The organism is Variovorax boronicumulans, assembly GCF_029892485.1.
In the GTDB taxonomy this organism is placed as follows: Bacteria; Pseudomonadota; Gammaproteobacteria; order Burkholderiales; family Burkholderiaceae_C; genus Variovorax; species Variovorax boronicumulans_B.
In genome coordinates this window covers 1-115,343 of the sequence record NZ_JARXVG010000003.1, presented here as the reverse complement: position 1 = coordinate 115,343, position 115,343 = coordinate 1, and the positions used below count along the sequence as shown (strand labels likewise).

The following is a 115,343-nucleotide window of genomic DNA, read 5'->3' as shown; positions in this document are numbered from 1 at the left end:
GCGCTATCTGCGATAAGCCGGCCGGTTCACTTCCAGGTGAATTCGTGGTTCAGCCCGACCACGAAACCGGTCACGCTGCGCCCGCCCGCCGGCCGGGTGCGCGAGGCGCTGACGTCCACGCTGATCAGCGGTGTGAGGCTGAAGCGGCCGCCGAGGCGCGAGGTCCAGGCACCCGAGGCGCGATTGCGCTCGGCGATCACGGACACGGCGTCGTTGAGCGCCCATTCGGCAGCCACGCCGCCGCGCGGGGTCCGCACGCCGGTGCCCAGCGCCCAGTCGGCGCCGAGGTTCGCGTGCAGCTGCAGGCTGTCGGCCGGCCGCCATGTCAGCGGCACCACGAACTGCCCGCCCATGCGGCCGCCGCGCCGCAGGTCGGACACGGTGCCCATCGACACGGCCGCGCTGAGCCGGGCGTCTGCGGCCTGGCCGAAAAAGGTCCATTTGAGCTGCGGCCCGGCGGTGACCGAGTGAACGCCCTGGACCGAAAGCCGGTCGATGTTCAGCCCCAGCTCGACGGGTCCGACCCGGCAGGCCGGCCCGATGTGAAAGCCCGTGACCGGCTCGACGCCGGTGCGGCCCCACCAGGTTTCGTACTGGCATTGGCCGGGATCGAGCGTGCCCGCGTCGTCGACATCGAAATGGCCCCCGGCCTGCGCGCCCAGGCTCGCCAGCGCGCAGGAAGCCATCAGCAGCCAGCCGTGGTACCAGCCGTGATTCGGTCGTCGGATTGTTGTTGTCTGCCTGTTCTTCATCGCGCATCCCAAGGCCCTCGGACCATTCTAGGGAGACGGGAAGTCGGCGCGGTGACGCGCCGCAACGAACTCAGATCTCGAACTGGGGCTGCAGCTCGCGGATGCGCTTGATGGCCACGCCGGCCGCGGCGGTGCGCGTCTCGACGCCCAGCTTCACGTACACCCGCTCCAGGTGCTTCTTGGCCGTGGCCGGGCTGCTGCCGAGGATCTCGCCGATGTCCTTGTTGGTCTTGCCCTTGACCACCCAGTACAGCACCTCGGCCTCGCGCGCGGTGAGCTTCAGGCTCAGGCTCATCGCCTCGATCACGCCGGTGTCGGACACCTCGCGCATGATGATCATCCACTCGTCGCCGTCGTCGTCCTGGCCGGTCTGCTGGTGCAGCCGCAATGTGAGGCTGCTCGCACCCTGGACGATCGAAAGCGCGGGCGGCTCGATGCCGCGCTGGCGCGCATCGGGTGTGTGGCGCAGCAGCCATTCGAGCACCGCGGGCGGCGTCTCGGGGGCGCGCGTTTCGCAGTAGCGCTGCAGCAGGTCGCGCGCAAGCGCCGTCTGCCAGATCAGCCGGCCCTCGGGCAGCCGCACGGTGATGCTCGCGTAGCCGAAGGCATCGAGCGCATTGCGCGCCTGGCCGGCCTGCCGTGCGTCCTGCCGCGCGCGGCGCGCGCCCTGCAGGTGCACGTTCATGCGCGCGAGCACCTCCTTCGGCTTGATGGGCTTGGTGACGTAGTCGACGCCGCCTGCTTCGAGTGCGGCCACGAGGTGCTCGGTTTCGGTGAGGCCCGTCATGAACACGATCGGAATGTGCGCGGTGGCCGCGTCGGCCTTGAGCCGGCGCGCCACCTCGAATCCGTCGATGCCCGGCATCATCGCGTCGAGCAGCACGATGTCGGGCCGGGCCTGCGCGGCGCGCTGCAGCGCCTGTTCGCCATTGGTGGCGATGAGCACGGTGTAGCCCGATTCGTCGAGCGCGTCGTGCAGCACCGCGAGGTTGTCGGGGACGTCGTCCACGATCAGCACGAGGTCGCTGTTGACGCCTTCGTCGCGCAGCGCCCGGGCGAGGGGCGACGGCTGCATGGGGGGTGATGGGTTCGAGGTCATGGCTCGCTCACTGCGTCGGCCAGCGCCCGGCTCATGGCCTCGAACTGGAACTGGCGCGCCAGCACGCGCTGCGCCTCGGTCCAGGCCATGCACTCGGGTTGTTCGGTGTCGATGTCGTCGAGCTGGTTCATGATGCCGCGAAAGTAGCCCAGGCTCACGGCTTCGTCGAGCGCACGCAGGCGGTCGCGAGAAGGGGCCCGCATGACCTTCGGCGCGACGGCTGCCGGCAAGGCGGCGGCGGTGTCGGTCCACCTCAGGCCGAGCCGGCGCTCGAGCCAGTCGAGCAACTCGGTGTGGCGCACGGGTTTCACGAAGAAGTCTTCGGGCGCGATGCCCACGTCGTTGTCCAGCCCCTTGTCGAAGGCGTTGGCCGAGACGATGGCGACGGACGCATCGGCGAGGCCGAGCTTGCGCGCGCGGCGGATGGTTTCCCAGCCGTCGATGCCGGGCATCGCAAGGTCGACGAACATCGCATCGGGCCGGTAGCCGGCGGCGATCAGGTCGAGGGCGTCGTGGCCGCTGGCCGCCGTGCGCAGCTCGAAGCCGAGCGGCGCGAGCACATGGTCGAGCAGTTCGCGGTCTGCCTCTTCGTTGTCGACCACCAGCAGGCGCCGGCGGGCGCCTTCGTAGCCGCGGCGCGCCCGCGTCACCGGCACCGGCCGGCTCGCGCCGGGTGCCGTGTCGTGCACGCGCGGCAGGAAGAGCCGCACGCAGAAGAGCGAGCCCACGCCCGGCGTGCTCTGTACCTTCATCTCGCCGCCCATCAGGTCCGTGAGCATCTTGGCGATGGTGAGGCCCAGGCCCGCCCCCGGCGCCGAAGAGGCAGCCGCGTTACCGCGCGTGAAGGGCTCGAAGATGCGCTCGATATCCGCAGCCGTCATGCCCGGGCCCGTGTCCTCGATCTCGATGGCCGCGAACTCGCGTGCATAGGCCAGGCGCAGCGTGACCTGTCCCGCCGCCGTGAACTTGATCGCGTTGCCGAGCAGGTTGATGAGGATCTGGCCGACGCGCTTCTCGTCGGCACGCACTACCTCGGGCAAAGGGCCTGCCGCCTCGAAGCGGAACTGCAGGCCCTTCTCGGCCGCCTGCAGCTCGAACATGTCGGCCAGCTCGCGCATGGTGTCGGCAAAGCGCATCGGCCGCGCATGCAGCGTGAGCTTGCCGGCCTCGATGTGCGCGATGGCCAGCGTGCCTTCGATGAGCGAGAGCAGATGCTCGCCGCCGCGCTTGATGACCGCCACCGCCTGCTGGCGGTGCGGCGGCACCGAGTGGTCTTCGCCCATCAGCTGCGCATAGCCCAGGATGCTGTTGAGCGGCGTGCGCAGCTCGTGGCTGATGGCGCTGATGTAGCGGCTCTTGGCCTGGTTGGCCTGGTCGGCGGCGCGCTGGGCCTGCTCGGCCACGGCGCGTGCTTCTTCCGCCGTCTGTTTTGCGGCCTGCAGGGCGCGGTCGGTTTCGCGGTGCAGTTCGATCTCTCGCACCAGCAGGTGGGTCTGGCGGTTGGATTCTTCCTGCGCGACCTTGCGGCTCTGGTGCGCGAGCACCAGCCACCACGCCACGATGCCCGCGATGACCAGCAGCGCCATGTAGGCCTTGAGGAAACCCGAGCGCAGCGCCGACTGCTGCACGCCTGCCCACGCCTCGGCCACCCCGGCCTGCGTTGCAAGTTCGACCGCGCTTTCGGCGAGGGCCCTCAGTTCCTGTTGATAGAGCACACCGAACACCACGGCCAGCAGCGGCACGATGATCAGCATCAGCAGCAGGAAGTGCCCCAGGCCCGTGTCCAGGTAGCGCCAGCTGCGGCGCGGCAGCAGCCAGCGCAGCACGGCCGACCATTGCGACGACAGGCTCGCATGCGGCTTGCACAGGTCGCCGCAGCGCGCATCGAGCGTGCAGCACAGCGAGCAGATCGCGCCCTGATACGCGGGGCAATGCGCCATGTCCGGCCCTTCGTACTCGCGCTCGCAGATCACGCAGTGCTGCACCTTCAGGCGCTGGTAGCTGCCGCTTTCGTCCGATTCGACCTTCGCCCAGCGCACCGCGCGCCCGCCCGCCGCCGGCGCGAAGGGCACGGCGCCGGTCGCATCCGACGCCCGCGCCAGGTAGTACTTGCCGCCCGTCGCCCACGCCAGCAGCGGCGAGGCGACGAGCGCGGTGCCCAGCGCGATCAGCGCCGAGAACGCCTGCGCCAGCGGCCCGAACACGCCCAGGTGCGCGGTGATCGACAGCACCGAGGCCAGCGCCATCGCGCCCACGCCCACTGGGTTGATGTCCCACAGGTGCGCGCGCTTGAACTCGATGCCCGGCGGCGAGAGCCCCAGCGGCTTGTTGATGACCAGGTCGGCCACCACCGACATCATCCAGGCGATGGCGATGTTGGCGAAGAGCCCGAGCACATCGCCCAGCGCTTCGAACACGTTCATCTCCATCAGCATGAAGGCGATGAGCGCGTTGAACACCACCCACACCACCCGCCCTGGATGGCTGTGCGCCACGCGCGAGAAGAAATTGCTCCAGGCCAGCGACCCCGCATAGGCGTTGGTCACGTTGATCTTGAGCTGCGAGATCACCACGAACAGCGCCGTCGCGGCCACCGCCCAGCCGTAGTTCGGGAACACGTACTCGTAGGCCGCGAGGTACATCTGGTTCGGATCGACCGCGCGCTCCACCGGCACCATGTGCGTGATTGCCAGGTAGGCCAGCAGCGCCCCGCCCAGCATCTTGAAGACGCCCAGCACCACCCAGCCCGGCCCGCCGGCCAGTACGCCGGACCACCAGCGCCCGCGCGTGGTGGCGGTGCGCGCGGGCATGAAGCGCAAGTAGTCGGCCTGCTCGCCCATCTGGGTGATGAGCGCGATCCCGACTGTCAGGGCGGCGCCAAAAAGGTGCAGATCAAAACCCTGCACGCCCGACTTGACCCCGTTGTAGTGCACGATTCCCGCAAACGCACCAGGATCGCGCACGAGCACGAACACGAAAGGCACCACCAGCATCACCAGCCACAGCGGCTGGGTCCACAGCTGAAGCCGGCTGATGGCCGAGACGCCGTGCGTGACCAGCGGAATGACCACCAGCGCGCACACCAGGTAGCCCCAGACCGGCGGAATGCCCAGCGCGAGTTCCAGCGCATAGGCCATCACCGCCGCCTCCAGCGCGAAGAAGATGAAGGTGAACGAAGCGTAGATCAGAGAGGTGAGCGTCGAGCCGATGTAGCCGAAGCCCGCGCCGCGGGTGAGCAGGTCCATGTCGACGCCGTAGCGCGCGGCGTACACGCTGATCGGCAGTCCCGCCAGGAAGATGATGAGCCCCGTGACCAGGATCGCCCAGAAGGCGTTGGCGAAGCCGTACTTCACCAGCAGCGTGGCCCCCACCGCCTCGAGGATCAGGAACGACGCCGCCCCGAAGGCGGTGTTGGCCACCCGCCATTCGGACCATTTGCGAAAGCGCTGGGGCGTGTAGCGCAGCGCGTAGTCTTCAAGCGTTTCGCTCGCGACCCAGCTGTTGTAGTCGCGCCGGACCTTGACGATGCGCTGGGGGGCGTCGTCGGAAGGGATGGGCGGGACGTCGGAATTCACACCGTTTCGGTGCATCTTTCGTGCCATCTGCTGCGCCGGCTGCCTGGGCTTCCGACGGTTACTCAGGGCAATGCCGCAAGAAGCTTGTCGAGCCGGGTCGGCGGGAGTTGGATGCCACCGCCCAGAAAAGACTCGTCGGCGATGTCGTAGACCAGCTCATCTTCTGACCAACGAAGCGCAACGCCGGCCTCTTTGTATGTCCGCTCCGCCAGCACTGTGGGCTCGCCTGTGCGATATAGCCTCAACAGAATCGTCGAACGGCTCGTGAAGACGAGTCGGGCCGTGTAGGCACCGTCCAGGACGGGTGAAACCTCGCTCCACCACTCGTCAGGATGCTTGTCTGCGCGGATACGGTCCTTCGCTTCGAAGCAATATTTGAGACCGAACAGAACGATAGCGGCGCAAATCGCCCACCGCAGGACAGGGGCGCTGCGGCGCAGCGCGGTGCGAATGTCGGGCATCACAAAGCCACACTGATCGGCGTGTCGAGCTTCATCACGATCTTGTCGGTGTAGATGATGAAGTCGCCGCCCTGATTGTGTTTGCGTTGCCAGGCGCGGAATTCCGCGTTCTTCACGGGATACAGCACAGCGTCCTTGGCGTGCACATTGCCGTGCACCACCGCGTACTCGAGCCATCCGACGTTCGACAGCGCCGCGACCTGGTGGGCTGGGACGATCGCGACATGGCTGCGACTCCAATGGCCGAGGTATTGCGATGCATCGCCCGCGACGTCCGTGAATGTGAAGTTGTCTTTCACGTAGACGGAAACATGGGTCACGACAGCCGCCTTGTTCTTGTGGTCGAACCACGCGTGCGAGACCGCAGCGTAAAGATTGAAGGAGCCCAGCGCGCACGTCAGGTCGTCAGGAACGCCTTCGCTGAAAAGCGATTGCGTGATGAATTGCGTCAGCTTCTGACTCAGGGTGCCTTCGACCGGCGCCTGCTGAAACTGGACTCCTTGTGAAAGCGAACGATGTCGCCCTGGCACTCCAGCCAGGACCGACTGTCGCGTCGGTTCCGGTACGGACGCAGCGCGTTGGCGATCTCCTTTCGCGCCCTCGGCGTTCCAAGTCGGGACATCAGATGGTCCAGTCCCTTTTTGGCTCTGGCGAACTTCATGACCCAATCCATCTTGACGGAGGTGGTATCGATCATGCTCGGCGGATATGGCACGCCGTTCTGGTTGATGCCGTTGCGCTCGTCAGCCGCCGTGGGTGGAAAGTTCAACGCCCCAGCGAACCATTTGTCCATCAAATCCGCCCCGAGCGGCGCACCGATTTTTCGCATTGCGCCCGGAATGTCCTGGATGTCGAAGGGCGGTACCGCTTCTAGGGGCTTCGACTTCTCTTTCGGAGGGAGTGGAGGGGATTTGAGCCAGTGCGACATGCTGGCCGCAGCGCCAGATACTGCTTCTGTCGCCTTGATCGCTCCGCGGATGGTGTTGGCATATGGGTCGTCCTTGGCTTTCCTCCTGACGGGCACTTCCACCGTTTTCCGAGCAACGGGAGCGACAGGCTTGCCCCGCATCGGCGGCGGCGCCCTGTTCGACGACAGCGCGACCTCCACATGGCAGATTTCCCCGATCTGCTGCGACCAGGAACGCATGAAATTGTTCGACTTCCGAAAATCGATCCTCTCGCCTGCTTTCGATTGCATTTTTTATCTCCCCTGCTTCAGAACACCGGCGCCCGCTCGGCGATCGGCGCCCGCAAGGTACTCCGCATGTGCTCCTCCAACGCATCGCGCACGGCACCCAAACGCCTCTTTCGTGCAATCCGTACGACTTTTGGCGAACAGGGCACGACTGTTGCAAAGAAGAAGGCTTGCCCATAATGGCCGACTCTTCTCTCAGCCACCCGATGCCGCTCCCATGGAACTGACCCCGCGCGAAAAAGACAAGCTGCTGATCTTCACCGCGGCGCTGCTCGCCGAACGGCGCAAGGCCCGCGGTCTGAAGCTCAACTACCCCGAAGCCATTGCCCTGATCTCCGCCGCCGTGATGGAAGGCGCCCGCGACGGCAAAAGCGTCGCCGAACTCATGAGCGACGGGCGCTCGGTGCTGACCCGCGCCGACGTGATGGACGGCATCGCCGAGATGATCCCGGACATCCAGGTCGAAGCCACTTTCCCGGACGGAACCAAGCTGGTCACCGTCCACCAGCCCATCGTCTGACCCGCCACACAAAAGAACCGACATGCGCCACACCACTTCCAAGACCCTTGCCCTTCTCGCCCTCCTGCTGCCACTCGCGGCCAGCGCCCACACCGGCGTCGACGGCGGCCTGCACCACGGTTTCACGACCGGCTTCCTGCACCCGTTGACCGGCGCCGATCACCTGGCGGCCATGGTCGCGGTCGGCCTCTGGAGCGCATTGGCCGCGCGCCGTGCCTGGCCCGACCTGCTGTGGGCGCCGCTGGCCTTCGCCGGCATGCTGCTGGTGGGCGCGCTGATGGGCTTGGCTGGCGTGCAGCTGCCGGCCGTCGAACCGATGATCGCGGCCTCGCTGCTGGTGCTGGGCTTGCTGGTGGTCACGCGCGTTCACCTGCCGGCGGCTGTCGCCATGGCGGTGGTCGGCGTGTTCGCCGTCTTCCATGGCGTGGCCCACGGCTACGAACTCGCGAGCGAGCAAGGTGCCGCGCTCACGCTGGCCGGCATGGTCAGCGCGACCGTGCTGCTGCATCTGGCAGGCATCGCCCTTGGTTGGGCGCTGCGCCATGCCAACGCCTGGCTGCCGCGCGCGGCCGGTGCCGCCGTGGTGGTGCTGGGCGCAACGCTGCTGGCACAGGCCGTCTGATCGCCATGACCCCTGGCGAACTTCTCATCGACGACGGCGACCACACGCTCAACCCCGGGCGCCGCACCCTCACGCTGGTGGTGCAGAACACCGCCGACCGACCGATCCAGGTCGGCTCGCACTACCACTTCGCCGAGACCAACGGCGCCCTCGGCTTCGACCGCGAAGCCGCGCGCGGCATGCGGCTGAACATCGCCTCGGGCGCCGCGGTGCGCTTCGAGCCGGGGCAGCAACGCACGGTCGAACTGGTCGACTACTCGGGCGATCGCATCGTCTACGGCTTTCGTGGCCTGGTTCAAGGAAAGCTCTAAAACATGGCCACCATCGGGCGACGCGCCTATGCAGAAATCTTCGGCCCCACCGTGGGCGACCGGGTCCGTCTTGCAGACACCGAACTGCTGATCGAGGTCGAAGCCGACTACACGCTGCGCGCTGGCGGCTACGGCGAAGAGGTGAAGTTCGGTGGCGGCAAGACCATCCGCGACGGCATGGCGCAATCGCAGCGCACAAGGGCACAAGGCGCGGTCGATACCGTGCTCACCAACGCGCTGATCCTGGACCACTGGGGCGTCGTGAAAGCCGACATCGGGCTGAAGGACGGCCGCATCGCCGCCATCGGCAAGGCCGGCAATCCCGACGTGCAACCGGGCGTGGACATCGTCATCGGCCCCGGCACCGAGATCATCAGCTGCGAGGGCAACATCGTCACCGCGGGCGGCATCGACAGCCACATCCACTTCATCTGCCCGCAGCAGATCGAGGAGGCGCTGTCCTCCGGTGTGACCACCATGCTCGGCGGCGGCACCGGCCCCGCGACCGGCACCTTCGCGACCACGGCCACGCCCGGCCCCTGGCACATCGAGCGCATGTTGCAGGCGGCCGATGCGTTCCCGATGAACCTGGGCTTCCTCGGCAAGGGCAATGCGAGCCTGCCCGACGCGCTGCACGAGCAGATCGAGGCCGGCGTCATTGGACTCAAGTTGCACGAAGACTGGGGCACCACGCCCGCGGCGATCAGCAATTGCCTCGACGTGGCCGACGCCACCGACACGCAGGTTGCGATCCACAGCGACACGCTCAACGAATCGGGCTTCGTCGAGAACACCATCGCGGCCGTGGGTGGCCGCGCGATCTGCGCCTTCCACACCGAAGGCGCGGGCGGCGGCCATGCGCCGGACATCCTGCGCGTGGTGGGCGAGGCGAACTTCCTGCCCTCCTCCACCAACCCCACGATGCCCTACACCGTGAACACGCTCGACGAACACGTCGACATGCTCATGGTGTGCCACCACCTCGATGCCGGCATCGCCGAAGACCTGGCCTTCGCCGAGTCGCGCATCCGCAAGGAAACCATCGCCGCCGAAGACGTGCTGCACGACCTGGGCGCGATCAGCATGTTCAGCTCCGACAGCCAAGCCATGGGCCGTGTCGGCGAGGTGATCATCCGCACCTGGCAGACCGCGCACAAGATGAAGGTGCAACGCGGCACGCTGCCCGAAGACAGCGAGCGCAACGACAACTTCCGCGCGAAACGCTACATCGCCAAGTACACGATCAACCCGGCGATCGCGCACGGCATCGCGCACGAAGTGGGTTCGCTCGAAATCGGCAAGTGGGCCGACATCGTGATCTGGAAGCCCGCCTTCTTCGGCGTGAAGCCCTTCACCATCCTCAAGGGCGGCACCATCGCGATGGCGGCGATGGGCGACCCGAGCGCATCGATCCCGACGCCGCAACCGGTGCACTTTCGGCCGATGTTCGGTGCGTATGGCGGCTCGCTCGCCAGGAGCTCGCTCACCTTCGTGTCGCAAGCGGGGCTCGCTTCGGGCATCAAGGAACGCTACGGCCTCAGCAAGAACCTCAGCGCGGTGAAGAACATCCGCAACGTGCGCAAGAAAGACCTGATCCACAACGGCTACGCGCCGAAGATGGAGATCGATGCGCAGACCTATGCAGTGCGTGCCGACGGGCACCTGCTGACCTGCGAGCCGGCGAAGCTGCTGCCGATGGCGCAGCGGTATTTCCTGTTCTAGATGCTGCGTGCCTCAGGGCGAACGAGGTGCCATGTGGCCGCGGATCCAGCTGGCGAAACTGCTCTCGTCCATGGCACTGGCGGCCACGTCGAGCATCACCAGCGTGGCTTCGGCTTGCGTCGCCACCAACCGCTGGCCGTTCAGCGCAAGGAACAGACCGACGGACAGGAATGCCGCGCGCTTGTTGCCGTCGATGAAAGGATGATTCTTGGCCAATCCCAACCCGTAGGCGGCCGCGAGGTCGGCCACGTCGGGCGACCCGTAGCTCACGAGGTTGAGCGGACGCGCCAGCGCGGACTGCAGCATTGTTTCGTCGCGCAGGCCCGAGGCTCCGCCATGCTCGGCGAGGCTTTCGTCATGCAACAGGATCAAGGTGCGCCTGTCGATCCAGCGCCAGGTGCTCATTTGGCGAGCTGGTGGAAGGTGTCGCGGAATTCGCGCATGAATTCGCGGCCCAGCTTCAACTGCTCTTCTATCTCGGGGTCGTATGGGGTCAAGGTAACGCCGTTGGCGGCCTCGGTCAGGAACAGCGTGTCGCCCTTTTCCACCTTGAGCCGCGCCAGCACTTCCTTGGGAAGAATCACCCCGACGGAGTTGCCGATCTGGGTCAATTTGAGTGCCGACATGCAAGACTCCAAAGTTATAACGGACGTTATATTATCGACGTCTCCCCGCTGAACGCAAGCCACCATGCTCCCCGCCAACAAACTCATGCCCCAGGGCCGCGGCCTCGCGCCCGTGCTCCTCAAGCGCGCCGCCACCATCGAGCTCGACTGGGATGTCCGCCAGAAAAGCCGTTTCGAAGCCACCGATTCGCAAGGCCGCCAGATCGGCATCTTCCTGCCGCGCGGCACCGCGGTGCGTGGCGGCGACGTGCTGGTGGCCGAAGACGGCTCGCTGATCCGCGTCATCGCAGCGCCGCAGCCGGTGCTGCGCATCACCCACTGCACGGCCCACGGCACGCCCTTCGACCTGACGCGCGCGGCCTACCACCTGGGCAACCGGCACGTGCCGATCGAGCTCAAGCCCGACCACCTGAAGATCGAACCCGACCATGTGCTGGCCGACATGCTGCGGTCGATGCACCTGATCGTCGTGGCGGTGGAAGAAGCCTTCGAGCCCGAGGGCGGCGCCTACGGTTCGCACGAGCACGGCCACGGCAGCCATGACCACCACGGCCATGACCACAGCCACGACCACGGTCATTCGCAAGCGAAAGGCCCGAAGCCCCTCGTGCTCGCACCCGAGCTGCTCGATGACCATGACCATGCCTGAGTCAGGGCACCCGTCGATCAGCCGCACACCGGCAGCGCCCCCAGATGCACAGGGCGCCGGGTGCTTCCCGGAGCGAAATCAAGGAGGAGGCGAAGCCGGGGGACATTCGCGGAGGGAAGTACCCGGTGGCCTGTGCATCCGCCCCGAACAACAGCGGCCGGGAAACTGACGTGGCCGAAGACAAAGCCGCCGCCCAAAGCCTGCTGCAACTCATCTGGCTGGCCTCGCCCGCCCTGCCCGTGGGCGGCTTCTCGTATTCCGAAGGCATCGAGGCAGCGGTCGAATGGGCCAGCATCGATTCCGAGGCCAAGGCCGTCGAGTGGCTCGCCGACCAATTGCACCTGAGCTTCGCGCGCGGTGACCTTGCACTGGTCGCGCAGGCCATCCCCGCATGGCAGGCGAACGACACACAGCGCATCCGCCAACTCAACGAGTGGGTCATGACCACCCGCGAATCGGCCGAATTCTTCCTGCAGACCGAGCAGATGGGCCGATCCTTCGTCGAGTGGCTCAAGCTCCACCACGCGGACACGGCCGAGGTCTTCGCGGACCTGCCCGCGAGCTACCCCGTGGCCTTCGCCTTTGCACTCGCCCGCAGCGGCGCCACGGTGCACGACGGGTGCCTGGCCTTCGCCTTCGGCTGGGCCGAGAACATGGTGGCGGCGGCCGTCAAGGCCGTGCCGCTCGGCCAGAGCGCGGGCCAGCTCATCCTCGCGCGGCTGGCGAACGAAATCCCCGCGGCCGTCGACCGTGCGATGAAGCTGGGCGACGACGAGCGCCAGGCCTTCGCGCCCCTTCTGGCCGTGCTGTCGGCCCGCCATGAAACACAATATTCCCGCCTCTTTCGAAGCTGACCGAACCGGACAACACCCATGACCTCCGCCCTGCACCACATCCCCCACCGCACCAAGAGACTGCCCCCGCTGCGCGTGGGCATCGGCGGCCCGGTGGGCTCCGGCAAGACCACGCTGCTCGAGATGCTCTGCAAGGCGATGCGCGACAAATACGACCTCGTCGCCATCACCAACGACATCTACACCAAGGAAGACCAGCGCCTGCTGACCGTGGCCGGCGCGCTGCCCGCCGAACGCATCATGGGCGTGGAGACCGGCGGCTGCCCGCACACCGCGATTCGCGAAGACGCCTCGATCAACCTCGAGGCCATCGACCGCATGCTCGAAGACTTTCCGGATGCCGACGTGGTGTTCGTCGAATCGGGCGGCGACAACCTCGCGGCCACCTTCAGCCCCGAGTTGTCGGACCTGACGATCTACGTGATCGACGTGGCGGCCGGCGAAAAAATCCCACGCAAGGGCGGCCCCGGCATCACCAAGAGCGACCTGTTCGTCATCAACAAGATCGACCTTGCGCCCTACGTGGGCGCGAGCCTGGAAGTGATGGAGCAGGACACGCAGCGCATGCGCCGCCAGCGGCCCTATGTGATGACGAACCTCAAGACCCACACCGGCGTGGCCGAGGTGGTGGCCTTCATCGAGCAGCGCGGCATGCTCACCGAAGGCTGAGAGGGTCTTTCTTCAGCGTTCAGAGTTCGCTGCCGTCCCGCAGCTGCCGCGCCTTGTAGACCAGGCGCACGCTCGCACGGCGCGGGTCGCTGACCTGCTGCACATACACATCGGTGTCGCCGTTCGTCCAGGCGGCATAGGCGCTGCCCGGATCGCGCGAGGCGAGCTCGTCGCCGAACACACCGCGCCCCCACTGAACGATTTGCCCGAATGCCGATGCGCCGTTGTCGGGCACGGCCTGCGCGGTGGCCACGTACTCGACGCGCCGCAACTCCGAAGCGGCAAAGAAGAAGGTCGGCTCGAACACCAGGCCCGCCATCTCGACAGGCGCCGCGCGCCAGCTTCCGAGCAGGCCGCCGGCCAGCCGCTGCGGCCGATGCACGCGCTCGGCGGCGGGCAATGCCGCCTGCAGTTCGTCGGCGGTCATCCCGAGCCGCACACCCGGTGGCAAGGCTTGCGCATGCAACGCCCCGGCGGCGAAGAGGATCGCGCCCGCGGCGAGCGCACGGAGAAAAGACGAAGAGGCTGTGAATCGCACGTTCGGCATCGAAAGGAAAAGCGGCGGCACCGTGGGACAGCGAGTATCGCGCGGAGTTCCAAAGCGCCGCCCGCCGACGCCCTTCAGGGTGCGATGCCGGAGGGATGCAATGGCAGCCGCAGCGTCAGGCCCAGGGCGCCGTCGGCATGCGGTGCCGAATAGATGCGCCCGCCGTGGCGGCTGGCAATGCGCTCGCAAACCCGTGCGCTGGCCTGCGTGGCGGCGTCGAGGGCATCGAAGAACCTCGCGAGCGGCGGCCGCACATCCTCTGCATGGAGATCGCGCCAGTGGACGACGGCATGCCCGCTTTCCACGCGTGCGCAAACCTGCAGCGTGGCGCCCGCGGACATCACGCTCGTCGCATGCACCGCGACCTGGGAGAGCAGTTCGCACAGCTCCTCCCTGATGCCGAAGACAGGCACGGCTTCGGATGGAAGCTGGATGTCAAAACAGATGCGCTCAGCGCCCGGCGTTGCGCCGAGCAACGGCCGCAGGTCCTGCACGCTGCTCGCCAGCATCTTCTGCTGCGCGTCGTTTCGCGCCTGCTGCGCCACGTTGCGGGCCCGTACGCTCTCCCGCATGTTCGCGATGAAGAGGGAGCCCATCATCGCGACCACGCCGGCGAGGCCGAGCGCGATGGCCGCCGCAATGACGAACCCGAGATGGCCGGAATACATGGATGCAGTCCTTCTTCAACGCGGCCCGGGGGCACGGTATTGCAGTACGCCCAAAGCATCGCGCTCGCAGGTGCCGGACAGCGCATCCGCGCGCGGCCCCGGCAACGCGGGCCGTGCGCCTTCGGTCTGGCCTTCGCACACATCCCAATGCGCCATCGGCGGCCCGCGATGCTCGAAGGCCATTGGAAAAGTTGAGGGCCCGCCACGGAATCCCGGCGGTGGCCCGGGAGGCATGGGTGGCGGCAGCATGATGCAACCCGACAGGCCGGCTGCCGCCAGCACGCCTGCGAGGTGATGAATTCGTCGCGTCATTCTTGAATTGCGTCGGAACGTCGAGCGTCCGCCCGCGTGCAGCAAGGCAAGCGCCCTGCCGCACCGGCCGGATGCGTCGCCGTCAGAACGAGTGGCGAATGCCGAAGTCGTAGCCCGTCGACGAACGCGGCAGGCCCGTGTAGCCCACGCCCGTGCTGCCGTAGCCCGTCGTGCTCGCGGCGGTGAGGCTGCCGGTGTAGGACGCGTCGTTGCGGTTGTTCACGCGCGCGACGGTGGCATATAGCGCCGTGCGCTTGGAGAGGTTGTGCACATAGCCGATCGCGAACTTGTTCACCCGCGGGTCTTCGCCGGTGACGCCGACGGCACCGTCGCCGTAACGCACCGCGGAGTACGACGCGCGGATCAGGCCCGCGCCCACCGGCATGCTCGCACCGATGAGGTAGCCGTTGTAGCTGTCGTGGCTGTTGCCCACGGCGAGGTCGAACTTGTTCTGCACGTTCGAGAGTTCGCCGAACAGCTTGACCGGGCCGAAGTCGTACGACGCGCCCAGGTTGATGGTCTGCACCTTGCGCGTGAGCGCGGTCGTGTCGACCGCCACGTTCTGGCCCACCGCCAGCGCCACGTCCAGCGGTCCGTTCGCGTAACCGAAGCGGCCGCCGACATAGCGGCCCGCGCTGCTGCTGGTCGACGTGGTGGTGTCGCTCGTGCTGGTCTTGGTGTTCTCGTTCAGGCTGTACTGGACCTGGCCGTAGAAGCCACCGAGGTTCGGCGGCAGAAAGTAGCCGACCATGTTGCTCGCGCGCACATAGTTCGAGTTGCCGATGCCCGTACTGCCGCTCACCGTGTTGATCACGCTGGAGCCCGAGCCGTTGGTGCCGAACGGATCGAACACGGTGTCGTTCCAGAACGTGGCCGTGTAGTCGCGGCCCAGCCGCAGTTCACCGAAGCCACCGGAAAGGCTGACGGTGGAACGGCGGTTGAAGCTGGCGATGCCGGTCGCGCCATCGTCGTTGCTGATCGGCGCTTCGAGCCAGAAGCTGGCGGCCAGGCCGCCGCCCAGGTCTTCGGTGCCGCGAAAGCCAATGCGGCTGGAGTTGTAGCCGGAGTTGGCAAGACTCCATTGGCTCTGCTTGCTGCTCGCACCCGTGACCGGGTCACGCGACGTGGCGCTCTGGTAGCTCACGCCGGCATCGATGACGCCGAACAGGGTGACGGACGATTGGGCAGAGGCCAGGCCGGTGACGGCCAGCGCGGCGAGTGCCGTGAGGGATTTCTTCATTCAGGTTTCTCCGGGTTTTCAGCTGCTCTACATCGAGCGGCTGAACGGATGGTCTCGTCCAAATTTGGAGGAATCTGGTGGACGCCGCGTGCTTTGCACACGGTGTTGTTTTGAGCGCACTCACCGCGACGCGAGCGCCCGGCGGCATCAAAGCCACGACAGGCGCGCGGTCTGCGCTGCGGCGCTGCGAACCCCTCTGTGCCGCCGAGGAGCGCAGCGTTTCGCGAATCAGGGCTCGCAGCTGTTTGAGCGCAGCGAGTTCTGCGAGACCCCGCGAAAGGCGAGCACCGCAGGGGAGCCCGAAGGGCCGGCACAGCGGGGTTCGCAGCGCCGCAGCGCAGACCGTGCGCCTCTCCAAGAAGCACGTACTAAAAGTCTCCCAAAAGCCAAGCAATGCTTCGCCATCCCGAAGGAGTCCACATGACCATTGTTCTGCGAAGCACCGTCGCCGCATCGCTGGGCATTCAGCAGCTGGCGAATGCATTCACCCCGGCTTTTTCCCATCTGCGCATTCTTCGCAACCTGATCATTCCCATGCCCCCCGGGTGCGCCGTTCCCACGGCGCGCATCGACGCCGTCATCGTGTGCGAAACCGGTGTGTACCTGTTCGAGATCAAGGCGTGGCGCAACGCCTTCGTCTACCGGAAGAAGTCCGACGAGGCTCCGCCGCGCTGGTTTCTCCGGCTCAATGGATGCACACGCGCACGCGAAGTGAAAGACCCCGCATGGCAAGGCGGCCGCAAGACGACGCAGCTGCGCAGCCTGTTGCCCGATGACCTGCGCCTGCAGTACTTCGTGCTCCTGCCCTGCGAAGGCGTCGAGCTCGAAGGCGTCATGCCCGCCGCCGTCATCACGCAGCAAGACCTGCCCTACATCGCGCGGCTCGTGCGCAACAACGGGCGCACCGCGCGCACCTATCCGCTACTCGATGCCCACGCCGTCGAACGCACCGTGCAGCGGCTGCTCGACATCCAGGGCGACCTGTCCATGGAAAGGCATCTGCAGAATTGCCGAGAAAGAAGCGAGCAGCAACCGCCCATGCGATGGCCCGTCGTGCGTGCAATGGGATTGCAGTAACGGGCTTTACCAAAGGCCCCGGAGAGCGTCCCATATTTCTCCGACATTGGCAGAGACCATGCGGCGATGCATCTCCCCAAGTCCCTCGCGGCCATCGCTGCACTGTTCATCTCGATGGCCGCCACTCCCGCATGGGCCGCCACGCCGTTCACCGTCCGCGACATCCGGCTCGAAGGCCTGCAACGCGTCGAGCCCGGCACCGTCTTCTCGACCCTCGGTATCAAGGTCGGCGACGACTACAGCGACGAGCGCGGCAGCGCAGCCATCCGCGCGCTGTTCGAGCTGGGCCTCTTCAAAGATGTGCGCATCGACACCGACGGCAACATGCTGGTCGTCATCGTGGAAGAGCGCCCCACCGTCGCCGATGTCGATTTCGTCGGCACCAAGGAATTCGAGAAGGCGGCGCTTCAGAAGGCTCTGCGCGAGATCGGCCTTGCCGAAGGCCGCCCCTTCGACAAGGCGCTGGCCGACCGCGCCGAGCAGGAACTCAAGCGGCAGTACGTGAGCCGCAGCCTCTACAACGCCGAGGTCGTGACCACCGTCACGCCGCTGGAGAGCAACCGGGTCAACCTCACCTTCACCGTCGTCGAAGGCGAGTCGGCGCGCATCAAGAGCGTGCGCGTCGTCGGCAACAAGGCCTTCAGCGAAGGCACGCTGCTCGACCTGTTCGACCAGGACAGCGGCGGCTGGCTCGCCTGGTACACCAAGTCGAACCAGTACTCGCGCAGCAAGCTCAACGCCGACCAGGAAACGCTGCGCTCCTACTACCTCACGCGCGGCTACCTCGAGTTCCGCATCGACTCCACGCAAGTCGCGATCTCGTCCGACCGGCAGTCACTGGACCTCACGATCAACATCACCGAAGGCGAAAAATTCGCAGTGGCCGGCGTGCGGCTCGAAGGCAACTACCTCGGCCGCGAAGACGAGTTCAAGACCCTGGTGACAGTCCGCCCCGGCACGCCCTACAACGGCGAGGACGTGACGGCCACGACGAAGGCCTTCACCGACTACTTCGGCACCTTCGGCTACGCGTTCGCGCGTGTGAAGGCCGAGCCCGAAATCGACCGCACCAGCAACCGCGTCACGATGGTGCTGAAGGCCGAGCCCGCGCGGCGCGTGTACGTGCGGCGCCTGAACATCGGCGGCAATGCGCGCACGCGCGACGAGGTGATCCGCCGCGAGTTCCGCCAGTACGAGGGCGCCTGGTACGACGGCAACAAGATCAAGCTCTCGCGCGACCGCGTCGACCGCCTGGGCTACTTCACCGAGGTGACTGTAGAGACCACCGAGGTGCCCGGCAGCAACGACTTGGTCGACCTCACGGTCAACGTGGCCGAGAAGCCCACCGGCTCGCTGCAGCTGGGCGCGGGCTACTCGTCCACCGACAAGATCTCGCTGAGCTTCGGCATCACGCAGGAGAACGTGTTCGGCTCGGGCAACTACCTGGGGCTGCAGGTCAACACCAGTTCGTACAACCGCTCGATTTCGCTCACGGCGACCGATCCGTACTTCACGAAGGACGGCATCTCGCGCACGTTCAACGTCTTCCACACCACCACGCGGCCCTACTACCAGGCCGACGGCAACTACAAGCTTGCGAGCGACGGCGGCTCGGTGCGCTTCGGCCTGCCGCTGGGCGAACTGGACACGGTGTTCCTGGGCATCGGCGTGGAGCGCTATTCGTTCACGCCCGGCACCAACGGCGCGTACACGCTGGTGGATGGTTCCTACGTCTACACCGGCACGCCGCAGGCCTACCTCGACTACTTCAAGTGCACCGGCACCGCGCCGAGCGTGGTGTGCACCGGCAGCAACGTGGTGGGCATTCCCGCGACGGTGGGCTGGTCGCGCGACGACCGCGACAGCGCGCTGGTGCCCACCACCGGCCGGCTGCAGCGTGCGAACCTCGAGGTGGGCGTGGGCAGCGCGCTGCGCTACCTGAAGACCGACTACCAGTACCAGCAGTACTTCGCGCTGTCCAAGCAGTACACGTTGGCCGTCAACGGGCAGCTCGGCTATGCCAAGGCGCTGGGCGACACCACGTTCCCGATCTTCAAGAACTTCTACGCGGGCGGGCTGGGCTCCATCCGCGGCTTCGAGCAGAACTCGCTCGGCCCGGTCGATTCGGTCACGGGCGGTGCGCTCGGCGGCACGCGCAAGGCGATCTTCAACATGGAGTTCAGCACGCCCTTCCCCGGCGCGGGCAACGACCGGTCGCTGCGGCTCTACACCTTCTTCGATGCGGGCAATGTGTTCGCCGAGCGCACGGCCAGCATGACCGATGCGCAGTGGAAAGCGCAGAACCGCCTGCGCGCATCGGCGGGCCTGGGCATCAGCTGGATCTCGCCGCTCGGCCCGCTGCGCCTGGCGTACGCGGTGCCGCTCGCCTACCAGAAGGCGGACACCGCCAACGGGATCGCGGCGGACCGCACGCAGCGCTTCCAGTTCCAGATCGGAACCTCCTTCTGAAGCAGAGGAAGACGCCATGAGCCGCATCCTGATGGTCGAAGACGGGCACGACAGCGCCTCGGTGCTGCTGGACCATCTCTGCAACGCCGGCCACGAGGTCGAGCACATCGGCGACGGCGCGGCGGCGCTGGACCGCATCCTCAGTTCGCCGCCCGCGCTCACCCTGCTGGACGTGCTGCTGCCGCAGATCGACGGCCTGCAGGTGCTGCAGAAGGTGCGCTCGCACAGCGACCATCCGATCATCATGCTGACGGCGCGCGGGCGCGAGGTCGACCGCCTGCTCGGGCTCGACCTGGGCGCCGACGACTATGTCTGCAAGCCTTTCTCGCCGCGCGAAGTGGTGGCGCGCGTGCACACGGTGCTGCGCCGCCATGCGCAGCGGGACGGCGCTTGCGCGGCGCCGTCGAAGTCGGTGTCGTTCCGGGACGCGCACGGCGGCGCGCACCTGGAGGGGCACGCACTCGATCTCACGCGCCGGGAGCTCCTGCTGTTGCGCGCGCTGTCGCGCGACCCGGGGCGGGTGTTCACACGCTCGAAGCTGCTGGAGGCGGCGTTTCCGGAAGCGATGGACGTGAACGAACGCGCGGTCGACGGGCACATCAAGAACCTGCGCAGGAAGCTCACCGCCGTGTCGCCTTCGCACGGCTGGATCCGCTCGATCTACGGCGTGGGTTTCAGCTTCGCGGAACGTCCCGGCTGAGCGCGGCAGGCGGTGTCGCGCTGCGTGGCCGGGCCGGTGCGCATGATCGGCGCGAGGGTCGAGAGGCTCGCGCTGCGCCCCTCGGCATGATGGCGCTCGCCGCATCCCCCACGCGCGGCGATGCAGGCGCCCAGTGCAAGGCCGCTGAAGGCCAGCAGGCCCAGGAGGCGCTGCATCAGCCGCAACCCGGTGGTCGATGGCGTTGCCACGGGATGCACCCAGGCGGTTTCGCTGTGAAAAGGCATCGCGGTCTGCAACGTTCAGTATTTGGTGGATTGCGCGAGGCCGCTCATGCGTTTTCCTCCTCGGCTTCGGCGCCCGGCTCTCTGGCCCGGGTGGCGCGCGCCTCCGCCCAGACGACCAGCAGCGTCCACACATGGGTGACCACCCAGAAGACCGCCGTGAGCCACAACAGGACGAGCCCCATGCCGTCTTCGGACCATGCATCGGCCCACGACCATGCATTGCGCGCCGGCGCGCAATGCCCGGGACTGGCCCAGGCCAGCACGGCGGCCGCGAAGGCGGAGAGGAACTTTTTCGGTGAGCTAAACGTGGCCGGGTTCATGGGCACGCATCGTGCGTTTCGAATCGGGAGAAATGTGGGAGGGCCACCCGACCGGATTCCTCCCAGATTTCTCCCCATTTGCCCGCCAAGATCCGCCGCTTGCCCATGCCCCCCGCCTGCCCGAAACGCGTGTCGCAGAATGCGGCCATGCCCAAGAAGGCGTGAACGAACCCCCATGCCGCGTCTGACCCTCTCCCGCAAGATCTTCCTGGCGCTGGCCGCCTTGCTGGTCGTGTTGCTGCTCAGCTTCGTGGGCTTTTCCATCATCGCGCTGCAGCGGGGCCTGGGCGCCTATGTCGCCGAGATCGAGATCCGGCGCATGGACTGGCTCTCGCAGCTCCTGCTGAAGCACTACATCGCCAACGGCGACTGGAAGAAGCTGCGCGACAACGACGAGGCCTGGCACCGCCTGCGCATGGGCCAGCTGGCGATCGTGCTCGATGGCGCCGCCAGCCCAGACGACCGGCGGCTCCCGCCCTGGTACGAGCGCCGCACGCAGGGCGCCACCCGGCTCGAGGGCGACCCGGACAACGGATCGGCGCCGCCGCTTCCTCCGGCCTCCTCTTCTTCCGCCTCGCCGCAGCTCGACCTGCTGCCCCGGCGCTTTTCGATGCCGCCCCCGCCCTGGTTCTTTCCCGACCCGCGCGGGGCTGCGGACTCCATCTTCCAGCGCCTGGCGGTGCTCGATGCGCAGGGCGCACCGGTGGTCGGCGCCACCATCGACCTCGAAAACGCCGCGCGCCTGCCGATCCGGCGCGGCCGCTCGGTCGTCGGGTATCTGGCGCTCGCGCCCATGGAGGGCCTGGAAAGCGAAGCCGACCGCGCCTTCATCGCGCGCCAGTCCGGCGTGATCGCGCTCACCGGCCTGTGCGGGCTGGCCTTCGCGCTGGTGCTGTCTTGGCTGCTGGCGCGCCGCTGGTTCAAGCCCATCGACGAACTGACGCAGGCGGCACAGGACGTGGCGCGCGGGCGGCTCTCCACCCGCGTGGCCGTGCACGGCTCCGACGAACTCGCGCTGCTGGGCAAGACCTTCAACGACATGGCGCAGCGGCTGGACAAGGTCGAGGCCTCGCGCCGCGCCTGGCTGGCCGACGCGGCGCACGAGCTGCGCACGCCGCTCGCGGCCATGCGCGCCGAAATCGAGGCGCTGCAGGACGGCGTGCGCACCTTCGACGAACGCACCGCGCTGCGCATGCACCGGCAGGTGATCCGCCTCGGCCAGCTGGTCGACGACCTGCGCAGCAGCATGCGCGAGCCCCAGAACGACCTGCTCACCACCGCCGTGTTTCCGCTCTCGCTGCTGAAGGAGGCGCTCGACCACACGCGCGACCGCTTCGCGCAGCGCGGCATCTCGGTGGACCGGGAGGCGATCGACCGCATCGCCGCATCGGCCCAGCCAGTGATCGACGGCGACGCGCACCGGCTGCACCAGGTCTTCATGAACCTGCTGGAGAACACCCTCGCCTACACCGATGCCGGCGGCCGGTTGCGCATCGACGTGACCATCGAGGGCGCATGGACCGGCAACTGCCTCACGCTGCTGTTCGACGACAGCGCACCGGGCGTGCCCGACGAAGAAATGCCGCGCCTCTTCGACCGCCTGTTCCGCGGCGAAACCTCGCGCAGCCGCGCGCTCGGCGGCTCGGGCCTGGGCCTGTCGATCTGCCGCGCGACCATCGAGGCGCATGGCGGCAGCATCGAGGCGGCGGCCTCGCCGCTGGGGGGCCTGCGCATGACCATCACCCTTCCACTGGCGGCATCCGCATGACACGCATCGTCATCGTCGAGGACGAACTCGACATCGCATCGGTGGTGCAGGACTACCTGCGCCACAGCGGCTACGAGACCGAGCACTTCGCCGATGGGCAAAGCGCACTCGAAAGCATCGTCGCCTCGCCGCCCGACCTGACGCTGCTGGACATCATGTTGCCGCGGCTGGACGGCATCGAGGTGCTGCGCCGGGCGCGCGAGCACACGGCGCATCCGATCATCATGCTGACCGCGCGCATCGAGGAGGTCGACCGCCTGCTCGGCCTGGAGCTCGGCGCGGACGACTACGTGTGCAAGCCCTTCTCGCCGCGCGAACTGGTAGCGCGCGTGCGCGCCGTGCTGCGGCGCACGGCGCCAGGGAATGCGGGAGGCGTTCCGGGGCAGGCTCCGCAGGGCGATGCGCCGGGCCTCGTGCTCGACGACGTGCACTGGCGCGCTTCGCTCGAAGGAACACCGCTGAACCTCACGCGCCGCGAGTTCGGATTGCTGCAGGTGCTGTCGCGGCACCCGGGCCGCATCTTCTCGCGCGCGCGGCTGCTGGAGCTCGCCTACGACGACACGGTGGACGTGACCGAGCGCGCGATCGACAGCCATGTGAAGAACCTGCGCCGCAAGCTCGGCGCGGTGTCGCCCTCGCACGACTGGATCCGCTCGGTCTACGGCGTGGGGTTCGCCTGGGAGGCCCCGCCACAAGCCTGATGTGAAGAACCGGGGTGCCCGGCGCCGTGGCATGCATCGTGCAAGATTGCAGCCATGCTCCCCCTGTCCCCCGATTCGCTGCGCCAGCGCCTGCGTTCCTTTGCCTCCCGCGCGCAGCCGCTGCGCATTCTTCTCACACTCGGCAGCCTGATGGCGGTGTGCGGCTACACCGGCCACCCCGAAGCGGTGATTCCGCTGTTCCTCGGCGCCATTGCCAGTGCGCTCGCCGAGACCGACGACAGCTGGCGCGGGCGCTTTCGCGCGCAGCTCGTCACGCTCGCATGCTTCACGGTGGTGTCGTTCTCGGTCGAGGCGCTGTTCGGCCGGCCGGTGCTCTTCATCGCTGGCCTGGCCTTCGCGGCCTTCTGGCTCACGATGCTGGGAGCTGTGGAGGCGCGCTACAAGGCCATCGCCTATGCGACGCTGATCCTCGCGATGTACGCGACGCTCGGCATCGAGAACCAGGCCACGCATGGCCACGGACAAGGTGATGGCGGGCGCGAGCCGTTGCTGCTCCTGGCCGGCGCCGCCTGGTATGGCGTCTTCTCGGTGCTGTGGTGCGCGGTCTTTCCGGCGCAGCCGGTGCAGGCGCGGCTGGTAACGTTGTTCACGGTGCTCGGCAACTTCGTGCGCTTCAAGGCATCGCTGTTCGAGCCGCTGCGGGGCATCGACATCGAACAGAAGCGCCTGTCGCTCGCGCAGCTCAACGCCGAGGTGGTGACCGAGCTGAATGCCGCCAAGGAAAGCATCTTCCGCCGCATCGGCGCGCGGGCGCCGACCGGGCGCATCTCGCGCTACCGCGGGCTCTACCTGATCGCGCAGGACGTGCACGAGCGCGCAAGCTCCTCGCACGACGACTACAACGCGCTGGCCGACGCCTTCTTCCACAGCGACCTTCTGTACCGCTGCCAGCGCGTGCTCGGCCTGCAGGGGCTGGCCTGCCAGCGGCTGGCCAGCTCGATCGCGCGGCGCGAGCCTTTCGACGTCGGTATCGAGACGGTGCAGGCGTTGGCCGACCTGCGCGGCGCCATCGAGCATGAGCGGGCGCGCGCGAGCACACCGCAGCGGCTCGCGCTGCTCGCCTCGGTGGAAGCGCTCGCGCGCAACCTTGCTCAGCTCGACGGGCAACTCGCCGGTGCGAGCCAGCCCTCGGCCCGCGCCGGCCGGACCGAGATGGGCCTCTTCAACCGCTCGCCGCGTTCCTGGCGCGATGCGGTGGAGCGGGTGCGGCGGCAACTCACGCCGCGCTCGCCGCTGTTTCGCCATGCGCTGCGGCTGGCGATCGCGCTGGCCGCGGGCTATGGCGTGATGCATCTGATCCATCCCGCGCAGGGCTACTGGATCCTGCTGACCACGCTGTTCGTCTGCCAGCAGACCTTTGGCGACACCATCTCGCGCATGGGGCAGCGCATTGCTGGTACCGCGCTCGGCGTGGTGGCGGGATGGGCGCTGCTGCAGCTCTTTCCGCAGCCGCTGGTGCAGTCGGTGATCGCGGTGGTGGCCGGGGTGCTTTTCTTCGCGACACGCGCCACGCGCTACCTGCTCGCGACGGCCGCGATGACGCTGCTGGTGCTGATGTGCTTCAACCAGGTGGGCGACAGCGGCCTTCTGATCGTGCCGCGGCTGGTCGACACCGCCATCGGCAGCGCGATCGCCGGCCTCGCGGTGCTGCTGGTGTTGCCGCACTGGCAGGCGCGGCGCATCAACGAGCTGGCGGCCACGGCGATGCGCAGCCATGCGGGGTATCTGCGCCGGATCGTCGAGCAATACCGCAACGGTCCGCTCGACCACCTCGATTACCGCCTCGCGCGGCGCAACGACCACAACGCCGACGCGGCGCTCTCCACGGCGGTGTCGGACATGTTCCGCGAGCCGGGGTACGTGCGGCCGCGCGCGGGCATCGCACTGCGCTTCCTGATCCGCTCGCACACGCTCCTGAGCTACCTGTCGGCACTCGGCGCGCACCGCGCCGCGCTGCCCGATTCGCCGCACATGGCGGTGCTGCGCGATGCGGCCGAGGGCGCGGCGGCGGCGCTCGATGCGCTGGCCGGCGGGCTGCAGGGTGGCGCGATCGCGGACGATCCCGCCACCGAACCTGCCGTGCGCGCCGCGCTCGCCGCCGCCGTGGCACCGGCGGGCGATGCCGGCGCGGCGGAACGCACCATCCATACGGAGCTGGCGCTGGTCTGGCTGCAGATCGACGCGCTGCGCACCCATGCGCGCGAGTGGTTGCAGCCCGGGGACGAGGCGACACCCGCCACACCGGAAACCTGAAACGTCCGACCGTCCGGCGGGGCGAAACAACCCGCCGGAAGGCTGGTCAGGTTGCGCCGGGTAAAATCGCGGCTTCATGTCACGCTGGTTCGCCGCTACTGTCCTCACCCTCATGTTGTCCTGCTACGGCCTTGCCGTGTTCGCGCAGGGGCTGATGGGTGCCGGTCATTCCGCGCATGCAGGTGCTGCCGACGTGCAGACCTGCGCAACGGCCAGCATGTCGTTCTCCGATGCATTCGTGAGCGATGCCATGGACCTGGCGGACGAACTCCCCTCCCATGACGAGGCCGGCTCCGAACACGTCGAGCTGGTCGATGCCCGCCACCCCGTGGCGATGCCGCTTTTTCTCTCTGAACAGCCGCGCGGCCTCGCCCTGACGCCCGCGCTCTCGCCTCTCCTCGATCGGCCCAAGCGGCCACCCCGCGGCACCGCCCTGGTCGCCTGAGGCTCTGCCGCGACCTGGAGCCCTTGCGGCTCCTGCCTTTCCGATCCGACCGCATCGCCGCACGCCGGCAAAGCGTTCGCATCGCGAACACACCGCTCTTCCCGTGCCACCACCGCGTCCCCGTTTCGTCGGGACGCCAGATCAAGGAATCAGAATGAACAACGGTCAACCCACTTATCACCCCGGCTTCGACGCACCGATCGCGTCGGCCCAGGAACGCAACCGCGTTCTTCGCAACACCTACTGGCTGCTCGCGCTGTCGATGGTGCCCACCGTGCTCGGCGCCTGGATCGGCGTCTCCACGGGCCTGGCGCGCGCCATGTCGCCGGGCATCGGCCTCATGGTGTTCCTCGGCGGCGCCTTCGGCTTCATGTACGCCATCGAGAAGACCAAGAACTCGGCCGCCGGCGTGCCGGTGCTGCTGGCCTTCACCTTCTTCATGGGGCTGATGCTGTCGCGCCTCGTGGGCTCGGTGCTGGGTCTCTCGAACGGCGCGAACCTGGTGATGACGGCCTTTGCCGGCACCGGCGCGATCTTCCTGGGCATGGCGACGCTGTCGTCGGTCATCAAGCGCGACCTGTCGGCCATGGGCAAGTGGCTCTTCATCGGCGCCATCCTGCTGCTGGTGGCCGGCATCGCCAACTTCTTCATCCAGTCGAGCGCGCTGATGATGACGCTGGCCGTCGCCGCCATCGGCATCTTCTCGGCCTTCATCCTGCATGACCTCAAGCGCGTGAAGGACGGCCTGGAGACCAACTACATCTCCGCCACCCTGGGTGTCTACCTCAGCATCTACAACGTGTTCCAGGCGCTCCTGGCCCTTCTGGGCATGGGTGGCGGCAAGGACGAGTAACGCTTACGAAGGGAGTCTTTCCATGCGCCTCACCACCAAGGGCCGCTTCGCGGTCACCGCGATGATCGACATCGCACTGCACGGCCGCTCGGGCCCGGTCACGCTGGCCTCGATCAGCCTGCGCCAGCGGGTCTCGCTGTCGTACCTGGAACTTCTGTTCGCCAAGCTGCGCCGCAATGACCTGGTCGAATCCACGCGCGGCCCGGGCGGCGGGTATTCGCTCAGCCGCAAGGCCGCACTCATCAGCGTGGCGGACATCGTGCTCTCCATCGAGGACCACGGCGCCGAGACCACGCGCCGCCGCGCCGGCGCGGATGTGGACGACACCGGCCGCTGCGAGGTCGAGGAGCTCTGGGCCTCGGTCAACCTGCGGGCGGTCGAGTTCCTGAAATCGATCTCGCTGCAGAGCCTGGTCGACGAACAGAAGGCCAAGGGCGTGCAGGCCGCCACCAGCGCGGCCGGCAGCCGGCGGACCACCGTGGTCGGCACGCCGGTGCGCAAGCCGTTCATCGTGGACGCACCGAACTCGGTGTTCGCACTCGGCCGGCGCCAGCAGCGCGCCGGCTGATTCGGCGGCCGATGCGCCGCGCTGGCCGGGCGCCGGTTCAGCGCGGCCCGGCGGCGGCAGCGCCGCGCGACAGCCCGGGCAGGCGCCATCCGAAAGTCATGCCCGCCGCCGCGAGCAGGATGGCTGCGGCGCCGACGAGCTGCGCCGCAGTCAGTCGCTGGCCGAAGGCCACGAAGTCCACGCCGATCGCCACCAGCGGATAGATGAACGACAGCGCGCCGGCCACCGTCGTCGGCAGCTTCTGGATCGCGCCATACAGCAGGATGAACACCAGGCCGGTGTAGATCACGCCCATCGTGAGGTGCACGCCCCAGGTCCCGGCATCGGTGGGCAGCGCCCCCAGGTTCGCAAAAGGCGCGAGCATCGCGATGCCGACGCACACCTGGATCAGCGCGATGAGGTGCGGCGCCATGTCGCCGAGCTTCTTCGCAACGATGGCGGCCACCGCGTAGCAGAAGGCGGCGCCCAAGGCCATCAGCACCCCCGTGACGTAGGCCGCACCATCGGCGCCACCCCCGCGCTTGGCCTGCGCCACCAGCACCACGCCGGCGAAGGCGATGCAGAGCCAGCCCACCTTCATCGCGGTGAGCCGCTCGGAAAACAGCAGTGCACCGAGCGCGACCAGCATGAAGGGTTGCGTGTTGTAGACCGCGGTGGCGATGGAGATCGATGCGCGCGAGAACGACGCGAAGATCAGCAGCCAGTTGGCCACCAGCGCCACACCGCCGAACGCGGCAAGGGCGAGCGTGCGCGGAGTGAGGCCGCGGCGCAGAACGCCCAGTGCGGCGCAGGCGGCCAGCAGCGTGGCCGCGCCGAACACGCAGCGCCAGAACAGCACATCGACCAGCGGCTGGCCGGAACGCACGACGAACCATCCGATGGTTCCGGAGATCACCATGGCGGCGCTCATCTCGAGCGCGCCGCGAAGCTGGGTTTGCATGGCGTCGAGCGTGCCAGTTTTGGCAACCGAGGGAAATGCCTTAAAAAAGGCGAAGGCGCCCGATTGCCATCGAAAATTAGGTCCAACCATTCGAACCACCGGAGATCGCCCGATGCTGGACGACATCGACCAGAACATCCTCACAGCCCTCGGCGCCAACGCGCGCATGTCGCTCAAGGACATTGCCCGGCAGGTGGGCCTGTCTTCGCCCAGCGTGGCCGAGCGGCTGCGGCGGCTGGAAGAGCGCGACGTGATCAGCGCCTACACGCTGGCGCTGAACCCCAAGGCGCTCGGCTACCAATTCCAGGCCATCGTGCGCATCAAGCCGCTGCCGGGCCAGTTGCATGCGGTGCAGAAGCTGATCGAGAACACGCCGCAGTTCTGCGAATGCGACAAGGTCACCGGCGAGGACTGCTTCATCGCGCGGCTCTTCCTGCAATCGCTGGAGCAGCTCGACGGCATCCTCGACCACATCGCGGCGAAGGCCGAGACCAACACCTCGCTGGTGAAGGCGCACACCATCCCGCGCCGGCTGCCGCCGTTGCGGCCGGTCCCGCCACCCGGCCCCGGCCGCTGAGCGGCCTTGCGATCCGTCAGGGCGCGAAGCCCGAGCGGCGCACCACCGGCTCCCACTGCTGGCGGTAGTTCCTGAGCATCTGCGCGGTCTCCGCGGCGCTGCTGACGACCGGCGTGATGTAGAGCGCATCGGCCGCCTTCTGCAGACCCGGCTCCTGCATGACTTCGCGGATCTTGCCGGCCAGCAGTTGCACCTTGGCGGGCGCCATCGTGCTCGGCGCGAAGAAGGTGTTCCAACCGTCGGCGTCGATCTTCATGCCGGCCTCGCGGAAGGTCGGCACGTTGGGCGCGAAGCTCGCGCGCTTCTTGCCCGAGACGGCCAGGATGCGGATCTTGCCGGCCACGTGCTGCGCATAGAGCGAGTCCATCGTGTCGATCGCGATCGGCAGCGAGCCGCCGCTCAGGTCCGCCGCCAGCGGCGCCGAGCCGCCATAGCCCTTGATCTGCGGCTGCACGCTCAGCGCATCGCCCACCATCAGGCCGAAGAAGTGCGGCAGGCTGCCGGTCGCCGGCACGCCGAAGACCGCCTCTTCCGGATGCGCCCAAAGCCGGCCCACCAGGAACATCGCGCGGTCCAGCTGCAGCTTGTTGCCCACGGCCAGCGCGAAGTCGTAGCTGCTGACCTGGGAGACGGGCACGAAGTCCTTGTCGGGGTCGTAGCCCAGGTCCTTGAACACCAGCGGCGCGACCACCATCACGGCGGGGTTGCCGAGCATCAGCACGTTCTCGCCCGCAGGCGCGCGCTTGATCTGCTTGGCCGCAAGCCGGCCGCCTTCGCCGGGACGGTTCTCGACCGTCACGGGCACGCCGAGCTTCGGGCTCAGCCGCTCCGCGATGAGCCGCGCCATGCGGTCGGTGCTGCCGCCAGGCGCGTAGCCGACGACGAGGATGAGCGGAGCATCCAGGTTCTGCGCATGCGCTGGCACGAAAGCGCCGCAGACGGCGAGAGCGGCGACACACCATGCGGTGAGTTTTCGCCGGGAAAAGAGAATGGGCACGGGATCTCCTGCGTCCGGCGATAGACCGGCTACTGTTACTTTGTTTATACGCAAGTAACAAATAGTTGATCTAATCCACCATTGGCGGCCGAGGCGGCGCAGCCACAACCCTTGTGAATTCCATGTCAGCTTTTCCCGATGCGGACGCCCTGCGCTCCCCCCGATCCCTCGACGACCTGCTGCTGTACCGGCTGTCGCGCGCATCCCGCGCCGGCAGCGGCATGGCGACCCGCATGGTCGAGGGCGGCTTCGGCATCACCCGCCGCGAATGGGGAATGATCGGCACGCTCGCGGAGGTCGGCGAGATCACGCCCTCGGCACTCGCCGAGCGGCTCGACCTGGACCGCGTGCGCACCTCGCGGGCCCTGCGCAGCCTGACGGACAAGAAACTGGTGGAGCGCCGCCAGGACGTCGACGACCGCCGCGAAGTGCACATGCGCCTGAGCCCGTCGGGCCGGCAGCTCTTCGGCGAGTTGTTCCCCCGCATCGCGAGCCTCAACACCGGGCTGCTCGATGGCATCGATGCGGCGGACGTCGAGGTCTTTCTCCGATGCCTGCGCCGGCTCGAAGTGCGCGGCACCGAATTGAGCGCGCAGGGCATGGTGCCGGAGAAGGCCGACCGCCGCGCGGGTGGAACGCGCCACCGCTGGCCCCAGCGCGGCGCCTGAGAACCGCGGCTTCGCGCCTCGCGTCCGGGGTCAGCCTCCCCGCGCGCCGGCCACGCCCGGTGCCTTCATGTCGTAGGAGATCCGTCCCGCCGGCAGGTAGAACAGCGCGATGACCGCACCGCCCTTCGCCTCCGGATAGTGATGGCTCCCCGGCGCCGGCGCGGTCCATCCGCCGTAGCACCACCCGTTGGGCCCGGCCAGCGCGGCGCCGTCATCGAGCGGCACCACCATGTTGAATTCGCCATAGGGATGCGCGTGGTAGTCGCCGCGAAAGCTCCCTTCGGGATTGCCCTGCGTGTTGCCCGTGCTGTCCATGTAGACCGCGGTGATGCTGAAACCGAAGGTGCGCGCCGAGGGGTCGCACAACCGTGCGCGCCGGTACTTGCGTCCCTGGACCTCGACATCGGCGGCCCAGCCGTCGCGTACGCCGGCCTTCACCAGCGCGGCCAGTTCGTCGTAGCGCTTCGAGCCGGGCGGGTAGGTGGTGTTGAGCCACTGTTCCACCTCGGTTCCGGTGGTCATGTTCTGGATTTCGTCGAGAAAAGGCAGGCTGGCCTCGATCAGTTTTTCGCGGTCGGTCATTCGTGGTTTTCCTTTGGCTGAGGGGTCTGGGTTTCTTCGGTGCCGCTATGCATCGGCCTTGAAGCCGGAGGCCTCGACCACCGGCTTCCATTGCTCACGTTCGGTGGCGATGAGGCGCGTGTAGTCGGCCGGCCCGAGATAGAGAACCTCCAGGCCGATCTGGGACAGGCCGGCCATCAGCGTGCTGTCGCGCGATGCGATCTGCGTGGCTTCGGCGAGTGCCGCGACGGTTTTCTCCGGCGTGGCGGCCGGCGCATGGAGGCCGTAGCTTTCGAGCCCGGTCACCGTGTCGAAGCCCTGCTCCGCGAAGGTCGGCACGTTTTTCAGGAAGCGCGAACGGCGTTCGCTGCTCACGGCCAGGAGGCGCAGCTTGCCGCTCTCCAGGTACTGCAGGAAGTCGCCCACGAAGCCGATGTAGGCGGGAATCTGCCCGCCCAGCAGGTCCTGCACTGCGGGCGCGGAGCCGCGATAGGCCACGTGCGTGAGCGGCACGCCGGCCGCCTGCGAGAAACGGTAGCCCAGGAACTGCGCCAGCGAACCCGCCGCGGGCGATGCGTAGGTGCGTCCGGTCTCGGTGCGCTTGAGCCAGCGCGCGTAGTCGGCCAGCGTCTTCACTTCGGGCGGCACGGCGCTGCTCACGGCCAGCACGCAGGCCGCGGAGGCCAGCAGCGCGACGGGTTTGAAATCCTTCGCGGGGTCGTATGCGAGGTTGGCGTACACGTGCGGGTAGATCGTCATCGCCGAGGTGTGCGTGCACAGCAGCACGCTGCCGTCCGGCTTCTCGCGCTTGAGCTGCGCATTGGCGATGCGTCCCGCGGCGCCCGGCCGGTTGTCCACGAGGTAAGGCCGGCCTTGCGTGCGCCACGATTCCGCGAGGCGGCGCGCGGTCTGGTCGAGCGTGCCGCCGGGCGGATAGCCCACGACGAGCCGCCCCATTGCCGCCTCGCCCTGCGCGAAAGACAGCGCCGGCAATAGCGCCGCCCCCGGCAAGAGACACGCAGCGCGCCTTGCGAAAGTCCGCCTCGAAATGTGATGCACCATGATTGCTCCAGTTGTTTGTCCCGGCCATGTCCTGGGTCGCCAGGAACGCATGGGCGAACGGTGCCACCGCGCACCCGCTACCGGAAGCGATCAATCTGCAACCCCACAATGCAGCGCGTGCAACATGAGGAGAACGAGATGGCAGTGAATCCGAGCCGAATGGACCTGAACCTGCTGCGGGTCTTCGATGCCGTCTTCGAGGACCAGAACCTGCTGCGCGCGGGCAAGCGCCTGCACCTGAGCCAGTCCGCGATCAGCCATGCGCTGGCCCGGCTGCGCGAGGCCCTGCAGGACGAGCTGTTCATCCGCACGGCCCGCGGCATGGAGCCCACCGCGCGCGCACTCGCCATGGCCGCGCCGCTGCGGGAAGCCTTGCGCAGCATCCACGACACGCTGGGCGTGCGCCCCTTCGACCCCGCCACGGCCGCGCGCACCTTCGTGCTGGCCGCGAACGACTACGTCACTTCGGCGCTGCTGACTGGCCTCAGCCATCGCGTGAGCGCCATCGCACCGTCGGTGGACCTGGTGGTGCGGCCGTCCACGCGCCTGGACCTGGCCGAGCAGATCGACGTGGGCCGCATCGACATTGCCATCGGCATCTTCGCGGAGGTGCCGCCGCGCTTCCAGAGCGGCCCGGTGTGGACGCAGGAGGACGTGCTCGTCATGCGCAAGGGCCATCCGCTGCGCCGGCGCCGGCTGCGCGTCGACGACCTGGCGGAATTCCCGCTGGTGACCGTGTCGCTCGGCGGACAGGAGGAAGGCGCGGTGAGCGGCTACATCGTCGAGCGCGGTCTGGCGCGCCAGTCGGAGATGTTCGACCGGCAGGCGCTGGAAGATGCGCTGTCGGCCATCGGCAGGCATCCGCGCTACCGCATCACGGTGCCGCATTCGCTCGCGGTGCCCGACCTGCTGCAGGGCACCGACATGGTCTGCATCGTGCCCGCGCCGCTGGCGCAGGCCTTCGTGCGCCGCGGCGACCTGCATGCGAAGCCGCTGCCCTACGAGGTGGCGAACGTGAGCCTGCGTGCGATATGGCACCGGCGGCACGAGCACGATCCGGCCCATGTCTGGCTCAGAGAACAGCTCACCGACATCGCGGCACTCGCGCGCGGCTGACGCAGGGGGAAACCCACCCAAATCCGATGCGGTGCATACCGATGCTGCGCAAGTTTCAATGGGCAGCGGCGCACGAGCGTGCGAGCATGACGCCATGATGAAAGCAGCCTCCACGGACACCACGCGCGACAACGCGGCACGACGCATCGTCGACGAGGTCATCCGCTCGCGCCGGGCGGTTCGCGCGTTCGATCCCACGCCAGTTCCGAAGGCGCTCGTCGTCGAAATGCTCGAGGTCGCGCGATGCGCGCCGAGCAACTCGAACACGCAACCCTGGTTCGTGCACGTGCTCGAAGGCGAAGCCAGGCGCCGGCTCGGCGAGGCACTGCTGCGCTCGCACGCGCGCGATGAACTTCCCGCCTCGCAGCACTTCCCCGGCGAACTGCCCGCGGCGTGCAAGTCGCGGCAGGCGGATTTCGGTGCCCGCTACTACGCGGCGCTCGGCATCGACCGCGCGGACGCGGCGGCACGCTACGCGCAGACGGCACGCAATTACCTGTTCTTCGATGCGCCGGTCGGGCTCATCTTCACCATCGACCGGCGGCTGATGCCGCACAGCTGGGCCGACTTCGGCATGTTCCTGCAGACCTTCATGCTCGCGGCGAAGGCACGAGGGCTCGACACCTGCCCGCAGGTGTCGTTCGTGCGGCACGAGCCAGTCGTCCGCGAGTGCCTGCAATTGCCGGAGGACCAGACCGTGGTGTGCGGCATGTCGCTGGGCCATGCGCGGACGGATGCGGCATTGCACCGCATTGCGATGCCCAGAGACCCGGTGGAGGCGTTCACGGTCTTCCACGGCTTCGATGGCGAAAGCTGAATACGCGCCTTCGTTCTTTCGGTGTACCAGGGCCGATCCGGCCTACGGCGCGGGCGTGGGTGAAGCGCTGGGTCTCCGAGCAATCGCCGCGCGGAATTCGCCGGGCGTCATGCCCTTGATGCGCCTGAAGTGCCGGTTGAAGTTCGAGATGTTGTTGAAGCCCACCTCGTAGCAGATGCTGCTCACCTGCTGGCGCGTGGAGGCCAGCAGGCGGCAGGCGCGCGCCACGCGCAGCCCGATCACGAAGTCGGTGAAGGTCTGGCCGGTCGCGCGGCGGAAACTGCGCGAGAAAGCGTTCTCGCGCATGCCGACGACCGCGCCGACCTCGGCGAGCGAGAGCTCCTCCACGTAGTTGTCGCGGATGTGGTCGAGCGCCTTGTGGATGCGCGTCGCAGCCCCGGGCTCGCCCAGCGAATCGTCGGTGAACGCGGCGTCGGCCAGCAGCCGGTACTCGGACCATTGCGAGAGCTCGTTGAGCAGCACGGTGAATTCCGCGAAGCGCGCGAGGCCCTGCAGCATCTCGATGCGCCGCAGCCGCGAAACGATGCCTTCGTTCAGTCCCACGAACTGCACGCCTTGCCGCGCACGCGCCAGGAGCGGCGCCGCATCGCGCAGTTCGGGAAACAGTTCCATGCCGCGGCGCAGCGGCTCGTCGCCGAAGCGCAGCACCAGGCTGCCGGCATTGCCCGCGCCATGCAGCGGATGGTGCTCGAACGCAAGGCTGTGCGGCAGCCGCGGACCCAGCAGCACCACGGTGCCGGGCGCGAAGCGATGGGTTTCCTCGTCGATGCCGCTGCCCACGCGCAGCCGCGCCGGCGCGGCGCCGATCAGGTGCAACTCGTGCTCGTGCAGGCAGTTCGCATCGTTGCCGCGCGCCGAGGTCGCGGACAAGGTTTCGCAGTGGATGGTGATACGGGTCTCCGCCAGCGCAGGCAGGGCGAGATCGGATGTGGTGCCGCGCCGCGCATCGAGCGGGCGGGCGCGCGCGGTGGTGTACGTGCGCGCTGCGGACGCATGCGGTCGGGAGGCGGAGGCCGGCGGCATCGTTTTCAGCAAGACCAGATCTCCAACGGCAACAACAGGTCGAACGGCGTCAGCTCTTGCGAGCCGGCGGCGGCACGGCCGTCTGCTGCTGGAACGCGGCGAGCAGCCGGTACTCCTCGCCGAGCTTGCGCGGAAGCGAGAGGTACACCGGCAGCAGCTGCCGGTAGAGCGCGGCATTCTTGGCATTGGGCGTGTGGCGGTGCGTGGCGCCGACCATGCCCGCCACCACGTCGAGCGAATCGACATGGCCCAGCGCGTAGAGCCCGAGCACCGCGGCGCCCAGGCATGAGCTCTCAAAGCTCTCGGGCACCACCACCTCGCGGTCGAACACGTCGGCCATCATCTGGCGCCACATGCCCGAGCGCGCGAAGCCGCCGGTGGCCTTGATGTGCGCGCTGCGCCCGGCAATCGACTCGACCGCCGGCAGGATGCTGTAGAGGTTGAAGATCACGCCCTCCAGCACCGCGCGGATCATGTGCTCCTTGCGGTGGTGGATGCCCAGCCCGAAGAAGGAACCGCGCAGGTCGGCGTTCCAGTACGGCGCGCGCTCGCCGGTGAGGAAGGGGTGGAACACCAGCCCCTCGGAGCCGGCCGACACGCGCTCGGCGATGCGCGTGAGCACCTCGTAGGTGTCGATGCCCAGGCGCTTGGCTGTCTCGGCCTCGGCCGAGGCGAACTCGTCGCGCACCCAGCGCAGGATGATGCCGCCGTTGTTCACCGGCCCGCCCACCACCCAGCGCCGCTCGGCAAGCGCATAGCAGAAGGTGCGGCCCTCGGGATCGGTCATGGGGTGGTCGACCACGGTGCGCATCGCGCCGCTGGTGCCGATGGTCACGGCCACCTCGCCGGGTGCCACCGCGTTCACGCCGAGGTTGGAGAGCACGCCGTCGTTGGCGCCGATCACGAAGGGCGTGTCGGTCGCCAGGCCCAGCTGCGCTGCGACATCGGCTGTGAGGCCCTCGATGTGCCAGGTGGTCGGCACCGGGCGCGGCAACTGGTCGGCGCGCACGCCGGCGAGCGCGAGCGCGCCTTCGTCCCAGTCGAGCCGCTCGAGGTTGAAGAGCCCCGTGGCCGAGGCGATCGAATGGTCGACCTGCCATTGCCCGAAGAGCCGGAAGAACACGTATTCCTTGATGCCGACGAAGCGCGCCGCGCTTGCGAAGAGTTCGGCGCGCTCATGGCGCAGCCACACCAGCTTGGCCAGCGGCGACATCGGGTGGATCGGCGTGCCGGTGCGGCGGTAGATCGCGAGCCCGTCCCATTCGTCGCGGATGCGCTCGGCCCAACGCGCGGCGCGCTGGTCCGCCCAGGTGATGCTGCGCGTGAGCGGCACACCCGCGGCATCGACCAGGATCAGGCTGTGCATCGCCGCGCTGAAGGACACGGCGAGCACGTCGCCCGGCGCGGCCTTGCATGCCTTGACGCAGCCCGCGATGGTCTGCAGCACGGCCTCGAAGATCTGCTCCGGGTCCTGCTCGGCGGCCGCGGCCTCGGGCTGCAGCAGCGGGTATTCGGCCGTGTCGTGCGCCACCACGCGACCGGCCGGCGTGAACGCCACCGCCTTGGTGCTGGTGGTTCCGATGTCGACCCCGATGACGATGCGGCCCATGGCTTGTCTCCTTCGCTTACGCAAATACGGTCACACGACCAGGTTCAGCAGCATGATGAACGCGAGGGCCACGACCGAGATCAGCGTTTCCATCACCGTCCAGGTCTTGAAGGTCTCGGCCACCGTCATGTTGAAGTATTGCTTGACCAGCCAGAAGCCCGCGTCGTTGACGTGCGAAAGAATCAGCGACCCCGCGCCCGTGGCCAGCACCAGCAGCTCGAGGTTCACGCCCGGCACCATGGTGGCGAGCGGCGCGACGATGCCCGCGCCGGTGATGGTGGCCACCGTGGCCGAACCGGTGGCAATGCGGATCAGCCCCGCCACCAGCCAGGCCAACAGGATCGGCGAGACCTGCGCATGCAGCGCCATCTGCCCGATCGCGTTGCCCACGCCGCTGGTCACCAGCATCTGCTTGAAGCCGCCGCCCGCGCCGATGATCAGCACGATGGCCGCGGTGGGTGCGAGGCTGTCGTCCACGAACTTCATGATCTGCTTGCTGGTGAAGCCGCGTGCAAAGCCGAAGGTGTAGAGCGACAGCAAGAGCGCCGCCAGCAGCGCGGTGATCGGATGGCCGATGAAGTCCAGCCACTGGCGCACGATGTTCTTGTCGTCGAGCGCCACGTCGGCAAAGGTCTTCAGCAGCATCAGCGCGACCGGCAGCAGGATCGTGACCAGCGTGATGCCGAAGCCCGGCAGCTCGCGCGCCTCGGGTTCGCGCGCCAGCTGCGCCAGCAGCTCGGGCGAGGCTTCGCCCGGCACGTACTTGGAGATGAACTTGCCGAAGATCGGGCCCGCGATCATCGCGGTGGGCAGACCGACGAGGAGGCCGTAGAAGATGGTCTTGCCGATGTCGGCGCCGAACACGCCGATGGCCAGCAGCGGCCCCGGGTGCGGCGGCACCAGGCCGTGCACCACCGACAGGCCCGCCAGCAGCGGAATGCCGATGCGGATCAGCGACACGCCGGTGCGCCGCGCCACGATGAACACCAGCGGAATGAGCAGCACGAAGCCGATTTCGAAGAAGAGCGGAATGCCCACCAGGAAGGCCGCGAACATCATGGCCCAGTGCACGCGTTCCTTGCCGAAGGCGTCGATCAGCGTGCGCGCGATGCGGTCGGCGCCGCCCGACTCGGCCATCATCTTGCCGAGCATGGTGCCCAGGCCCAGCACGATGCCCACGAAACCGAGCACGCCGCCGAAGCCGTCCTGGAAGGACTTCATCACGAGGTCCACCGGCATGCCGGAAGTCAGGCCCAGGAAGCCGGCGGCCAGCGTCAGCGCGATGAAGGGGTGCACGCGCCAGCGCGTGATCAGAAGGATCAGCCCGAGGATCGCCACCAGGGCGTCGACGAGCAGGAAAACCTCTTTGCTCATTCCGAACATGTGTATGTCTCCTGAAACCGGCCGCTGCAAGGGCGGCCGATGAATGGGATAGCGCTATCCCTCGCAAATCAAAAAAAGCAGCTCTCTGGCGCGCTCGGGTTTGTCCCGAAGGGTCGCAGGGCTGGACAGCGCTATCCTAGGACAGCGCTGTCCAATTCAATCTTGGTAATAACCCTTAGAAATCAAACATGGCCGACGCCCCCGAACGACCACGTTCCCGCTCCTCCAGTCACGCGACGCTCGCCGACGTCGCCCGCGTCTCGGGCGTCAGCCCGATCACCGTGTCGCGCGCGCTGCGCGGCGCGCGCAATGTGGCGCCCGAGCTGCAGGCCCGCGTGCAGGCCGCGGTCGACCAGCTCGGCTATGTGCCCAACGTGGCGGCGCGCGCGCTGGCTTCGGCGCGCAGCTCCCACGTGGCGGTGCTGATTCCGTCGCTGACCAACCAGCTCTTCGTGGAACTGCTCGAGGCGGTGCAGGACGCGCTCTCGCCACACGGCTTCCAGTCGCTCATCGGAGTCACGCACTACGACCCCGCGCAGGAAGAGGCGCTGCTGCGCAGCTACCTCTCGCAGCGGCCGGCGGGCCTGCTGCTCACCGGCTTCGACCGCAGCGATGCGTCCTTGCGGATGCTCGAGCGCAGCGATGCGCCCTGCGTGTACCTGATGGAAACCTCCACCGCCCCCGGCATCCACAGCGTGGGGTTCTCGCAGCAGGACGCGGGCCGCGCCATCGTGCAGCACCTGCTGCAGGGCGGCCGCCGGCGCATTGCCTATGCCGCCGGCCAGCTCGATCCGCGCGTGATGATGCGGCGGGAGGGCTACCGCGAGGCGCTGCGCGCGGCCGGCTGCCACGACCCGGCGCTCGAGCTGCTGGTGCCGGGCCCCACTTCCATGGCGCTGGGCGGCCGGCAGTTCGAGGAGCTGCTCGCGCGCCACCCCGACGTGGACGCCATCTTCTATTGCAACGACGACCTTGCCCAGGGCGCACTGCTCGCCGCGCTGCGCACCGGCGTGCCGGTGCCGCAGCGCGTGGCCATTGCGGGCTTCAACGACCTCGGCGGCAGCGACCAGATGCTGCCGCCGCTGACCTCGGTGCGCACCCCGCGCCGCGAGATCGGCGAGCGCGCGGCCACCATGCTGCTGGCGCTGATGCGCGCGGAGCTTGTGGCCGAACGCACGGTGGACCTGGGCTTCGAGTTGATGGTGCGGCAGAGCAGCTGAAGCGGCCGGAGAGCTAGCCTTTCGGCTGCATCAGGGTGTTCGACGGCAGCGTCTCGTCCAGGAGCTTGCGCGCGGTCTCCACGCCCGCCACCGGCAGTAGCTTGGGGTCGAGCAGGCCCACCTGCACCAGCACGCTGGCCTGGTCCCAGTAGATGTGCTCGTGGTAGAGCTTGTCGCCGCGGAACTTGATGACTGCGAGCAAGGGAATCTCCACGCGCTTTCCGGTCGGCGGCACGCCGGGCAGCATCCACGGGATCTCGGTCGTGTGCGTGAAGCAGAACAGCATCTCGTCGACCACCTGCGATGCGCCCACGGTGCGGGAGATCGGCACCAGCGAGGTGTCGGGCGGATTGCTGTTGACGAAGTGGTTCGTATAGAAGGCGTGCAGCGCCTTGTAGCCCACGCCGCCCGTCATGGTCGGGGTGTGGTTCACATAGGGCTCGGCCACCATGGTGCCCATCGTGTCGTCGACGTTGCGCGTGCCGAACTCATATTCGCAGTGCTTGTCCCAGAGCGCCGACAGGTCGTAGTTCGGACCGATCGCGCCCTTGAGCGCCGCGATGCTGCGCTCGTGCGCCATCAACGCCGAGGGCTTGTGGAAGTGCTCGCCGCCGTTGCGCGCGAAGGCGTGGTCCATGCCGGGGTACACATACAGCGAAACACCAGGGCGGCCCGACAGCGTCTTCACGATGCGGTCGCGCGCCTCGGGCGGGCAGAACTTGTCGAGCTCGGCGATGTGCAGCGTGAGCGGGCGCTTGATGTTGTCGGCTTCGCCGAGCGCTGCATCGATGCCCACGCCGTAGTAGCCGACTGCGACATCCGCATCGGTGCGGCACGCGGACAGGTACGCAAGCTTGCCGCCGAGGCAGAAGCCGAGCACGCCGACCTTCTCTTGCACCTCGGGCCGCTGGCGCAATGCGGTGATCGCGGCCTGCATGTCTTCCATGCCCTTGGCTTCGTCGAAGCCGCCGTAGAGCGCGAAGGCGCGCTGCCAGTCGGCCTCGCTGTAGCCGAGCTCCACATCGGGCTCCTGGCGCCAGAAGAGATCGGGCACCAGCACCACGTAGCCTTCTTCCGCGTAGTAGTCGGCCACCTCGCGCATCGTGTGGTTGATGCCGAAGATCTCCTGCGCAATCACGAGGCCCGGGCCACTGCCGGCTTTGGGCAATGCGAGGTAGCCGTTGAAACTGCCGCTGCCGTCGGTGGCCTGGATACGGATTTTTTTCTGCATGTGAACTGCTCCGTGGATGAGGTGGGGTGGTGAAGCGGGCCGCGTGCTCACTGCATGCATTCCGGGTGCCTGGTGGTCACCTGGTAGTAGCCTGAATGAAAGACCAGCGGCTCGCCGTCGAAGCGATCGTAGCGTTCGACTTCGCCAATGAAGATGAGATGGTCTCCGCCGTCGTACTGCTTCACGTTGCGGCAGGTGAAGCGCGCGATGACGCCGTCCAGCAGCGGCACGCCGGCCGTGCCCTCGCAGCAGTCCACGCCGCCGAACTTGTCGGCCTGCGGCATCGAGAACTGCCGCGACAGGTGATGCTGGTTCGCCGCCAGCACGTTGATCGCGAAGTGGCTGGCGCCGGTGAAGTCGGCCACGCTCGGCGCCTGGCGTGCGAGGCTCCACAGCACCAGCGGCGGATCGAGCGAGACCGAGGAGAACGAATTGGCGGTCATGCCCACGCGGCGGCCATCGATGGCTCGCGTGGTGATGACAGTGACGCCGGTGCTGAACTGGCCGAGCGCTTTGCGGAAGTCGCGCCGGTCGAAGCGGTCGACCGCCGCTTCGCGCGCGCGAGTTTCGAGAAAGCGGTCGGCTTCGGCGGCGTCGAACCACCAGGGCGCAAAGGCGCGCGGGTCGTCGAAGCCATTGACGATGGTGCTCGCCACCGCAGGCATGTGGGTCGCGCTCTGCAGCAGCTTCAGGAGGTGCGGCTTCGGCGGCGCGAGCAGGCTGTTCGTCCAGTCGGTGGCCCAGCGCGCATAGCCTTCCCAGTAGCGGTCGAAGGTCTCCTGCATCCATGCGGCATCGAACGGCGCGTCGCCGTGTTCGAGGATGCGCTTGAGGTAGATGTCGGCGCACTTGGCCGCGTTGTTCGCGCCCTGCCCCGTGATCGGATCGTTGAGCACCACCGCATCGGCCAGGCCCAGCACCTTGCGGCCCGAGGGCAGCGTCGCGATGGGCTTGCGGACCGTGGGCGTGTAGCGGCCGGTGAGGATGCCGTTGTCGTCGGTCAACTCGATGTGCGTGCAGCGCTCGGCCTCCCATGGCAGGAAGGTCTCGAGGATCCACTTGCTGCGCGCAAGGTGTTCCTGCGGCGTCTTCACGTCGGCCCAGCAGTCCATCGGGCCGCCGGGCACGCCTTCGAACACCATGATCTCGCACGGCCCCGAGGTGGTCAGCGCCGGGAATACGAAGTACTCGCCCACGCCCGGAATCAGGTTGAAGCACACGCGCGCATACGGCTCGGCGGGCTTCATGCCCTTCACGTAGGTGAGCGCCAGCGCGCGCTGCGGCTGGTCGCACGGGGAGCGCGCCTCGTCACGTTCGAAGAGTTTCGAGATCTCGCCCTTGCCGCTCGCCACGACCACGAGGTCGTGCGTCTGCGCGCAGGTTTCCAGGTCGTCGAGGCCCACGTCCTTCAGCACCAGTTGGCCGCCGCGCTTCTCGGACTCGGCCATCCACGCCGGAATCTTCAGCCGCTGGTCGACCGACTGCGCCGGCCCGTCGAGCCGTGCGTGCCATTCGATGGCCTTGCCGCCTTCCGGGTTGCGCACCGCGATGCCGATGCCTTCCACCGAGGGGCATTCGTCCGCCCACCAGTCCAGGTCGAGTTCGCGCTCGGTCTGCAGCGCGGTCTCGAACATGCATTGGCTGGACATCACCGGCCCTTCGAGAATCTCCCGCGCCGAGCGGTTCGAAAAAACCGTCACCTCATGCCCTGCGCGCTGCAGGCCGAGCGCGAGCTGCATGCCGGACTGCCCGGCGCCGACGATGGCCACGCGTCGCTTCATGGTTTCGCTCCGGGCTATGCAACGGCCGCGCAGCTGGCGATGTAGCGCTCCGATTCCGCGGGGTCCGCGAACCACGGGAAGAAGGTGCGCGGATCGTCGAAGCCGTTGGCAAAGGCGCTGGCCAGCGGCGGCACCGCGCCGGCACTGCCGAGCAGGTTGAGCACATGGGGCGGTGGCGGTGCAAGCAGCATGTTGGTCCATTGCGTGACCCACTGCGCGTAGCCGAACCAGTAGCGGTCGAAGGTCTGCTGCATCCAGGCCGCATCGGCCGCGCCGTCGCCGCGCGCGAGGATGCTCTTCAGGTACGTGTCGGCGCACTTGGCCGCGTTGTTGGAGCCTTGGCCCGTGATCGGATCGTTGAGCACCACCACATCGGCCAGGCCGAGCACCTTGCGGCCCGAGGGCAGCGTGGCCACGGGCTTGCGCACCGTGGGAGCGAAGCGGCCCGCGAGGATGCCGTTGTCGTCCGTCAGTTCGATGTCCTTGCAGCGCTCGGCCTCCCACGGCGTGAAGGTGTCGAGGATCCACTTGCTGCGCGCCAGATGCTCCTCGGGCGTCTTCACGTCGGCCCAGCAATCCATCGGCCCGCCGGGCACGCCTTCGAACACCATGATCTCGCACGGCCCTGTCGTCGTCAGCGCAGGGAACACGAAGTACTCGCCTACGCCGGGAATCAGGTTGAAGCACACCGCCGAGAACGGCTCGCGCGGCGCCATGCCCTTCACATAGGTCAGCGCCAACGCGCGTTGCGGCTTGTCGTAGGGGGACTTGTGCGCATCGCGCTCGAAGAGCTTCGAGATCTCGCCCTTGCCGCTCGCCACCAGCGTGAGGTCGTGGCTCTGCGTGCAGGCCTCCAGTTCGTCGATGCCCGCGTCCTTGAAGACGAGCTCGCCGCCCTTCTTCTGGAACTCGTCCATCCACGCCGGGATCTTCACGCGCTGGTCGACCGACTGCGCGCTCGCGTTCAGCCGCGCGGCCCAGTCGATGGCCTTGGCACCCTTCTGCTCGGGATGCGGCACGGCCAGGCCGATGCCGTTCACCGTGGGGCAGTCGCGCGCCCAATGGTCCAGGCCCAGGTCGCGTTCGATCTGCAGCGAGGTGTCGAACATGCACTGGCTCGACATGACCTTGCCGCGGCGGATGTCCTCCCCCGTGCGGTTGCTGTACATGGTGACCTCGTAGCCTGCCGCGAGCAGTCCGAGACCCAGTTGCAGGCCCGACTGGCCCGCGCCGACGATGGCGATTCGCTTCATTGCTTTGCTCCTTGATTGCTCCGGTGGGAGCGGTTCAGTCCATCAACAGGGGAATGGCGGGCACGGCCTGTTCGGGGCCCATGGCGGAATAGCCGCCGTCCACCGCGTAGTCGGCGCCGGTCACGAAGCTCGCGTGGTCGGAGCACAGGAACAGCACCACCTGCGCCACCTCGTCCGGATCGCCGACGCGCCCGAGCAGGTGGAAGGGCGCGGCCACGCGGTCGGTCTTGGCGCGGTCGTTGCCGCTCAGGCGCTCCATCACGGCCGACCAGGTCCAGCCCGGCGACACGCTGTTCACCCGGATGTTGTCCTGCGCCAGGTCCATCGCCATGTTGCGGGTGAGCTGCGCCATCGCAGCCTTGCTCACCGGATAGAGCCAGCGCCCGGTCTGCGCCACGCGCGCCGAGATGCTCGTGAAATTGACCACCGCCCCACCGCCCGCCGCCACCATGTGCGGGTGTGCGGCCTGCAGCATCGCCACCGCGCTCGCCACGTTCACGTTGAACGAGGTGAGCCAGTCGGCGCGCGGCGACTTGAAGCCGTCGTCCACGTAGGAGCAGGCCAGGTTGACGAGAAAGTGCACCCCGCCGTGGCGCTCGGCCGCCTCGGTCACGCAGGCGTGCACCTGCGCGTCATCGGTGATGTCGGTGCGCACGAAGCGCACGCCCGCGCCCAGCGAATCGGCCAGCGCCTGCCCGTTGTCGGCATCGATGTCCGCCACGACGACCTTCACGCCGGCCGCGTGCAGCGCGCGCACCACGCCCACGCCTATCAATGTGGCGCCGCCGGTGACGATGGCGCTCTTGCCTGCGAGTCCCTTGAACATGACGCTTGCTCTCCTCGGTTGATCGATCGGCAGGCCCGGCTGGCCTGTGGAGCGAACGTTAGGGCGAGGAGGCCCTGCGGCGAGTCCCGCAAACGCAGGCGATGTCCCTGGCGCGCAGGTTTTTGCCGAGGGGAGGCCCGAATTGTGGGCGGGGACGGTTTTTGCTACGGTGCCCCTGCCCCATGGAAACCCTCACGACCCCATCGTTGTCTCTGCCGCTGCAGCGCTATCGGCTGTTCGAGAGCCACGACATGGACGAGGCCCGCGAAAGCGTGGCCCGCGTGTTCTGCCCGCACGGCCTGGTCATGCTGCGGCCCCGCACCGAACTGGACGCCTGCCACCACAGCGCGCGGCTGCACCGGGACGTGAGCCTCAATTACGTGCAGTACGGGCCGGGGGTGCAGATCGACCCGGGCTACCTGCAGGACTTTTTCCTGCTGCAGATCCCGCTGCGCGGCGGCGCCGAGATCCGCTGCGGCGCGCAGTACGTGGAAGCAACGCCGCGCCTCGCTTCGCTGCCCTCGCCCACCGAACCGCTCTCGATGCGCTGGGCCGACAGCAGCCCGCACCTGATCGTGCAGTTGTCCCGCGCCGCGTTGATCGCGCGGCTCGAGTCCCTGCTGCAGGCGCCGGTCGGGCAGCCGCTGGTGTTCGACCTGGGCGTGCCGCTGGACAACCCCACGCTCGCGCCGCTGGTGCATTTCATCGACTACCTGCGACTCACGCTCGACGCCGGCAACGCGCTGCAGGCCGGTAGCCCCCTGGCCGAGCATGCCGAGGCGTACCTGATGGCCAGCCTGCTGATGTCGGCGCGGCACAACCACTCCCGCGCACTCGCCGGAGACACGCAGCGCCGCCTGCTGCCGCGCGCGGTGCGCAGGGCGCAGGAGTACATGGCGGCGAACGCCGACCTGCCCTTGTCGCTGGCTGACGTTTGCCGCGAGGTCGGCTGCAGTGCGCGCGCGCTGCAGTTGGCGTTTCGCCAGCATGCGGGCCAGGGGCCGATGGAGTTCCTGCGCGAGATCCGGCTCGACCGGGTGCGGGCCGAACTGCAGGCATCCGCCGGCGTGGCCGGAACCGGTGTGCGCGAGGTGGCGCAGAAGTACGGTTTTCTTCACCTGGGGCACTTTGCGGCGCAGTACCGCGCACGCTTCGGGGAACGGCCGTCGGAAACGCGAGGACTGCGCGCCTCCTGATGCGACGAGCGGCATGCGTCGAGCGGGCCGCTGGACACAAGAAAACGCCCGCCGACCCGTGGACATGTGCCAAAGTGGGGCAAGGCACGCACTGCCTGAAAGGACATCGTGTTTCGCCGATCCCTCACCCTTCGCACGATGGCCTTCGTGGCCATTGTCTGCTTCACGCTCGTGGCGATCGACTTCTGGAACAGCTGGCATGCGCGCGCGGTGCAACTGCGCCAGATGAATGTTGCGACGTCGAACCTCGCGCGCGCCATGGCGCAACACGCGGACGACACGATCAAGAAGGCAGACACCGCGTTGGTCGGCATCGTGGAACGCGTCGAACATGACGGCACCGGTCCGGCCGCCATCGACAGGCTGCGCAAGGTGCTGGCCGCGCAGGCCGCCGAACTGCCCCAGCTCGACGCCTTGCACATCTACGATGAAAACGGCAACTGGGTCGCCAATTCCCGGCAGAAGCCGCCGGAGAACCTGAACAATGCGAGCAGGGCGTACTTTGTATTTCATCGCACGCACGAGGAACGCGGGCCGCACATCAGCATTCCGGTGAAGAGCCGGACCAATGGCAAGCTGCTCATTCCCGTGTCGCGGCGCATCAGCCATGCGGACGGCAGCTTTGCGGGGGTGGCGCTTGCGACGATCGAGATCGACTTCCTCATGAAGTTCTACGACAGCCTCGACATCGGCCAGGCCGGCGCGGTGGCGCTGGTGCTCGAGAACGGGACGATGATGACCCGGCGGCCCTACAGCGCCGACGTGGTTGGCAGGAACATGCTCGACACCGAACTCTTCCGCACCTACGTTGCCGGAGGCCCGGTCGGAACTGCCCAGATCAAGTCCGCGCAGGACGGCGTGACGCGCCTGAACAGCTTCCGGCGTCTGGACGGCTATCCGTTGTTCGTTGCCGCGGCATTGTCCAAGGACGAAATTCTTGCCGCCTGGTGGCGCGAAACACTCTGGCATACCGCGGGCGTCGTCCTCCTGGTGTCGCTGGCCGGCTTCGTGGGATGGCGCCTGGTCCAGCAGGTGGAATTGCGAACCCAGGCCGAGGGGGAGCTGCGCCGGGCGCGCGACGCGCTGGAGACGCTGAACAAGACCCTCAACACGCTCGCCATGGAGGACGGCCTCACAGGCCTTGCGAATCGCCGGCAATTCGACGTGACCCTGGACAACGAATTCAACCGGGCCATCCGCGAAGCGGGCACGCTGGCGCTCATATTGATGGATGTGGACCGCTTCAAGCAATACAACGACATCTACGGCCACGCGGCTGGCGACGAGTGCCTGCAATCGATCGGCCAGACCATCGCCAGGCTCGCCTCCCGGCGTCCGGGAGACCTTGCGGCACGGTATGGCGGGGAAGAACTTGCGGTGCTGCTGCCGAACACCGATGCGGCCGGCGCCGCCATCCTGGCAGAGCGAATCCGCAGCGCGGTTCGCGAATTGAAGATCGTGCACACCGGGAGTTCCGACGGCTTCGTGACGCTGAGCGCCGGCGTGGACGCGCTCAGCCCCGTGCCGGGCACGGGCCAGCCCAAGGAGCTGATTCAATCGGCGGACAAGGCGTTGTACGAGGCGAAGACGGGCGGGCGCAACCGCGTCTGCATCTCGGCGCGGCCCGAGCCCGTGTAGCGGGACGGCTCGAACGCCCTCAGATATAGCCCAGCGGCAGCGCCGTCGTCTGCTTCAACTCCTGCATGGCGAAGCTCGAACTGACGTCGTGCAGGTTGGTGCCCGAGATCAGGCGCTTGTAGACCGCGTCATAGGCGGCGATGTCGGGCACCACCACGCGCAGGAGGTAGTCCACGTCGCCGCTCATCCGGTAGAACTCGACCACCTCCGGAATCGCATCGACCGTGGCCGTGAAGCGGTCCAGCCATTCCTGCGTGTGCGTGCTGGTGCGCACCGAGACGAACACCGTCACCGCCACGTTGACCTTGCGCGGATCGAGCAGCGCCACCGTGCCCGTGATGACACCGGCTTCCTTCAGGCGCTGGATGCGCCGCCAGCACGGCGTGGCGGACAGGCCGATCTGCTCGGCGATGTGGGCCACCTGCTGTTCGGCGTCCCGCTGCAGGATGCCGAGAATCTTGATATCCAGGGAATCGAGTTTCACATTTGCTCCGATAAAGAGCATGTGATTCTAATTTGATGGAGCCAAGCCGTTGAAAAGGCAAGCGGCTACCCAGGCCGGACCGGCAGACTTCTTCAGGTGCGCGGCGCAATGTTTGCCCGCCCTTCCTCTCACGGAAATCACCCGAATGGACATCTACCTCGACGCCAACGCCACCACCCCTGTGCTGCCTCGCGCACGCGCCGCCGCACTTGCTGCCATGGCCGACGACTTCGGCAATCCCAGCAGCGTCCACAGCACGGGCCTGAAGGCACGCGCGCTGATGGACGCGGTGCGGGCCCGCGCGCGCCGCCTGCTCGGCGCCCCCACGGGCCGGCTGCTCTTTCTCAGCGGTGCCACCGAAGGCATCCAGACGGCGGTGCTTTCGGCGTTGCGCTCCCTGCGCGGCCGCCAGGACGTGGACTGCCTGCTGTACGGCGCGACCGAGCACAAGGCGGTGCCCGAGGCGATCAGGCACTGGAACGAACTGCTGGGCCTGAACCTGCAGGTGCTGCCGATCCCGGTCGGGCGCGATGGCCGCCATGACCTGCAATGGCTGCGCGCGCATGCGGGCCGGGCCGGGCTGGTCTGCACCATGGCCGCCAACAACGAAACCGGCGTGGTCAGCGACCTCGACGGCATTGCAGAGGCGCTGGACGCAAGCCCTGCCCTGTGGATGGTCGACAGCGTGCAGGCGCTGGGCAAGCTCGCGCTGCGGCTGGAGACGCAGCGCATCGACTACGCGCCGTTCTCCGGACACAAGCTCTATGCGCCCAAGGGCATCGGCCTGCTGTACGTTCGCGACGGCGCACCGTTCACGCCCCTGATGGCGGGCGGCGGCCAGGAAGGTGCGCTGCGCTCGGGCACCGAGAACATGTCCGGCATCGCCGCCCTCGGCACGGTGCTGGAGGCCCTCGAGGACGGCCAGACCTTCAGGGACACGCAGACGCTGGCGAGCTACCGCGACCGCATCGCCGCCGCGCTGGCAAGCGCATTCCCCGGCCTCGTGTTCAACGCGCCCTTCGCATCGTGCCTGCCGACGACGCTCAATTTCTCCGTGCCGGGCCTCAGCGCAAAGCTGCTGCTGGACGTGTTCGATGCGGCCGATGTGCGGGTGAGCGGCGGCTCCGCTTGCAGCGCATCGAAGGCAGCGCCCAGCCATGTGCTGCAGGCCATGGGGCTGCCCGCCTGGCAGGCGGCTTCGGCCGTGCGGCTGTCGTTCGGTCCGGCCAGCGACTCGGCCTTCATCGACGAGGCCTGCGCGCGTATCGAAGCCTGCGGGGCTTCGCTGCGCGCGAGCTGCATGAACACGCCCGCCGGCGCGCCCCGCGCGGGCGATGCGCTCGACGGCCTCACGCGCTTCGTGGTGGAGGGCGCGTGTTGCTACCTCCTGGCGGACGCGGGAACCCGGCGGTGCGTCGTCATCGATCCGCTGCCCGCGCTGACCGAACGCATCGCGCAACTGCTGCGCTGCCAAGGGTACACGCTGGCCGCGGTGCTCGACACGCACGGCCATGGCGATCACGTGTCCTCGGGCGCCGAACTGCGTGCCGCACTGCCCGCGCAGCTGCTGTCATCGGGCGAAGTCGATGCGCTGGGCTGGCCGGTGGATGCCGATGCGATCCGCCTCGGCGCGCAAACGCTGACCCGGCGCCCGACCCCGGGCCATACCGCGGACTCGACCGCCTACCTGCTGCACGACGCGCAGATGAACATCCGCCTGGCGTTCGTCGGCGACACCGTGATGCCCGGCGCGCTCGGGCGGAGCGATTTCGCGCAGAGCGCGCCACTGGCGTTCGGGCCCTCGCTGCAGCAACTCGAGCGGACGGCGGGCCCTCACACGCTGCTGCTTCCGGCGCACGACTACGACGACCGCTTCGCGAGCACCATGGCGCGGGAGTGCGCCGCCCAGCCGCTGCTGGCGCAGGTGCTGCTCGGTCGCATGGACGCCGAACAGTTCGCCACGGCGAAAGCCGAACTCGAAAAGGATCTCGCGCTCACCGAATACCAGACCCTGGCCTGCGGCGCGCGGGTCGATGGCGGCAGCTGCGGCGACGTGGGCCACGAGGTGGCTCCCGCCGAGGCGCGGCGGCTGCTGCGCGAACATCCAGCGCTGGTGCTGGTGGATGTGCGCGAACCCTACGAGCAGCGGCTGGGCGAAGGGCCGGCGCTGGGCGCCCCCACGCGCGGCAACGCGGCGGCGGTGCCGTTGTCGCGCCTGCTCGATGCGCTGCCCGGCTGGCTCGCGTTGCCGGCCACGACGCCGGTGCTGTTCTATTGCCGAAGCGGCAACCGCAGCGCCCAGGCGGCCAGGGCCCTGCGCCGTCTGGGGCATGCGCAGGCCTGGAGCCTGGCGGGCGGGCTTGCGCTGTGGCCTGCTGCGGCGAACGTGGCAGAGGCCGGGAACGCGCACGCCGTTCCAGTGCCGTGATCGACGCCGTCGATCACGAAGCCTGGCCGGCGCAGGCAGCGGGCAGCCAATGGAAGCTCTGCGCCTTGTAGTCCCTGTCGAAGATCACCTTGTAGCGGCAGGTGGCGACCTCGTCCCCGCCCGAACGGAACCTGAAGATGTAGTCCCACTCGCGCACCGCGAACATTCCTTCCTCGAAGTGCGGGCGGCCCAGCAATTCGTAGAGCTGGTTCTTGGTGTCGCCCGGGCGCACTGCACGCAGGTTGTCGCGGTTCGGAAAGCTTCCCTCCGGTTGCCGCGCATTGCGCTCGGCAGGCCACACGAGCTCTTCGGCCTTGCCGTCGTCGGTGATGCCCTTGCTCACATAGGAGGTGCAGCCCTGCAGGGCCGCAAGCGCCGCGACACCGATCGCGGCGATGCAGATCCGGGATGCGCGTTGCCCTGCGAATGCCATGAAAGACTCCTTCAGGTTCCGCTCGCACGCCAGCCGGTTATTCGAATTCATATCCCACCCCCACGCCGATGTTGAACTTGGTGCCGCTGTAGCCGCCGTTGACCTTGTAGACCCACTTGCCGTTGTCCGAGCGCGACGAGAAGCCGATGGCCAGCGCGTTGTAGCCCGAGTAGTTGCCCACGCCGACCGACAGCAGCGTCTTGCCCGGCGTCATCACCTGCGGCATCGAGCTCATGGCCGTGGCCATCGCCACGCCGGAGTAGGCAATGCGCTGCGTGCTGGCGAGCTGGCCTTGCAGCTGGCCCTGCACGGCCGTCAATTGGCCCAGGTTGACGGCGTCCGTCGGCGCGATGCCCGGCGCCACGTTCGAGACGCGTGTGCCGTTCGGCGCCTGCCCGTTGCCCAGGTTGACTTGGCCGTAGTTGACCGAGCCGTCCGCGTTGGTCGCGTACTGCACGCTGCCCGCCGCGACCGCACCAGAAGCGGCCCGCAGTTGCGCCACGTTGGTCGCATCGCTGTCGGCCGTACCCGCTGCCACGCCGGTGATCTGGCGGAACTGGCCGTTGGCCGCATCGCCCACGGACACCGCAGCCTGCGTGCTGGTGGTCGCCCGGATCGCTGCCGCCTGCTGCGCAGTCGCGGTGCCTGGCACGTAGCCCTGCACGCCCGCTGCCGTGGACGCCACCGAGCCCGAACCCAGTGCCACGCCGCCGGCTTGCTGCACCACCGCGCCGAAGCCGATGGCGGTGCCGCTACCCGTTGCGCGGGCGTTGGTGCCGATCGCGATGCCATCGCCGCCCGTGGCCTGGGCACCGAAGCCCACGGCCACCGCGCCATTGGCCGTGGCCTGCGCACCGTTGCCGGCAGCGAAGGAGTTGTCGCCGCTGGCCACCGACTGCGGACCGATCGCCACGGCTTCCGCCCCGCTGGCCACGGAGTCCGCCGCCGTCGAGCGGGCGTGGAAGTACTTGGTGCCGTTGTTGTAGATGTTGTCGACCGACGTGCTCAGGCTGGTGACGTTGTTGTTCGTGATGTTCAACGAGGTCGACAGGCTTCCCACGCCGCTGGTGACAGTGCTCAGTCCGGTGGACAGGCTGACCATGCCCGTCGACAGGCTGCCGATGCTGCTGGTTGCCGTGCTCAACCCGGTGGAGGTCGAAGTCGAGAGGCTCGCGAGATTGCTGTCGGTGGTGCTCAGGCCCGTGGAAAGGCTCGAGACGCTGCTGGTTGCCGTGCTCATGCCCGTCGACAGGCTGTCCACGCTGCTGGTGACGGTGCTCAGGCCGGTGGACAGGCTGCCGATGCTGCTGGTGGCGGTGCTCAGGCCGGTGGACAAGCTGCCGATGCTGCTGGTCGCCGTGCTCAAGCCGGTCGACAGGCTGCTGATGCCCGTCGAGGTGGAAGTCGAAAGGCTGTCGACGCTGCTCGTGACCGTGCTCAGGCCCGTGGAGAGGCTGCCGATGCTGCTCGTTGCAGTGCTCAAGCCGGTCGACAGGCTAGAGATGCCGCTTGTCGCGGTGCTCAGTCCGGTGGACAGGCTGCTGATACCCGTCGAGGTGGAGGTCGAGAGGCTGTCGACGCTGCTGGTGACCGTGCTCAGGCCCGTGGACAGGCTGCTGATGCCTGTCGAGGTCGAGGTCGAGAGGCTGCCGATGCTGCTGGTCGCAGTGCTCAGTCCCGTGGAAGTCGACGTCGACAAGCTGGCGAGGTTGCTGTCTGTCGTGCTCAGCCCGGTGGACAAGCTGCCGATGCTGCTGGTCGCCGTGCTCAGTCCCGTGGAGAGACTGCCGATGCTGCTCGTTGCAGTGCTCAGACCGGTTGACGTCGAAGTCGACAGACTCGCCACGGTGCTGTCCGTCGTGCTCAAGCCAGTGGACAGACTCGCGATGCCGCTTGTCGCGGTGCTCAGGCCGGTGGACAGGCTGCTGATGCCCGTCGAAGTGGAAGTCGAGAGGCTGCCGACGCTGCTAGTGACTGTGCTCAGGCCGGTCGATGTCGATGTCGACAGGCTGGCCACGGTGCTGTCCGTTGTGCTCAGGCCAGTGGACAGGCTCACGATGCCGCTGGTTGCCGTGCTCAGGCCGGTAGACAGGCTGCTGATGCCCGTCGAGGTGGAAGTCGACAGGCTGGCCACGGTGCTGTCTGTCGTGCTCAAGCCCGTCGACAAGCTGCTGATGCCGCTCGTTGCTGTGCTCAGACCGGTCGATGTCGAAGTCGACAGGCTGGTCACGGTGCTGTCCGTCGTACTCAAGCCAGTGGACAGGCTCGCGATGCCGCTTGTCGCAGTGCTCAGACCAGTGGACAGGCTGCTGATGCCCGTCGAAGTGGAAGTCGAGAGGCTGCCGACGCTGCTCGTGACTGTGCTCAGTCCGGTCGACGTCGACGTCGACAGACTCGCCACGGTGCTGTCCGTCGTGCTCAAGCCAGTGGACAGACTCGCGATGCCGCTCGTCGCGGTGCTCAGACCGGTGGATGTCGATGTCGACAAACTGGAAATGCCACTGGTCGCTGTGCTCAGCCCCGTCGAGGTCGAGGTCGACAAGCTGCCCAGGCTGCTGTCCGTCGTGCTCAACGCACTCGACAGGCTCGCAAGACCGCTCGTGGACGAACTCAATGTCGTGGACAGGCTGCCGATGCTGCTCGTGGCCGTGCTCAGGCCCGTGGACGTCGAGGTCGACAGGCTCTCCACTGCCGTGTAGGCCGCTGCCAGCTGGCTGCCGTTGATCGCATCGGTGCTGGTGCTGCTCACGCGGCCGGCCGCCACGTTGGTGACGGTGCGCTCGTTGCCCACCGATCCCACGCTCACGGTGCTCGTCGGCGCGATGCCGGCATAGGTGTAGATGATGCCGCCGAGCACCGCGCTGGGCGTGCCCACCGCCGCTGCCGTGACAGACCCGGAGCCCAGCGCCACGTCGCGCGCATTGTTGGCCACCGCGTTCGATCCCAACGCCAACGCATTGCCCGCCTTCGCGCTGGCCGTGTCGCCCAGCGCGATACCTCCGGCGGCAGCCACCGAAGAAGCATTGCCCAGGGCCACCGAGCCTTGCCCTTGCGCGTTGTTGTTGTTGCCCAGAGCCACGGCCCCTTGGCCTGTCGCCGTGTTCTGGAAACCGATGCCCACCGCGCCTTGCGCCGCCGTGCCGGGCGTGCTGACGGCCTGGCCGCCTCCGCCGGCCTTGTTGGTATTGCCCAGCGCAACCGCGCCGTCGCCCGTGGCCGTGTTGTCCAGGCCCGAGGTGCTTGCACCATTGCCCGTTGACGTGTTGGGGTCGCCGATGGCAACTGCGCCGTTCCCGTTGGCAACGTTGCCCGAACCGATGGACACCGCGTGGCCGCCGGTGGCGACCGCACCCGTGCCGATGGCAACGGCCTCGGCGGAGTCGGCGACGGAATTGGTGCCGATCGCAATCGCATCCGCTGCCGATGCCGCGGAAAGGCTGCCCATGGCAATGGCCCTGCTGGCGAGCGCCTGGGCATCTTCGCCCACGGCTGTGGCGCTTGTCGCACTGGCGGTGGCGCCATAGCCCACGGCGGTGGCGAAGGTGGCGCCGGCATTGCCGACGCTGGCGAATTTACCCAGCGCGGTGGAATTCTGGGCGTTGGCGATCGCGGATTCGCCCAGGGCCGTGGCGCCGGCGTTGATGGCTGTCGCGCCATCGCCGACGGCCGTGGCGGAGCCCACGCCGCTGCTGTTCGTATTCGCAAGCGCACCCAGGCCGATGGCAACGTCGCCGGTGCTGACGGCAGTGGACTGCGTGCCGATGGCAATCGAGCTTCCCCCCGCCGCTGCCGCATTCGCCTGGTAGCCGAGGGCGACACTCCGGACCGCGGCCGCGGCGGTATCGCCGATGGCAATGCCCCCGGAGCCGTAGGCGTTGGCATTCGTGCCGATGGCCGTCGAACTCACCCGCAGGGTTGCGCCGTCGACGGCGCCCGAAGCGGAGGCGCCCGATCCGAAGGCAAGGGTGGCGGCACCGGTCGCATTGGCAAGTGCGCCCACGGCAGTGGCGTTCGCGCCGCTCGCCGTGGCCGCATTGCCCATTGCCACAGCCGAAGCGGCAAGCGCCTTCGAACCCTGCCCGACCGCCACGGATTTTTCCGCCGCAGCATTGGCGCCAGGGCCGATGGCTGTGGAGGTCTCGCCGAGCGCCCTGGAGAAAACGCCGACAGCCACGCTGTTGGTTGCGAGGGCGTTCGCACCCGCGCCGATGGCGGTCGAACCGCTGACGCCAGCGGCGTTCGCCCCGACGCCCATCGCGACGGATTGGCTGGCCGAGGCATTCGTCCCATTACCGACCGCCAGCGACTGCGTCGCGCTCGCGTTGGCCTGCGTCCCGATTGCGAGGGTGTTCGTCCCCGAGGCTCTAGACAAGCGGCCTATCGCGGTAGCGGTGTCCCCGTTGGCAATGGCGTTGGAACCGAAGACTGACGAATAGTCGCCTGTCGCTGCGCTCAAGCTGCTCCCTACCGCAGTGGCGTTCGTTCCGTTTGCGGTTGCATTGGGACCGAGGGTGATTGCGCCCTGGCCGGTTGAATTGGCGTTTGCACCCACAGCGACCTGGTTGGTCCCGACGCTTGTTACCGCGCTAGCGCCCACGGCGACGCTGTTGGCGCCCGCTGCGCTGGCATTGGCGCCAGCCGCCAGGGCGTTCGCCCCGGTCGCGCCGTTGTTGGTGTAGTTCCCCTGCTGCGCGCCGCCATCGTTCACGCTGTAGTAGTGGGTGGGCGTGCTGGCCGCGATGGCTTGCACCGCCTGGTTGGTCGCGTAGAGCTGCGAGCCATTGATTGCATCCGTGCTGGCCGCGCTGATGCGGCCCGCCGCCACGTTCGTGATCTGCCGCTCGGCACCGGGAGCACCCACGCTCACCACGCTGGCCGGCGTCGTGCCCTGGAAGTTGTAGGTGGTTCCGCCGATCGTCACGCTCGACGTCGGGTTGGGCACAGCGGTGACCGAACCCGAACCCAGTGCGACGTCGCCTGCTCTCGCGGTCGCCTTGGCACCGTTGCCGATCGCCACATTGCCCGCGATGCCGGCGGCGCCGGCCGTGGAGCCGTTGCCCAATGCCACGCTGCCTTGGCCGATGGCGTTGTTGCCATTACCGATCGCGACCGCGCCGTTGGCCTGGTTGGCGGCCGTTGCCGTTGCCGTGCCGTCGCTGTTGGCGATGTTGTCCGCGCCGCCCACGTACGCACCCGTGCCGCTGGCAAAGCTCGGGTCGCCGATGGCTACAGCACCATTGCCGTAGGCAGTGTTCCCGGAGCCAATGGACACAGATTTGCCGCCCGTGGCATTGGCGTTGGCGCCAACCGCAACGGCCTCGGAAGAGTTGGCATTCGCCAACGTGCCGAAAGCGATGCTGCTATTGCCGCTGGCCTTTGCGCCGACGCCGATGGCCGAAGCGCCGTTTCCGGAGGCGGTGCTCGAGATGCCCAGCACCGTGCTGCCCTGGCCAGTGGCCTGCGTGTTGTTGCCGACGGCAACGGCTTCAAAGAACGTGTATGCCGGAAAGCCAGGCAACGGTGTACCCGCCGTGCCGATCGCTCGCGCATTGCTGCCGAGTGCGAGGGGAGAACCGCCCGCTCCGTTTGCGATCGCTTGAGCGCCCGTGCCCAGGGCCACGCTCTGGTTGCCCGCTGTTCCGCCACTGGCGATGCTGCCGGCACCGATCGCGATCGTCTGGCCGAGCGACGCGTTGGAGTTGACGCCTATGGCGATGGCATTGGCCGAAAGGGCGTTGGCCCGGGTACCGAACGCCAATGCGTCGGTGCCGGCAGCGCGCGTTGCGACGCCCATTGCGACGGCGCGATCCTGGGACGCCTCCACGTCCGTGCCGACGGCGATGGCGCCCTGTGCCGTGGCGCCCGCTTTTGCAGCCGTGCGCGCGCCGAGATTGATGGAATTTATCTGGGAGGCGATCGACTGGAAGCCGATCGCGATGGCATTCTGGCCGCCCGCGTTGGCGCTGCTGCCCTGCGCGACGGTATCCAGTGCGGAAGCGCGTGCCCTGGAACCGATGGCGATCGCGTTGCCCACGCTCGCATTCGCGTTCAAGCCGATCGATGTCGTCGCATTGCTTGCGACGCCGATGCCTGCGTTGGTGCCGATGGCGATGTTGTCGTTGCCGCTCACCAGGCTGCCTGCCGCAGCATCCAGGTTGGCATCGTAGGCCACCGTGCCGTCGCCTGTGCCGAAGGCGACGTTGCGCGTTCCCGTGACGCCCGAACCGGCGCCCCGCATCGCGCTCGCGATGCCTCCTCCCATGGCGGTGTTCTGCGCGCCGCTCACCAGCGCTCCTGCGGCAACACCCACAGCGATCGAACCCGTGTTGGCGGTCGTCGAGCCCGCACCAGCACCCTGGCCGACGGCCACCGTGCTGTCGCCCAAGGCGATGGCCTGCGGTCCGAGCGCCAGCGAACTGTTCCCTTGCGCCAGAGCGCCGTTCCCGAAGGCGGCGGCTGCGTCGTTGGTTGCCCTTGCCTGGTTTCCTATCGCGACGGCGCGCGTCCCGGTCGCCTGGGATGCCCAGCCTCCGGCGAACGCAAAACCGCCGCTGGCCAGGGAACTGACACCGAGTGCCGTGGAGTTGCCTCCCGACGCATTGGCGAAGGTGCCCAACGCGCTGTCGCCGGCGCCGGTAGCGAAGGCCTGCACGCCGAGCGCGACCGCATTGATGTTGCTTGCCAACGCGCCTTGGCCCAGCGCCATGGCGCCGCCGGCACCTGTGGCCAGCGCGTTCAAGCCAATGGCCACCGAGTACTGCGTCGTTGCAACGGCGTTGGAGCCGATGGAGATGGCGTTCTGCGCGGCACTGTGGGCGTTGAACCCGACTGCGAGCCCGCCGTCGAGATCGGCTCGGGCGTTGTAGCCCAGCGCAGTGGCGCCGGGCCCTGTGGCGGTAGCCAGAAAGCCCATGCACGAGACGCTGCCGTTATAGAAGTTGTACGGCGCCGCGTTGCAGTTCACTGTCTGCGCCTGAGCGAAGGAAGACCATGCCATCCCGCCCATGGCCACCAGCGCGGTCATGACCCCCGCGCGCAATCGTCCCGGCGGTTGCAACGTGGCAGCGCTTCCGGGCGCCGCGGCCACCGAGCTCCCGCTGCGCTTGCCGCGGGCGCTGGTGAATTCCGCCACCGCAACCCAGGCACCGAGCCGCTCGTTCCATAGCGACCGATAAGACTTGTTCATACCCTCTCCTCGTGAATGACGGAGCTGGGCAAGCCCTCCTCTGCCCAGCACTCAACTGCCGCTCGAGTCGGTGCTTTCTGTAATTAACGGCAACTCTGCGTAACACACCAAAGACTCGTCGGCCGGACAGTAGAGAGGGGGTTAACTTGCGTCCATCGATCTGACAATTGTTGAGAAATTGCACACAAGAATTACGAAATTCTTCTCGCATGTACGCACGGGAATGGGGCTGGAACACGCATATGAACAGAGGCTGAACGGCAACGTGCCGGCCGGGAAAATCGAATGCAAATTCATACGTTCGGCCGGGGCATGCATCGATCTGACAATTTTTGAGATTTCGGAATCATTCCGGAAGTGGTTATTAACTAAACTCACGCAGCCCTGCTGCATCCCCTGCGCGAACCGCGCATCGCACGCCAACAAACCACCCGGGATCCATGCGAATTGCTGCTCTTGATGACGATGTAGGTCAACTCGATCTCACCAAGATCACGCTCAAGGCGATGAACCATCATTGCCACACGTTCACCGACGGTGCCGCCCTGCTGAACGAGTTGCGCCGCGAGTCCTTCGATCTGCTGGTGCTCGACTGGGAGCTTCCGGGCATCTCCGGGCCGGAGGTCGTGCGGTGGGTGCGGAGCAATGTGAAGGAATACGTTCCCATCCTCTTCGTGACCAACCGGCGGGAAGAGCGCGACATCGTGGAAGGGCTGAACGCCGGCGCGGACGACTTCATGAGCAAGCCCGTCCGGGTGGGCGAGTTGACCGCACGTGTGCAGGCGCTGCTGCGCCGTTCGTATGGCAAGCCCCAGACCGAAGACGAAATCTGGGGGCGCTACCGGTTCATACCTGCCATGAGCAAACTCGAGATCGACGGCAAGGTCATGCCGTTGACGCGCAAGGAGTTCGATCTCGCGCTCTTTCTGTTCCGCAACATGGGTCGCCTGATATCGCGCGGGCACATGCTCGAGAGCATGTGGAAGACCAACAACCCGGCAGGCACCGAATTGATGTCGCGCTCGCTCGACACCCATGTTTCCCGCGTCAGGACGGTGTTGGGCCTGCGGCCGGAAAACGGGTATCGGCTCTCCGCGATCTACGGGCAGGGCTATCGCTTCGAGGCCGTCGGCAACCAGAGGCCGGACGCGAACAACATGTCCTGCGAGCTCTGATCTTTTTCCATCCATTCCTCGTTCATGGCGCAATGAGAACTGTGGCCATCTCCCGCTCTTGTCTCTGTCGCGAAAGAAGTTGAAGGTCGAGGACACGGTCGCAGGCCCGATGTCGATACTGCCTCGCGAGGCCGACGATGGGCCCCAGGCTGCTGCAGGACAACCCGCGGGCAGGTTCGTGCGCGCATCCGGAAGAAGCGGGCGCGCGCGCTGCATGTCGTGGCTCATGCTCGTGGCAGCCGCGCTCGCGGTGGTCGTCGGCCTGGACGATTCGTACACGCTGCGGCAATCCAATCGCTTTCTGCAGGACGCATTGATCGCGTTGCAGGGCCGAGAGTTGCGCCAGGCGCACGACAGCCAGGTCGTCATCGTCGAGATTGACGACAAGAGCCTCGAGGCGCTCGGTCCCTGGCCCTGGCGCAAGACGGCTCACGCGCGGCTGATCGACCGCGTCATGCAGGACGCGCCGCTTGCGATAGGACTGGACATCCTGCTGACGGACCCGGATGCGCAAGAGCCGGGGGACAACAAGGTCTTGGCGAATGCGCTCGAGCGCAGCGGCAAGGTGGTCCTGACCGCGATGCTGCAAAGCGACGGCGGCAACCCGTTGACCATCGAGCCCATCGGCTGTCTCGCACAAGCGGCGGCAAGGGTCGGCCTCGACCGGTTGCCGGTGGACGAGGACGGCGTGTCGCGCGACGTGTACCTGCATGAAGGCCTGGCGGGATTCGAATTCGATCACTTCAGCCTGGCCATGCTCAAGGTCGTCAATCCGCACCACGAGTTCGAAAAAATGCCGCCCGGACGTCTGGAGGCAGAGGAGCTTCCCCACACGCCGCCGTCGGGCCGGTGGGTCGACTGGCGGCGCTCGCACCGGATGATCGTGCCCTTCGCGGGGCCGCCCGGACGCTTTCGGCGGATCTCCTACATCGACGTGCTCACCGACTCCGTTCCACCGGGCACCTTCCGCGGAAAGTATGTGCTGGTGGGGACCACGGCACCGGCACTCGGCAACCTGTACGCGACGCCCGTCTCGGCGAAAGGCAATCTGATGCCGGGGGTCGAGATCAACGCCAACGTGCTGGACAGCCTGCTGCGCCGCCACGACCTGTCGCCTGCGCCGGCGTGGCTCAACATGGCCTTGAGCCTCTCGGCCGTGCTGCTGGCGCTGGTCGGCATGGCTTTCCTCGAGCCGCTGGCGGCGTTGCTTCTGACCGGTGCGTTGGCGCTGCTCCTGCCGCTCGCAACCGTGTTGGGCAATGTGCTGTTTCAACTGCAGTTCGCCCCCGCCGCGGGAGTGCTGGGACTGGGCGTCACCTATGCGCTCTGGAGCTGGAGCCAGTTGAATTCCGCAACGCGCTACCTCATCGACGCGTCCAGGCACTTGCGTGCGAACGTCGACCTGGCACAAACGCCCACGGACGACAAGCACCCGTCGGGCGATTTTCTCGATCGCCGGATCAAGGCGTTGATCAAGGCCACCGAGCACCTGCACGATCTGCATCAGTTCGTCAGCGACAGCCTGGACAACCTGCCCGACGTGACGCTGGTGTGCGATCGACACGGCCGCATCCGCCTGGCCAATGCCGCGGCGGCGCGCTACTTCAACGCCACCGCCGGCACGGCGCTGAGCAATGCATCGGCCGTTGCACTCATGCGCCGCATCCACTCGCCCGGCGACCAGCGACCTGTGATCACATCCAATGCGCTGACCGGTCCTCCTGCCGCGAGCGTGGTGTCGGCCCGGGATGAACATGCGCACGACCTGCTGGTCCGGCGCGTGCCTTCGCTCAGCGCCAAGGGACAGCACACAGGCTGGATCCTGAGCCTTGTCGATGTCACCGAGCTGCATCAGATCCAGCGCCAGCGCGACAGCGCCCTGCACTTCCTGAGCCACGACATTCGCGCGCCTCAGACGGCCATCCTCACGCTGTTGACGCTCAGGAAGCACAGCCCCGAAGCCATGACGCAGGTGCAGCTCGAGGAACGGATCGAGCGCCACGCACGAAAGGCGCTGTCGTTGTCGGACGGCTTCATCCAGCTGATGCGGGCCCAGTCGCAGCGCTATCGCTTCGAGCCCTGCGACCTGTCGGAATTGCTGCTCGAATGCATCGACGATGCGTGGGAGGCCTGCGAACGCAAGCAGATCAAGGTCACGATGTTCCGCAGCTCGCAAGAACCGCTCAGCCGCGTGGACCGCGACCTGGTCTCCCGCGCCATCGGCAACCTCCTGGGCAATGCGCTCAAGCACGCGCCTTCGCATTCGACGATCACCTGCGCGGTCGAGGTGCATGGGGGCGATTGGGCCATTCTTGTGCAGGACCAGGGCCCGGGGATCGCGCGGGAAAGGCAGGCGGAGGTCTTCGAGCCCTTCTCGCGAACCTCCTCGAGCGTTCGGACCGACGGTGCCGGTCTCGGTCTGGCTTTCGTGAAGACGGTGGCCTCCCGGCACGGCGGCAAGATCATTCTGGAGAGTGCGCCGGGACACGGCTGCTCGTTCAGGCTCGTCCTGCCGCGGACGACCCTCGCCCCGGCGCGGAGTCTGCAGGACTGACGCGCGGGGTTCACCCGGCAGGAACCGTTCGGCGGATCGTGCCGGGCAGGGGAACGCACTCCGAAAGCAGATAGCCCTGCCCATAGACGGCCTTCAAGACGAAGCCGTTCTCGGCGCACAGCTCGAGCTTCCTGCGCACGTTGGCCGCACAGACATCGAACACACGCGAATCCCCTCGCAGCAACGTGGCCCTCCATAGCGCGCTCCAGAGCCAGTCCCTGGTCACCACGCGCCCCATGTTGCGGAACAGCTCCAACGCAAAGTCGAACTGGCGCGGCTGCAGAAAGATCTCGCGATCCCGATGCAGCACGATGCGATGGCGTTCAAGGAAGCGGTAGTCGCCCCAAGCCAGATTCGCGTTCTGCGCCGCCCGCGCCAGCGCCGCCTTGCCCCTTCGCGCAAGCAGCGCGCGCATCCGCCAGGCCAGCTCTTCGTTTTGCGTTCGCGCAATGTCGAAGTCGACGACATCGCACCAGACCAGGTCATTACCGCGAAACAGCGGATGCCCCCACTGCGCCGGATCGACGAGAAGGAGCGTCGGCATATCGGACGCCTCTTGGCCCAGGGAGAGCAGTCTTTCGACCAGCCCCTCCTGCAGAGGCGCCAGCAACAGGTCGAAGCGCCGCCGCCCTCTTTTGAGAATGTTCGGCAGGTTGGTGATGCGGGTGAAGACGATGGTCTGGTGCCCCATCGAACCCAGCTTGCTTTTCAGCGCGGCGCTGCGCAGGTCATCGGCGTCGTACAACGCGATGAGCAGATTCTTTTGCTCCGTCATCGGTTGTATTCAAGCCATGAGGAAAACCCGCGTCCACCCTTTTGACAATTTCTGAGAATTGCAGCGGGATCACCCCATCCCCGGGGGAGCGATGCCGGGACCGTCGCTAATTCGACAGGTCGGCGGCGAGCGGCCTGGCCGCCCGCGAACCAGCTTTGGGTGGAGTCTGTTCATCGCAAGCGCTCGCAGGTTCCGAAAGGCGCACCGCCGGTATCGGTTTAGCCTTTGCCATGCGCCTCAATGCCTCGGGGTTCAGCACCGTCAACGCGTTGTACTCGAGGCAAACTGCCCCGGCGTCCGACAGCGCCTTGAGTTCCTTGTTGATCGTCTGCCTGTTGGCTCCCAGCATCGTCGCGAGATCGGACTGCGACAACTGCAGGCGAACCTCACGTCCTCTTGCGATGCGGGTTCCGTGGAGCGCCGCCAGGCGCTCGATCGTGGCAGCGATACGCCGCCGCAAGCCACCCTCGATCTGATTGCGCAGCGTTTCGCCGTGGCCGGCGTTCTGCTCCACGACTGTCTGCATCATCGCCTTCCAGAGAATCGGCTCCGCATCGAGCAACTCGAAGAGCAGGAGAGTTGGCATGTGAATCGCAACGACCTCGCTGTGCGCGGTGAACTCATTGGCGGCACGGTCTGCCCTGCCAAAGACCTGGTTCATGCCCAGGATGGAACCCGGCCCCAGCAGCATCACGACGAAGCGCTCGCCTTGCGGAGAAACGCGGGCAACCATTGCTTCACCGGAGACGATCAACAAGATTTCGGGAGGACCGCGCAGCTCGCTCGAGAAGACATGCCCGGGCGGATGGCGTCCTGTGCATGAATGCGAAAGAAGCTTGCTCATCGCAGTGGCCGGCCAGGACGAAAAAGCCGATGTCGCTCGCAATATGGCTTCCACGCAGGCCGGATCGGCGATGGGTTGGCGAGATCCACCTCTGCGGGAATTCGCTTTTCCGACGGCACAGGAGGTCTCGAGAATATTCCTCAGCCCTGCTGGGTCCAGGATCGATATCTCGTTGTATTTGATCTTGATCACGCCCAGAGCGTCCCAGGCCGAGAGCTGCCTGCTCACGGATTGGCGACTGACTTGCAGGATGTCCGCAAGGCTTTGTTGAGTCAGGCGAAGATGCGTGGTGTCTTTTTCCGTTCCGCGGGTGCCGTAGAGCACGGCGAGCTGCTCGATGGTGCAGGCAAGCCTCCGCGCCAACGAGCCGACGATCTGGCCGACCACCATGTCGTTCTGCGTGCGGTCCTGCTCCAGCAGCATGCGGCACATGCCCTTCCATCGCACCGGGTCCTCATCCAGCAGCTCGAACAGAAGACGGCCGGGGATGTGGATGGCAACCACCTCGTCATTCGCAACGTATTCGAAGACGCGGCCACAAAGATCGAGCATGTAGAAAAAGCCGAGCATATGGAGCGGCCCTCCCAACCCCCAGCTCATCCGGGCGCTTTCGATGGTGCACTCGACGTGCATGACATGGCCGGACACGATCAGGAGAATCTCTGGCTCATCGGTCCGGGATTTCGTCGGCAGCACTTCGCCGCGCTCATGCCAGCAGAGCCTGCAAGAGGCCAGGAGTCGACTCAATGCAACGGATGGCCAATCGGCAAAACAAGGCATCTTTCGCAGCGTGCTTTCCATCAACGCTCTGTGGGTCAAACGCGGGTCGACCTTTGCCATATGGCTCTCCTATAGCAAGCGCGGGACCGCAATGGGTCCGGCGCATCAACAATTTCCAAAACAGATTCAGAGGGCGGTGGCGATCCGCATGGGGGACCTATCGCTTCCCATGCATGCAAGCCTGTCTCGCCGGTGCCGGGAGGCTGGCGGCCTGGTTCACGATCGATGCAACCAGATTGCAGTACTGACAGTGCAACCTGCGACGAATTGCACACATTTTAAGCACCAAACGTAAAAGTTCACGTTCGACGATAAACCTTCTCTCAGAAAGTCGCTTTTTCTACATTTCAAAGATTTCCCTTTGGAGCTGCAAATGTAAATTCTCCTCCCCGATCGGTGTGGCGGACAACAACACATAGACGGCAAGCCAAGCGCAGCGACCCTGACCTTGCCTTGCTTGCTGTACCTCGGAGGGCTTGCATTTTGGTTAAGTTAAATAACTTCTTTGTGCGCCGAGAAACGGGGATTTCCGGCAAACAGTCCCAAGCCCGGAAACACCTTGACCTGAAAAACCAGGTACGGCACAAGATGAATTTTCCGCACCGGATGCGAGCACGCAGCCCATCATTTTCAGTCCCGCCTCACCACCGAATTGCGCGGCAATCCAAGAACGAAAAGCACTCTTCATGAGCACTCAACAACATCCCGGAAGCGCGGGCCGCCCATTTCTTACCGCAGTAGTCGACGACGATGACCTGCGGCGCAATGCCTTGCGCCAACGGCTGGACAGGTTGGGGCACGCCTCCCTGGTGTTCGAATCATCGGAAGATCTGATCGCAGCGTTGCGCGCCGGCCGGGAGTTCGAATGGATGATGGTTGTGCTTCAAGCCGGCTCGCTGCAGGTTCAGCTGAAAACCATGCTTGGCCTGTCGCGAGCGCCGTTGCTGCTTGTCGCGCTCGAGGACAGCGTTGGCATCCTTTCCGACATCGACAAGTCGCTCCTGAATTCCGGTCGCGTCGACGTGGTGCCGCTGTCCTGCAGCGATCGCGAAATCGAGTGGCGATTCCAGCTGCTGATGCAGCGGAAAACGTTGTTCCCGCTCAGCGGCGACGACCTGACCTGGGGACCCTACCGGTTCGACAAGGGAAGGCGGACTGTATGGATCAACGAGCGAAGGGTCGCGCTGAAGCCACTGGAATTCGAGCTCGCCCTCGAATTTTTCCGGCACACGAATTTTCTGGTGACACGCGAACGGCTCTACACGGAGTTCTGGGGCGGATCGTTCGACTCCTCCAAATCCAGGAGACTCGATGTCTGTGTTTCCAATGTCCGCAGAAAACTGGATCTGGACTCCGGCAGCGGATTCTTCCTGCGATCGGTCTACGGGCGTGGCTACGCACTCAATGAGGTGGTGCCACATGCAGGGCAAACCACCGAAGACGCTGCTCAAATGCTCCGAAGCTTCGGCACCGGAGGGGCAGAAGAACGAGCCTCGAGCTACGGACGCTGATCAGTCCGACACAAGCGCCGGCAGGTGCGGCAGCGGCTCGGCATCGAAGCGCTCGAACCCGCAGTAGCAAAGAAAGTGACGGTTGGCAGCACGCCCGAACAACGTCATGCCGAGCTTCCCGGCGAGTTCGTGTCCCATCGCGGTGACGCCATTGCGCGAGGCGATGATCGGCACGCCCATGTGGGCAGACTTCATCACCATCTCGCTCGTCAGGCGCCCGGTCGTGTAGAAGACCTTGTCGCCGCCGCCGATGCCATGCACCGCCATCCACCCGGCGATGGTGTCGATGGCGTTGTGCCGTCCGACATCCTCCGCGAACACCAGCATCTCGGTCCCGTGGAACAGCGCGCAACCGTGCACCGATCCAGCCTGCCGGTGCACGCTGTCGCGGGACCGCATCGATTCCAGGATGCGCAGCAGGGTGCCCTGGCCGATGCGCGCGGCTTGTGCCGTCGGCAGCCGAATGGCGTCGATCTGAGCCATCGCGTCGCCGAAGACTGTGCCTTGGCCGCAACCTGTGGTCACGACCCGGTGCGCGGTTTTCTCCACGAGGTCGGCAACGCCGCGATGCGTCTTCACGGCCGCCGCATCCACGCTCCAGTCGACATCGATGCTCTCGACTTCGCCGGCGCGCCCGATCAGGTTCTGGTTGAGCAGATAGCCCAGCACCAGCAGCTCCGGCGAGGCGCCCAAGGTCATCAGCGTCACAAGCTCCCGCTTGTCGAGGAAGACGGTCAGCGGCCGTTCCGCCGGGATGTCGATGTCGCGGCGCTCCCCGTGCTGGTCGACGATTCCGATACGGCGCAACAGCGGGCCGCGCGCCTGCGTCAGGCGAGGCGCATCGGCACACCGGGGCAACTGCACCGCATCGAACGCCAACGGCTCTTCGTCTTCGAGTGGGATCATGCGAAATCCTGCGCCTCCACCGGCTGCACCCCGATGCTCTCCCGGCCGTAGCCCGTCATCTGCGCCGGTGTCCCGCCTGGCGTGACGGCCACGGCGCAGTACTTGAACTCGGGGATCTTGCCAAAGGGATCGAGCGCCGCGTTCGTCAGCAGGTTCGCCGCCGCTTCGTAATAAGCGAACGGAATGAACACCGCACCAGTCGGCGTGCCGTCATCGCGTCGCACGCTCAACGCAACTTCGCCGCGGCGCGACTTGACGGTGATCACATCGCCCGCCTCTACACCCAGCTTGCGCAGATCGCCGCCATTCATCGATGCGGTGGCAACCGGCTCGATCGCATCCAGCACGCTGGCGCGCCGCGTCATGCTGCCGGTGTGCCAGTGCTCCAGCTGGCGCCCGGTGATCAATACGAAGGGGTAGGCCGCGTCGGGCCGCTCGTCGGCAGGAATGATGTCCGCCGGCACCAGCTTGACGCGGCCGTCCTTGGTCGCGAACGTGTCGATGAACACGGTGGGCTGGCCCGGATCGTCTTCGGACAGGCAAGGGTAGGTCACGCTCTGCTCGCGTTCGATGCGGTCCCAGGTGACGCCCTCGATGACCGCGTGCATCGCCTGGCGCATTTCTTCATAGACCGCCGCAACGCCGCTTTCCGGGCCCGGGTAGTCCCACGAGAGGCCCATGCGCCGGGCGATCTGCTGAATGATCCACAGGTCGGGCTTCGCATCGCCCGGCGGGTTCAGCGCGCGGCGCCCCATCTGGATCATGCGGTCGGTGTTCGTGACGGTCCCGGTCTTCTCCGGCCATGCGCTCGCCGGCAGCACGACGTCGGCGTACCACGCGGTCTCGGTCATGAAGATGTCCTGCACGACCAGGTGGTCCAGCGAGGTCAGCGCTTGGCGGGCGTGGTTCAGGTCGGGATCGCTCATCGCCGGGTTCTCGCCCATGATGTACATGCCGCGGATCTTGTGCGGATCGCTGTCCGGCGCGAGCGCCTTGTGCATGATCTCCACGACGGTGTACCCGGGCTTGTCGTCCAGCGGCGCGCCCCAGAAATTCTCGAACCATGCGTTCACACCCGGGTCGTCCACGCGCTGGTAGTTCGGCAGCATCATGGGAATGAGGCCCGCATCGCTGGCGCCCTGCACGTTGTTCTGTCCGCGCAAGGGATGCAGGCCGCTGCCGGGCTTGCCGATCTGCCCGGTGACGCTGACCAGCGCGATCAGGCAGCGCGCGTTGTCGGTGCCGTGCACATGCTGGCTGATGCCCATGCCCCACAGGATCATCGAGCCCTTGCTCGTCGCGAACTCGCGTGCGACCTCGCGGATGGTCTCGGCCGGAATGCCGCAGATCGGCGCCATGGCTTCGGCCGAGTAGCCCTGCACATTGGCCTTCAGCGCTTCGTAGTTGCTCGCCCGGCGCGTCAGGAAATCGGTATCGACCAGCCCTTCGTCGATCACCGTGTGGATCAGCGCATTGAGCAAGGCGACGTCCGTGTCGGCGCGGAACTGCAGGGTGCGCCAGGCGTGCCGGCCGATGTCGGTGATGCGCGGATCGGCGAGCACGATCTTCGTGCCGCGCTTGGCGGCGTTCTTCATCCAGGTAGCGGCGACCGGGTGGTTGGCCGTCGGGTTCGAGCCGATCACCAGGATCAGTCCCGCATGCTCGACGTCGCTGACCTGGTTGCTCACCGCGCCGGAACCCACGCCTTCGAGCAGCGCGGCGACGCTGGAGGCGTGGCACAGGCGGGTGCAGTGATCGACGTTGTTGCTGCCGAAGCCGGTGCGCACCAGCTTCTGGAACAGATAGGCCTCCTCGTTGCTTCCCTTGGCCGAGCCGAAGCCCGCCAGCGCCTTGAGGCCGTGCGTGTCGCGCAAGGCCTTGAACTTGCCGCCCGCGAGATCCAGCGCCTCTTCCCAGGTCGCCTCGCGGAACACCTGGCTCCAGTCGGCCGGGTCGCCGATGGCGTCGGGGTCCTTGGGCACGCCGGCCCTGCGGATCAGCGGCCTCGTCAGCCGCTGCGGGTGATGCGCGTAGTCGAAGCCGAAGCGCCCCTTGACGCACAGGCGGTTGTGATTGGCCGGGCCGTCACGGCCATCGACGCTGACGATGACTTCGTCCTTCACGTTGTAGGTCAGCAGGCAGCCGACGCCGCAGAACGGGCACACCGAGTCGACCTTGCGATCGACCTCCTGCGCGCCGATGTGGCTCTTGGGCATCAGGGCGCCGGTCGGGCAGGCCTGCACGCATTCGCCGCACGCGACGCAGGTGCTCTCGCCCATGTCGTCCTGCAGGTCGAACACGATGGCGCTGTCGCTTCCGCGGAAGGCATAGCCGATCACGTCGTTGACCTGCTCCTCGCGGCAGGCGCGCACGCAGCGGTTGCACTGGATGCAGGCGTCGAGGTTGACGGCCATGGCCGGATGCGAGAGGTCGGGCGCAGGTTGCGTGCGGCCGATGGCCGCGAGCGCCGGACGAACCTGCACGTCCATGCGCGATGCCCACTCGCTCAGCTCGCCATGCTGCAGCGCCTCGTCGTTGCCGATCCACTTGTGCCCCTTCTGAGGCATGTCCGACAGCAGCATCTCGAGCACCATCTTCTGGCTCTTGACGGCGCGTTCGCTCGTGGCGTGCACCTTCATGCCGGCGGCGGGTGCGCGGCAGCAACTCGGTGCCAGGGTGCGCTCGCCATCGATCTCGACCACGCAGGAGCGGCAGTTGCCGTCGGCGCGGTAGCCGGGCGTGTAGCACAGGCGCGGTATCTCGACGCCGTGCCGGTCGGCGACCTGCAGGATCGTCTCGCCTTCATAGGCCAGGACCGGCTTGCCGTCGAGTTCGAACTCGACAACGGCGGCCGTCAGGAGGGTTCCTTCGCGTGCATTCATTCAAAGCACCTCGTGGGGGAAGTATTTCTGGACGCAGCGCACCGGGTTCGGTGCCGCCTGGCCGAGGCCGCAGATCGACGCATCGATCATCACCTGGTTCAGGTCCTCCAGCGTGGCGTGGTCCCAATGCGGCTGTGCCATCAACTGGGCCGCCTTGCCGGTGCCGACACGGCATGGCGTGCACTGGCCGCAGCTCTCGTGCTCGAAGAAATGCATCATGTTCAGTGCGGCGTCGCGGGCGCGGTCGTGCTGGCTCAGCACGATGACGGCCGCCGAGCCAATGAAGCAACCGTGCGGCTGCAAGGTGTCGAAGTCGAGCGGGATGTCGCTCATGCGGGCCGGGAGAATCCCGCCCGAGGCACCGCCGGGGAGGTAGGCATACAGCTCGTGGCCCGGCAACATCCCGCCGCAGAACTCGTCCACCAGTTCCTGCAAGGTGATGCCCGCCGGCGCCAGCTTGACGCCGGGTTCGCGCACACGGCCGCTCACGCTGAACGATCGCAGGCCATGGCGCCCGTTGCGGCCGAAGTCGCTGAACCATGCCGCGCCGCGCTCGACGATGTCGCGCACCCAGTAGAGGGTCTCGAAGTTGTGCTCCAGCGTGGGCCGGCCGAACAGTCCGACCTGCGCGATGTAGGGCGGGCGCATGCGCGGCTCGCCTCGCTTGCCTTCGATGCTCTCGATCATCGCGGACTCTTCCCCGCAGATGTAGGCACCCGCGCCGCGCCGCAGCTCGATGCGCGGCAACGCAAAAGGCGGATTCGCCTGCAGCAACGCGAGCTCACGCTCGAGGATCGCGCGGCAGCCGTGGTACTCGTCGCGCAGATAGACGTAGCAGGCGTCGATGCCGACCACTGCGGCGGCAACCAGCAGCCCTTCGAAAAATCGATGGGGGTCGCGTTCCAGGTACGTTCGATCCTTGAAGGTGCCGGGCTCACCTTCATCGATGTTGACCGCCATGAGGCGCGGCGCCATCTGCTGGCGCACGATGCCCCACTTGCGTCCCGCGGGAAATCCTGCGCCGCCGAGGCCGCGCAGGCCGGAATCGGTCATCGTCTTCAATACATCGTCGGCCGGCGTGGTGCCTGAAGCCACGTCGGCCGCGAGCCTGTAGCCGCCGCGCGCCCTGTAGGCCTGGTAGCCGACATAGGCAGGCGAGGTCTCGTCGGGAGAAGATGTGATGGACGCCGGCCCCGCCGCTGCGGCATCGAATGCGCCGTCGTCGGCAGGCAGCCGATGCGCCTTCGCGCCCTGGTCGACCGCCGCCTTGACTTCAGCCGTCGTGGCCCTGACCACAGGGGCCTGGCCGACCACGGCCACCGGCGCCTGCTCGCAGCGCCCGACGCACGGTGCCGCGACAACACGCACATCGGCGCCGAGCAAGGCCGGCAGGCGCTGCAGAAGATCGCGGGCGCCGGCCAGCTCGCATGAGAGCCCGTCGCACACGCGCACCGTCAGTGCGGCGGGTTGCTCGTCGCCCCGAAGCACTTCGAAGTGGTGATAGAAGGTCGCCACTTCGAAGACCTCCGCCATCGGCAGGTTCATTTCCCGTGCGAGCGCCACCAGATGCCGGTCGTGCAGGCATTGCCACGCGTCATTCAGGCGGTGCAGATTCTCGATCAGCAGATCCCTTCGGTGCGGGCCGGCCCCGAGCAGCGCCCGGACTTCTTCGAGCGCCACATGGTCGGGTTGGCGCCCCTTCAGCTTGCCCTTTCGGCGAATGCGGCTGCGAAGCTCGTCCAGGGTGGCGAGTCGCACGGGTTCGGGTTCGGGTGAGCGCGTGGCTATGGTCATGGCATCGGCGAAGCGATCAGGCCTCGCAGCAATCGGTAGGGCAAACGAATGGTGGGATCAACAGGGCGCCGACGGCAGCGCCTTCTGCGTGCCGGGTACAGGCAAGTCCTGCCTGGCCACCCGGTCGAGGCATGCTGAAGGGGGCCGGGGGCCAGGTCATTGATCGTGGTCAACTTATTGCAGCACGGCGATCAGGCGATACCCGAGGTTCGCGGCGCTGTGGAGCAGTCTCCGGGCGTTTGCCAGTGCGACTCCTTATTTGCGCGGCATGCTACCCCATGTATTCTTGTCGCGTATCGACAAGCCGGCGGTTGTACATCCGCGACGGCAGGGATACTCCAGCCATCGTCCGCCCATGCCCTCTTCGGAAATTCCTGCGATCGCCTCCACCGTCCGCCCGACGCTCGACGTGGCGGTCGTCATGCGCCGCGAGCGCCTGCACGGCCCGTCCAGCCACTGGCAGCCCTGGCGCTGGACGCTCGACGGCGTGATGCCCGACGAGCCCGGTTTCGGCACCGAACCGCGCTTGCTGCATGACGACGCGGGCGAGCAGCGCTGGCTTCATCCCGGCTTCAAGGTCGAGCTGTTCCGCGACGAAGCCGAGGGCTATCACCTCAACGCGACCACGCCGGCGCCGTGCTGGTTCGTGCTCTGGCGCATGGACGAGGAAGCAACGCTCGCAGCGGAGCCGATCCCGCGCCCGGTCGTGGTGACGCTGAGCTACTACGAGGCCGGACGCTGGCTCGATGCACAGGAAACCGTCGAACAGGTCCCGGCGCCTTCGGAGGTGATCGACTGGGTGCGCGCCTTCGTGGACGAGCACTACGTGATCGAGCCCAAGCGCCGCCGCCGGCCCGAGAGCTTCCGGCCGCTGGTCGACCGGTTCGGCAACGCCGCGAGCGTGACGACCGAGAAGAAGCGCGGACGGGGAGCCGGAGATGCCTGAGGGTTTTCTCGGACGCTGGTCGCGGCGCAAGCAGGAGGTGCGCGCGGCCGACGCAACCGTCGAAGCGAAGGCCGCGCCCGAACCGGTGCCCGTTCCGGCGCAGGCGGCGGCGCCTGCTCCGGTGCCGCAGGCCACGTCGCCCCCGGCGGCCCTCGACGCGCAGGACGAGCGGAACGCGCAGGAGAGCGCCCCGCCACTGACGCTCGCGGATGTGGCCGAGCTGGGCATCGAATCGGACTACAAGCCCTTTCTCGCCAGGGAGGTTGCGCCCGAGGTCAAGAACGCGGCCTTTCGCAAGCTGTTCTCCGATCCGCATTTCAATGTGATGGACGGCCTCGACACCTACGTCGACGACTATTCCAAATCCACGCCATTGCCCGACAGCGTGCTGCGCCAGATGGCGAGCGCCAAGTTCCTGAAGCTCTTCGACGAAGAGCCCGAAGACCTTCCCCCTGAAACCCCCAAAGCCGTGGGGGCGGAGGACATGGCACAGTCCATGGATTCCGGGAAGCTTCCCAGCCCGCCAGTTGCCGATGCGCAACCAGCCAGCCAAGAGACCGATGACCACCACGCTGATCTGCGACTGCAACCAGACGATGCCGCTCGAGCCGAAGACGCTCGGCGCGGCACTGGCTGAAACCCTTCCCCTGCATTCGTCGCTGTGCCGCCGCGAGGCGGCCTCCTTCCAGCGCGCCATCCAGTCCGGCGACGAGGTGGTGGTCGCCTGCACGCAGGAAAAGCGGCTGTTCGGCGAACTCGCCACGCAGACGCCCGGCGCGACCTCGCCGATCCGCTTCATCAACATCCGCGAGACCGGTGGCTGGAGCCGCGACGCGAAGAGCGCGATGCCAAAGATCGCCGCGCTCCTGGCCGCGGCCAGCCTGCCGGAGCCCGACCCCGTCTCGACCGTGAGCTACACGAGCCAGGGCCGGCTGCTGATCGTCGGCACGCTCGACCAGGCCGAGCATGCCGCGGCGCTGGTCGGCGACACGCTCGACGTCACGCTCATGGCGCAGGGCCCCGGCACGCTCGGCGGCGCGCAGGAACGCCGCTGGCCGGTGATTGCGGGCCGCATCGATTCGCTCAAGGGCTGGCTCGGCGCCTTCACGCTTCAATGGACGCGCGACAACGCGATCGACCTCGACCTGTGCACGCGCTGCAATGCCTGCGTCGTTGCCTGCCCCGAGCAGGCGATCGGGCTGGACTACCAGATCGACAACGCCCGCTGCACCTCGCACCGCGATTGCGAGCGCGCCTGCAGCGTGGCCGGGGCGATCGATTTCGCGCGCGCGCCTCAGGTGCTCGACGCGGCCTTCGACCTGGTGCTCGATCTGGGCACCGCGCCGCTGATCGACTGGCACGCACCGCCGCAGGGCTACTTCCATCTGCCGGGCGGCATTGCGCATGCCGAGGGACTGCAGACCCTGCTGCGCATGCGCGAGCTGGTCGGCGAATTCGAGAAGCCCAAGTTCTTCGACTACAAGCAGAGCCTCTGCGCGCACAGCCGCAACGAGGTGGTTGGCTGCAATGCCTGCGTCGAGGTGTGCTCTGCCCATGCCGTGAGCAGCGACAAGCAGCGCCAGCGCATCGTGGTCAACCCGAACCTGTGCGTCGGCTGCGGCGCCTGCACCACGGTGTGCCCGACGGGCGCGCTGGGCTACACCTACCCGCGCGCACCCGACCAGGGGCTCAAGCTGCGCAAGCTGCTCACCACCTATGCCGCAGCGGGCGGGCGCGACGCCGCCCTGCTCCTGAACAGCCAGGAGGGCGGCCAGGCGCTGGTCGAGCAGCTCGGGCGGCAGGCGCAGCTGGGCAAGGCGCAGGGCGTGCCGGCGCGGGTGATTCCGGTGGACCTCTTTCACGCGGCGAGCACCGGCATCGACCTGTGGCTCAGCGCGATTTCATTCGGCGCCTCGCAGGTGGCGGTGCTCTGCACCGGCGAAGAGGCGCCGCAGTACCTCGCGGCGCTCAGGAAGCAGATGGAGATCGCACAGGCGCTGTTGCTGGGCCTGGGCTACACCGGGACGCACTTCCATGTGATCGAGGCCGATTCGGCGGTCGCGCTCGATGCCGCACTCGCCGGCTTGCGCAGCACCACGCAGCGCCTGCCTGCCACCCCGGCCCGTTTCGCAATCGGCGCCCTCAAGCGCGACAGGCTCGAGATGGCGCTCGATCACCTGATGGGTGCAGCGCCCGCCCTGCAGACGCCGGCCGACGCACCGCTGGCCTTGGCGCTGCCCGCGGGCTCGCCCTTCGGCGCCATCTCGGTCGACAAGGACAAGTGCACGCTGTGCCTGGCCTGCGTCAGCGCCTGCCCGGCGGGCGCGCTCCTGGACAGCCAGACCGCGCCGCAGCTTCGCTTCATCGAGAAGAACTGCGTTCAATGCGGCCTGTGCGAGACGACCTGCCCCGAGGGCGCCGTCTCGCTCGTGCCGCGCCTGCTGGCTTCGCCCGAGCGCAAGCAGCAGGTGCTTCTCAACGAGGCCAAGCCCTGGGCGTGCATCCGCTGCAGCAAGCCCTTCGGCACGCAGAAGGCCATCGAGGCCATGCTCGGCAAGCTGGCCGGGCATGCGATGTTCCAGGGCGAAGCACTGGAGCGCCTCAAGATGTGCAGCGACTGCCGGGTCATCGATCTCTACAGCGCCACCAACGAAGTGAAGATCGCCCCGCTATGAACGAGACTTTTCCGGCGTCTTCCGCGCTCGACGAGGAAGTGGCGCGCGCCGAGCTCTACGGCCTGCTGGCGCGCCTCTGGTATGCGACGCCCGATGCCGACCTGCTGGAGGCCTTCCAGGTGGCCCCCACCGAGGCGCCGGCCGCGGGTGGCTTTCTCGAGGAGCCGTGGCGCCAGCTGGTCGGCATCGCGCGCGAGACCGACGTGGCCGCCGCGCACGACGAATACGACATGCTCTTCGGCGGCATCGGCAAGCCCGAGATCCTTCTCTTCGGCTCGCACTACCTGAGCGGCTTTCTCAACGACAAGCCGCTGGTGCAGCTGCGCAACGACCTCGACCGGCTGGGCCTCGCGCGCACCGAGGCCACCTACGAGACCGAAGACCACATCGCCTGCCTGTTCGAAGTGATGCGCTACCTGATCGCCGGCGAAGACGTGGCGGTTGCCAATCTCACACAGCAACAGGCCATCTTCTCGAAGCACATCCAGCCCTTTCTGCCCGCGCTGTGCGACGCCGTCGCCCAGCATCCGAAGGCCCGGTTCTATGCGGCGCTCGCGGTGTTCACGCGCGCGTTCGGCGAGGTCGAGGCCCAGGCTTTCGACATGCTGGCGTGATGGGGGGAAATCGGGTTGCCCGTGATGTGTTGCTGGTCTAGTATCCAAAAGCACACATGCGTTTCATATCGTGTTGAGCCTAGCCACTCCTGGAGTCAAGATGCAGGATAGCCAAAACGCCGGTATCAAGCCGGCCTCCCGTCGGGGATTCTTTCTCGGTGCCGCCACCGCTGGCGTTGCCGCCGCAGCCGTCACGGTGCTGCCTAAGGTTGTAGAGGCGCCCGTCGCCACCGCCGCCCCCTCCTTGCCGCCTGCGCCCGAAAACGGCGGCGGTTATTCCCTGAGCGAGCACGTCAAGCGCTACTACGCAACCGCTTCAGCCTGAGAAGGTATGAACGAATCCGCCATGCCCGCTCATCCCACCCAGACACACCCGCTCGGCGTTGCAAATGCTCGCCATAGCCCGAGCTATGGCTGCGCTTTGCGCCTTGATCGGGCGCGCCTGGGCGGGCTGCTCGGGCACGCCGGATTCGTTCACACCTTCTAAGGAGTCCCTGTGCTTCTGACCAGAAAATCCCCGGGCACCGCGAGCCAGCGTGCCTCCGATCCGTCCACCGCCGCCTCGCCCTTCATCCACAGCCTGCGGCGCGGCCTCGCGAACGCATTGCCGACCATGGACCGGCGCGCCTTCCTGCGGCGCTCCGGCCTCGGCGTCGGCGTGGGCCTCGCGGCCAGCCAGCTCACGCTGATCCAGAAGGCCCGGGCCGCCGACGGCAGGCCGGTGGCCATCGGCGCCGGCAAGATCGAGGTCAAGCGCACGGTGTGCTCGCACTGCTCGGTCGGCTGCGCTTCCGATGCGGTGGTCGAGAACGGCGTGTGGGTGCGGCAGGAGCCGGTGTTCGACTCGCCGATCAACCTGGGCGCCCACTGCGCCAAGGGCGCCGCGCTGCGCGAGCACGGCCACGGCGAATACCGCCTTCGCTATCCGATGAAGCTTGTCAACGGCAAGTACGAGCGCATCAGCTGGGACACCGCGCTCGACGAGATCACCGCCAAGCTCAAGGAACTCACCAAGGCCAGCGGCCCCGACGCGATCTACTGGATCGGCTCGAGCAAGCACAGCAACGAGCAGTCGTATCTGCTGCGCAAGTTCGTAAGCTTCTTCGGCAGCAACAACTGCGACCACCAGGCGCGCATCTGCCACTCGACCACGGTCGCGGGCGTGGCGAACACATGGGGCTACGGCGCCATGACCAATTCGTACAACGACATGCGCAACGCGAAGGTCGCGATGTACATCGGCTCGAACGCGGCCGAGGCGCATCCGGTGAGCATGCTGCACATGCTGCATGCGAAGGAAAACGGCTGCAAGATGATCGTGGTCGATCCGCGCTTCACCCGCACGGCGGCCAAGGCCCACGAGTACGTGCGCATCCGCTCGGGCTCGGACATCGCGTTCCTGTTCGGCATCCTGCACCACATCTTCAAGAACGGGTGGGAAGACAAGCGCTACATCGACGACCGCGTCTACGGCATGGACGAGGTGCGCGCGGAAGTGATGAGCAAGTGGACGCCCGACAAGGTCGAGGAGGCCTGCGGCGTCAATGAGGCGCAGGTGCTGAAGGTCGCGACGATGCTCAACGAGAACCGGCCCGGCACCATCGTCTGGTGCATGGGCCAGACGCAGCACACCATCGGCAATGCCATCGTGCGGGCTTCCTGCATCCTGCAGCTGGCGCTGGGCAATGTCGGCAAGTCGGGCGGCGGCACCAACATCTTCCGCGGCCACGACAACGTGCAGGGCGCCACCGACGTCGGTCCCAATCCCGATTCGCTGCCGGGCTACTACGGCCTGGTCGAAGGTTCGTGGAAGCACTTCGCCGCAACCTGGGGCGTGGACTTCGAATGGATCAAGGGCCGCTTCGCATCGCCCGCGATGATGAGCAAGCCCGGCATCACGGTCTCGCGCTGGATCGACGGCGTGCTCGAGAAGAACGAGCTGATCGACCAGGATTCGAACCTGCGCGGCGTCTTCTACTGGGGCCATGCGCCCAACTCGCAGACGCGCGGCCTCGAGATGAAGCGGGCCATGGACAAGCTGGACCTGCTCGTGGTGGTCGACCCCTATCCCTCGGCCACCGCGGCCATGGCGGCCATGCCGGGAAGGCCCGAGGACGCCAACGCGAACCGCGCGGTGTACCTGCTGCCGGCTTGCACGCAGTTCGAGACCAGCGGATCGGTGACCGCATCGAACCGGTCCATCCAGTGGCGCGAGAAGGTCATCGAGCCGCTGTGGGAGAGCCGCAGCGACCATATGATCATGCAGCAGTTCGCCGACCGCCTGGGCTTCGGCAAGGAGCTCAGCAAGAACTACAAGATGCAGAAGGTCAAGGGCATGGACGAGCCCGTGCCCGACGACATCCTGCGCGAGATCAACAAGTGCTGCTGGGCCGTCGGCTACTCGGGCCAGAGCCCCGAACGGCTGCAGGCGCACATGCGCAACATGGCCGCCTTCGACGTGCGCACGCTCAAGGCCAAGGGCGCCGTCAAGGACAAGGTCAACGGCTACGACATCTCGGGCGACTACTACGGCCTGCCCTGGCCCTGCTACGGCACGCCCGAGCTCAAGCATCCCGGCTCGCCGAATCTCTACGACCCGTCCAAGCACGTGATGGACGGCGGCGGCAACTTCCGCGCGAACTTCGGCGTGGAGCGCAACGGAAAGAACCTGCTGGCCGAGGACGGCTCGTACTCGCTCGGTGCCGACATCACCACCGGCTACCCCGAACTCGACCACCTGCTGCTCAAGAAGCTCGGCTGGTGGGACGAGCTGACCGACGCCGAGAAGCCCAAGGCCGAAGGCAAGAACTGGAAGACCGACAGCTCGGGCGGCATGATCCGCGTGTTCATGAAGAACCACGGCTGCCATCCCTTCGGCAATGCCAAGGCGCGTGCGGTGGTGTGGAACTTCCCCGATGCGATCCCGCAGCACCGCGAGCCGCTTTACGGCACCCGGCCCGACCTGGTCGCCAAGTACCCGACGCACGACGACAAGATGGCCTTCTGGCGCCTGCCCACGCTCTACAAGACCGTGCAGCAGAAGAACGTCGCCGACAAGATCGCCGAGAAATTCCCGTACATCATGACTTCGGGCCGGCTCGTGGAGTACGAGGGCGGCGGCGAGGAAACGCGCTCCAACCCCTGGCTCGCCGAACTGCAGCAGGAGATGTTCGTCGAGATCAATCCGAAGGTGGCGGCCGAGAAGAACATCCGCAACGGCGAGCGCGCCTGGGTGCACACGCCCACCGGTGCCAAGCTCAACGTGCAGGCCCTGGTGACCGAACGCGTCGGGCCCGACACGGTCTTCCTGCCCTTCCACTTCTCGGGCCACTGGCAGGGTGCGGACATGCTCGCCTACTACCCCAAGGGCGCCGCGCCCATCGTGCGCGGCGAGGCGATCAACACCGGCACCACGTACGGCTACGACAGCGTCACCATGATGCAAGAGACCAAGACCACGGTCTGCAACATCGAGAAAGCATAAGGAATCCCCATGGCAAGAATGAAGTTCGTCTGCGATTCCGAACGCTGCATCGAGTGCAACGGCTGCGTCACGGCCTGCAAGAACGAGAACGAAGTGCCCTGGGGCGTGAACCGCCGCCGCGTGGTCACGCTCAACGACGGCCTGCCGGGCGAGAAGTCGATCTCAGTGGCCTGCATGCACTGTTCCGACGCGCCCTGCATGGCCGTGTGCCCGGTGCAGTGCTTCTATCGCACCGACGAAGGCGTGGTGCTGCACGACAAGGACGTGTGCATCGGCTGCGGCTACTGCTCGTACGCCTGCCCGTTCGGCGCGCCGCAGTTCCCGTCGCAGGGCACCTTCGGCGCGCGCGGCAAGATGGACAAGTGCACCTTCTGCGCCGGCGGCCCCGAGGCCAACGGCTCCGAAGCCGAATTCGAGAAGTACGGCCGCAACCGCTTGGCCGAAGGCAAGCTGCCCGCCTGCGCAGAGATGTGCTCGACCAAGGCGCTGCTGGCCGGTGACGGCGATGTGGTGGCCGACATCTTCCGCACGCGCGTCGTGCATCGCGGCACGGGCGCGGAAGTCTGGGGCTGGGGCACGGCCTACGGCTCGCAGCAGGCCGGCACGCCGCCTGCCGGAGACAAGAAGTGAGGCGCGCGGCCGTCGCCCTGTTCGCGCTCGCCTCGGGCGCCCTGCTGCTTGCCGCATGCACCGAGAAGCCGCAGACGAATGCCGAGGGCGTCAAGCACGATGCCGTGCCCTGGAGCGGCACGGGCCCACAGGCCAACACCGGCACGGTCTTCACCGCGCCGGGCTGGAAGGTGGGCGAGAAGACCGCGTGGGAGCAGCAGATCAAGCTCCGCTCGAACGGCCAGAACGAATACACCAAAGAAAACTGAGCCGGAGGCTGCATGAGCGTCACCATTCGCACGAGGCAAGCCTTCAACGCGCTGTTGGCGACCGCGCTCCTCGGCTGCGCGGCGGTGGCCGTGGCCCAGGACGCCAACCCTGCCGCGAGCGGCGCCGTCACCCCTGCACCGGCGGCGGCTCCCGCTGCGGCTCCTGCGCCCCAAGCCAACCCCGGCATCCGCGGCCAGAACATCTTCGACGTGAAGCCCGAGGCCAGCGCCGATCCGAACTACCTCAACCAGACCAACGGCGAGCGCAACAAGGTACAGCCCGGCAACAACGCGCCGATGTGGCGAGACGTGAGCCGAGGTGTCACCGGCTACAGCAGCCTGCCCGTGAGCCAGGCGCCCGAAGCCGGCAACCTGATCCAGGGTTTCGTTCAGTACCCGGGCTCCCGCTTCACCAACGCGGGCGAGGCCTGGCGCCAGGTGCGCAACAACTGGATCATTCCGTACGGCGCGGCGCTGCTCTTCGTCACGCTGCTGGCGCTGGCGATCTTCTATTTCACGCGTGGGCCGATCCGGCTGCACGGCACCGAGACCGGCCGCAAGATCGAGCGCTTCACGCCCTTCGAGCGCGCCACGCACTGGTCGAATGCCCTCGCCTTCGTCACGCTCGCGCTGTCGGGCATCGTGATGGCCTTCGGCAAGTTCTTCCTGCTGCCGGTGCTGGGCAGCGCGCTCTTTGGCTATCTCGCGTACGTGCTCAAGACCGTGCACAACTTCGTGGGGCCGCTGTTCGTGGTGACCACGCTGTTCATGATCTTCACCTTCATCCGCAGCAACTGGCCGGGCAAGGAAGACTTCACCTGGCTGCGTCACGGCGGTGGCCTGTTCGGCGGCAAGGAGCCGGCATCGCACCGCTTCAACGCCGGCGAGAAGCTGGTGTTCTGGGGTGGCGTGCTCTTTCTGGGCAGCATCGTCATCGGCTCGGGGCTGTTCCTCGACAAGCTGCTGCCCGGCTTCGTCTACACGCGCGGCGAGATGCAGGTCGCGCACATGGTGCATGCGGTGGCCACGCTCCTCATGATGGCGATGATCATGGGCCACATCTACATCGGCACGCTGGGCATGACGGGCGCGTACAAGGCCATGCGCGAAGGCTACGTCGACGAGACCTGGGCGCGCGAGCATCACCGGCTCTGGTACGACGACATCGAGGCCGGCAAGATCCCGGCGCAGCGCTCTACCCCGCCCGACGCACCGGACCCCGCACGGCCGGTGACAGCGCAAGGAACCTCCGCATGAAGTACACGCCGATTCTTCTCTGCGCGCTGGCGCTACCGCTGGCTGCGCCGTCCGTCTTCGCCAAGCTGCCGACGCCCTCGCCCGAAGCGCAGGCCAAGGCCGCAGACACCGCGGCCAAGACCGCGTGGAGCGCCAAGGTCGACAGCTACCTGCTCTGCAAGGCGCAGGACCAGGTCGCGGCCAAGTACCGCGCCAGCGCCCAGGCCGCCGGCAAGCCGGTGCCGGCCGCGGTGGCGACGCCGCCCTGTGCCGACCCGGGGCCCTACGCCGCCGCGGCGCCGGCCCAGACCAAGCCCATCGAAGCCTCGGGTGCGCACTCGCCGGCCCCCACCGCAGCAGCGCCGCCCAGCTCGAACCAGACCTCGGCCGAGACCAACCCCGCGCCCAAGAAGTGAGCTTGCCGCGCCCGGCGCGAGCACTGGCGCAGGCGGGTCCGGACACTGCGCCCCGCAGGCATGGTTCGCGGCATGCAACTCCTATACTGGCCGCAATGCCCACACCCGAACGAACAGTCGCGACCGATGTGCGCATGCGCGGCTTCACGCAGCGCACGGAGGTTCCCGCCGTACTCGCCTGGATCGATGCCCACACGCCGCTGCTGCCCGGCGAATCCGTGGCCGTCGAGGAAGCCACGGGACGGGTGCTCCTGCATGAGGTGATCGCGCCCATCGCGGTGCCCGAATTCGACCGTTCCGCCATGGACGGCTACGCGCTGCGCGGTGGCGAGACCACAGGCGCCGGTGAATACAACCCGTTGGAGTTTCCGCTCGTCGGCCATGCCTGGCCCGGCCGGCCTTTCGATGGCGCGGTGCCCGCGGGCGCCGCCATCCGCATCATGACCGGCGCCCCGGTTCCCTCGGAACTGGATGCCGTGGTGCCCGCCGAATACGCGAGCGAGCAGGACGGGCGCCTGGCCATCACGCGGGCCGTTTCGCCCGGCCAGCACGTGGGCCACGTCGGCGAAGACATCGCACGCGGCAGCACGGCGCTGCCCGCGGGCCGCCGGCTGCGCCCGCAGGATGCGGGGCTCGCGGCCTCGCTCGGTCTCGCGCAACTGCAGGTGGTGCGCCAGCCCCGCGTGCGGCTGCTGGTGACCGGCAATGAAGTGCGCGCGCCCGGCGAACACAAGGGCCCGCACGAGATCTACGACGCCAACTCGGTGACCTTGCGCGGACTGGTGGCGCGCGACGGCGGTGTGCTCGAATCGCACCGGCGGCTGGGCGACGATCCGCAGGCCATCGCAGAGGCGCTGGCCGCTCCGGGCGCCGACGTGGTGCTCATCTCCGGCGGCTCCAGTGTGGGCGCCGAAGACCATGCGCCGCGCCTGCTGGCCGAGCTGGGCGAGCTGGCCATCCACGGCGTCGCGATGCGGCCCTCCAGCCCGGCCGGCATGGGCCGCATCGGCGGCACGCTGGTCTTCCTGCTGCCGGGCAACCCGGTCTCCTGCCTGTGCGCCTACGACTTCTTCGCAGGCCGCGCGATCCGCCGCATCGGCGGCCGGCCTGCCGACTGGCCCTACCGCCAGGTGCGCGCGGCCGTGGCGCGCAAGATCGTCTCGCAGGTGGGGCGCGTCGACTATGTCCGCGTGAAGCTCGGCGAGGCCGGCGTGGAGCCGCTCGCGCTCTCGGGCGCGTCCGTGCTGAGCTCGACCACGCGGGCCGATGGCTTCGTCGTCGCGCCCGCGGAGAGCGAAGGCTACGGCCCCGGAACCGAAGTCACTGTCCATCTCTACGAGTGCCTGTGAAACCCCAATCGCAATTTCTGGATGTCGTCACGCGCGACGAGGCCGAGCGCCGCTTTCGCGAACACCTGAAGCTCGCACCGCTGGGCCGCGAGACCGTCCCCCTGCACGAGGCGTTGGGCCGGGTGCTGGCCGACGACGTGATCGCGCCCATCGACGTGCCCGGCTTCGACCGTTCCAACGTCGATGGCTTCGCCGTGCAGGCCGCCGACACCTGGGGCGCGATGGAGGAGCAGGTCCGCACGCTGGCGCTCGCCGGCGAAACGCTGGCGCCCGGCATCGTGCCGCAGCGCGAAGTGACGCACGGCCACGCGACGGCGATCGCCACCGGCGGCATGCTGCCGCGCGGCGCCGATGCGGTGGTGATGGTGGAACACACCGATGCCGAGGAGGGCCAGGTGGTGATCCGCCGCGCGGCTACGGAGGGCGAGAACGTCAGCTACGCCGGCACCGACATCGCGCGCGGCGAAACGGTGCTGCGCGCCGGCCAGCCGCTGAGCTCGCGGGAGATCGGCGTGCTCGCGGCGCTGGGCCTGGCCGAGGTCGGCGTGCACCGCAAGCCGCGCGTGGCCATCTTCTCCACCGGCAACGAAATCGTCGCGCCCGGTGCGCCGCTGCCCACGGGCGCGGTGTACGACTCCAACGCCGCCATCATCGGCGCCGCCGTCGAGGAACTGGGCGGACTGCCCGTGCGGCTGGGCGTGATCCCGGACGACGAGGCGGCGCTCTCGGCCGCGCTCGCGCGGGGGCTCGAATGCGATGCGGTGGTCTTCTCGGGCGGCACCTCCAAGGGCGAAGGCGACCTCTCCTACCGCGTGGTGGCTGCCCTCGACGACCCGGGCGTGGTGGCGCACGGCGTAGCGCTCAAGCCGGGCAAGCCGGTGTGCCTGGCCGTCACCGGCGGCAAGCCCGTCGTGATCCTGCCGGGCTTTCCGACCTCGGCGGTTTTCACCTTCCACGAGTTCCTGGCCCCGGTGATCCGCGCCTTCGCGGGCCGGCCGCCGGAGCGGCGCGAGCACGTGGCGGCCACGCTGCCGATGCGGATCAACTCCGAGCGCGGCCGCACCGAATACCTGCTGGTGGGCCTGGTGCCCACCGACGAGGGCCTCGCGGCCTATCCGATGGGCAAGGGCTCGGGCTCGGTCACCACCTTCAGCAGCGCGGATGGCTTCATCACCATCGGCCAGCACACCGAGATCGTGGAGGCCGGCGCGCCCGTGCAGGTGCAGTTGCTGGGCCAGGGGCTGGACGCCGCCGACCTCATCCTGATCGGCAGCCATTGCGTGGGCCTGGACTGGCTGGCCGGCGAGCTGATGCGCCAGGGCATCCGCATCAAGGCCATGAACGTGGGCAGCACGGGCGGGTTGATGGCGGCCCGGCGCGGCGAATGCGACGTGGCGGGCATCCACCTGATGGACCCGGCCACCGGCGTCTACAACCGGCCGCTGCTCACGCCGTCGCTCGAACTGATCCCGGGGTACGGCCGCATGCAGGGCATCGTCTACCGCCCGCTCGATGCGCGCTTCGAGGGGCGCGATGCCGCCGCGGCCATTGCGGCCGCGCTCGCCGAGCCCGGCTGCACCATGGTCAACCGCAATGCCGGCAGCGGCACGCGCATCCTCATCGACCGCCTGCTCGGCCGCGCGAAGCCGCCTGGCTACGGCGTGCAGACCAAGTCGCACAACGCGGTGGCCGTGGCCGTGGCGCAGCAGCGCGCCGACTGGGGCCTGGCCATCGACACTGTCGCACGCCAGTACGGCCTGGGCTTCATTCCCGTGCAGGAGGAGCGCTACGACTTCGTGGTGCCCAGGGCGCGGCTGGCACGCGCGCCGGTGCAGGCCTTCATCGCGCTGCTGCAATCCGCCGCCGCGCGCGAGGCGCTAGCCCGGCTGGGCTTTCGTGTCGACCCGCCCATCTGAAACCACCGTCACACCATGAACTCGCGCAAACGCTCCACCCTTCTCGCCCTCGCCGGTGTTCTTGCCGGCGCGCTGCTCGCGCCGATCGCCCAGGTCGCCCATGCGCAAGACAGATTCATCGTGCTGGCCTCCACCACGTCCACCGAACAGTCGGGCCTCTTCAAGCACCTGCTGCCGCAGTTCACCAAGGCCACGGGCACCGAGGTGCGGGTGGTGGCCGTGGGCACGGGCCAGGCGCTGGACCTGGGCCGCCGCGGCGATGCCGATGCCCTGTTCGTGCACGACCAGCCCGCCGAGGAGAAGTTCGTCGCGGAGGGCTTCGGCCTCGTGCGCCGACCGGTCATGTACAACGACTTCGTGCTGATCGGCCCGAAGTCCGACCCGGCCGGCGTGCGCGGCAACGACATCGCGGCGGCCCTCAAGCGGCTGGGCGCCACGGGCGGCGCCTTCGTCTCGCGCGGTGACAAGAGCGGCACCCACTCGGCCGAGCTGCGCCAGTGGAAGCTGGCCGGCATCGACATCGCGGCCGCCAGGCCCGCCGGCTACAAGGAGTGCGGCTGCGGCATGGGACAGGCGCTCAACATCGCCGCGTCCACCAATGCCTACGTGCTCTCCGACCGCGGTACCTGGCTCAATTTCAAGAACCGCGGCGACCTGGGCATCGTGGTCGAGGGCGACAGGCAGCTGTTCAACCAGTACGGCGTGATCGTGGTGAATCCGGCGAAGCATCCGCACGTCAAGAAGGACCTGGCGCAGGCCTTCTCCGACTGGGTGGTGTCGTCCGATGGCCAGGCCGTGATCGCCTCGTACAAGATCGGCGGCGAGCAGCTCTTCTTTCCGAACGCGAACCAGTGAATGCGGCCGGGGCGGCCCGGCGGGCCGAGGGACGGCGCGATGACCGCGGCTTCGCGGTTGCACTGAAGAAAGCCGTCCTTCGATGAACACCATGACCGAAGGCTGGGTGCTGGCCTGGCAGCTCATCGCCGGCGCCGACCCCGAACTCGTGCACATCACGGCGCTCTCGCTGCAGGTGAGTGCCACGGCCTGCGCGATCGGTGCATTCGTCGGCCTGCTGCTGGGCGCGTGGCTCGCGGTGGCGCGATTTCCGGGGCATGTGCTGGCCGTGTGGCTGGTCAACACGCTGCTCGCCTTGCCCGCCGTGGTGGTTGGCCTGCTGGTGTACCTGCTGCTCTCGCGCTCGGGGCCCTTGGGCGAGTTGGGCATCCTGTTCACGCCGACGGCGATGGTGGTGGCGCAGAGCGTGCTCGTCACACCGCTGATCGCCGCCCTGTCGCGCCGGCTCGTGCTGGCCGCGCTGGCCGACGGCGGCGACCAGTTGCGCTCGCTGGGCGCCCGGCCGCTCACCACGGCGCTGCTGATGCTGGTGCACGACCGGATGGGCGTGGCCACCGTGCTGCTCACCGCCTTCGCGCGGGCCATCGCCGAGGTGGGCGCGGTGATGATCGTCGGCGGCAACATCGCCGGCGTCACCCGCGTGATGACCACCACCATCGCCCTGGAAACCAGCAAGGGCGACCTGGCGCTGGCGTTGGCGCTGGGCCTCGTGCTGCTGGCGGTGGTCGGTGCCATCAACGGTGCCATCGGGCTGCTGCAATGGATGGCGACCCGACCGCAGCGCATCGGCCCGCTGGCCACGTCCGATGCAGGGCCCCGGCCGCCAGCCCCTCGCCCGCCGGTCGTGGCCGAGGTGACGCCGCTGCTCGTGGCCGAGCGGGCGACGGTGCGCTTTCGCTCGCTGACCGCGCTGCACGATGCATCGCTGACCGTGCGCCGGGGCGACCGGCTCATCCTCGTCGGCGCCAACGGCTCGGGCAAGACCACGCTGCTGCGGCTGCTGCATGGCCTGCTGCCCTGCGAGGGTCGCTTCGAGCGCCTGCCGCTGCAGCCCGAAGGCCGCCTGCCGCACGGGGCCATGCTGTTCCAGCGGCCTTTTCTCCTGAGCCTTTCGGTCTGGCGCAATGTCTGGATCGGCCTGTGGCTGAACGGCGTACCGGCCGCCGAACGCAGCGAGCGCTGCCGCCAGGCCCTGGCACGCGTGGGCCTGCTCGAACACGCCACGCGGCCGGCCCGTTCGCTGTCGGGTGGACAGCAGCAGCGCCTCGGCCTGGCGCGCGCCTGGGCGCTTCAGCCGGACATCCTGTTCCTGGACGAGCCGACCGCCAGCCTGGACCCCGCCGCGAAGAACGAGATTGAGGCCCTCATCGAGGAGGTCGCCGACAGCGGCGTGACCATCGTGATGAGCACCCACAACCTCGGGCAGGCCAAGCGGCTGGCCACGCGCGTGGCCTACCTGCAGGCGGGACGGATCGTCGTCGAGCGGCCCGTGGCGCGCTTCTTCGACGCGGAAGACCTGCCGCCCGAGGCGGCGCGGTTCCTCCAGGGCGAACTCGGCTGGCGCGTGCGGCCGTAGCGGCCGGCGGCGAGGGCGACCGGATCAAGTCGCTCCATGGCGCGGGCTATCGGATGGAGTTCTGGCTCCCCGCAGCCACGAAGCGGCGCTCGCGCATCCACTTGGTCATGACCCACTTCTCGCCGCGGATCACGGCCGCGCTGGCGTGCAGGGATCGCGCATCGACGCCGCCTTTGCCGTCGCCGTACTCGAAGTAGCAGGCATTGCCGCGAATCGGCGACACCGCCAGGCCCAACTGCGGGAAGACGGTCTGGCCGCCCTCCGGCACGTCGTTGAGGTAGGTCACCAGGGTGCTCACGCGCTGGCCGCTTCGCGCAATGGATTCGCGGTTGGCGGCGTTGGTGGGCGCCAGGTAGTCGTGATGGGGCTCGCTGCCCGCGCCGGTCGGGTAGTACAGCAGCTACAGCCCCTCGCCGTTTTCCAGCGGAAGGTTCATCAGCATCGAAAGGCGCCGGTCGAGGCGGGCGACAAGGTCGTTCTCGCCCAGGCGGAAAAACATGCCCCAGCTCGCGCGCCTGTCGCTCACCACATCGCGGCCGCTCGCCGGATCGACCAGCGTGGAAGGCTTGAGGCGTGGCCGTGCCATGTCGATGAGCGCCTTGCATTCGTCGGCGTCCACCACGTTGCCGAGCGCGGCGAAGACCGGGTCTTCGCCGCGCGAGTGCACGACGATCTCGCGGTCGGCCGCCAGGATGCGCGTGCCCGTCGCGAGCCGGGCCACCGGCCTGGATGGGGCCTCGTCCGGCAGCTCGATGGCGTCGGCCGGCATGGCCCCGCCGCGCTGCCGCGCATCGAGGTAAGCCGCGACGATGGCCCGCGCAGGCCGCTCGTTCATGCCCTGCCTGAGCATCGTGGCCACCAGCGCGTGCGGCGCCTGGCCGGCGTCGAGGCCGTGCGTGAGCCAGCGGCCCAGGTCTGGCGAGAAGCGGACGACGGTGCTCATGGACGGCAGCGCGTCAGACCGCACCCGCGTGCGCGACCCAGCCCTTGTCGCCGAGCGTGAAGCCCTGGCGCAATTGCAGCTTGCCGCCCGCGCCGTTCGCGATGCGCGCGATCATCGGGAACACGCGCTGCGCGTCGGCGTTCTGCATCCACGGTGCGGGGTCGATCTGGTAGGTGTAGCTCACCACCGCCATCGGATGGTGCGCGTCGGATGCATCGACCTTCACGTCGACGATCTTCTCGCGCTTGAGATGGGCCACGCAGAAGTCGTTGGCGTGTGCCGTGCCCTGGGCCGTGGACGGACGCGGCTTGTAGAACTTGCGGCCGGCCTCGGTCAGCTCGAAGCGCTTGACCGCGCCGTCGGGGTTCTCGCTGCTCTTCGATGCGGCGACGATGGTGCTGTGCACCAGGCCCAACTGCTCCATCACCGGAAACTGGATCGCATGGCGCGCGCCGGAACCGGCCTCGGCTTCGGTCAGGTCGATCGGCCAGTCGAACATCGCAAGGCAGAGGTCGCCGCGCTGGGCCAGGTAGTCGTCCAGCGGCGCCGCGAGATTCTCGGCGGTGGGCGCGTTGGCATCGCGGCCGACGCCGCATGCGGCCAGCGCGCAGGCGAGGGCGATGCCGGCCAGGGCCTTGATCGAAGTGCGGGCGCGTGGGCGCGATGGAATGAAGCGGAAGTTCATGGGGTCTCTGATGGATGTTCGGGTGACAGTGGAGTGGCGCGCGCGGATTCAATGCACATCGAGTTCGTCCGCGACCCAGCCTTGCCGTGTCAGGTGAACGCCAAGGCGCACCTGCATCGTTCCCTCGCGCTGGATGGCGCGCGCCAGCAGGGGAAAGGCTTGCAGCACTTCGGGCGCACCGGCCCAGGGTTCGGGCGCGATGCGGTAGGTGAAGAGCAACGAGGTCGCGGTGCGGCCGTCGCGTGTCTGCGGCGGGTCCCAGCCAATCAGGCGGTCCAGGCTCAGGGCGGCCGCGCAGAAGTCGGCCGGATGCGTGAGCGTCTGCGTCGTGGTGCGTATCACCACGGGTATCTGCAGGTAGTTCTTGCGCCCTGCCTCGGTCAGCGCGTATTCGCGGGCCGGCGCGGCGGCGGCTGCGCTGTTTTTTTCGGTGACGACGACATCCTTGCCACTCACCAGGCCCAGCTTCTCGAGCACCGGCATCTGCTGCGCATCGACCTCGTGCGAGCCGGCCACCACGGTGATCGGCCATGCGTATTTGGCCAGGCACACATGCCCGCGCTGCGCGAGGTAGTCGTTCGTCGCTGCCGTGAAGTTGTCGCGGTTCGCGAGGCGCGCTTCCTCGTTGTCGCAACCCGCGAGCAGGGCCAGCGAGGCCAGCAGCGCCAGCAGGCACGCGACAAGCACCGAGCTTCTGTTCGTCTTCACTTCACGCACCTGCCGGTGGCCGGTGCTGCGGAGGGCGGCTGGTAGCCGTCGCTCAGCACACCGAGAAAGCAGACCAGGTCGGCGATCTGCTGCGGCGTCATGACCGGCGGGGAGCCGGGCTGGCGCGGCCGCGTGCCGCTGCCAAGCGTCTTGTCGCCGCCCTCGCCGGTGCCCATCGGCACTTCCTCGTCGATGCTGCCTTGCTGCGAGGCCGGCAGGTCGTTGTACCTGGCGACCGCGGCGCCCGGCACGTGGGTGGGTTGCAGCGCCCACGCCGGGTTGGCCTCGGGCGTGCCAGTGCTTTTCTCGCCGTTGGCGGGATACCAGTACTCGGGGTTGGTGTCCCGCGTGTTGTAGAAGTTGACGACCTGGTCCAGCGAGTGGAGCACGCCGTTGTGGAAGAAGGCGCCCCGCGTCGCCACGTTGCGCAATCCTGGAACCTTGAACATGCCGCAGTACGGGCTGGCGGTGTCGGGCGTGGCGGGCATGTGGTCGGTGCGGAAGGGTCCGCACAGTCCCATGTCGAAGTACTTCGGGTCGTCGTTGGCCGGAATCGGGTCCGGGTTGTTCGGGATCGACCTGTCGTTGCGCGGCGCACCCAGGGCCTGGTAGGTGAAGTCGGTCATCAGCCCGGAGTTGCCGTTGAAATTCGCGCCCGTGTAGTGGCAGCCCGAGCAGTTGGCCACGCCGGTGCTGTGGAACACGACCTCGCCGCGCCGCTCGGCCGGCGTCAGGGTGCCGCCGACCTTGTTGAACACATGCAGGTCGTACTTGCTGCTGTACGGATGAAAGCTCCGGTCTTCGGTCTCCAGCGCCTGGATCGCGCGGCCCAGGGCATCGAAGGCGGTGTCGGTGTTGTCGAACACACCGGCGCCGAAGGCCTGCCTGAACAGGCCGGCATAGGTGCTGGCCTGGACCGCCTTCACGACCGCCTCCTTCGAGGGGTTGTTCATCTCGAGCGGGTTGAGCAGCGGCATCCCTGCCTGAGTCGCCAGCGTTGCCGCGCGGCCGTCCCACATGAGGCCGCCACCCGGCGAGTTGGAGGTCACGCCGTCGGGGTTCGGTGCATCGTCGCTGAAGGCCGGCGTCGATTCCTTGTAGCGCAACGAGGGCACGGCGCGCGCGCCGATCTTCGTGACATCGGAACCCAGCTGCACCGAGATGCTGTTCGGCGGACCGTAGGCGTACTGCGGGTCGTGGCAGCTCGCGCACGACATGTTCCTGCCGCCCGAGAGGTTCTTGTCGAAGAAGGCCTGCTGCCCGACCTGGGCGGCCAGGCTCAGGGGCGGCGTGCGGGGCGCCGTGCCGACGGCGGTGTTTGCCGCCGTGGCCGTGCCCTTGCCTTGGCATCCCGCCAGGGCCAGCAGTGCCACAGAGAGCGCCACGCCGAGCGGAACGACCTTGCCCACCACCAGATTCATCATTGACCGTTGCATCTTGCAAGCGCTCCGCAAAGGGATCGGGGGGCCCATGGCCCCCCTGCCCTTCTGCCCGGCTTTGGGCTTATCGGGTCGCCCAGACGTTGGCCTGGCTCGCGTCAGGGCCGACCTGCGGGATGACCTGGCCTTCCAGCTTGCCCGTGACGGCGTCCTGCACACCGTCGATGTCGTTCGCGTACAGCTTCTGGGTGTAGTTGGCCGGGATCACGTAGGCATGGTTGATCGGCCGCACCGAGTCGAAGTGCGTGTCAGCGCTGTTCTGGTACTCAGGCAGCGCAAGGATGTTGGCCGTGATGAACGCCTCGGTGTACTTGGTGCGGTTCAGGTACGACGCATCCACGGCCGGGTCGGCGATCTGGAACATGTCCTGCAGCGTGCGCAGGAACGAGAAGTGGCTGTAGGCGTCGCTGTCCGCCACCTGCTTCTTCGCCGTGCCCACGTCCTGCTGGTTGGACATGATCCCGAAGATCGAATTGCCATGGCCGAAGTTGCCCTGGGCGTAGTTGGGCGGCGGTGTGGTCGCCGTCGCCTTGCCGTTCGCGTCCACGGTCACCGGCGCCGCGAGGGAGTTCGAGCCGCCCGCGTTCCAGCCGCAGCAGGAGCCGTTGCTGCCGCCTTCGCCTTCGTCGTACATCACGACGATCGCCACGCGCTTGTTCGGGTTCTTCCACAGCGCGGAGTTGCGGATCTTGTTGACCACCATGCCCAGGTAGATGTCGGCGCGCACGGTGCCGGCGGCCTGGCCGTCGTTGTTGGTGTTCGCGCAGCTCGTGTCGGAGCCGACGCCGTGCATGTCGTCGCACTGGTCCGGAACGATGAAGTTGATGTTGCCCACGTCGCCCGCGGCCAGGTCCTTGCCGAACTGGTCGTAGATCCAGCCGCTGGGCACCGGGTAGATCGAGGACTTGAGCCAGTCCGCTTCCTGGTACTGCGTGCCGAAGATGGTGCGGTTGTTGGCCACGAAATCGGGCAGGCTTCGCGCGCCCTGGAAGGCGATCGACGGGCCGTGCTTGACCTTGTAGAGGCCGCCCTGCGCTGCGAAGTTGGGCGAGCCGACGAGCGTGGGCGGCGCGGAGCCGTCGAGCCGGGTGGCGCCATTGAGCTTGCTCGAGTCGTACGTGGCGGTCACGGCGTTGTCGACGACGCTGTCCGAGCGCACGTCCTGGCCGGGATTCATCGATTCGCTGTAGGTGCGGATCGTCAGGCCCGCCTTGGACATCGCGGTGAACAGGTTGCCGCCCGGGACGTTGTGCACGGTGCCGCCGGTGGGGTTGTCGCCGCAGGTCGTGTCGGCCGGGACGTACCCGGAGCGATTGATCTTGTTTGCCGGCGGGAGCTTGCCTTGGGCGGGCATCGTCTGGCCGTCGGAGGCCGTGCCACCGGCGAATTCGACGTCCTTGATGTCGTAGGGGGCCACGGCGCCGCAGCCGAACCAGTTGTCGTCATGGATGCCGAAGTCGTCGCCGCCACCCAGCGCGGTGTAGTTCGGCTCGGACGGGTTGCCGGTCGAGTAGTACGTCTTCAGCTGGTTGTAGTTGTTGAGGATGTAGTTGATGTTGGCCGCGCGCGGGTTGCCCAGGATCACATCGGTCGACTTGTTTTCCTCGACGATCACGAAGATGTTGTCGTAGGCCGGCACGCCTTCCACATTGAAGGCCGCCTGCTGCGCCTGCGCGAAGGTGATGGGGGCCTGTTTCTGCGTGGGCACCGTGGGCGTGGCCTGGGTCCCGTCGCGATTGGTGAGCGTCACGCCCGAGAGGCCCGCCAGGCGCGGGTCGCCGCCCGGGACGGCCAGGTTGTCGGGAAACAGGTCCTTGCGGTCGAGCTTGGTCGTCGCGTAGGTGTAGCGGTTGGTCAGCTGGTTGTCTTCGTACAGCGCCGCATATTGGCTGGCGCCGCTCAGGGTGTTGACGTCTGCCAGCGGGTCGGTGATCGCAGCCGTGCCCAGATTGAAGGCCGGGCCGTTCAGGCGTGCGGCGAGGTTGGCCTTTTCGGTCGCGTAGCTGCTGCCGTTGGCTTCCACCAGGCGCTGCGCTTCGCTCGACAACGGGCTGATGACGATCTTGCCCACGCCCTGGTCGGCGATCTGTTCGGCCGAGGCACGCAGGATGAGGTGGCTGGCCACGGCAGCGCCGGTGGCGGTATTGGTCGCGGTGGTGCCGATGTCGGCCACCAGCGGTCCGGTGCTGTTGGTCGTGATCGTGAACTTGCCCGTGGCATCGGTGACGGCCGATGCTTCGCCGCTGTCGAGCACGCCGTTGCCGTTGGCATCGACGAAAACCGTGGCCTTCTGGTAGTAGCCGGCCTTCAGCGTCGGGTTGCCGGTGGTGCTGCCCGGCACGTAGCCGCTGGCGGCCACCACGCCGCTCAAGGTCGCGCCGGCCGGCGGCGTGACGATCGGGAAGAAGCCGCTGCCCCCGCCGCCCCCTCCTCCGCAAGCGGCGAGCACGCAGGCCGCCACCGTGGTCAATGAGGTGAATAGAACTTTCTTTTCGAAAATCGTCATGTGTATCTCGAGGCAGTTGGTTATGGATGGTTTTGACCGGCCTGCATGGCGTGCTCGGCGTCGTTTTTTTTCAATAACGGCACCGCATCAAGGAGAAATGTAGGAATTGCGGGTGACATCTGTGTGTCAAAAGAAGGGCTAATTCTTTGCTAACTTTTCAAAGAATTCATGGCCCATCTATTTCGCCTACAGCAGTTCAACTGACCTGAGACTGACCTGAAAATTAGGACAGAATTAGGGAATTGATCTGCGTAATTTGAGAGCGGCAGCAGATCGCGAAAGCAGCGGCGCACCGCGAGACATCTCGGCTCGCGGTTTGGTGTCGGTATTCAATTGGAATTCGCGGCCTGCGATCGGCGGAATTCAATGGTGCGCGCTGGGCAGATGTCGCTGGCGATCAACACCCGAACAAATAGACGGGGATTTTTAAGAACGCGAATTCTTTTTAATCCGGTTTTTCTCGAACCAGCGAACCCCTCTATGTTTTCGCTGATCCGCCGCATATCGATGCAGGCTGGAATTCCGCCTACTTGAACTCGTGCGCCACCACCGGCGCCGACCGGCTGTCCTGCACCGTCACGCGTTGCCGGTACACCTCGAGGTCCCCATTGCGCACCTCGATGTTGTAGATCCCCGGGCGCAGGGGCAGCGTCTTGAGCGGCGGGCTCACGCCGCGGTCCGCGCCATCGACGAACACCTGGCCCCACGGGCGGATGTTGAACTGCACACGCCCCATGCCCGGTGAAGCCGCCGTCGTCGGCGGTGCAGCTGTAGCGGCAGCGCCTGCGACCACGGTACGCCCGTTGTTCGCCGTTGCCGTGCCCGTAGACGTGGGTGGCGCGGGCATCATCGGCGAAAGCCGGTTCAGTTCCGCGATGGCGTTGCGCGCCTCCCGCGCATGCGGGCCGCGCCGGTACCGGCGCAGGTAGGCCTCGTAGCCTTCCCGCGAGTTCTCGGCCTGGGCGAGATTCCAGTCCTCGGCTTCGCTGATCGCCTGCGGGGGTTCGGGCGGCGGCGTCGCTGCCTGTGCCTCGGCCGGAGGTGTCGTGACTGGCACGTTCTCGAGCGGCGTCAGCGGCCCTGGCGCCGATGCGCTGGCAGGTGCGGCGGGCGTCGTGGCGGTGCCGTCCGTAATGACCGTGGCACCGCCGCCTGGCGGCGTGCCGTCGGCGGCTGAAGGCACGGCACCGGGGGCGCCGGGTGCGGGCATGGCGGCCGGCGGCGAGGCGGGATCGGACATCGGCGCCGCAGGCGGCGGCACCGGCACCATGGCGGTGGTGGTGTCGGGCTTGCCCGAGGTCATGCGCAGGCCGATCCATGCACCCACGGCGACGAGTGCGATCAGCAACGCGCCCACCAGGCCCCAGCGCGCAAGGGCCGGGGTCTTCGCCGGCGTCTTCTTCTGCGCGACGGGCGTGCTGCCGCTCCTGTGCGGCGCGGCACGCGGCGGCTGCGCAGACGGCCTGGCCTGCACTGGCTCGGCCACCGCCGCAGGCTGCGCAGCGACGGCGGCTGCTGCTGCCTCGAGCGGCGCCGGCATGGGCGACAGCGTCGGAGGCGGCGGCGCGGCCGGCACGGGCGCGGACGGAATGATCACCGTCGGCGCAGCCATCGCGCTCACGTAGATGTCGCCCAGCTTCACGAGCCCCAGTTCGGCCGCGAACGCGGCCACGGTCTGCGTGCGGTCCTTGCTGTGCACGGCCAGCGTGTGGTCGACCGCGGCGCAGAAGCCGGGGCTCAGGTCGGCGCGGCCCATGGACGACAGCGGCACGTAGGCGTCCTGCACACTGCGCACCACGGCAGAAGGCGGCGGGTGCCCGGTGACCGCCCGGTACAGCACGGCGCCCAGCGCATAGAGATCGGTCCACGGCCCCTGCAGCAGCGTGTTGTCGTCGGCGTACTGCTCGATGGGCGAGTAGCCCGACTTCACCATCACCGCCACCTCGTCGACGAGGTCGGCGATCGACTTGCGCGCCGCGCCGAAGTCCAGCAGCACCGGCAGGTCGTCGTGCTGGATGAAGATGTTGTCGGGCGCGATGTCGCGGTGAAAGCACTGGTTGCGGTGCAGCGTTTCCAGCGCACCGAGCAGCGGGCCGAGCATGCCCAGCAGCCAGGGCTCGGTGATCTTCGCGGGCTCGTCCTCGGCCAGCCGGCGCAGCGTGCGGCCCTTGTAGAGCTGGATCGCCATGTAGGCCGTGGAGTTCGACTCCCAGAAACGATGCACCCGCACCAGCGCCGGATGGCTGAACTGCGCGAGCGTGCGCGCCTCGTTGATGAAGCTGCGAAGGCCCGCCTGGAAGGTGGCGGTGACGCGCTCGGAGCGCACGTGCACGCTGTTGTCGCCCACCCGGCGCGCGAGCATGGAGGGCATGTACTCCTTGATCGCGACCTCGCGCTGCAGCGAATGGTCGTAGGCGCGGTAGACGATGCCGAAGCCGCCTTCGCCGATCACCTCCAGCAGTTCGAACTCGTCCAGCCGGTGGCCCACGCCCAGCGGGTGCGGTTTCTCCGTGTCCTGCGCATCGGACGGCGCACTGTCGCCGTTGCCGTTGCTGATGCTGCCGTGCGTCGTCATTCATCTCCTCCTGTCGCGGGGGCGGTTTTTTTTCATGCCCATGGCACGTGCCCCTGCGAAAACAATTTCGAGAACAGCGGTGTGTTGAGGCCGCCGCCGTGGGCTGCGGTGCGCAACGGTGAGCCGTCGGCCTGGTTGGTCCACCAGTAGCTGGTGCTGCCGAATGCATCGAAGCACAGTGGAAGCTCGGGCCAGCCCAGCCGTTGTTGGGCGCTCGCGCCAGCGGCTGTAGGCCCGAGGATCGAAAGAATGTCGTCCGAGCCGCCGCTGGCGGTGCGAAAGCCCGCGCGCGCGGCGGCGAGGATCTGGGCGTCGAACTGGTCGGGCGCCACGCCATGGCGAATGGCCTGCAGCAACGCGGTGCCGCACTGCCAGTACCACGCGGCCGAGCCTTCGAGCACGGCGGGGCGGTAGTTCGGTGCGGACACCTGCAGCGTCACGCACACGGGGTAGTAGCGGCCCACGCGGTCGCAGCTGGGCGCGATGCAGCCGAACTGCACCGCGTCCACGCCCTGCGTCGCGGGAATGGCGAAGTTCCAGACCGGCGCGACCGCGTAGTGGCGCGTCATCGCATCGGGCCAGCGCTTGAAGCTGCCCAGGCCGTTCTGCATCCAGCGGTCCCACCAGGCCTGCAGTTCGCGCGGCATGCGGCGGTAGAGAAAGTCGCCGGCGCCGGGCAGCTTGCCGTACCAGCCGATCTGCTCGTCGACAGGGACCCAGGCCTGCGGGGGGATGCTGCTGTTCATCCTAGGATTTCCCGGGGCAGGAGAACCCGCTCATCTGGTTCAGGCGCAGCGGGTTGTAGACGCTGTTGGCCGTCACCGCCAGCACCACCTTCTTGCCCTGCAGGTCGAAGGTTGCGTTGAACGACTCGGGCGAACGCCCCGCGGAGACCGATGCCTTGTCGAAGAGGCGGTGCAGCGCCCACGGCCCTTCGGTCACGATGCCGCCGGCCGGCGTGCCGTTGGCGGTGGTCACCTGCAGGCGCACCTGGTTGCTGTTGCGCGGGCCCGGCCACTTGACGGTGCTCGGCGCCTGCGGGCCGTGTGCATAGCGCACCGTCTGGCCGTCGATGTCGAGCGTGAACTGGGTGATGGCGGCGTCCATGTCTTCGGGCCGGATGTCGATGGTGAACGAGGGCGTTCGCCCGCCCGCCATGCCGGTGAAGAACACGTCGCGGATCGCCTGCGCCTTCTGGAACGAATCGAGGTACGCCGAACGCCCCGCCGCGCTGCCGTCGACGCCGCGCTTGAAGGTCCACGGGTTGACCGAGGTGTCGACCTGCGAGGCGAGGTTCTTCTGGAAGAAGTCGTCCATCATCCCGCCCGGCGCGAACAGCTGCGCAAAGTCGCCGGCCGCCACGTCGCGCGGCGAGCCGCGCGTGAAGGGGTAGCGCCCCGCAATGGCCTGGTTGCAGAACTGCCCGATGGTCGCCGCCGCGTTCTGGCCGATGTTCTGCCGCGTCACCGCCGCCGCCTTCGACGATGCGGTGGCCGACAGATCGTTCAGCATCCCCTGGAACGGCACCGGCAGCCGGCCCGCCTCGGCCTGCACCTTGGTGACCGCATCGCTCGTGGGCGGGATGTTGCCGCTGCGCAGCGCCGTGTCGGTGGCGGTGAGGAAGGTGTAGAGCTCGTTGATGAGCGCGGCCGTGGCATCCAGCGGCGTCTGACCGCCCGCCTTGGGCGCGGTCACCATGCGGCGCAGCGGCTCGAAGTGGTTGTCCACCAGCGACTCGGGGCGGTCGGGCGCGGCGTTGCGTCGCTGGCTGCCGTCGGGCTGGCCGATGAGCTGCTCGATGCGCTCGCGCGTGCTGGCCACGCGGTTCTGCGCCTGGTCGAGCAGGCTGCGCGCGGCCTCGTCGTGGTTGCGCAGCAGATCGGTTTCGCGCGCGGCGCCGCGAATGAGCCGCGACATCGGCGACTCGCCGGTGGAGAGCACCCGCGTCATCTGGATGCTCTGCAGCAGCGACTTGCTCTCGGCCAGCCGCACGTCGGCCAGATACTCGTCCCACACGCGGATGTAGTCGGTGAGGTAGAGCCGCCGCACCTCGCGCAGCAGCAGCTCGCGCGAGGTGATGTCGGTCATGCCGGGCGCGCGGATCTGCAGCACCCAGCGGTCTTCCTGTTCGAGCGCGAGCGTGGTCTCGGCCATGCGCTTGTCGAAGATGTCCCAGTAGCCGCGGTAGGTGAAGAGCGTGGGGATGCCGTCGGTCAGCGGCTTGCCGCTCGCGCGCCGGATCACCAGCGCCGATTCGGCCCCCGCCATCTCGGCGATGGTGAAGGCATTGGGCGGGCTGGTCTGCAGCAGGATGCGGCGCAGCCGCGCATACGAGCGCTGCGCCAGCGGCACGCCGGCCAGGCGCTCGCGCGTCTGCGCGATGAGCTTGTCGTCCTTGGCGAACGGCGAGGTCACCACGCGCCCTGCGAACAGCGCCTTCAGGTGCGACTCGAGGTTGGTGCGCTGCTCGCGCGTGAGCGAGGCGCCGATCTTGCGGTCCACGTCGGTGAGCAGCCAGGCCTGCAAAAAGTCGGCGTCGTAGCGCTCGGCGTCGTACAGCATGAGGTAGGCCTTGAGCGCCTCGTAGCTGTACTCGGCATCGATCTTCGCGGCATCGCGCAGCGACTGCTCGATGCGCTGCGCCGCCTGCGGCAGCAGCACGCTCTCGAGCGCGCGCTGGTAGACGCCATCGGTCGCGGCCTGCAGCTTCTCGCCCTGGTAGAGGCCGAAGCGGTACGACACGGGCGGATCGCCGATGTCGAACTGGCCCGACTTGGGCAGGTCGCGCAGCCGGTCCAGGATCAGCAGCGAGCTCGCGAGGTCGCCGCTCGCATCGACCACCGTCGGCAGCTCGCCGCGCGCCGCGGCCTTGTTGAAGGCCTTGGCGTTGTTGTCGACCTCGGCCACGTACTCCTTGTTGTTGCGCCAGCTGTTCACGCAGGCACCCAGGAACACCACCAGCAGCACGCCGATGAGGCTGTAGCCCGCGATGTCGATGGCGCGGCGGCGGCGGTACCAGCGCAGGTTGGTGCCGGCCACGCCAGCGTCGCGGAAGATCACCTGCTGCAGCAGTTCCTTCAGGAAGTAGCTCTTGCCCGGGCCCGGCGGCGGCGCAGGCGGCGCGTTGACCTGCAGGTAGCGCTTGATCGCACCCATCACGCGGTCGAAGGCCGTGCCCTCCTGCGTGCCGCTCGTGAAATAGACGCCACGCAGCATCGACGCGGCTTCGAACTTCGACGGGTTGAACACATCGGCCAGGAAGGTGCCCAGGATGTCCTCGAAGCTCGCGAACTGCTGCGGCAGCAGGTAGGCCTGCGCGCGGCGCATCTGGTCTGGCTCGGCGGCCATCAGCTCGGGCAGGCGCTCGTCCAGGCGCTGGTGCAGCAGCTTGTATTCCTGGTGGAAGCGCTCGCGCAGGTCGGCCTTCGCGGCATCCGCCGGATTGGCCTCGATGGGGAAGGTGAAGCCCCACACCTGCGCGCGCTCGGCGCGGCCCAGCGAGCCGAAGTACTCGTTGAAGCCGGCCAGCAAGTCGGTCTTGGTGACCAGCACATACACCGGAAAGTCGATGCCCAGGTCGTTGCGCAATTCGAGCAGACGCTTGCGCAGCGCCATCGCGTGGCGCGCGCGCTGTGCGTCGTCGGCCAGCGGCAGGTCGGCGATGCTGATCGTGAGGATCGCACCGTTGATCGGCTGGCGCGGACGGAATTTCTTGAGCAGGTCGAGAAAGCCCTTCCACTCGCTCTCGTCGGTCTCGCGGTTGCTCTCGTGCGTGGTGTAGCGGCCCGCGGTGTCGATCAGCACCGCCTCGTTGGTGAACCACCAGTCGCAGTTGCGCGTGCCGCCGATGCCGCGCACCGCGGCCTTGCCGAGCTGGTCGGCCAGCGGAAAGTCCAGGTCGGAATTGACCAGCGCCGTGGTCTTGCCCGAGCCCGGCGCGCCGATGAAGATGTACCAGGGCAGCTGGTACAGGTACTGCCGGTCGAACACAGAGAAGCGGCTCGCGGGCTTGCCGTCGGCGCCTTGGCCGAAGCGCATGTTCTTCAGGATCGCGGTGGCGTCGGTGAAGCCGGTCTGCAGCTCCTTGATCTCGGGCGCGTCTTCGGGCCTGGCCTCTTTCTCCTTCTTCGAAGGCACGCGCAGCTGGTTGAGCAGCTGCGCGTTGAGACGGCGCTCGCGCCACTTGCGGTAGACCATCCGCACGATCCAGATCGCGAACATCAGCGCGATGACGATGATGCGGACGAACTCGCTTTCGAAGGGCCGGTAGCGGCCCACGGCGATGACCGGGCCGATGACCCAGATCAGGAACGCCACGGCCAGCAGGCCGAGAAAGATCCACAGGTCGCGGCCGATGAGGAAACGGAAGATGGAACGCAGCATCAGCGGGTTCCCCCCTGCTGCGCAGCCGGTGCCACGGGTGCGACCAGCAGCGTGACCTCGACGCGGCGGTTGCGCGCGCGGTTGGCCGGCGAGTCGTTGGGCGCGAGCGGATCGGCATCGCCGCGGCCTTCGGCGCGCAGGCGTTCAGGCCGCGTGATGCGCGCGGCCAGCATCTTCTTGACGGCGTCGGCGCGCGCCTGCGAGAGCTGCCAGTTGGAAGGAAAGCGCACGCTGCGGATCGGCTGGTCGTCGCTGAAGCCGCTGACCAGCACGTTGCCCTCGACGGAATTGAGCGCATCGGCCACGCGGCTGAGCACCGGCGCATAGCGGTCGAGCACGCGGTCGGAGCCGGAGGCGAAGAGCCCGTCGCCGCGCAGCACGACCACGCTGCGGTCGGCCTCGTCGCGCACCGTGAGCAAGCCGTCGCGGATCTCGGGTTCGAGAAAGCGCTGCAGGCGCGGCTGCGGCGCGGGCATGACGACCGCGCGCGCCGTCTGCGGCAGGCGCACTGCGTTCACGGCCGCGAATGCGCCATCGGAGTTGCCCGCGAGATTGAAGGTGAGCACCGCGAAGGTCAGCACCAGCAGCACCGCCGCCACGGCGCCCACCGCCCACACCGGCAGCCAGTTGCGCGTGCGGCGCACCGGCGCGGTCGCGTCCTGCCAGTGCGGCGACAGCGGCTGTGCGATCTCGCCGCGCGTCTGGCGAATGATCTGCAGCAGCCGCTGCTTCAGGGTCTCGAGCTGCGTGCGGCCGTTGTCGATGACGCGAAAGCGCCCCTCGAAACCCATGGCCAGGCAGAAGTAGATGAGTTCGATCAGGTGCAGGTGCTGCTGCGGGTTCTGCACCAGGCGCGAGAGCAGCTGGAAGAACTTCTCGCCGCCCCAGGTCTCGTTGTGGAACATCACCAGGAGGCTCTGCGACGACCAGATGCTGCCGCCCCACGGCGTGAGCGCCGCGGCCTCGTCCACCGCGGTGCACAGGCAATAGCGCGCGCCGATGATCACCTCGGGCGAGATGCCGCTTTGCTGCGCGCGCGTCTCGAAGCGGCGCACTTCGTCCACGAGGTTTTCGCGCAACTGCGCGGGCGCATCGTGATGGCCCGTCGCGCGGATCTGCGGGATCAGGTCGAGCAGCGGGTTGGCGGCCGCCACCAGCGGGTTGTTGCCCGCGAGCGCGGCGTCGCCCGCATGCGGACGCCGTGCGTCATGCCATGCAGTGAAGGACTCGGGTTGCTGGCCCAGACCGCGCGGCGATGCCGGCATGCCGCCCGCATCGCCATTGCCATTGCCGCCGCCGGGGTTCGGCGGCACGAAGCCTCCCGGACCGACGGCCATGTCGTTGACACCGTTCATAGGGTCCCTCACGGACGGATGGCCCAGAACTCCATGGCCAGACCCGGAAAGTCACCGGCCAGGTGCATGGCGACGCCGCCGGATTTCTCGAGCTGGCGCCACATGTCGCCGCCCTTGTCGAGCTCGAAGTAGTGGTAGCCCGCGTTGTACGGGATCTGCCGCGGCGCCACCGGCAGCGGCCGCACCGTGACGCCCGGCAGCTGCAGCTGCACGAGATCGCGGATGCGCTCGACCGAACCGATCTTGACCTGCGTGGGAAAGCGCTGCTGGATCGCCTCGGCAGGAAGGTCTGCATGCACCGCAAGCACGAAGCCCGCGTTGCGCACCAGCACCGGGTCGGGCATGCGGCCCACGCGCACGCCATGGCTGCGCTCCTCCAGCTCGATGGCGATCGCGCTCTGTTCGAGCACGGCCGACAGCGAACGCCGCAGCTCTTCCATCAGCGGGCGGATGCTCTCGTTGAGGTTGTCGTGGTCGTACACCGGCCACAGCACCGGGCGGCGCGTGGGCGAGGTGTGCGTGGCGAGATGGCAGGCCAGCTTGAGCCAGTCGATGAACAGCTGCTCGGGGTGCACCTGCACCGCCTGCTGCGCATGCCAGGTGGTCGCGAGGTAGCGGTTGACCAGCTCGAGCAGCAGGAAGTCGGACACCTCGCTCACGCCGCCGCGGCCCGGCTGCGAGAGCCGCGAGGCCAGTGCTTCTGAGCGTTGCGTGAGAAGGCCGTGCAGCTCGGCAACCATGCTGCGCAGCATTGCGTGGGCGGATGCATCGAGCACCGGAGGGATGTAGTTGGCATCGACCACCAGCTTGTGGTCGGTGCGCCGCTCGATCACGCGCACCGCGCCGATCGCCTGCCACTCCGCGGTGAGCGACGAGGCGCGCGCAAGGCGCAGGCGCGGCGCCGCGAGCTGCAGCACCGCCGGGCCGAGGGCCACTGCATTGCCGTCGGCCACCTCGCGCTCGATCACGCCGAAGCGCGCGGCAGAGCCCTCGTCCTCGGCAAAGATGACCTCTTCGCTGCCGGGCCTGCGCAGCGGCAGCGCGAGCACGATGAGTTCGTCGGTCAGATCGTTGGGCACTTCATAAGGCGCTGGTGCGTCTTCGATGCCGAAGGAGAACGGCGTGCCGTCAGGCAACACGCCCGCGCCACCGAGCAGCGACACGCGCCCGAGCGCATAGGCATCGCGGTCGATGTCCAGATGCAGCCACCCCCAGTACGCGCCCTGCAGGCCCGCGGCGCGGCGCGTGACGTACTGTTCGACGTAGCGCTCCAGTTGCTGGAAATGCTGGGGCCGCAGGTACATGCCTTCGGACCACACCACGCGATTCGCCAATGCCTGCGGATGGGCCCCCAATCTTGCGGAGCCCGAGTTGCGAACTGTCACCAAAGAACCTCCTGGGATTGCTCACACGGAAGCGGGAGATGCGCCCTGATGAACGGCCTCCCGAATCGATCGTTCTGCACTTGATGCTACACGCCGCTTGTTGCGTTTCGCATCGGTTTTTGTGCATTGGTTTCTCGCACTTTTGCACTACCTTTTCGCTGCAATTAACGACTTCGTAGTAACTCGATGCCTGTCTTGCGGATGGCAATGCGCACGGCCTGTTCGCTCGGCGAGAACTGCCAGACCTTGTAAAGATTGGTTTGCTTCGGCTCCTTGAGCGGCAACACGATGCGCCAGCGCGCAGCTTCGAGCTTGCGGTAGCCCGCGATGATGCCGATGGAGCGCGAATCGAGTCCGGCTTCCCGCTTGAAGACGCGCTCTTCTCCGCTTCGCATGATGGCCTGGTCCGCATTGACGAGTTCTGTCGACAGCGTCTCGCGGTCGCGGTCCTGGAGCGCAAAGTAGTCTGCGGTCTCGAAGTTACCGGAAGATTTCAGTTCGAAGACCTTCACGAGAATCGGCGCCGCCTGGCCGCGCCCGTCGGGGTTCACGCCGTCGTCGATGCGGATGGTGACCGCATAGGGCGTGGGCAAGGACTTGGCTGTCGATGCGCATCCACTGATGAGGCCCGCAAACAACGGTGTGGTTGCAAGTGCGCCTTGAAGCAAGGTTCGTCGCTGCATGAGATCTCCCTCGGAGGTTCGCGGCCTATATTATCGAAGTCGTGTACACAGACGACGACGCATCGTGTGCTTGTGTCGCAACCTGGCGGCACACTGTCTCAAGCATTGCAGTCCATTGCCTTTTGCAAGGTAGGAGAGAAGATTGAAGTCATGTCTGCCTGCTCTGGCGTTCACGCTTTTTCTGGTATCCGGTTGTCAGACCACGCCCGAGCCTCCACCGCAACCCGAACGCCTGAGCCAGAAGGTGGCACGCGACACGCTCGAGCGTGCGCAGCAGGCCTATGACGAAGGCGACTATCCCAAGGCCATCACCACGCTCAAGAGCGGCGGCGTCTCGGTGTTCGAAGGCGCCGAGCCAGCCACCCGCCAGAGCGCGATGAAGCTGGAGGCCTTCAGCTATTGCGTGAGCAACCTGATCCCGGAATGCCGCGCGCAATTCCGCAGGCTCCTCGATGCATTCCCGAACTTCGAACTCAACGTCGCGGAGCGCAAGCACCCGGTGTGGGGGCCCGCCTTCGAGGCCGCCAGGCGAATGAAGCGCTGACCCCCGCGGTCACCTCCGACCGACGCTCGACATCAACAGGAAGACGCCATGCGCTGGACCGTGATCGAACATGCCGGCAGGCCGGTGACAACAGGCCCCTCGGCGCTGCTTGCAGCGCCCGGCGGCACCATCGGACGCAGCCCCGACAACCACCTCGTGCTGCCCGACGAGCAGCGCCAGATCTCTCGCCTGCAGGCCACCGTGCGCTTCGACGACGAGGGCGCGGCGGTGCTGCGCAACATGAGCGCGGTGCTGCCCATCAGCGTGAACGGCCGGACGCTGCGGCATGAAGAAGAGTCGCGCGTGGCCGACGGGGACCGCGTGGCGATCGGCAACTATGTGCTGGAGGCTGCGAGTGCGCAGCGTGCGGCGAGCGTTGCGGTGACGCCGCCTTCGCCGCCACCGGCGCCGCCGATCGATGTGCCGGCAACGCTGCATCCGCCTGCGGTGCAGGCAGTGCAGGCGAGTTCGATGGATGCGGTGCTGCCGCAGGCGCCGGTGTCCGATGTGTTCTCGGACCTGTTCGGCGCGGGTGCGCTGCCCATCGGCGATGCGCCGCCGACGACCGTGGCGATGCCTGCACCCGTCCCCGCACCGACGCCCGCGCCCGCTCCTGCGCCGGTCTTTGCACCGCCGCCGAAAGAACAGTTCGCCCGACCTGCAGTCACGACTGCACCACCGCCACCGCCGTTCACACAGACAACTGCGCCAACCCCATCGAAGATTCCTTCCGCTGCCGACTGGGACGCGATCCTTGCGAACGCTCCGCGCCGCGTTGACAGCGCGCCGGCGCCAATGCCCGACCCCTTGGTGCAAGAGCCTTTCGAGTTGCCATCGCAGGCGCGAAGAAACCCCGTCGATCCGCTCGCTGAACTCAACCCGGATGCGGCGAACGGCATGTCCGACATCGCGCTCAAGCGCGGCATGGACCCGCTGTCGTTCTTCGCGGCAGACAGCAACGCGCCCTCGCCGCTCTCCGATCCGCGTCCCACCGCGCTCACCCACGAAGACCCGCTCAGCGACAGGCACCCGGCCCTCGACCTGCTGGACAAACCGCCCGCCGTGCAGGGGTTCAACCACTCGAACCATGCGCGCGAAGTGGGCGCGCAGTTCAGGCCCCCGAATCCGGTGCCGTTCGATGTGCCCGAGGCGAAGCCGGTGAAGGCGGAGGCGAGTCCGCCGCCTGAGCCACCGCCTCCTCCTCAAGCGGCACCGGCACCCGCGCCGGTTGTTGAACCTGAACCGGAAGCTCCCGCCGCCGCACTGCCGGTCACGGCCGCACCCGCAGAGGTCGCAGCACCGGTCGAGATCGCGTTGCCGGAACCGATCGAACCCGAACAGGCCCCCGCACCCATTGCACCTTCCGCAGTGGCTGCAGCGCTACCGCCCGCATCGGCTTCGTCATCGCCCGCTTCTTCCGACGAACTCTTCAAGGCCTTTCTCGAAGGCGCAGGCGTGCCCGACGTTGCCGGCCAGCAGCCGCTCGATGCGGACGCGATGCGGCACCTCGGCCGGCTGATGCGCGCGTTCACCGACGGCACCATCGAGTTGCTGTCGTCGCGCGCGATGCTCAAGCGCGAGGTGCGCGCCGAGATCACGATGATCGTGGACGAAGAGAACAACCCGTTCAAGATCCTGCCCAACGGCCGCGCCGTGCTGATGCAGATGTTCGGCGCCCGCATGCCCGGATTTCTCACGCCCGAAGCCGCCGTGCACGATGCGCTCGGCGACCTGCAATCGCACCAGCTCGGCATGGTGGCCGGCATGCGCGCGGCGCTGCTCACCGTGCTGCAGCGCTTCGACCCCGCGACCCTGAACCGCACCACGCCGCACGACGGCAGCCTCAGCGAGAAGGTGCTGCCCGGCGGACGCGAGGCGCGCCTGTGGCGTCAGCTGCGGCAACTGCACGCGGAGACGACCGCGGCCGTCGAAGACGATTTCCAGGCCGTCTTCGGCCGTGCGTTCCAGCAGGCCTACGACCGGGAGATGGAACGCCTGAAGGAGGCGCGCCGTGCTTGACGCCACCCGCGCCGCTTTCGCGGTTCCCATCTCGACCTCGCAGTTCTCCTGCGTGGGTGAGCGCTCCGGCAACCAGGACGCCATCGGCTACCACCTCGACGAGCACAACGCGTGCTTCGTCGTGAGCGACGGTGTAGGCGGCAACGCAGGCGGCGAGCTCGCTGCGCGCATCGCGGTGGACACCGCGCTCAACACCTTCATGGACCACCCTTCCGTCGCAGCCGACGACATCCGCCATGCGGTGAAGGCGGCCAACGACGCCATCCTCGCCAAGCAGCGCGAACTCACCGACCAGAGCCGCATGAGCGCGACCATCGTCTCGCTGTTCGTGAACCGCGCAAGCGGCCAGGCCTGCTGGGCCCACGTGGGCGACAGCCGCCTCTACTGGTTCCGCCGCGGCGCGCTGATGCAGCGCACCGAAGATCACAGCCTGTCGGAGCGCTCGGGCGAAGCCGCCGCAGGCCAGGGTGCCAATGGCGGGGAACGCCTAGTGAAAAGCAACCTCCTGTACCGCGCACTCGGTGCGCGCGCAACGGCGGAGACTTCGGTGTCGACACCGCAGCGGCTCGCCGACGGCGATGCGTTCCTGTTGTGCACCGACGGGCTCTGGCAGCTCATTTCGCAGCAGGTGATGGAGCGGTCGTTGCAACTGGCCGACAGCGCGGAAGAATGGCTCGCGCTCTTGCGCCGCGCGGCCGAGGCGAAGGCGGACAAGTCGCGCGACAACTACTCGGCGCTGGCGGTGTGGGTGGGGGCGCCGCAGCAGGTGACGCTGGCGGGGGCGGCGCGGCCGTCCGCGGCGGCCGGCTGAAGCCGGCGCCGCGACGCGGGCGGCGGCAACTCCCCGCGCGGCGCTTCAGGCGCAGAGGTTCACGCAGGTCAGCTGCGGCGGCGTCGCCAGGATGCCGTTGACGTTGCCGCGGTTCTGCTTGGTGAAGCTCGTCACGCGCGTGGCCGGCGAACCCTTGATCAGGAAGGTGTTCGAGGCCGTGATCTTCTTCGACTGCCCCATGACGCTGGGCACGCGCACGCCCAGGCCGATCCCGGCGGTGTCGCCGAAGGTGAGCGGGATCTTGGTCTTCTTGTTGTGGGCCATCATGCAGGACCAGAAGATGTTCGGCACGTTGGGTATCGCCATCAGGCCCAGCCCGATGTCGATGTGAGGAATGGGCACGGCCGGCGTCTTGCAGACGTCGGGCACGCCGATGTCGAGGCTGGGACCTTGGGCGGCAAAGAACATGCGAGGCTCCTTCTGAAGAAAGTTTTCGGTTGAGTGACGCCGTTCAGCCCATGTGGATCTGCTTGGCATCCGCCTTGATCAGGTCCTGGGCCGTGACCACGGTGTTCCTGCCATGCACGCGCGCCATCTCGCTGGCCTTGTAGTCGATCTGGCCCGCATGCACCTGGTCCACGCCCTCGGTCATGCGGAAGGCCGACTTGCTCAGTTGCACGAGGCGGTCGACGACGGCTTCGTAGACGCGGCCGACGATCCGCATGTTCAGCACCGTCGCGCGCGCCTCCACGCCCTGGTAACTCATGTGGCCGACCTGGCATTCGGCCGCCTGCGCGTTCAGGTGCAGTTGCGCGGTGTCCATGCGCAACGCTTGCGGACCGCTCAGCTGCAGCTCGGTGGCCCCTTGCAACCGGACCGCGCCGCGCTGCGAGGCCAGTGTGAGATCGCCGGCGACCTCGATGTGGGCGGCTCCGGCATCGGCCTGCTCGGCCACCGCGGTGAGGTACAGGCGCTGCGCGTCCGGGCCGGTGACGAGCACGGTGTCGCCGATCTCGGGTCGCAGCAGGCAGCTGGCGGCGCGCAGGCAGCGCAGCACGCGCCCGTCGCTGTCCACGCTGTGGATGCCGCCGGGCAGGATCGCCGTGACGGTGCCCAGCGCATTGACCACGCCGCCTCCGGTTCCGGGCGCGGGCCTGGGCGCGGCAGCGGAAGAACTGCGGATGTCGCCGCGAGCGGATGTCGCATCGGAAGCCGTGTTTCGGATCGTCATGGTCGGGAATCCTTTTCTGTGGCCGCGCCGGGTTCGCCGCGCCGCTGGGGTGGATCGCGATGGCTGGGCCGGCGCGCGGAATAGGCCTCGGCCTCGTACAGCGCCGAATCCTGGAGCAACAGGCCGCCGCGGTCGGAGAACTGCGTGCCCTCGAGCACGGCGCGGTGGACCTTGGTGCGCATCAGCGTGGCACCGCGGAAGTCGGCGTCACTCAGATCGGCGTAGGAGAAATCGGCATAGGCAAGGCGTGCGTCCGGGAACTTGGCGGCGTTGCAGCGTGCGCGGTGGAAGACGCATTGTTCCAACTGGGCCCCCGACAGGTCGGCGCCGCCCAGCCGTGCGTCGGCCCACACGCTCTGGAAGAAATGGCCGCCGTTGAAGGCCACGCCGCCCAGTTGCGCGCCCACGAACACGCTGTGCGCCGCGGCTGCGCGCCGGAACGACCCGCCCTCGATGCAGGCGCCCTTGAAATTGCACTGGCGCAGCGTGGCTTCGTCGAAGTCGCAGCCGGCGAGGTTGGCATCGGGAAACTGGCACAGCGTGAAAGTCTGCCCGCGGAACACCTGCCCCGACAGGTCGCACTCGGAAAAAATGCACTTCTGGAAGCTGCAGCGCGCGAACACCGCGGTGCGCAGATCGGCCTGGTAGAAGGTTGCGCCATCGAGCGGCGCACCCGAAAAGTCCGTCCGGTCGAGCCGCGCCCCGTAGAACACCAGCATCTCGGACTTGATGTCGCACAACGAGGTCCCGGCCAGGTCGCAATTGGAAATGCCGATCACATCGCCCTCGACGCCGTCGAAGCGCGCGTCGGCGAGCCGCGAGTCGTAGAAGCTGGTGCCATGCATGGTGGCGCCGGCCATCATGGCTGCGCAGGCGTCCACGCGATGGAAGTTGCAGCGGTCCAGCACCGCCCGCTCGAGCGTGGCGCGGCTCAGCCCGCAGGTTGCGAAGACACTGCCCTTGAGGTTGGCGCCCGACATGTTCGCGCCCGTGAAGTCGCTTTCGATGAACATGCCGCCCGACAGGTCGAGGCCGCGGAAATCCATGCCGGCCAGGTTCTGGTCGACGATTTCCTGTCCGCGCTTGACCATGGCCTGCACCTCCTTCGGCGTCATCGGGCGCCCTCTTGCACCTTGCGCCGCGGCACGGTGACCACGTTGACGGTGTAGGCCTCGTCGAAGCGTGTCGTGTCGTCGATCAGGCACTGGGACAGGTCGGCCTGGAACAGGTTGGCGCGATGGAAGTCGGCGGCCACGAGGATGGCCTTGCTGAAGTCGGCCTCGATCAGGCTCGCATCGACCAGCGAAGCAGCGGTGAGATCGGTGCGCACGAAATCGCAGCCATCGGCATTCGCGCCGCCGAGCCGGGCGCCGCGCATGGACGCATCGGTGAAGTCGGTGTTGTCGAGCCTCGCATCGCGGAAGTCGGCCTCTTCGAGGCGGATCGACTGCAAGTTGCATTCGACCAGCGTGGCGCCCTGGAAGTCGGCCTTGCGCAGGTCGCTCGACCCCACGAAACAGGTCGCGACAAGGCGTGCATCGGAAAAATCCATGGCGTCGGTGCAATCGGTATCGGTCCAGTCGCAGGTGTCGAGCGTTGCGCCGCGAAAGCGCAGTCCGCCCGCCTGGCATTCGATCCAGTCCACCTTGTGAAAGCTGGCCCCCTCGAAATCGAGGCCGTGAAGGCGGGAGCCCTCGGTGAAGCTCATGTTCCGCAGTTGCGCACGCTCGAAGCCGCAGTTCTCCCACACCACGCCTTCAGCTTCATGGAGATCGAAGAATGCGTCGGTGAACCTGCAGCCGCGCGCGGCCATGCCCTGGAGTTGCGTGGACTCGAAGCGCGCACCGCTGAAGTCCGAGTTCTCGCACTGCGCCAGGGACAGGTTCGCTTCCTTGAGGTTCACTTCCCGCATCGACGTACCCGCCAGGCGTGCGCGCGCGAGCAGCGCATCCGACAGGTCGCCGCCGTCGAGCGTGCTGCCGCTGAGGTCGGCGCACTCCAGCATCGCGCGGTGCCAGCATGCGCCGCGCAGGTCCATGCCCGCGAGATTTGCGCCCGTGAGATCCATGTCGGACAGGTTCCGCGCGCCGGCCATGCGACGCGCCACTTCCAGGCGCACCTCGACCGACCGCTCCTCGGACATCCTGTCCGCCGCATCCTGGTGATGCGCCGAGCGGCGGTAGTTCTCGAACAACTGGCTCGCGGCATCGTCATGAACCTTGCGCAACTGCGCGATCTGCTCGGGCGTCGGAGAAAACCCCTTGCCGTCGGACTGGGCGATGATGCTTTCGATGCGCGACCACCTGTCCACGGTCGGCGGCCCCTTCTGTGTCGACGATTCGGTCTGTTGCACCAGGTTCGAAGTGTCGAAACCCGCCTGGCGCGAATGCACGGCGTTGGCCTTCGCAGCCTCGTCGAGCTCCCGGCGCGCCGCCTCGATCTTCTGGCGGTGCTCCTCGATGAGCGCCTTGCGCTGGGCCATGTAGGCCGGCAGTTCCCGCAGGGTGGGCACCTTCTCCATGAGATCGACGGCCGGCGGCTCCTCCTGCACGGCCGAGCCGAAGCCCGAGGACCTGAACGCGATCTTCATGCGCTCACGCTCGTGTTCGACGCGCGCCTGCATGTTGCGCTGCATCGGCGATGGCTCGTATTGCGCGTCCAGTTCGGGCCACGGACCGATGATCGGCTCCGGCAACAGCAGGTCGTCGCGCATGCCGTAAAGCGCGCGGTCTTCCGACTCGCAGCGCAGCGCCAGCAGGTCCCGCCAGGCATCGAGCCCCTGGGGCGGCACGGCCGCCTCCTCCATTGCGATCATGGCGTGCGTGACGTCTGCCGCGTCGTCCTGCTCGACTTCCACGAAGCCGTGGTAGATCAGGCCCACGCGCTCCAGGTGCGGAAAGAACCAGGCGGTGGTCAAGCGCATCGGTACGTCGTGCAGCGTGCCTTCGTCGAGCTTCACGCTGTTAATCGGGCCGCGCACGACGATGGCGCGGGCGCGCCAGTCGGGCAGCCGGCCGTGCAACACCGTGCGGTCGGGGTGCAGGTTCCACAGCTCGAACTCCGCGCCAGCGAGTTCACCGTCGTCGCGCCCGAACCATTGGTCCGGCGGCGCGACATTGAAGAATGCCCAGTCCATGTCCTTCGCGTAGCCGGGATAGAGATGGTTCTGCCAATGCTCGTCGTACTGGCGGCCCAGCCGGTCCGCACGTGGCGGCCGCGTGGCCTCGACAGGACCGAATCCCGCGGGCTGCACGGCTTGGTCGGGGCTATGCACGCGGGCGTGCGGGTACTCGATGTTCGCGAGGCGCTGTACCTGAACGCCGCCGACCTGCTCGGGCCCATGCCCGATGCCCCCCGGGTTCTCGGCGAACCCCGGACCGCCGAAGGCATGGCCCCAGTCGATGCGCATCGATTCGTAGGGCTGCGGGGCGCTCGGCCTGCCATCGACCCAGAAGCGGTCGCCGAAGACCAGCAGGTCCTTCTGTCGTTTGCCGACGCGGACACGGACCGCGCATTGCGTCTTGTCATGCTCCCGGCGGGTATGGGCCGCGCCCGTGACGAGGAATTCCGGATGCAGCTTGGGCATGCCCTGGTCGAACGCACCGTCGATGCCGACCTCTTCGCCGAAGATCTTCCAGCACTCCGGCTCCGGGATGAGCCGGGCATTGCTGCCGAGACGATCGGTCATCGCGATGGCGGTTACGGCCAGCCAGTGGCGTCCGTCGTTGGCGAAGGGCCGGGTCAGCATGCCCAGACGCAACGGTTTGATGATTTTCATGCGTCGATCGTGGAGGGAATTTCGAGCTGCGTGCGGTCGCGGTCCACCGCCACGCGCAGCGTCGGGTCCTTGGCGTAGACGATGGGCAGCGGGCGACCGCCCGAGAAGTTGGCCAGCAGTTCCTGGTCGATGAAGGTCCGCAGGGTCACGCGATGGTTCTCGCCGTCCGAATCCGTGAACGCGATCAGCAGTTCCGCGGCCGCCATGTTCGGCGAGTCTCCGCGCCAGGTCACGAGGCGGAAGCCGGGCCGGGCCAGGGCCAGGATCTGGGCCGTTGCGCGCGCGCCGTCGTGGCGCAGCGCTTCCCACTCCTCTTCCTCCCAGACATGCGCCTGCTTGGTCGCGCTGCCGGCGCGAAAGACGCGCGAGCTGCCGAAGGTCGACACCATCAGGACCGCGACGCCGAGGACGGCGACCGTTATTTCCATCCATCTCATGATCTGCATGCGCTGCGACTGCCTCCTGGTGGCTTCATTTCTCGACGTCGAGTGCACTCTTGACGTACTGCACCGCTCCGGCAGCGATCAATATGGGGTCGAGCCAGAAATGGTAGTGGCCGAGTTCCTGCCTGCTGATGGCCTGCACCCAGTTGACGGCCGAGATGTTCACGAACGCACTTCTCTGCAGCAGCGTGTTGCGCACCGCCAGTTGGATCTTGGTCGCGTAGGAGTCGGCCGAGGCCCCCACGAACAGCGCCTGGTGGCCGATGCCTTCCTTAACCGCATGGAGCCACCACTTTGCGTCCACCGAGTTGACCGTCTTGACCGGCGTGTTCTCGACATCGACGCCGGTCACGTTGATCTTGAGGGTGCCTGGCACATTGATCGTATGGTTGCTGCCGGACAGATGAAGAACGGTCGGCGCGAAGATCACTTTCGGCCCGGTCACGGTGGTGAGTTTGGTTCCCTGCACCAACGTCATGTCAATCGCGTTCACCACTTCCACCCGGCCTGCCCCGGTGATGCGAATGTCCGCCCCGCTGACCAGGCGCAGCACGCTGCCATTGATCGTCACCAGCACTTCGCCGTTGATGGTCTCGGTGATGCCGCCGGTGACCGTGCGCGTCTCCCCGCCGGTGATGGTCTCGGTCGCTCCGCCCGTGATCGTGCGTTCCTCGCCGCCCGTCACCGTCTCGGTCGCGCCGCCCGTCACCGTGCGCTCCTCGCCCCCGTCGATCGTCTCCACCGCCCCGGCGGTAATGTGCCGCTCTTCCCCCGACTCGTAGGTCGCCGACTCGTGCCCCTTGATCAGCGTGGTGCGCGTCTTGTCGGTCGTGTGCGTCTCATCGCCTTCCACCTCCACGTCCAGGTTGCGCTCGGCGTGCACCAGGATCTGCTCGGCGCCCATCTTGTCCTCGAACACGATGGCGTTCGCATTCGCGGGCGAGCCGCCCTTGGTCGAGCGCGAGACGATTCCGCTCTTGGTCGCCTCGCCCGGCAACGCGAACGGCGGCATCTGGTCCGCGTTGTAGACACGGCCGACGATGATGGGACGGTCGACACGGCCCGCGATGAAATCGACCACCACCTCCTGCCCGATGCGCGGCACGTGCACGGTGCCGTAGCCTTCGCCCGCCCAGGCCTGCGAGACGCGCACCCAAGCCGAGCTGTTCTCGTTGCGCTGGCCTTCGCGGTCCCAGTGGAACTGCAGCTTCACCCGCCCGTACTCGTCGGTCCAGATCTCCTCGCCCTGGGGACCGACCACCGTCGCGGTCTGCGGCCCGCTCGTGCGTGGCATCGGCGTCTGCCGCGGTGCGCGATACGGATCGTCCGCTGGCTGCGCGACGAAATCGAAACCGTACGTGCCCGGTGCGCCTCCCGTGGCGTAGCCGCCCTCGCGCAGCGAGTAGGCGACCGAAACGATCAGGTGCTCGCGGTTGTCGTCCCCGCGCGGCGCGTTGCGCATGTTGAACTTGGCGCCCGGCGCCATGCCGCGCACCGTGGCATGGCCGGCGCTGCGCGAGGCCAGCGACTGCGCTTCTTCCAGCCGCACGCGCGCATAGTGCTCGGCCTGTCCGGCGTCGACGTATTCCCCGAGCCACTCGTACGCGTCGTAGCCGGCGTTGTCGTGCGCGCGCGGCAGGCTGCGCGCGCCGCCGAGGTCGGCCTTGGGCGTGGTGAAGTTGAAATCGCCGACCGCGTAGCTTCCCGTGCGGACCTCTTCGGTCGCCTGCCAGTCGTCGATGACCTCCATGTCCTCGCCGATGTCGCGGTCGGCCGCGAAGTAGTCGATGGTCTCGTAACCCGGCATCGGCTCGTGCGCGCCCGCATCGTCGGCCAGCACCAGCGTATGGCGGCCTTTCTCGTGCCTGAACCAGTAGTAGATGCCTTCCAACTCCATCAGCCGGCTCACGAAATCGAGGTCGCTTTCGTTGTATTGCGCACAGTACTCCCACTGCCGGTAGCTGCCGCTCAGCTTCTTCTCGAACGCGAAGCCGTAGGCGCCGAACACGTCCTCAAGGATGTCCACGACCGACTTGTTCTGGAAGATCCTGCTGCCGCTGGAGAACGACAGGTACCAAAGCCAGGGGCGCAGCACGGCGCGGTAGATCGTGTAGCGCGAAGTGCCCCCTTCTCGCCCGACCTTCGAGAACCGCACCACCTGACCATCGAGGAAGCGCGGACCGCCGACTGCAGTCTTGATCTCCAGCGACAGCGGCTTTCCGAGCAGCGACTTCGGATCGATCGCCACGTCGGTGCTGAGCAGTTCGACCTCGAACTCGTAGGGCCGTGAAAGGCTCTCGATGCCTTGCATCGAGCGCAGCAGCAGTCGGTCTTCGCCCAGCGGAGTGTGGGTCTTCACGATGCGGTCCATGGGCTCGGAAACTCCTGGTGGGTGGATATGCAGGGCCGGCCGCAATGCAGCAGGATCATTTCTTCTTCGTCATGTAGACGCACGATAGGTGCAGCTTGCAAACGCCGATGTTCAGTCCCTTCTTCTTCGAACTGCGCGCCGAGGTCTCGAACTTGATCGGCGCGTCGAGCAGGAAGGTCGTCGCCCTGTTGGTGAACCAGCCATTGATCTGCGTGTTGATCGCGCAGGCCTGCAGCTTCATCCCATAGAAATCGGTCGCGAGAACGAGCGCCCGCACGGTCTGGTTGGACCACCGCAGGAAATTGCACTTGAGCCACGTCTCGTCGGACACGTTGAGGATCGTGTGGGGCGATCTGGTGATGCTCACCGTCGCGTCGATCGTGTAGGTGCTCGTGGTGTCGATGTGCTGCGTCGTGTGATAGGTGATCAGCGGCGCGACCACGATCTTCGGGCCGGTGACCGTGGTGCAGTCGGTCCCGTTCACCTGCTTGATGTCCATCGCAGTAACCGTCTCGATGCGCCCGCTGCAGGTGATGCGCAGATCCGAACCGCTCAGCAGCCGGATGCTGTTGCCGTTGACCGTCAGCGTCACGCCGCCATTGACCGTCTCGGTCAGGCCGCCGGTGACCGTGCGCGTCTCCCCGCCGGTGATGGTCTCGGTCGCT

The 115,343-nt window shown here is 67.5% G+C and carries 95 protein-coding genes and 3 pseudogenes (1 of these 98 running past the window's edge); 45 read left to right on the top strand and 53 right to left on the bottom strand.

The genetic code is table 11. The features are described from left to right. Window positions 1-16: the 3' portion of a LysR substrate-binding domain-containing protein gene (locus tag M2282_RS08400; RefSeq protein ID WP_280808324.1), read on the top strand. The gene continues 905 nt to the left of window position 1, outside the view; only the last 16 of its 921 coding nucleotides appear in the window; its start codon lies off the left edge, out of view; it ends in the stop codon at window positions 14-16. A gap of 10 nt (window positions 17-26) precedes the next feature. On the opposite strand, the gene M2282_RS08395 is transcribed toward M2282_RS08400, so the two are convergent. From M2282_RS08395 to M2282_RS08370, 6 genes are all read right to left on the bottom strand, one after another. Beyond that, window positions 27-752: a hypothetical protein gene (locus M2282_RS08395; protein ID WP_280808323.1), complete on the bottom strand. Its 726-nt coding sequence runs from the start codon at window positions 750-752 to the stop codon at window positions 27-29. Between the two features lie 70 nt (window positions 753-822). Then, entirely contained in the window at window positions 823-1,827 is a 1,005-nt protein-coding gene (locus M2282_RS08390; protein ID WP_280808322.1) for a response regulator transcription factor, read from the bottom strand. A gap of 20 nt (window positions 1,828-1,847) precedes the next feature. Further along, complete coding sequence (locus M2282_RS08385) at window positions 1,848-5,441, bottom strand: hybrid sensor histidine kinase/response regulator (protein WP_280808321.1); 3,594 nt, start codon at window positions 5,439-5,441, stop codon at window positions 1,848-1,850. A gap of 47 nt (window positions 5,442-5,488) precedes the next feature. Beyond that, complete coding sequence (locus tag M2282_RS08380; protein WP_280808320.1) at window positions 5,489-5,887, bottom strand: hypothetical protein; 399 nt, start codon at window positions 5,885-5,887, stop codon at window positions 5,489-5,491. Next, window positions 5,887-6,417 carry a DUF6402 family protein gene (locus tag M2282_RS08375; RefSeq protein ID WP_280808319.1) on the bottom strand — a complete coding sequence of 177 codons (531 nt, stop codon included), beginning with the start codon at window positions 6,415-6,417 and terminating at the stop codon, window positions 5,887-5,889. The genes M2282_RS08380 and M2282_RS08375 overlap by 1 nt, the downstream gene beginning before the upstream one ends. Then, entirely contained in the window at window positions 6,348-7,085 is a 738-nt protein-coding gene (locus tag M2282_RS08370; RefSeq protein WP_280808318.1) for a DUF6402 family protein, read from the bottom strand. The genes M2282_RS08375 and M2282_RS08370 overlap by 70 nt, the downstream gene beginning before the upstream one ends. A 214-nt stretch (window positions 7,086-7,299) precedes the next feature. Here M2282_RS08370 and M2282_RS08365 point away from each other — a divergent pair, with 214 nt between their 5' ends. From M2282_RS08365 to ureC, 4 genes are read left to right on the top strand one after another with little or no spacing between them, the layout of a single operon-like run. Next, a complete protein-coding gene (locus tag M2282_RS08365) occupies window positions 7,300-7,602 on the top strand; it encodes an urease subunit gamma (RefSeq protein ID WP_013543224.1) in 303 nt (100 codons plus the stop codon). Between the two features lie 22 nt (window positions 7,603-7,624). Continuing rightward, complete coding sequence (locus M2282_RS08360; protein WP_280808317.1) at window positions 7,625-8,224, top strand: HupE/UreJ family protein; 600 nt, start codon at window positions 7,625-7,627, stop codon at window positions 8,222-8,224. A gap of 5 nt (window positions 8,225-8,229) precedes the next feature. Then, complete coding sequence (locus M2282_RS08355) at window positions 8,230-8,535, top strand: urease subunit beta (protein WP_280808316.1); 306 nt, start codon at window positions 8,230-8,232, stop codon at window positions 8,533-8,535. A 3-nt stretch (window positions 8,536-8,538) separates the two neighbouring features. Continuing rightward, the gene (gene ureC / locus M2282_RS08350; protein ID WP_280808315.1) at window positions 8,539-10,257 is read left to right on the top strand and encodes an urease subunit alpha; all 1,719 of its coding nucleotides are present in this window, start codon (window positions 8,539-8,541) and stop codon (window positions 10,255-10,257) included. A gap of 12 nt (window positions 10,258-10,269) precedes the next feature. Here ureC and M2282_RS08345 read toward each other — a convergent pair whose 3' ends face one another. Together M2282_RS08345 and M2282_RS08340 are read right to left on the bottom strand one after the other, a co-directional pair. After that, window positions 10,270-10,662, bottom strand: a complete 393-nt coding sequence (locus M2282_RS08345) for a type II toxin-antitoxin system death-on-curing family toxin (protein ID WP_280808314.1) — start codon at window positions 10,660-10,662, stop codon at window positions 10,270-10,272. Further along, entirely contained in the window at window positions 10,659-10,883 is a 225-nt protein-coding gene (locus tag M2282_RS08340; protein ID WP_013543229.1) for an AbrB/MazE/SpoVT family DNA-binding domain-containing protein, read from the bottom strand. Before M2282_RS08340 ends, M2282_RS08345 begins: the two co-directional genes overlap by 4 nt. A gap of 64 nt (window positions 10,884-10,947) precedes the next feature. On the opposite strand from M2282_RS08340, the gene ureE reads away from it, so the two are divergent. From ureE to ureG, 3 genes are all read left to right on the top strand, one after another. Beyond that, window positions 10,948-11,532: an urease accessory protein UreE gene (gene ureE / locus M2282_RS08335; protein ID WP_280808313.1), complete on the top strand. Its 585-nt coding sequence runs from the start codon at window positions 10,948-10,950 to the stop codon at window positions 11,530-11,532. Window positions 11,533-11,702: 170 nt separating this feature from the next. Then, window positions 11,703-12,386, top strand: a complete 684-nt coding sequence (locus M2282_RS08330) for an urease accessory protein UreF (RefSeq protein WP_280808312.1) — start codon at window positions 11,703-11,705, stop codon at window positions 12,384-12,386. A gap of 18 nt (window positions 12,387-12,404) precedes the next feature. Next, window positions 12,405-13,055, top strand: coding sequence for an urease accessory protein UreG (gene ureG / locus M2282_RS08325; RefSeq protein WP_013543232.1), 651 nt, complete (start codon window positions 12,405-12,407; stop codon window positions 13,053-13,055). 19 nt (window positions 13,056-13,074) lie between these two features. On the opposite strand, the gene M2282_RS08320 is transcribed toward ureG, so the two are convergent. The 4 genes from M2282_RS08320 to M2282_RS08305 form a co-directional block, all read right to left on the bottom strand. After that, a complete protein-coding gene (locus M2282_RS08320; RefSeq protein WP_280808311.1) occupies window positions 13,075-13,602 on the bottom strand; it encodes a hypothetical protein in 528 nt (175 codons plus the stop codon). Between the two features lie 74 nt (window positions 13,603-13,676). Then, complete coding sequence (locus M2282_RS08315; protein ID WP_280808310.1) at window positions 13,677-14,270, bottom strand: ATP-binding protein; 594 nt, start codon at window positions 14,268-14,270, stop codon at window positions 13,677-13,679. A gap of 15 nt (window positions 14,271-14,285) precedes the next feature. Beyond that, window positions 14,286-14,453 (bottom strand): hypothetical protein, encoded by a 168-nt coding sequence (locus M2282_RS08310; protein ID WP_280808309.1) that lies wholly within the window; start codon window positions 14,451-14,453, stop codon window positions 14,286-14,288. Window positions 14,454-14,664: 211 nt separating this feature from the next. Further along, on the bottom strand, window positions 14,665-15,822 hold the full coding sequence (locus M2282_RS08305) for a porin (RefSeq protein ID WP_280808308.1): 1,158 nt from the start codon (window positions 15,820-15,822) through the stop codon (window positions 14,665-14,667). Between the two features lie 420 nt (window positions 15,823-16,242). Here M2282_RS08305 and M2282_RS08300 point away from each other — a divergent pair, with 420 nt between their 5' ends. The 3 genes from M2282_RS08300 to M2282_RS08290 all read left to right on the top strand — a co-directional run bounded on the left by M2282_RS08300 (window position 16,243) and on the right by M2282_RS08290 (window position 20,068). Continuing rightward, a complete protein-coding gene (locus M2282_RS08300) occupies window positions 16,243-16,899 on the top strand; it encodes a nuclease-related domain-containing protein (protein ID WP_280808307.1) in 657 nt (218 codons plus the stop codon). Between the two features lie 66 nt (window positions 16,900-16,965). Continuing rightward, window positions 16,966-19,368, top strand: a complete 2,403-nt coding sequence (gene bamA, locus M2282_RS08295; protein WP_280808306.1) for an outer membrane protein assembly factor BamA — start codon at window positions 16,966-16,968, stop codon at window positions 19,366-19,368. Window positions 19,369-19,384: 16 nt separating this feature from the next. Next, window positions 19,385-20,068, top strand: a complete 684-nt coding sequence (locus M2282_RS08290; protein ID WP_280808305.1) for a response regulator — start codon at window positions 19,385-19,387, stop codon at window positions 20,066-20,068. Here M2282_RS08290 and M2282_RS08285 read toward each other — a convergent pair. Together M2282_RS08285 and M2282_RS08280 are read right to left on the bottom strand one after the other, a co-directional pair. Continuing rightward, window positions 20,029-20,313: a hypothetical protein gene (locus M2282_RS08285; protein WP_280808304.1), complete on the bottom strand. Its 285-nt coding sequence runs from the start codon at window positions 20,311-20,313 to the stop codon at window positions 20,029-20,031. The two genes, M2282_RS08290 and M2282_RS08285, sit on opposite strands and share 40 nt — an antisense overlap. Window positions 20,314-20,357: 44 nt before the next feature. Beyond that, on the bottom strand, window positions 20,358-20,633 hold the full coding sequence (locus tag M2282_RS08280) for a hypothetical protein (RefSeq protein WP_280808303.1): 276 nt from the start codon (window positions 20,631-20,633) through the stop codon (window positions 20,358-20,360). A 175-nt stretch (window positions 20,634-20,808) separates the two neighbouring features. Here M2282_RS08280 and M2282_RS08275 point away from each other — a divergent pair, with 175 nt between their 5' ends. From M2282_RS08275 to M2282_RS08250, 6 genes are all read left to right on the top strand, one after another. Continuing rightward, window positions 20,809-22,401, top strand: coding sequence for an ATP-binding protein (locus M2282_RS08275; RefSeq protein ID WP_280808302.1), 1,593 nt, complete (start codon window positions 20,809-20,811; stop codon window positions 22,399-22,401). Beyond that, window positions 22,398-23,102 carry a response regulator gene (locus tag M2282_RS08270; protein ID WP_280808301.1) on the top strand — a complete coding sequence of 235 codons (705 nt, stop codon included), beginning with the start codon at window positions 22,398-22,400 and terminating at the stop codon, window positions 23,100-23,102. The genes M2282_RS08275 and M2282_RS08270 overlap by 4 nt, the downstream gene beginning before the upstream one ends. Before the next feature lie 54 nt (window positions 23,103-23,156). Beyond that, entirely contained in the window at window positions 23,157-25,376 is a 2,220-nt protein-coding gene (gene yccS, locus M2282_RS08265; RefSeq protein ID WP_280808300.1) for a YccS family putative transporter, read from the top strand. A 76-nt stretch (window positions 25,377-25,452) separates the two neighbouring features. Further along, the gene (locus M2282_RS08260; RefSeq protein WP_280808299.1) at window positions 25,453-25,821 is read left to right on the top strand and encodes a hypothetical protein; all 369 of its coding nucleotides are present in this window, start codon (window positions 25,453-25,455) and stop codon (window positions 25,819-25,821) included. Window positions 25,822-25,975: 154 nt separating this feature from the next. After that, window positions 25,976-26,674 (top strand): Bax inhibitor-1/YccA family protein, encoded by a 699-nt coding sequence (locus M2282_RS08255; RefSeq protein WP_257861793.1) that lies wholly within the window; start codon window positions 25,976-25,978, stop codon window positions 26,672-26,674. 22 nt (window positions 26,675-26,696) lie between these two features. Beyond that, window positions 26,697-27,242 (top strand): Rrf2 family transcriptional regulator, encoded by a 546-nt coding sequence (locus M2282_RS08250; protein WP_280808298.1) that lies wholly within the window; start codon window positions 26,697-26,699, stop codon window positions 27,240-27,242. A 37-nt stretch (window positions 27,243-27,279) separates the two neighbouring features. Here M2282_RS08250 and M2282_RS08245 read toward each other — a convergent pair whose 3' ends face one another. Continuing rightward, window positions 27,280-28,182, bottom strand: coding sequence for a DMT family transporter (locus M2282_RS08245; RefSeq protein ID WP_280808297.1), 903 nt, complete (start codon window positions 28,180-28,182; stop codon window positions 27,280-27,282). 112 nt (window positions 28,183-28,294) lie between these two features. On the opposite strand from M2282_RS08245, the gene M2282_RS08240 reads away from it, so the two are divergent. Beyond that, a complete protein-coding gene (locus M2282_RS08240) occupies window positions 28,295-28,759 on the top strand; it encodes an Lrp/AsnC family transcriptional regulator (protein WP_280808296.1) in 465 nt (154 codons plus the stop codon). 16 nt (window positions 28,760-28,775) lie between these two features. On the opposite strand, the gene M2282_RS08235 is transcribed toward M2282_RS08240, so the two are convergent. Beyond that, window positions 28,776-29,756 (bottom strand): tripartite tricarboxylate transporter substrate-binding protein, encoded by a 981-nt coding sequence (locus M2282_RS08235; RefSeq protein ID WP_280808295.1) that lies wholly within the window; start codon window positions 29,754-29,756, stop codon window positions 28,776-28,778. A 122-nt stretch (window positions 29,757-29,878) separates the two neighbouring features. Between M2282_RS08235 and M2282_RS08230 the strand changes: the two genes are divergently transcribed. Beyond that, the gene (locus M2282_RS08230) at window positions 29,879-30,424 is read left to right on the top strand and encodes a MarR family winged helix-turn-helix transcriptional regulator (protein ID WP_280808294.1); all 546 of its coding nucleotides are present in this window, start codon (window positions 29,879-29,881) and stop codon (window positions 30,422-30,424) included. Between the two features lie 30 nt (window positions 30,425-30,454). On the opposite strand, the gene M2282_RS08225 is transcribed toward M2282_RS08230, so the two are convergent. Beyond that, complete coding sequence (locus M2282_RS08225; RefSeq protein WP_280808293.1) at window positions 30,455-31,006, bottom strand: DUF4863 family protein; 552 nt, start codon at window positions 31,004-31,006, stop codon at window positions 30,455-30,457. Between the two features lie 45 nt (window positions 31,007-31,051). Beyond that, on the bottom strand, window positions 31,052-31,978 hold the full coding sequence (locus M2282_RS08220) for a tripartite tricarboxylate transporter substrate-binding protein (protein ID WP_280808292.1): 927 nt from the start codon (window positions 31,976-31,978) through the stop codon (window positions 31,052-31,054). A gap of 213 nt (window positions 31,979-32,191) precedes the next feature. Between M2282_RS08220 and M2282_RS08215 the strand changes: the two genes are divergently transcribed. Beyond that, the gene (locus tag M2282_RS08215; RefSeq protein WP_432422887.1) at window positions 32,192-33,163 is read left to right on the top strand and encodes a LysR substrate-binding domain-containing protein; all 972 of its coding nucleotides are present in this window, start codon (window positions 32,192-32,194) and stop codon (window positions 33,161-33,163) included. Window positions 33,164-33,257: 94 nt separating this feature from the next. After that, window positions 33,258-33,980, top strand: coding sequence for a nitroreductase (locus tag M2282_RS08210; RefSeq protein ID WP_280808290.1), 723 nt, complete (start codon window positions 33,258-33,260; stop codon window positions 33,978-33,980). Between the two features lie 42 nt (window positions 33,981-34,022). Here M2282_RS08210 and M2282_RS08205 read toward each other — a convergent pair whose 3' ends face one another. The 3 genes from M2282_RS08205 to M2282_RS08195 are packed head-to-tail and all read right to left on the bottom strand — an operon-like array spanning window position 34,023 to window position 38,016. After that, window positions 34,023-35,036, bottom strand: a complete 1,014-nt coding sequence (locus M2282_RS08205; RefSeq protein WP_280808289.1) for an AraC family transcriptional regulator — start codon at window positions 35,034-35,036, stop codon at window positions 34,023-34,025. A gap of 37 nt (window positions 35,037-35,073) precedes the next feature. Next, window positions 35,074-36,633 carry a gluconokinase gene (gene gntK, locus M2282_RS08200; protein WP_280808288.1) on the bottom strand — a complete coding sequence of 520 codons (1,560 nt, stop codon included), beginning with the start codon at window positions 36,631-36,633 and terminating at the stop codon, window positions 35,074-35,076. A gap of 30 nt (window positions 36,634-36,663) precedes the next feature. Next, on the bottom strand, window positions 36,664-38,016 hold the full coding sequence (locus M2282_RS08195) for a GntP family permease (protein ID WP_280808287.1): 1,353 nt from the start codon (window positions 38,014-38,016) through the stop codon (window positions 36,664-36,666). 188 nt (window positions 38,017-38,204) lie between these two features. Between M2282_RS08195 and M2282_RS08190 the strand changes: the two genes are divergently transcribed. After that, complete coding sequence (locus M2282_RS08190) at window positions 38,205-39,236, top strand: LacI family DNA-binding transcriptional regulator (protein ID WP_280808286.1); 1,032 nt, start codon at window positions 38,205-38,207, stop codon at window positions 39,234-39,236. A gap of 13 nt (window positions 39,237-39,249) precedes the next feature. On the opposite strand, the gene M2282_RS08185 is transcribed toward M2282_RS08190, so the two are convergent. From M2282_RS08185 to M2282_RS08170, 5 genes and pseudogenes are all read right to left on the bottom strand, one after another. Next, window positions 39,250-40,467 (bottom strand): dienelactone hydrolase family protein, encoded by a 1,218-nt coding sequence (locus M2282_RS08185; protein ID WP_280808285.1) that lies wholly within the window; start codon window positions 40,465-40,467, stop codon window positions 39,250-39,252. A 47-nt stretch (window positions 40,468-40,514) separates the two neighbouring features. Beyond that, a pseudogene (locus M2282_RS31055) lies at window positions 40,515-41,003 on the bottom strand (flavin reductase family protein); the annotation flags it as partial. Between the two features lie 9 nt (window positions 41,004-41,012). After that, window positions 41,013-42,248, bottom strand: a pseudogene (locus tag M2282_RS08180) (styrene monooxygenase/indole monooxygenase family protein); the annotation flags it as partial. Window positions 42,249-42,262: 14 nt separating this feature from the next. Next, a complete protein-coding gene (locus M2282_RS08175; protein ID WP_280808283.1) occupies window positions 42,263-43,501 on the bottom strand; it encodes a styrene monooxygenase/indole monooxygenase family protein in 1,239 nt (412 codons plus the stop codon). Window positions 43,502-43,535: 34 nt separating this feature from the next. Further along, complete coding sequence (locus tag M2282_RS08170; RefSeq protein WP_280808282.1) at window positions 43,536-44,327, bottom strand: SDR family oxidoreductase; 792 nt, start codon at window positions 44,325-44,327, stop codon at window positions 43,536-43,538. Between the two features lie 182 nt (window positions 44,328-44,509). Between M2282_RS08170 and M2282_RS08165 the strand changes: the two genes are divergently transcribed. Both M2282_RS08165 and M2282_RS08160 read left to right on the top strand, forming a co-directional pair. Then, entirely contained in the window at window positions 44,510-45,523 is a 1,014-nt protein-coding gene (locus M2282_RS08165; RefSeq protein WP_280808281.1) for an AraC family transcriptional regulator, read from the top strand. Window positions 45,524-45,661: 138 nt separating this feature from the next. Continuing rightward, complete coding sequence (locus tag M2282_RS08160; protein WP_280808706.1) at window positions 45,662-47,161, top strand: GGDEF domain-containing protein; 1,500 nt, start codon at window positions 45,662-45,664, stop codon at window positions 47,159-47,161. A 19-nt stretch (window positions 47,162-47,180) separates the two neighbouring features. On the opposite strand, the gene M2282_RS08155 is transcribed toward M2282_RS08160, so the two are convergent. Further along, window positions 47,181-47,666: an Lrp/AsnC family transcriptional regulator gene (locus M2282_RS08155; RefSeq protein ID WP_280808280.1), complete on the bottom strand. Its 486-nt coding sequence runs from the start codon at window positions 47,664-47,666 to the stop codon at window positions 47,181-47,183. Between the two features lie 124 nt (window positions 47,667-47,790). Between M2282_RS08155 and M2282_RS08150 the strand changes: the two genes are divergently transcribed. Further along, window positions 47,791-50,073 (top strand): aminotransferase class V-fold PLP-dependent enzyme, encoded by a 2,283-nt coding sequence (locus M2282_RS08150; RefSeq protein WP_280808279.1) that lies wholly within the window; start codon window positions 47,791-47,793, stop codon window positions 50,071-50,073. A 13-nt stretch (window positions 50,074-50,086) separates the two neighbouring features. Here M2282_RS08150 and M2282_RS08145 read toward each other — a convergent pair whose 3' ends face one another. Both M2282_RS08145 and M2282_RS08140 read right to left on the bottom strand, forming a co-directional pair. Further along, the gene (locus M2282_RS08145; protein ID WP_280808278.1) at window positions 50,087-50,506 is read right to left on the bottom strand and encodes an outer membrane protein assembly factor BamE; all 420 of its coding nucleotides are present in this window, start codon (window positions 50,504-50,506) and stop codon (window positions 50,087-50,089) included. A 37-nt stretch (window positions 50,507-50,543) separates the two neighbouring features. Then, window positions 50,544-57,692, bottom strand: coding sequence for an ESPR-type extended signal peptide-containing protein (locus M2282_RS08140; RefSeq protein WP_280808277.1), 7,149 nt, complete (start codon window positions 57,690-57,692; stop codon window positions 50,544-50,546). 440 nt (window positions 57,693-58,132) lie between these two features. Here M2282_RS08140 and M2282_RS08135 point away from each other — a divergent pair, with 440 nt between their 5' ends. Both M2282_RS08135 and M2282_RS08130 read left to right on the top strand, forming a co-directional pair. After that, complete coding sequence (locus M2282_RS08135; RefSeq protein WP_280808276.1) at window positions 58,133-58,867, top strand: response regulator transcription factor; 735 nt, start codon at window positions 58,133-58,135, stop codon at window positions 58,865-58,867. A 214-nt stretch (window positions 58,868-59,081) separates the two neighbouring features. Further along, window positions 59,082-61,421, top strand: a complete 2,340-nt coding sequence (locus M2282_RS08130) for a CHASE2 domain-containing protein (RefSeq protein ID WP_280808275.1) — start codon at window positions 59,082-59,084, stop codon at window positions 61,419-61,421. Between the two features lie 10 nt (window positions 61,422-61,431). Here M2282_RS08130 and M2282_RS08125 read toward each other — a convergent pair whose 3' ends face one another. Both M2282_RS08125 and M2282_RS08120 read right to left on the bottom strand, forming a co-directional pair. Next, window positions 61,432-62,196 (bottom strand): winged helix-turn-helix domain-containing protein, encoded by a 765-nt coding sequence (locus M2282_RS08125; protein ID WP_280808274.1) that lies wholly within the window; start codon window positions 62,194-62,196, stop codon window positions 61,432-61,434. A gap of 106 nt (window positions 62,197-62,302) precedes the next feature. After that, entirely contained in the window at window positions 62,303-63,880 is a 1,578-nt protein-coding gene (locus tag M2282_RS08120; RefSeq protein WP_280808273.1) for a Crp/Fnr family transcriptional regulator, read from the bottom strand. A 626-nt stretch (window positions 63,881-64,506) separates the two neighbouring features. On the opposite strand from M2282_RS08120, the gene M2282_RS08115 reads away from it, so the two are divergent. Next, a complete protein-coding gene (locus M2282_RS08115; protein ID WP_280808272.1) occupies window positions 64,507-65,331 on the top strand; it encodes a winged helix-turn-helix transcriptional regulator in 825 nt (274 codons plus the stop codon). Here M2282_RS08115 and M2282_RS08110 read toward each other — a convergent pair whose 3' ends face one another. The 3 genes from M2282_RS08110 to M2282_RS08100 are packed head-to-tail and all read right to left on the bottom strand — an operon-like array spanning window position 65,332 to window position 70,913. Next, on the bottom strand, window positions 65,332-66,237 hold the full coding sequence (locus M2282_RS08110; RefSeq protein WP_280808271.1) for a formate dehydrogenase accessory sulfurtransferase FdhD: 906 nt from the start codon (window positions 66,235-66,237) through the stop codon (window positions 65,332-65,334). Further along, a complete protein-coding gene (gene fdhF, locus M2282_RS08105) occupies window positions 66,234-69,119 on the bottom strand; it encodes a formate dehydrogenase subunit alpha (RefSeq protein WP_280808270.1) in 2,886 nt (961 codons plus the stop codon). The genes M2282_RS08110 and fdhF overlap by 4 nt, the downstream gene beginning before the upstream one ends. Next, a complete protein-coding gene (locus M2282_RS08100) occupies window positions 69,120-70,913 on the bottom strand; it encodes an NADH-ubiquinone oxidoreductase-F iron-sulfur binding region domain-containing protein (RefSeq protein WP_280808269.1) in 1,794 nt (597 codons plus the stop codon). Window positions 70,914-71,268: 355 nt separating this feature from the next. Between M2282_RS08100 and M2282_RS08095 the strand changes: the two genes are divergently transcribed. From M2282_RS08095 to M2282_RS31050, 14 genes are all read left to right on the top strand, one after another. Then, window positions 71,269-71,859 (top strand): DUF3305 domain-containing protein, encoded by a 591-nt coding sequence (locus tag M2282_RS08095; RefSeq protein WP_280808268.1) that lies wholly within the window; start codon window positions 71,269-71,271, stop codon window positions 71,857-71,859. Further along, window positions 71,852-72,496, top strand: coding sequence for a DUF3306 domain-containing protein (locus M2282_RS08090; protein ID WP_280808267.1), 645 nt, complete (start codon window positions 71,852-71,854; stop codon window positions 72,494-72,496). The genes M2282_RS08095 and M2282_RS08090 overlap by 8 nt, the downstream gene beginning before the upstream one ends. After that, entirely contained in the window at window positions 72,456-74,534 is a 2,079-nt protein-coding gene (locus M2282_RS08085) for a 4Fe-4S dicluster domain-containing protein (RefSeq protein ID WP_280808705.1), read from the top strand. The genes M2282_RS08090 and M2282_RS08085 overlap by 41 nt, the downstream gene beginning before the upstream one ends. Further along, on the top strand, window positions 74,531-75,148 hold the full coding sequence (locus M2282_RS08080) for a TorD/DmsD family molecular chaperone (protein WP_280808266.1): 618 nt from the start codon (window positions 74,531-74,533) through the stop codon (window positions 75,146-75,148). The genes M2282_RS08085 and M2282_RS08080 overlap by 4 nt, the downstream gene beginning before the upstream one ends. A gap of 100 nt (window positions 75,149-75,248) precedes the next feature. Further along, window positions 75,249-75,473, top strand: coding sequence for a formate dehydrogenase (locus tag M2282_RS08075; RefSeq protein ID WP_280808265.1), 225 nt, complete (start codon window positions 75,249-75,251; stop codon window positions 75,471-75,473). Window positions 75,474-75,644: 171 nt separating this feature from the next. Beyond that, window positions 75,645-78,632, top strand: a complete 2,988-nt coding sequence (locus tag M2282_RS08070; RefSeq protein ID WP_280808264.1) for a formate dehydrogenase subunit alpha — start codon at window positions 75,645-75,647, stop codon at window positions 78,630-78,632. Between the two features lie 9 nt (window positions 78,633-78,641). Continuing rightward, complete coding sequence (gene fdh3B, locus M2282_RS08065; protein WP_280808263.1) at window positions 78,642-79,262, top strand: formate dehydrogenase FDH3 subunit beta; 621 nt, start codon at window positions 78,642-78,644, stop codon at window positions 79,260-79,262. Then, on the top strand, window positions 79,259-79,510 hold the full coding sequence (locus tag M2282_RS08060; protein WP_280808262.1) for a hypothetical protein: 252 nt from the start codon (window positions 79,259-79,261) through the stop codon (window positions 79,508-79,510). Before fdh3B ends, M2282_RS08060 begins: the two co-directional genes overlap by 4 nt. A gap of 12 nt (window positions 79,511-79,522) precedes the next feature. Next, on the top strand, window positions 79,523-80,767 hold the full coding sequence (locus M2282_RS08055) for a formate dehydrogenase subunit gamma (RefSeq protein ID WP_280808261.1): 1,245 nt from the start codon (window positions 79,523-79,525) through the stop codon (window positions 80,765-80,767). After that, a complete protein-coding gene (locus M2282_RS08050) occupies window positions 80,764-81,162 on the top strand; it encodes a hypothetical protein (RefSeq protein WP_280808260.1) in 399 nt (132 codons plus the stop codon). Before M2282_RS08055 ends, M2282_RS08050 begins: the two co-directional genes overlap by 4 nt. 95 nt (window positions 81,163-81,257) lie before the next feature. Then, window positions 81,258-82,511 carry a molybdopterin molybdotransferase MoeA gene (locus M2282_RS08045; protein WP_280808259.1) on the top strand — a complete coding sequence of 418 codons (1,254 nt, stop codon included), beginning with the start codon at window positions 81,258-81,260 and terminating at the stop codon, window positions 82,509-82,511. Beyond that, window positions 82,508-84,427 carry a molybdopterin biosynthesis protein gene (locus tag M2282_RS08040; protein ID WP_280808258.1) on the top strand — a complete coding sequence of 640 codons (1,920 nt, stop codon included), beginning with the start codon at window positions 82,508-82,510 and terminating at the stop codon, window positions 84,425-84,427. The genes M2282_RS08045 and M2282_RS08040 overlap by 4 nt, the downstream gene beginning before the upstream one ends. A gap of 15 nt (window positions 84,428-84,442) precedes the next feature. Further along, window positions 84,443-85,282: a substrate-binding domain-containing protein gene (locus M2282_RS08035; RefSeq protein WP_280808257.1), complete on the top strand. Its 840-nt coding sequence runs from the start codon at window positions 84,443-84,445 to the stop codon at window positions 85,280-85,282. An 82-nt stretch (window positions 85,283-85,364) separates the two neighbouring features. Then, window positions 85,365-86,858, top strand: coding sequence for an ABC transporter permease (locus M2282_RS31050; protein WP_348541729.1), 1,494 nt, complete (start codon window positions 85,365-85,367; stop codon window positions 86,856-86,858). A 46-nt stretch (window positions 86,859-86,904) separates the two neighbouring features. Here the strand turns inward: M2282_RS31050 and M2282_RS08020 are convergent, their stop codons facing one another. From M2282_RS08020 to tssJ, 12 genes are all read right to left on the bottom strand, one after another. Beyond that, window positions 86,905-87,255: a prolyl hydroxylase family protein gene (locus M2282_RS08020; protein ID WP_280808703.1), complete on the bottom strand. Its 351-nt coding sequence runs from the start codon at window positions 87,253-87,255 to the stop codon at window positions 86,905-86,907. 3 nt (window positions 87,256-87,258) lie between these two features. Then, window positions 87,259-87,801, bottom strand: coding sequence for a hypothetical protein (locus M2282_RS08015; RefSeq protein WP_280808256.1), 543 nt, complete (start codon window positions 87,799-87,801; stop codon window positions 87,259-87,261). A 13-nt stretch (window positions 87,802-87,814) separates the two neighbouring features. Beyond that, complete coding sequence (locus M2282_RS08010) at window positions 87,815-88,486, bottom strand: hypothetical protein (protein ID WP_280808255.1); 672 nt, start codon at window positions 88,484-88,486, stop codon at window positions 87,815-87,817. 48 nt (window positions 88,487-88,534) lie between these two features. Then, on the bottom strand, window positions 88,535-89,194 hold the full coding sequence (locus M2282_RS08005) for a hypothetical protein (RefSeq protein WP_280808254.1): 660 nt from the start codon (window positions 89,192-89,194) through the stop codon (window positions 88,535-88,537). Then, window positions 89,191-90,615, bottom strand: a complete 1,425-nt coding sequence (locus M2282_RS08000; RefSeq protein WP_280808702.1) for a cytochrome-c peroxidase — start codon at window positions 90,613-90,615, stop codon at window positions 89,191-89,193. The genes M2282_RS08005 and M2282_RS08000 overlap by 4 nt, the downstream gene beginning before the upstream one ends. A gap of 82 nt (window positions 90,616-90,697) precedes the next feature. Then, window positions 90,698-93,139: a phosphoesterase gene (locus M2282_RS07995; protein WP_280808253.1), complete on the bottom strand. Its 2,442-nt coding sequence runs from the start codon at window positions 93,137-93,139 to the stop codon at window positions 90,698-90,700. A gap of 526 nt (window positions 93,140-93,665) precedes the next feature. Continuing rightward, the gene (locus M2282_RS07990) at window positions 93,666-95,714 is read right to left on the bottom strand and encodes a serine/threonine protein kinase (protein WP_280808252.1); all 2,049 of its coding nucleotides are present in this window, start codon (window positions 95,712-95,714) and stop codon (window positions 93,666-93,668) included. A 32-nt stretch (window positions 95,715-95,746) separates the two neighbouring features. Further along, on the bottom strand, window positions 95,747-96,460 hold the full coding sequence (tagF, locus tag M2282_RS07985) for a type VI secretion system-associated protein TagF (RefSeq protein WP_280808251.1): 714 nt from the start codon (window positions 96,458-96,460) through the stop codon (window positions 95,747-95,749). Between the two features lies 1 nt (window position 96,461). Beyond that, window positions 96,462-100,097 (bottom strand): type VI secretion system membrane subunit TssM, encoded by a 3,636-nt coding sequence (gene tssM / locus M2282_RS07980; protein WP_280808250.1) that lies wholly within the window; start codon window positions 100,095-100,097, stop codon window positions 96,462-96,464. After that, window positions 100,097-101,452, bottom strand: a complete 1,356-nt coding sequence (locus tag M2282_RS07975; protein WP_280808249.1) for a DotU family type VI secretion system protein — start codon at window positions 101,450-101,452, stop codon at window positions 100,097-100,099. Before M2282_RS07975 ends, tssM begins: the two co-directional genes overlap by 1 nt. Before the next feature lie 8 nt (window positions 101,453-101,460). Continuing rightward, window positions 101,461-102,756, bottom strand: coding sequence for a type VI secretion system baseplate subunit TssK (gene tssK / locus M2282_RS07970; protein ID WP_280808701.1), 1,296 nt, complete (start codon window positions 102,754-102,756; stop codon window positions 101,461-101,463). A gap of 245 nt (window positions 102,757-103,001) precedes the next feature. Then, a complete protein-coding gene (gene tssJ / locus M2282_RS07965) occupies window positions 103,002-103,520 on the bottom strand; it encodes a type VI secretion system lipoprotein TssJ (RefSeq protein ID WP_280808248.1) in 519 nt (172 codons plus the stop codon). A 142-nt stretch (window positions 103,521-103,662) separates the two neighbouring features. Between tssJ and M2282_RS07960 the strand changes: the two genes are divergently transcribed. The 3 genes from M2282_RS07960 to M2282_RS07950 are packed head-to-tail and all read left to right on the top strand — an operon-like array spanning window position 103,663 to window position 106,894. Then, complete coding sequence (locus M2282_RS07960) at window positions 103,663-104,064, top strand: TssQ family T6SS-associated lipoprotein (protein ID WP_280808247.1); 402 nt, start codon at window positions 103,663-103,665, stop codon at window positions 104,062-104,064. A 48-nt stretch (window positions 104,065-104,112) separates the two neighbouring features. Further along, window positions 104,113-106,083: a type VI secretion system-associated FHA domain protein TagH gene (tagH, locus tag M2282_RS07955; protein WP_280808246.1), complete on the top strand. Its 1,971-nt coding sequence runs from the start codon at window positions 104,113-104,115 to the stop codon at window positions 106,081-106,083. Next, window positions 106,076-106,894 (top strand): PP2C family protein-serine/threonine phosphatase, encoded by an 819-nt coding sequence (locus M2282_RS07950; protein WP_280808245.1) that lies wholly within the window; start codon window positions 106,076-106,078, stop codon window positions 106,892-106,894. The genes tagH and M2282_RS07950 overlap by 8 nt, the downstream gene beginning before the upstream one ends. 45 nt (window positions 106,895-106,939) lie before the next feature. On the opposite strand, the gene M2282_RS07945 is transcribed toward M2282_RS07950, so the two are convergent. From M2282_RS07945 to M2282_RS07915, 7 genes and pseudogenes are all read right to left on the bottom strand, one after another. Further along, the gene (locus M2282_RS07945) at window positions 106,940-107,323 is read right to left on the bottom strand and encodes a DUF4150 domain-containing protein (RefSeq protein ID WP_013541333.1); all 384 of its coding nucleotides are present in this window, start codon (window positions 107,321-107,323) and stop codon (window positions 106,940-106,942) included. A gap of 43 nt (window positions 107,324-107,366) precedes the next feature. Beyond that, the gene (locus M2282_RS07940; protein WP_280808244.1) at window positions 107,367-108,086 is read right to left on the bottom strand and encodes a DUF3540 domain-containing protein; all 720 of its coding nucleotides are present in this window, start codon (window positions 108,084-108,086) and stop codon (window positions 107,367-107,369) included. Next, entirely contained in the window at window positions 108,083-109,201 is a 1,119-nt protein-coding gene (locus M2282_RS07935) for a pentapeptide repeat-containing protein (protein ID WP_280808243.1), read from the bottom strand. Before M2282_RS07935 ends, M2282_RS07940 begins: the two co-directional genes overlap by 4 nt. Further along, window positions 109,198-111,864 carry a DUF2169 family type VI secretion system accessory protein gene (locus M2282_RS07930; RefSeq protein ID WP_280808242.1) on the bottom strand — a complete coding sequence of 889 codons (2,667 nt, stop codon included), beginning with the start codon at window positions 111,862-111,864 and terminating at the stop codon, window positions 109,198-109,200. Before M2282_RS07930 ends, M2282_RS07935 begins: the two co-directional genes overlap by 4 nt. After that, window positions 111,861-112,310 carry a hypothetical protein gene (locus tag M2282_RS07925; protein ID WP_280808241.1) on the bottom strand — a complete coding sequence of 150 codons (450 nt, stop codon included), beginning with the start codon at window positions 112,308-112,310 and terminating at the stop codon, window positions 111,861-111,863. Before M2282_RS07925 ends, M2282_RS07930 begins: the two co-directional genes overlap by 4 nt. Window positions 112,311-112,335: 25 nt before the next feature. Beyond that, entirely contained in the window at window positions 112,336-114,678 is a 2,343-nt protein-coding gene (locus tag M2282_RS07920) for a type VI secretion system Vgr family protein (protein ID WP_280808240.1), read from the bottom strand. A 55-nt stretch (window positions 114,679-114,733) separates the two neighbouring features. Further along, a pseudogene (locus M2282_RS07915) lies at window positions 114,734-115,343 on the bottom strand (type VI secretion system tip protein VgrG); the annotation flags it as partial.

Bases quoted from the DNA above. Each gene is read 5' to 3' on its own strand.
- M2282_RS08385 (WP_280808321.1), bottom strand. From the start codon at position 5,441: ATGCACCGAAACGGTGTGAATTCCGACGTCCCGCCCATCCCTTCCGAC.
- M2282_RS08270 (WP_280808301.1), top strand. From the start codon at position 22,398: ATGACACGCATCGTCATCGTCGAGGACGAACTCGACATCGCATCGGTG.
- M2282_RS08290 (WP_280808305.1), top strand. From the start codon at position 19,385: ATGAGCCGCATCCTGATGGTCGAAGACGGGCACGACAGCGCCTCGGTG.
- M2282_RS08050 (WP_280808260.1), top strand. From the start codon at position 80,764: ATGAAGTACACGCCGATTCTTCTCTGCGCGCTGGCGCTACCGCTGGCT.
- M2282_RS08360 (WP_280808317.1), top strand. From the start codon at position 7,625: ATGCGCCACACCACTTCCAAGACCCTTGCCCTTCTCGCCCTCCTGCTG.
- ureC (WP_280808315.1), top strand. From the start codon at position 8,539: ATGGCCACCATCGGGCGACGCGCCTATGCAGAAATCTTCGGCCCCACC.
- M2282_RS07940 (WP_280808244.1), bottom strand. From the start codon at position 108,086: ATGACGATCCGAAACACGGCTTCCGATGCGACATCCGCTCGCGGCGAC.
- M2282_RS08260 (WP_280808299.1), top strand. From the start codon at position 25,453: ATGTCACGCTGGTTCGCCGCTACTGTCCTCACCCTCATGTTGTCCTGC.
- M2282_RS08125 (WP_280808274.1), bottom strand. From the start codon at position 62,196: ATGACGGAGCAAAAGAATCTGCTCATCGCGTTGTACGACGCCGATGAC.
- M2282_RS08135 (WP_280808276.1), top strand. From the start codon at position 58,133: ATGCGAATTGCTGCTCTTGATGACGATGTAGGTCAACTCGATCTCACC.
- M2282_RS08120 (WP_280808273.1), bottom strand. From the start codon at position 63,880: ATGGCAAAGGTCGACCCGCGTTTGACCCACAGAGCGTTGATGGAAAGC.
- M2282_RS08150 (WP_280808279.1), top strand. From the start codon at position 47,791: ATGGACATCTACCTCGACGCCAACGCCACCACCCCTGTGCTGCCTCGC.
- M2282_RS08230 (WP_280808294.1), top strand. From the start codon at position 29,879: ATGTCAGCTTTTCCCGATGCGGACGCCCTGCGCTCCCCCCGATCCCTC.
- tssK (WP_280808701.1), bottom strand. From the start codon at position 102,756: ATGTACCTGCGGCCCCAGCATTTCCAGCAACTGGAGCGCTACGTCGAA.
- M2282_RS08210 (WP_280808290.1), top strand. From the start codon at position 33,258: ATGATGAAAGCAGCCTCCACGGACACCACGCGCGACAACGCGGCACGA.
- M2282_RS08160 (WP_280808706.1), top strand. From the start codon at position 45,662: ATGGCCTTCGTGGCCATTGTCTGCTTCACGCTCGTGGCGATCGACTTC.
- M2282_RS08035 (WP_280808257.1), top strand. From the start codon at position 84,443: ATGAACTCGCGCAAACGCTCCACCCTTCTCGCCCTCGCCGGTGTTCTT.
- M2282_RS07995 (WP_280808253.1), bottom strand. From the start codon at position 93,139: ATGACGATTTTCGAAAAGAAAGTTCTATTCACCTCATTGACCACGGTG.
- M2282_RS08100 (WP_280808269.1), bottom strand. From the start codon at position 70,913: ATGACCATAGCCACGCGCTCACCCGAACCCGAACCCGTGCGACTCGCC.
- ureE (WP_280808313.1), top strand. From the start codon at position 10,948: ATGCTCCCCGCCAACAAACTCATGCCCCAGGGCCGCGGCCTCGCGCCC.
- M2282_RS08395 (WP_280808323.1), bottom strand. From the start codon at position 752: ATGAAGAACAGGCAGACAACAACAATCCGACGACCGAATCACGGCTGG.
- M2282_RS08370 (WP_280808318.1), bottom strand. From the start codon at position 7,085: ATGCAATCGAAAGCAGGCGAGAGGATCGATTTTCGGAAGTCGAACAAT.
- M2282_RS08075 (WP_280808265.1), top strand. From the start codon at position 75,249: ATGCAGGATAGCCAAAACGCCGGTATCAAGCCGGCCTCCCGTCGGGGA.
- M2282_RS08190 (WP_280808286.1), top strand. From the start codon at position 38,205: ATGGCCGACGCCCCCGAACGACCACGTTCCCGCTCCTCCAGTCACGCG.
- M2282_RS08080 (WP_280808266.1), top strand. From the start codon at position 74,531: ATGAACGAGACTTTTCCGGCGTCTTCCGCGCTCGACGAGGAAGTGGCG.
- M2282_RS08145 (WP_280808278.1), bottom strand. From the start codon at position 50,506: ATGGCATTCGCAGGGCAACGCGCATCCCGGATCTGCATCGCCGCGATC.
- M2282_RS08245 (WP_280808297.1), bottom strand. From the start codon at position 28,182: ATGCAAACCCAGCTTCGCGGCGCGCTCGAGATGAGCGCCGCCATGGTG.
- fdh3B (WP_280808263.1), top strand. From the start codon at position 78,642: ATGGCAAGAATGAAGTTCGTCTGCGATTCCGAACGCTGCATCGAGTGC.
- M2282_RS08390 (WP_280808322.1), bottom strand. From the start codon at position 1,827: ATGCAGCCGTCGCCCCTCGCCCGGGCGCTGCGCGACGAAGGCGTCAAC.
- M2282_RS08055 (WP_280808261.1), top strand. From the start codon at position 79,523: ATGAGCGTCACCATTCGCACGAGGCAAGCCTTCAACGCGCTGTTGGCG.
- M2282_RS08110 (WP_280808271.1), bottom strand. From the start codon at position 66,237: ATGATCCCACTCGAAGACGAAGAGCCGTTGGCGTTCGATGCGGTGCAG.
- M2282_RS07930 (WP_280808242.1), bottom strand. From the start codon at position 111,864: ATGAAAATCATCAAACCGTTGCGTCTGGGCATGCTGACCCGGCCCTTC.
- M2282_RS08155 (WP_280808280.1), bottom strand. From the start codon at position 47,666: ATGCTCTTTATCGGAGCAAATGTGAAACTCGATTCCCTGGATATCAAG.
- M2282_RS08130 (WP_280808275.1), top strand. From the start codon at position 59,082: ATGTCGTGGCTCATGCTCGTGGCAGCCGCGCTCGCGGTGGTCGTCGGC.
- M2282_RS08225 (WP_280808293.1), bottom strand. From the start codon at position 31,006: ATGACCGACCGCGAAAAACTGATCGAGGCCAGCCTGCCTTTTCTCGAC.
- fdhF (WP_280808270.1), bottom strand. From the start codon at position 69,119: ATGAATGCACGCGAAGGAACCCTCCTGACGGCCGCCGTTGTCGAGTTC.
- M2282_RS08240 (WP_280808296.1), top strand. From the start codon at position 28,295: ATGCTGGACGACATCGACCAGAACATCCTCACAGCCCTCGGCGCCAAC.
- ureG (WP_013543232.1), top strand. From the start codon at position 12,405: ATGACCTCCGCCCTGCACCACATCCCCCACCGCACCAAGAGACTGCCC.
- M2282_RS08165 (WP_280808281.1), top strand. From the start codon at position 44,510: ATGGAAACCCTCACGACCCCATCGTTGTCTCTGCCGCTGCAGCGCTAT.
- M2282_RS08275 (WP_280808302.1), top strand. From the start codon at position 20,809: ATGCCGCGTCTGACCCTCTCCCGCAAGATCTTCCTGGCGCTGGCCGCC.
- M2282_RS08315 (WP_280808310.1), bottom strand. From the start codon at position 14,270: ATGTATTCCGGCCATCTCGGGTTCGTCATTGCGGCGGCCATCGCGCTC.
- M2282_RS31050 (WP_348541729.1), top strand. From the start codon at position 85,365: ATGAACACCATGACCGAAGGCTGGGTGCTGGCCTGGCAGCTCATCGCC.
- tssM (WP_280808250.1), bottom strand. From the start codon at position 100,097: ATGCTGCGTTCCATCTTCCGTTTCCTCATCGGCCGCGACCTGTGGATC.
- M2282_RS08175 (WP_280808283.1), bottom strand. From the start codon at position 43,501: ATGAAGCGAATCGCCATCGTCGGCGCGGGCCAGTCGGGCCTGCAACTG.
- M2282_RS08355 (WP_280808316.1), top strand. From the start codon at position 8,230: ATGACCCCTGGCGAACTTCTCATCGACGACGGCGACCACACGCTCAAC.
- M2282_RS08170 (WP_280808282.1), bottom strand. From the start codon at position 44,327: ATGTTCAAGGGACTCGCAGGCAAGAGCGCCATCGTCACCGGCGGCGCC.
- tagF (WP_280808251.1), bottom strand. From the start codon at position 96,460: ATGAACAGCAGCATCCCCCCGCAGGCCTGGGTCCCTGTCGACGAGCAG.
- M2282_RS08340 (WP_013543229.1), bottom strand. From the start codon at position 10,883: ATGTCGGCACTCAAATTGACCCAGATCGGCAACTCCGTCGGGGTGATT.
- M2282_RS08045 (WP_280808259.1), top strand. From the start codon at position 81,258: ATGCCCACACCCGAACGAACAGTCGCGACCGATGTGCGCATGCGCGGC.
- M2282_RS08095 (WP_280808268.1), top strand. From the start codon at position 71,269: ATGCCCTCTTCGGAAATTCCTGCGATCGCCTCCACCGTCCGCCCGACG.
- M2282_RS08310 (WP_280808309.1), bottom strand. From the start codon at position 14,453: ATGGCCTTCGAGCATCGCGGGCCGCCGATGGCGCATTGGGATGTGTGC.
- tagH (WP_280808246.1), top strand. From the start codon at position 104,113: ATGCGCTGGACCGTGATCGAACATGCCGGCAGGCCGGTGACAACAGGC.
- M2282_RS08280 (WP_280808303.1), bottom strand. From the start codon at position 20,633: ATGAACCCGGCCACGTTTAGCTCACCGAAAAAGTTCCTCTCCGCCTTC.
- M2282_RS08090 (WP_280808267.1), top strand. From the start codon at position 71,852: ATGCCTGAGGGTTTTCTCGGACGCTGGTCGCGGCGCAAGCAGGAGGTG.
- M2282_RS08365 (WP_013543224.1), top strand. From the start codon at position 7,300: ATGGAACTGACCCCGCGCGAAAAAGACAAGCTGCTGATCTTCACCGCG.
- M2282_RS08015 (WP_280808256.1), bottom strand. From the start codon at position 87,801: ATGAGCACCGTCGTCCGCTTCTCGCCAGACCTGGGCCGCTGGCTCACG.
- M2282_RS08320 (WP_280808311.1), bottom strand. From the start codon at position 13,602: ATGCCGAACGTGCGATTCACAGCCTCTTCGTCTTTTCTCCGTGCGCTC.
- M2282_RS08185 (WP_280808285.1), bottom strand. From the start codon at position 40,467: ATGCAGAAAAAAATCCGTATCCAGGCCACCGACGGCAGCGGCAGTTTC.
- M2282_RS08140 (WP_280808277.1), bottom strand. From the start codon at position 57,692: ATGAACAAGTCTTATCGGTCGCTATGGAACGAGCGGCTCGGTGCCTGG.
- bamA (WP_280808306.1), top strand. From the start codon at position 16,966: ATGCATCTCCCCAAGTCCCTCGCGGCCATCGCTGCACTGTTCATCTCG.
- M2282_RS07945 (WP_013541333.1), bottom strand. From the start codon at position 107,323: ATGTTCTTTGCCGCCCAAGGTCCCAGCCTCGACATCGGCGTGCCCGAC.
- M2282_RS08010 (WP_280808255.1), bottom strand. From the start codon at position 88,486: ATGAACTTCCGCTTCATTCCATCGCGCCCACGCGCCCGCACTTCGATC.
- tssJ (WP_280808248.1), bottom strand. From the start codon at position 103,520: ATGCAGCGACGAACCTTGCTTCAAGGCGCACTTGCAACCACACCGTTG.
- M2282_RS07935 (WP_280808243.1), bottom strand. From the start codon at position 109,201: ATGACGCCGAAGGAGGTGCAGGCCATGGTCAAGCGCGGACAGGAAATC.
- M2282_RS08285 (WP_280808304.1), bottom strand. From the start codon at position 20,313: ATGCCTTTTCACAGCGAAACCGCCTGGGTGCATCCCGTGGCAACGCCA.
- M2282_RS08300 (WP_280808307.1), top strand. From the start codon at position 16,243: ATGACCATTGTTCTGCGAAGCACCGTCGCCGCATCGCTGGGCATTCAG.
- gntK (WP_280808288.1), bottom strand. From the start codon at position 36,633: ATGGGCCGCATCGTCATCGGGGTCGACATCGGAACCACCAGCACCAAG.
- M2282_RS07990 (WP_280808252.1), bottom strand. From the start codon at position 95,714: ATGACGACGCACGGCAGCATCAGCAACGGCAACGGCGACAGTGCGCCG.
- M2282_RS07975 (WP_280808249.1), bottom strand. From the start codon at position 101,452: ATGAACGGTGTCAACGACATGGCCGTCGGTCCGGGAGGCTTCGTGCCG.
- M2282_RS08380 (WP_280808320.1), bottom strand. From the start codon at position 5,887: ATGCCCGACATTCGCACCGCGCTGCGCCGCAGCGCCCCTGTCCTGCGG.
- M2282_RS08250 (WP_280808298.1), top strand. From the start codon at position 26,697: ATGCGCCTCACCACCAAGGGCCGCTTCGCGGTCACCGCGATGATCGAC.
- M2282_RS08115 (WP_280808272.1), top strand. From the start codon at position 64,507: ATGAGCACTCAACAACATCCCGGAAGCGCGGGCCGCCCATTTCTTACC.
- yccS (WP_280808300.1), top strand. From the start codon at position 23,157: ATGCTCCCCCTGTCCCCCGATTCGCTGCGCCAGCGCCTGCGTTCCTTT.
- M2282_RS08345 (WP_280808314.1), bottom strand. From the start codon at position 10,662: ATGAGCACCTGGCGCTGGATCGACAGGCGCACCTTGATCCTGTTGCAT.
- M2282_RS08085 (WP_280808705.1), top strand. From the start codon at position 72,456: ATGCCGCTCGAGCCGAAGACGCTCGGCGCGGCACTGGCTGAAACCCTT.
- M2282_RS08305 (WP_280808308.1), bottom strand. From the start codon at position 15,822: ATGAAGAAATCCCTCACGGCACTCGCCGCGCTGGCCGTCACCGGCCTG.
- M2282_RS08195 (WP_280808287.1), bottom strand. From the start codon at position 38,016: ATGTTCGGAATGAGCAAAGAGGTTTTCCTGCTCGTCGACGCCCTGGTG.
- M2282_RS08000 (WP_280808702.1), bottom strand. From the start codon at position 90,615: ATGAATCTGGTGGTGGGCAAGGTCGTTCCGCTCGGCGTGGCGCTCTCT.
- M2282_RS07920 (WP_280808240.1), bottom strand. From the start codon at position 114,678: ATGGACCGCATCGTGAAGACCCACACTCCGCTGGGCGAAGACCGACTG.
- M2282_RS08255 (WP_257861793.1), top strand. From the start codon at position 25,976: ATGAACAACGGTCAACCCACTTATCACCCCGGCTTCGACGCACCGATC.
- M2282_RS07925 (WP_280808241.1), bottom strand. From the start codon at position 112,310: ATGCAGATCATGAGATGGATGGAAATAACGGTCGCCGTCCTCGGCGTC.